General features: G+C 72.5%; 99 protein-coding genes and 3 pseudogenes (2 of these 102 cut by a window edge). 56 read left to right on the forward strand and 46 right to left on the reverse strand.

Features of this window, described 5'->3' with window-relative positions; translation table 11 throughout:
* Positions 1-500, forward strand: the 3' end of a protein-coding gene (locus IE217_RS15260) for a beta-N-acetylhexosaminidase (RefSeq protein ID WP_190178389.1). Its footprint begins 1,168 nt before the window's first position; the window shows 500 of its 1,668 coding nt (coding positions 1,169-1,668); its start codon lies beyond the left edge, outside the window; its stop codon occupies positions 498-500.
* 79 nt (positions 501-579) lie between these two features.
* Here the strand turns inward: IE217_RS15260 and IE217_RS15265 are convergent, their stop codons facing one another.
* The 10 genes from IE217_RS15265 to IE217_RS15310 all read right to left on the reverse strand — a co-directional run bounded on the left by IE217_RS15265 (position 580) and on the right by IE217_RS15310 (position 13,454).
* Positions 580-2,349, reverse strand: a complete 1,770-nt coding sequence (locus IE217_RS15265; protein ID WP_190178390.1) for an IucA/IucC family protein — start codon at positions 2,347-2,349, stop codon at positions 580-582.
* The gene (locus IE217_RS15270) at positions 2,346-2,879 is read right to left on the reverse strand and encodes a GNAT family N-acetyltransferase (RefSeq protein ID WP_190178391.1); all 534 of its coding nucleotides are present in this window, start codon (positions 2,877-2,879) and stop codon (positions 2,346-2,348) included. The genes IE217_RS15265 and IE217_RS15270 overlap by 4 nt, the downstream gene beginning before the upstream one ends.
* Positions 2,876-4,168, reverse strand: coding sequence for a lysine N(6)-hydroxylase/L-ornithine N(5)-oxygenase family protein (locus IE217_RS15275; protein ID WP_190178392.1), 1,293 nt, complete (start codon positions 4,166-4,168; stop codon positions 2,876-2,878). The genes IE217_RS15270 and IE217_RS15275 overlap by 4 nt, the downstream gene beginning before the upstream one ends.
* Positions 4,152-5,594 carry a pyridoxal phosphate-dependent decarboxylase family protein gene (locus IE217_RS15280; RefSeq protein WP_190178393.1) on the reverse strand — a complete coding sequence of 481 codons (1,443 nt, stop codon included), beginning with the start codon at positions 5,592-5,594 and terminating at the stop codon, positions 4,152-4,154. Before IE217_RS15280 ends, IE217_RS15275 begins: the two co-directional genes overlap by 17 nt.
* An 86-nt stretch (positions 5,595-5,680) precedes the next feature.
* Complete coding sequence (locus IE217_RS15285) at positions 5,681-6,514, reverse strand: siderophore-interacting protein (RefSeq protein ID WP_190178394.1); 834 nt, start codon at positions 6,512-6,514, stop codon at positions 5,681-5,683.
* 56 nt (positions 6,515-6,570) lie between these two features.
* Positions 6,571-7,614, reverse strand: a complete 1,044-nt coding sequence (locus IE217_RS15290) for an ABC transporter substrate-binding protein (RefSeq protein WP_190178395.1) — start codon at positions 7,612-7,614, stop codon at positions 6,571-6,573.
* A 144-nt stretch (positions 7,615-7,758) separates the two neighbouring features.
* Positions 7,759-8,919, reverse strand: a complete 1,161-nt coding sequence (locus IE217_RS15295) for an acyl-CoA dehydrogenase family protein (protein ID WP_190178396.1) — start codon at positions 8,917-8,919, stop codon at positions 7,759-7,761.
* Complete coding sequence (locus IE217_RS15300; protein ID WP_190178397.1) at positions 8,919-9,869, reverse strand: hydroxymethylglutaryl-CoA lyase; 951 nt, start codon at positions 9,867-9,869, stop codon at positions 8,919-8,921. Before IE217_RS15300 ends, IE217_RS15295 begins: the two co-directional genes overlap by 1 nt.
* Positions 9,866-11,818 (reverse strand): acetyl/propionyl/methylcrotonyl-CoA carboxylase subunit alpha, encoded by a 1,953-nt coding sequence (locus IE217_RS15305; protein WP_190178398.1) that lies wholly within the window; start codon positions 11,816-11,818, stop codon positions 9,866-9,868. Before IE217_RS15305 ends, IE217_RS15300 begins: the two co-directional genes overlap by 4 nt.
* A gap of 19 nt (positions 11,819-11,837) precedes the next feature.
* The gene (locus IE217_RS15310) at positions 11,838-13,454 is read right to left on the reverse strand and encodes a carboxyl transferase domain-containing protein (protein ID WP_190178399.1); all 1,617 of its coding nucleotides are present in this window, start codon (positions 13,452-13,454) and stop codon (positions 11,838-11,840) included.
* Positions 13,455-13,561: 107 nt separating this feature from the next.
* On the opposite strand from IE217_RS15310, the gene IE217_RS15315 reads away from it, so the two are divergent.
* From IE217_RS15315 to IE217_RS15330, 4 genes are all read left to right on the forward strand, one after another.
* Entirely contained in the window at positions 13,562-14,167 is a 606-nt protein-coding gene (locus tag IE217_RS15315) for an SACE_7040 family transcriptional regulator (protein ID WP_190178400.1), read from the forward strand.
* A gap of 268 nt (positions 14,168-14,435) precedes the next feature.
* The gene (locus IE217_RS15320; RefSeq protein ID WP_190178401.1) at positions 14,436-15,593 is read left to right on the forward strand and encodes an acyl-CoA dehydrogenase family protein; all 1,158 of its coding nucleotides are present in this window, start codon (positions 14,436-14,438) and stop codon (positions 15,591-15,593) included.
* 46 nt (positions 15,594-15,639) lie between these two features.
* The gene (locus tag IE217_RS15325; protein ID WP_190178402.1) at positions 15,640-16,512 is read left to right on the forward strand and encodes an acyl-CoA thioesterase; all 873 of its coding nucleotides are present in this window, start codon (positions 15,640-15,642) and stop codon (positions 16,510-16,512) included.
* Positions 16,513-16,517: 5 nt separating this feature from the next.
* Positions 16,518-17,498, forward strand: coding sequence for a cation diffusion facilitator family transporter (locus tag IE217_RS15330; RefSeq protein WP_190178403.1), 981 nt, complete (start codon positions 16,518-16,520; stop codon positions 17,496-17,498).
* Here the strand turns inward: IE217_RS15330 and IE217_RS15335 are convergent.
* The 3 genes from IE217_RS15335 to IE217_RS15345 form a co-directional block, all read right to left on the reverse strand.
* Complete coding sequence (locus tag IE217_RS15335; protein ID WP_190178404.1) at positions 17,473-17,856, reverse strand: nuclear transport factor 2 family protein; 384 nt, start codon at positions 17,854-17,856, stop codon at positions 17,473-17,475. The genes IE217_RS15330 and IE217_RS15335 overlap by 26 nt on opposite strands.
* A gap of 50 nt (positions 17,857-17,906) precedes the next feature.
* Positions 17,907-18,695, reverse strand: coding sequence for a phosphatase (locus IE217_RS15340; RefSeq protein ID WP_190178405.1), 789 nt, complete (start codon positions 18,693-18,695; stop codon positions 17,907-17,909).
* Positions 18,696-18,785: 90 nt separating this feature from the next.
* On the reverse strand, positions 18,786-20,405 hold the full coding sequence (locus IE217_RS15345) for a PucR family transcriptional regulator (protein ID WP_190178574.1): 1,620 nt from the start codon (positions 20,403-20,405) through the stop codon (positions 18,786-18,788).
* Between the two features lie 197 nt (positions 20,406-20,602).
* Between IE217_RS15345 and IE217_RS15350 the strand changes: the two genes are divergently transcribed.
* The 3 genes from IE217_RS15350 (at position 20,603) to IE217_RS15360 (ending at position 24,986) form a co-directional block, all read left to right on the forward strand.
* On the forward strand, positions 20,603-22,063 hold the full coding sequence (locus IE217_RS15350) for a sodium:solute symporter family protein (protein ID WP_190178406.1): 1,461 nt from the start codon (positions 20,603-20,605) through the stop codon (positions 22,061-22,063).
* A 55-nt stretch (positions 22,064-22,118) separates the two neighbouring features.
* Complete coding sequence (gene speB, locus IE217_RS15355) at positions 22,119-23,087, forward strand: agmatinase (RefSeq protein ID WP_190178407.1); 969 nt, start codon at positions 22,119-22,121, stop codon at positions 23,085-23,087.
* Positions 23,088-23,294: 207 nt separating this feature from the next.
* A complete protein-coding gene (locus IE217_RS15360; protein ID WP_190178408.1) occupies positions 23,295-24,986 on the forward strand; it encodes a thiamine pyrophosphate-binding protein in 1,692 nt (563 codons plus the stop codon).
* 42 nt (positions 24,987-25,028) lie between these two features.
* Here IE217_RS15360 and IE217_RS15365 read toward each other — a convergent pair whose 3' ends face one another.
* Both IE217_RS15365 and IE217_RS15370 read right to left on the reverse strand, forming a co-directional pair.
* Positions 25,029-25,616, reverse strand: coding sequence for a hypothetical protein (locus IE217_RS15365; RefSeq protein ID WP_190178409.1), 588 nt, complete (start codon positions 25,614-25,616; stop codon positions 25,029-25,031).
* Positions 25,617-25,688: 72 nt separating this feature from the next.
* Positions 25,689-26,753 (reverse strand): NucA/NucB deoxyribonuclease domain-containing protein, encoded by a 1,065-nt coding sequence (locus IE217_RS15370; protein WP_190178410.1) that lies wholly within the window; start codon positions 26,751-26,753, stop codon positions 25,689-25,691.
* A gap of 514 nt (positions 26,754-27,267) precedes the next feature.
* On the opposite strand from IE217_RS15370, the gene IE217_RS15375 reads away from it, so the two are divergent.
* From IE217_RS15375 to IE217_RS15390, 4 genes are all read left to right on the forward strand, one after another.
* Positions 27,268-28,188: a serine hydrolase gene (locus IE217_RS15375; protein WP_190178411.1), complete on the forward strand. Its 921-nt coding sequence runs from the start codon at positions 27,268-27,270 to the stop codon at positions 28,186-28,188.
* Between the two features lie 118 nt (positions 28,189-28,306).
* The gene (locus IE217_RS15380; protein ID WP_190178412.1) at positions 28,307-32,038 is read left to right on the forward strand and encodes an ABC transporter ATP-binding protein; all 3,732 of its coding nucleotides are present in this window, start codon (positions 28,307-28,309) and stop codon (positions 32,036-32,038) included.
* A 104-nt stretch (positions 32,039-32,142) separates the two neighbouring features.
* Entirely contained in the window at positions 32,143-32,532 is a 390-nt protein-coding gene (locus tag IE217_RS15385) for a hypothetical protein (protein WP_190178413.1), read from the forward strand.
* Between the two features lie 108 nt (positions 32,533-32,640).
* Positions 32,641-34,095, forward strand: coding sequence for a S28 family serine protease (locus IE217_RS15390; protein WP_190178414.1), 1,455 nt, complete (start codon positions 32,641-32,643; stop codon positions 34,093-34,095).
* Positions 34,096-34,129: 34 nt separating this feature from the next.
* Here IE217_RS15390 and IE217_RS15395 read toward each other — a convergent pair whose 3' ends face one another.
* The 3 genes from IE217_RS15395 to IE217_RS15405 all read right to left on the reverse strand — a co-directional run bounded on the left by IE217_RS15395 (position 34,130) and on the right by IE217_RS15405 (position 38,082).
* Complete coding sequence (locus IE217_RS15395) at positions 34,130-34,771, reverse strand: hypothetical protein (RefSeq protein WP_373298033.1); 642 nt, start codon at positions 34,769-34,771, stop codon at positions 34,130-34,132.
* Between the two features lie 136 nt (positions 34,772-34,907).
* Positions 34,908-36,767 (reverse strand): glycoside hydrolase family 3 protein, encoded by a 1,860-nt coding sequence (locus tag IE217_RS15400; RefSeq protein ID WP_229865309.1) that lies wholly within the window; start codon positions 36,765-36,767, stop codon positions 34,908-34,910.
* 397 nt (positions 36,768-37,164) lie between these two features.
* Positions 37,165-38,082 (reverse strand): LysR family transcriptional regulator, encoded by a 918-nt coding sequence (locus IE217_RS15405; protein WP_190178416.1) that lies wholly within the window; start codon positions 38,080-38,082, stop codon positions 37,165-37,167.
* A 135-nt stretch (positions 38,083-38,217) separates the two neighbouring features.
* On the opposite strand from IE217_RS15405, the gene IE217_RS15410 reads away from it, so the two are divergent.
* Positions 38,218-39,144, forward strand: a complete 927-nt coding sequence (locus IE217_RS15410; protein WP_190178417.1) for an EamA family transporter — start codon at positions 38,218-38,220, stop codon at positions 39,142-39,144.
* On the opposite strand, the gene IE217_RS15415 is transcribed toward IE217_RS15410, so the two are convergent.
* From IE217_RS15415 to IE217_RS15450, 8 genes are all read right to left on the reverse strand, one after another.
* Positions 39,092-39,598 (reverse strand): hypothetical protein, encoded by a 507-nt coding sequence (locus IE217_RS15415; RefSeq protein ID WP_190178418.1) that lies wholly within the window; start codon positions 39,596-39,598, stop codon positions 39,092-39,094. The two genes, IE217_RS15410 and IE217_RS15415, sit on opposite strands and share 53 nt — an antisense overlap.
* 74 nt (positions 39,599-39,672) lie before the next feature.
* On the reverse strand, positions 39,673-40,197 hold the full coding sequence (locus IE217_RS15420; RefSeq protein ID WP_190178419.1) for a hypothetical protein: 525 nt from the start codon (positions 40,195-40,197) through the stop codon (positions 39,673-39,675).
* A complete protein-coding gene (locus IE217_RS15425; protein ID WP_190178420.1) occupies positions 40,175-41,452 on the reverse strand; it encodes a WXG100 family type VII secretion target in 1,278 nt (425 codons plus the stop codon). Before IE217_RS15425 ends, IE217_RS15420 begins: the two co-directional genes overlap by 23 nt.
* Positions 41,452-41,757 carry a DUF6317 family protein gene (locus IE217_RS15430; protein ID WP_190178421.1) on the reverse strand — a complete coding sequence of 102 codons (306 nt, stop codon included), beginning with the start codon at positions 41,755-41,757 and terminating at the stop codon, positions 41,452-41,454. The genes IE217_RS15425 and IE217_RS15430 overlap by 1 nt, the downstream gene beginning before the upstream one ends.
* Positions 41,757-42,272: an SAV_915 family protein gene (locus IE217_RS34695; RefSeq protein WP_229865310.1), complete on the reverse strand. Its 516-nt coding sequence runs from the start codon at positions 42,270-42,272 to the stop codon at positions 41,757-41,759. The genes IE217_RS15430 and IE217_RS34695 overlap by 1 nt, the downstream gene beginning before the upstream one ends.
* Positions 42,273-42,522: 250 nt before the next feature.
* The gene (locus IE217_RS15440; protein ID WP_190178422.1) at positions 42,523-43,323 is read right to left on the reverse strand and encodes a sugar phosphate isomerase/epimerase family protein; all 801 of its coding nucleotides are present in this window, start codon (positions 43,321-43,323) and stop codon (positions 42,523-42,525) included.
* Positions 43,324-43,334: 11 nt separating this feature from the next.
* Positions 43,335-44,303 carry a bifunctional helix-turn-helix transcriptional regulator/GNAT family N-acetyltransferase gene (locus IE217_RS15445; protein WP_190178423.1) on the reverse strand — a complete coding sequence of 323 codons (969 nt, stop codon included), beginning with the start codon at positions 44,301-44,303 and terminating at the stop codon, positions 43,335-43,337.
* 164 nt (positions 44,304-44,467) lie between these two features.
* Positions 44,468-45,517, reverse strand: coding sequence for a LacI family DNA-binding transcriptional regulator (locus IE217_RS15450; RefSeq protein ID WP_190178424.1), 1,050 nt, complete (start codon positions 45,515-45,517; stop codon positions 44,468-44,470).
* Positions 45,518-45,902: 385 nt separating this feature from the next.
* Between IE217_RS15450 and IE217_RS15455 the strand changes: the two genes are divergently transcribed.
* The 3 genes from IE217_RS15455 to IE217_RS15465 are packed head-to-tail and all read left to right on the forward strand — an operon-like array spanning position 45,903 to position 49,047.
* Positions 45,903-47,054: a Gfo/Idh/MocA family protein gene (locus tag IE217_RS15455; RefSeq protein WP_190178425.1), complete on the forward strand. Its 1,152-nt coding sequence runs from the start codon at positions 45,903-45,905 to the stop codon at positions 47,052-47,054.
* On the forward strand, positions 47,051-48,217 hold the full coding sequence (locus IE217_RS15460; protein ID WP_190178426.1) for a dihydrodipicolinate synthase family protein: 1,167 nt from the start codon (positions 47,051-47,053) through the stop codon (positions 48,215-48,217). The genes IE217_RS15455 and IE217_RS15460 overlap by 4 nt, the downstream gene beginning before the upstream one ends.
* Positions 48,214-49,047 (forward strand): sugar phosphate isomerase/epimerase family protein, encoded by an 834-nt coding sequence (locus IE217_RS15465; RefSeq protein WP_190178427.1) that lies wholly within the window; start codon positions 48,214-48,216, stop codon positions 49,045-49,047. The genes IE217_RS15460 and IE217_RS15465 overlap by 4 nt, the downstream gene beginning before the upstream one ends.
* 101 nt (positions 49,048-49,148) lie before the next feature.
* Here IE217_RS15465 and IE217_RS15470 read toward each other — a convergent pair whose 3' ends face one another.
* From IE217_RS15470 to IE217_RS15500, 6 genes and pseudogenes are all read right to left on the reverse strand, one after another.
* Positions 49,149-49,760 carry a TetR/AcrR family transcriptional regulator gene (locus IE217_RS15470; RefSeq protein WP_190178428.1) on the reverse strand — a complete coding sequence of 204 codons (612 nt, stop codon included), beginning with the start codon at positions 49,758-49,760 and terminating at the stop codon, positions 49,149-49,151.
* 62 nt (positions 49,761-49,822) lie between these two features.
* Entirely contained in the window at positions 49,823-50,539 is a 717-nt protein-coding gene (locus IE217_RS15475) for an ABC transporter ATP-binding protein (protein ID WP_190178429.1), read from the reverse strand.
* Entirely contained in the window at positions 50,536-51,663 is a 1,128-nt protein-coding gene (locus tag IE217_RS15480) for an ABC transporter permease (RefSeq protein ID WP_190178430.1), read from the reverse strand. Before IE217_RS15480 ends, IE217_RS15475 begins: the two co-directional genes overlap by 4 nt.
* A gap of 223 nt (positions 51,664-51,886) precedes the next feature.
* The gene (locus IE217_RS15485; protein WP_190178431.1) at positions 51,887-52,810 is read right to left on the reverse strand and encodes a ribokinase; all 924 of its coding nucleotides are present in this window, start codon (positions 52,808-52,810) and stop codon (positions 51,887-51,889) included.
* A gap of 62 nt (positions 52,811-52,872) precedes the next feature.
* A pseudogene (locus IE217_RS35395) lies at positions 52,873-53,279 on the reverse strand (hypothetical protein); the annotation flags it as partial.
* A gap of 23 nt (positions 53,280-53,302) precedes the next feature.
* Positions 53,303-53,713 (reverse strand): ATP-binding protein, encoded by a 411-nt coding sequence (locus IE217_RS15500; RefSeq protein WP_190178577.1) that lies wholly within the window; start codon positions 53,711-53,713, stop codon positions 53,303-53,305.
* 242 nt (positions 53,714-53,955) lie between these two features.
* On the opposite strand from IE217_RS15500, the gene IE217_RS15505 reads away from it, so the two are divergent.
* From IE217_RS15505 to IE217_RS15520, 4 genes are all read left to right on the forward strand, one after another.
* Positions 53,956-54,792 carry a helix-turn-helix domain-containing protein gene (locus tag IE217_RS15505; protein WP_190178434.1) on the forward strand — a complete coding sequence of 279 codons (837 nt, stop codon included), beginning with the start codon at positions 53,956-53,958 and terminating at the stop codon, positions 54,790-54,792.
* Between the two features lie 6 nt (positions 54,793-54,798).
* Complete coding sequence (locus tag IE217_RS15510; RefSeq protein WP_190178435.1) at positions 54,799-54,984, forward strand: DUF397 domain-containing protein; 186 nt, start codon at positions 54,799-54,801, stop codon at positions 54,982-54,984.
* Between the two features lie 52 nt (positions 54,985-55,036).
* Entirely contained in the window at positions 55,037-57,292 is a 2,256-nt protein-coding gene (gene recD2, locus IE217_RS15515) for an SF1B family DNA helicase RecD2 (protein ID WP_190178436.1), read from the forward strand.
* A 275-nt stretch (positions 57,293-57,567) separates the two neighbouring features.
* Positions 57,568-58,857: a citrate synthase gene (locus tag IE217_RS15520; RefSeq protein WP_190178437.1), complete on the forward strand. Its 1,290-nt coding sequence runs from the start codon at positions 57,568-57,570 to the stop codon at positions 58,855-58,857.
* Positions 58,858-59,562: 705 nt separating this feature from the next.
* Here IE217_RS15520 and IE217_RS15525 read toward each other — a convergent pair.
* The 3 genes from IE217_RS15525 to IE217_RS15535 all read right to left on the reverse strand — a co-directional run bounded on the left by IE217_RS15525 (position 59,563) and on the right by IE217_RS15535 (position 63,090).
* On the reverse strand, positions 59,563-61,926 hold the full coding sequence (locus IE217_RS15525; RefSeq protein WP_229865311.1) for a heavy metal translocating P-type ATPase: 2,364 nt from the start codon (positions 61,924-61,926) through the stop codon (positions 59,563-59,565).
* A 179-nt stretch (positions 61,927-62,105) separates the two neighbouring features.
* Positions 62,106-62,345: a heavy-metal-associated domain-containing protein gene (locus IE217_RS15530; protein ID WP_190178438.1), complete on the reverse strand. Its 240-nt coding sequence runs from the start codon at positions 62,343-62,345 to the stop codon at positions 62,106-62,108.
* 70 nt (positions 62,346-62,415) lie between these two features.
* The gene (locus IE217_RS15535) at positions 62,416-63,090 is read right to left on the reverse strand and encodes a TetR/AcrR family transcriptional regulator (RefSeq protein WP_229865313.1); all 675 of its coding nucleotides are present in this window, start codon (positions 63,088-63,090) and stop codon (positions 62,416-62,418) included.
* A gap of 366 nt (positions 63,091-63,456) precedes the next feature.
* On the opposite strand from IE217_RS15535, the gene IE217_RS15540 reads away from it, so the two are divergent.
* Both IE217_RS15540 and IE217_RS15545 read left to right on the forward strand, forming a co-directional pair.
* Entirely contained in the window at positions 63,457-65,892 is a 2,436-nt protein-coding gene (locus tag IE217_RS15540) for an MMPL family transporter (RefSeq protein ID WP_190178579.1), read from the forward strand.
* Between the two features lie 70 nt (positions 65,893-65,962).
* Positions 65,963-67,006 carry a zinc-dependent alcohol dehydrogenase family protein gene (locus IE217_RS15545; RefSeq protein ID WP_190178440.1) on the forward strand — a complete coding sequence of 348 codons (1,044 nt, stop codon included), beginning with the start codon at positions 65,963-65,965 and terminating at the stop codon, positions 67,004-67,006.
* 18 nt (positions 67,007-67,024) lie between these two features.
* Here the strand turns inward: IE217_RS15545 and IE217_RS15550 are convergent, their stop codons facing one another.
* Positions 67,025-67,225, reverse strand: coding sequence for a helix-turn-helix transcriptional regulator (locus IE217_RS15550; RefSeq protein WP_190178441.1), 201 nt, complete (start codon positions 67,223-67,225; stop codon positions 67,025-67,027).
* An 848-nt stretch (positions 67,226-68,073) separates the two neighbouring features.
* Here IE217_RS15550 and mmsA point away from each other — a divergent pair.
* The 5 genes from mmsA to IE217_RS15575 all read left to right on the forward strand — a co-directional run bounded on the left by mmsA (position 68,074) and on the right by IE217_RS15575 (position 77,087).
* Positions 68,074-69,576 carry a CoA-acylating methylmalonate-semialdehyde dehydrogenase gene (gene mmsA, locus IE217_RS15555; protein ID WP_190178442.1) on the forward strand — a complete coding sequence of 501 codons (1,503 nt, stop codon included), beginning with the start codon at positions 68,074-68,076 and terminating at the stop codon, positions 69,574-69,576.
* A 385-nt stretch (positions 69,577-69,961) separates the two neighbouring features.
* Positions 69,962-71,380, forward strand: a complete 1,419-nt coding sequence (locus IE217_RS15560; RefSeq protein WP_190178443.1) for an APC family permease — start codon at positions 69,962-69,964, stop codon at positions 71,378-71,380.
* Positions 71,381-71,527: 147 nt separating this feature from the next.
* Positions 71,528-74,182 carry a CocE/NonD family hydrolase gene (locus tag IE217_RS15565; RefSeq protein WP_190178444.1) on the forward strand — a complete coding sequence of 885 codons (2,655 nt, stop codon included), beginning with the start codon at positions 71,528-71,530 and terminating at the stop codon, positions 74,180-74,182.
* Positions 74,179-75,051, forward strand: a complete 873-nt coding sequence (locus IE217_RS15570; protein ID WP_190178445.1) for an ABC transporter permease — start codon at positions 74,179-74,181, stop codon at positions 75,049-75,051. Before IE217_RS15565 ends, IE217_RS15570 begins: the two co-directional genes overlap by 4 nt.
* A 110-nt stretch (positions 75,052-75,161) precedes the next feature.
* Positions 75,162-77,087, forward strand: coding sequence for an AMP-dependent synthetase/ligase (locus tag IE217_RS15575; protein ID WP_190178446.1), 1,926 nt, complete (start codon positions 75,162-75,164; stop codon positions 77,085-77,087).
* A 52-nt stretch (positions 77,088-77,139) separates the two neighbouring features.
* Here the strand turns inward: IE217_RS15575 and IE217_RS15580 are convergent, their stop codons facing one another.
* Positions 77,140-77,541 (reverse strand): rodlin, encoded by a 402-nt coding sequence (locus IE217_RS15580; RefSeq protein WP_190178447.1) that lies wholly within the window; start codon positions 77,539-77,541, stop codon positions 77,140-77,142.
* Positions 77,542-77,790: 249 nt separating this feature from the next.
* Between IE217_RS15580 and IE217_RS15585 the strand changes: the two genes are divergently transcribed.
* The 3 genes from IE217_RS15585 to IE217_RS15595 all read left to right on the forward strand — a co-directional run bounded on the left by IE217_RS15585 (position 77,791) and on the right by IE217_RS15595 (position 79,408).
* Positions 77,791-78,186 (forward strand): rodlin, encoded by a 396-nt coding sequence (locus IE217_RS15585; RefSeq protein WP_190178448.1) that lies wholly within the window; start codon positions 77,791-77,793, stop codon positions 78,184-78,186.
* Between the two features lie 253 nt (positions 78,187-78,439).
* The gene (chpD, locus tag IE217_RS15590; protein ID WP_190178449.1) at positions 78,440-78,667 is read left to right on the forward strand and encodes a chaplin ChpD; all 228 of its coding nucleotides are present in this window, start codon (positions 78,440-78,442) and stop codon (positions 78,665-78,667) included.
* A gap of 132 nt (positions 78,668-78,799) precedes the next feature.
* Positions 78,800-79,408, forward strand: a complete 609-nt coding sequence (locus tag IE217_RS15595) for a chaplin (protein WP_229865315.1) — start codon at positions 78,800-78,802, stop codon at positions 79,406-79,408.
* 393 nt (positions 79,409-79,801) lie between these two features.
* Here the strand turns inward: IE217_RS15595 and IE217_RS15600 are convergent, their stop codons facing one another.
* The 3 genes and pseudogenes from IE217_RS15600 to IE217_RS15610 form a co-directional block, all read right to left on the reverse strand.
* Positions 79,802-81,061: a carboxylate--amine ligase gene (locus IE217_RS15600; RefSeq protein WP_229865316.1), complete on the reverse strand. Its 1,260-nt coding sequence runs from the start codon at positions 81,059-81,061 to the stop codon at positions 79,802-79,804.
* A gap of 315 nt (positions 81,062-81,376) precedes the next feature.
* Positions 81,377-81,745 (reverse strand): annotated as a pseudogene (locus IE217_RS15605) (murein biosynthesis protein MurJ); the annotation flags it as partial.
* An 11-nt stretch (positions 81,746-81,756) separates the two neighbouring features.
* A complete protein-coding gene (locus IE217_RS15610; protein WP_190178450.1) occupies positions 81,757-82,779 on the reverse strand; it encodes a serine/threonine-protein kinase in 1,023 nt (340 codons plus the stop codon).
* A 226-nt stretch (positions 82,780-83,005) separates the two neighbouring features.
* Here IE217_RS15610 and IE217_RS15615 point away from each other — a divergent pair, with 226 nt between their 5' ends.
* The 5 genes and pseudogenes from IE217_RS15615 to IE217_RS15635 form a co-directional block, all read left to right on the forward strand.
* Positions 83,006-83,245 carry a chaplin gene (locus IE217_RS15615; protein WP_190178451.1) on the forward strand — a complete coding sequence of 80 codons (240 nt, stop codon included), beginning with the start codon at positions 83,006-83,008 and terminating at the stop codon, positions 83,243-83,245.
* Between the two features lie 273 nt (positions 83,246-83,518).
* Positions 83,519-84,364: a hypothetical protein gene (locus tag IE217_RS15620; RefSeq protein ID WP_190178452.1), complete on the forward strand. Its 846-nt coding sequence runs from the start codon at positions 83,519-83,521 to the stop codon at positions 84,362-84,364.
* A 251-nt stretch (positions 84,365-84,615) separates the two neighbouring features.
* Entirely contained in the window at positions 84,616-84,897 is a 282-nt protein-coding gene (locus IE217_RS15625; protein ID WP_190178453.1) for a hypothetical protein, read from the forward strand.
* Positions 84,898-85,059: 162 nt separating this feature from the next.
* On the forward strand, positions 85,060-85,575 hold the full coding sequence (locus tag IE217_RS15630) for a hypothetical protein (protein ID WP_190178454.1): 516 nt from the start codon (positions 85,060-85,062) through the stop codon (positions 85,573-85,575).
* 19 nt (positions 85,576-85,594) lie between these two features.
* A pseudogene (locus IE217_RS15635) lies at positions 85,595-86,073 on the forward strand (tyrosinase family protein); the annotation flags it as partial.
* 76 nt (positions 86,074-86,149) lie between these two features.
* Here the strand turns inward: IE217_RS15635 and IE217_RS34705 are convergent.
* Positions 86,150-86,503 carry a CU044_2847 family protein gene (locus IE217_RS34705; protein WP_229865317.1) on the reverse strand — a complete coding sequence of 118 codons (354 nt, stop codon included), beginning with the start codon at positions 86,501-86,503 and terminating at the stop codon, positions 86,150-86,152.
* A gap of 247 nt (positions 86,504-86,750) precedes the next feature.
* On the opposite strand from IE217_RS34705, the gene IE217_RS15640 reads away from it, so the two are divergent.
* Together IE217_RS15640 and IE217_RS15645 are read left to right on the forward strand one after the other, a co-directional pair.
* Entirely contained in the window at positions 86,751-86,891 is a 141-nt protein-coding gene (locus tag IE217_RS15640; RefSeq protein WP_190178455.1) for a hypothetical protein, read from the forward strand.
* A 10-nt stretch (positions 86,892-86,901) separates the two neighbouring features.
* On the forward strand, positions 86,902-88,887 hold the full coding sequence (locus tag IE217_RS15645; protein ID WP_190178456.1) for an HEXXH motif domain-containing protein: 1,986 nt from the start codon (positions 86,902-86,904) through the stop codon (positions 88,885-88,887).
* 112 nt (positions 88,888-88,999) lie between these two features.
* Here the strand turns inward: IE217_RS15645 and fxsT are convergent, their stop codons facing one another.
* The 4 genes from fxsT to IE217_RS15665 all read right to left on the reverse strand — a co-directional run bounded on the left by fxsT (position 89,000) and on the right by IE217_RS15665 (position 97,837).
* On the reverse strand, positions 89,000-93,508 hold the full coding sequence (gene fxsT, locus IE217_RS15650; protein ID WP_190178457.1) for an FxSxx-COOH system tetratricopeptide repeat protein: 4,509 nt from the start codon (positions 93,506-93,508) through the stop codon (positions 89,000-89,002).
* 107 nt (positions 93,509-93,615) lie between these two features.
* The gene (locus tag IE217_RS15655; protein ID WP_190178458.1) at positions 93,616-94,860 is read right to left on the reverse strand and encodes a MoxR family ATPase; all 1,245 of its coding nucleotides are present in this window, start codon (positions 94,858-94,860) and stop codon (positions 93,616-93,618) included.
* Between the two features lie 120 nt (positions 94,861-94,980).
* Positions 94,981-96,750 carry a VMAP-C domain-containing protein gene (locus IE217_RS15660; RefSeq protein ID WP_190178459.1) on the reverse strand — a complete coding sequence of 590 codons (1,770 nt, stop codon included), beginning with the start codon at positions 96,748-96,750 and terminating at the stop codon, positions 94,981-94,983.
* Between the two features lie 157 nt (positions 96,751-96,907).
* Positions 96,908-97,837 (reverse strand): trypsin-like peptidase domain-containing protein, encoded by a 930-nt coding sequence (locus IE217_RS15665; RefSeq protein ID WP_190178460.1) that lies wholly within the window; start codon positions 97,835-97,837, stop codon positions 96,908-96,910.
* 1,151 nt (positions 97,838-98,988) lie between these two features.
* Here IE217_RS15665 and IE217_RS15670 point away from each other — a divergent pair.
* Positions 98,989-100,359 carry a helix-turn-helix domain-containing protein gene (locus IE217_RS15670; RefSeq protein ID WP_229865318.1) on the forward strand — a complete coding sequence of 457 codons (1,371 nt, stop codon included), beginning with the start codon at positions 98,989-98,991 and terminating at the stop codon, positions 100,357-100,359.
* 56 nt (positions 100,360-100,415) lie between these two features.
* Positions 100,416-100,919, forward strand: coding sequence for a flavoprotein (locus IE217_RS15675; RefSeq protein WP_229865319.1), 504 nt, complete (start codon positions 100,416-100,418; stop codon positions 100,917-100,919).
* A gap of 216 nt (positions 100,920-101,135) precedes the next feature.
* Here the strand turns inward: IE217_RS15675 and IE217_RS15680 are convergent, their stop codons facing one another.
* Positions 101,136-101,531 carry a GntR family transcriptional regulator gene (locus tag IE217_RS15680; protein ID WP_190178462.1) on the reverse strand — a complete coding sequence of 132 codons (396 nt, stop codon included), beginning with the start codon at positions 101,529-101,531 and terminating at the stop codon, positions 101,136-101,138.
* Between the two features lie 404 nt (positions 101,532-101,935).
* On the opposite strand from IE217_RS15680, the gene IE217_RS15685 reads away from it, so the two are divergent.
* From IE217_RS15685 to IE217_RS15765, 17 genes are all read left to right on the forward strand, one after another.
* Positions 101,936-102,316 carry a RapZ C-terminal domain-containing protein gene (locus IE217_RS15685; RefSeq protein ID WP_190178463.1) on the forward strand — a complete coding sequence of 127 codons (381 nt, stop codon included), beginning with the start codon at positions 101,936-101,938 and terminating at the stop codon, positions 102,314-102,316.
* A gap of 163 nt (positions 102,317-102,479) precedes the next feature.
* Positions 102,480-102,773, forward strand: coding sequence for a hypothetical protein (locus tag IE217_RS15690; protein WP_190178464.1), 294 nt, complete (start codon positions 102,480-102,482; stop codon positions 102,771-102,773).
* On the forward strand, positions 102,770-103,093 hold the full coding sequence (locus IE217_RS15695; RefSeq protein WP_190178465.1) for a hypothetical protein: 324 nt from the start codon (positions 102,770-102,772) through the stop codon (positions 103,091-103,093). The genes IE217_RS15690 and IE217_RS15695 overlap by 4 nt, the downstream gene beginning before the upstream one ends.
* The gene (locus tag IE217_RS15700; RefSeq protein ID WP_190178466.1) at positions 103,090-104,091 is read left to right on the forward strand and encodes a DUF2637 domain-containing protein; all 1,002 of its coding nucleotides are present in this window, start codon (positions 103,090-103,092) and stop codon (positions 104,089-104,091) included. Before IE217_RS15695 ends, IE217_RS15700 begins: the two co-directional genes overlap by 4 nt.
* Positions 104,088-104,738, forward strand: a complete 651-nt coding sequence (locus IE217_RS15705) for a GGDEF domain-containing protein (protein WP_190178467.1) — start codon at positions 104,088-104,090, stop codon at positions 104,736-104,738. The genes IE217_RS15700 and IE217_RS15705 overlap by 4 nt, the downstream gene beginning before the upstream one ends.
* Positions 104,735-105,061, forward strand: a complete 327-nt coding sequence (locus IE217_RS15710) for a hypothetical protein (RefSeq protein WP_190178468.1) — start codon at positions 104,735-104,737, stop codon at positions 105,059-105,061. Before IE217_RS15705 ends, IE217_RS15710 begins: the two co-directional genes overlap by 4 nt.
* A gap of 29 nt (positions 105,062-105,090) precedes the next feature.
* Positions 105,091-106,590 (forward strand): DNA cytosine methyltransferase, encoded by a 1,500-nt coding sequence (locus IE217_RS15715; protein WP_190178469.1) that lies wholly within the window; start codon positions 105,091-105,093, stop codon positions 106,588-106,590.
* Positions 106,591-106,752: 162 nt separating this feature from the next.
* Positions 106,753-108,960 (forward strand): cell division protein FtsK, encoded by a 2,208-nt coding sequence (locus IE217_RS15720; protein ID WP_190178470.1) that lies wholly within the window; start codon positions 106,753-106,755, stop codon positions 108,958-108,960.
* Positions 108,961-109,101: 141 nt separating this feature from the next.
* Positions 109,102-109,353 (forward strand): hypothetical protein, encoded by a 252-nt coding sequence (locus IE217_RS15725; RefSeq protein ID WP_190178471.1) that lies wholly within the window; start codon positions 109,102-109,104, stop codon positions 109,351-109,353.
* Positions 109,354-109,389: 36 nt separating this feature from the next.
* Positions 109,390-109,578 carry a hypothetical protein gene (locus tag IE217_RS15730; protein WP_190178472.1) on the forward strand — a complete coding sequence of 63 codons (189 nt, stop codon included), beginning with the start codon at positions 109,390-109,392 and terminating at the stop codon, positions 109,576-109,578.
* A gap of 12 nt (positions 109,579-109,590) precedes the next feature.
* Positions 109,591-110,064: a hypothetical protein gene (locus tag IE217_RS15735; RefSeq protein WP_190178473.1), complete on the forward strand. Its 474-nt coding sequence runs from the start codon at positions 109,591-109,593 to the stop codon at positions 110,062-110,064.
* Positions 110,065-110,083: 19 nt separating this feature from the next.
* Positions 110,084-110,269, forward strand: coding sequence for a hypothetical protein (locus IE217_RS15740; protein WP_190178474.1), 186 nt, complete (start codon positions 110,084-110,086; stop codon positions 110,267-110,269).
* A 5-nt stretch (positions 110,270-110,274) separates the two neighbouring features.
* Positions 110,275-110,760, forward strand: a complete 486-nt coding sequence (locus tag IE217_RS15745; RefSeq protein ID WP_190178475.1) for a single-stranded DNA-binding protein — start codon at positions 110,275-110,277, stop codon at positions 110,758-110,760.
* Between the two features lie 86 nt (positions 110,761-110,846).
* Positions 110,847-111,746 carry a bifunctional DNA primase/polymerase gene (locus IE217_RS15750; RefSeq protein WP_190178476.1) on the forward strand — a complete coding sequence of 300 codons (900 nt, stop codon included), beginning with the start codon at positions 110,847-110,849 and terminating at the stop codon, positions 111,744-111,746.
* On the forward strand, positions 111,743-112,882 hold the full coding sequence (locus tag IE217_RS15755; RefSeq protein WP_190178477.1) for an AAA family ATPase: 1,140 nt from the start codon (positions 111,743-111,745) through the stop codon (positions 112,880-112,882). Before IE217_RS15750 ends, IE217_RS15755 begins: the two co-directional genes overlap by 4 nt.
* The gene (locus IE217_RS15760) at positions 112,879-113,082 is read left to right on the forward strand and encodes a helix-turn-helix transcriptional regulator (RefSeq protein ID WP_190178478.1); all 204 of its coding nucleotides are present in this window, start codon (positions 112,879-112,881) and stop codon (positions 113,080-113,082) included. The genes IE217_RS15755 and IE217_RS15760 overlap by 4 nt, the downstream gene beginning before the upstream one ends.
* Positions 113,082-114,097, forward strand: partial view of a tyrosine-type recombinase/integrase gene (locus IE217_RS15765; RefSeq protein WP_190178479.1) — the 5' portion only. The gene runs 373 nt beyond the window's last position; only the first 1,016 of its 1,389 coding nucleotides appear in the window; its start codon is at positions 113,082-113,084; the stop codon falls past the right edge of the window. Before IE217_RS15760 ends, IE217_RS15765 begins: the two co-directional genes overlap by 1 nt.

Consider the following 114,097-nt stretch of genomic DNA (forward strand, 5'->3'; position numbering starts at 1 on the left):
GCTGGCACCAGCTGACCGGCGCCACCCCGGCCAAGGGCGCCCTCGCCCAGTACTGGGGCCTGGACTCCACCAGCGCGGCCGAGAAGGCCCAGGTCGCGCGGGCCGCGCAGAACGGCACCGGGCTGGTCTTCTCCCCGGCCGACCGGGTCTACCTCGACATGAAGTACACCAAGGACACCCCGCTGGGCCTGGCCTGGGCGGGCTACGTCGAGGTGCGGCGGTCCTACGACTGGGACCCCGGGAGCTACCTGCCCGGCGTGCCCGCCTCCGCCGTACGGGGCGTGGAGGCCCCGCTGTGGTCGGAGACCCTGTCCACCTCCGCCCACATCGACTACATGGCCTTCCCCAGACTGCCGGGAGCCGCCGAGCTCGGCTGGTCGCCGGCGGCCACGCACGACTGGGACGCCTACAAGGTGCGCCTCGCCGCCCAGGCGCCCCGCTGGGACGCCCTCGGCATCGGCTACTACCGCTCGCCGCAGGTGCCCTGGCCGGCCGGCTGACCCGGCCCCGCGCATGCCGGCGGGCGCCCCGGAGGACCGTACTCCGGGGCGCCCGCCCGTCTTCAGACAGCCGTGAGCCCTAACGGCCCGCGAGCGGGTTGTCGAGCGTGCCCACCAGCTGGAGGGCGGCCGAGGGGTCGGCGAGGTCCACCATCTGCCGGTTGTCGCGCAGCTGGAGCCGGTTGAGGCAGGACAGCGCGAACTCGGGCGCGAACAGGTCGTACCGTTCGAACCTCCCGGCGAGTTCGGGCACCGACTCCTGGTACTCGCGCGCCACCTCGGCCACCGTGTCCCAGAAGCCGTCCTCGGTGAGGACCCCTTCGGAGGCGAGGTTCGCGGCCAGGAAGCGGAAGAAGCAGTCGAAGACGTCCGTGAACAGCGACAGCAGCCTGTGGTCCTCGGGGACGTCGACGCGGATGCGCGCGACCTGCGGCGGCAGCGCCGTGTCCGGGTCCAGCACCGCGATCTCCTCGGCGATGTCCTTGAACACCGCCCGCCGCACCACCCCGTCCGCGAGGACCAGGATCACGTTCTCGCCGTGCGGCATGAAGACCAGGCCGTAGGCGTAGAAGCTGTGCAGCAGCGGGGTGAGGTAGGCGCGCAGGTAGTGGCGCAGCCACTCGCGCGGGGGCAGCCCGGAGCGCTCCACGAGGGCGCCGGCGAAGGACGCGCCCGCGTGGTCCACGTGGAGCAGGGCGGCCATGGTCGCCAGGGACTCGCCCTCGCGGAGCGAGGGCACCGGGCTCTCCCGCCACAGGGCGGCCAGCATCCTGCGGTACGGCGAGTGGCGGTCGGTGGCCGCCTCGTACTCCAGGTGCCGGTAGCCCACGGCCGCGCGCTCGCGGATCACGGTCAGGCCCGTCGACTTCAGCACCGGGTCGTTCTCGACCAGCCGGGCCAGCCAGTCGTTGATGGCCGGGGTCGCCTCCATGTAGGCGGCCGAAAGACCGCGCGTGAAGCCCATGTTGAGCACGGACAGGGCCGTCTTCACGTAGTGCTTGTGCGGGTGGGAGGTGTTGAAGAAGGTCCGTACGGACTGCTGGGCCAGGTACTCGTCGCCGCCCTCGCCCAGGCAGACCAGGTGCCCGCGGGCGACCTCGGCGGCGAACGTGACGGCGAGCTTGTTCCACCACTGCCAGGGGTGGACGGGGATGAGCAGGTGGTCGGCCGGGTCGAGGCCCCGCCCGGTCAGCAGCCCGTGGAAGCGCTCCACGGTGTCCGCGCCCAGCTCGGCCCGGAGGAAGGACTCGTACTCGATGCCGGCGCCCGCGGTGAACGCGGCCCTCGAGCGGTGCGCGGCCAGCCACACCAGCCGTACGGGGCTCGCGGTCTCGGGGGCGTAGGACAGGTACTCGTGGACGCCGAAGCCGAGGCGGCCGTTGTTGGCGACGAAGCAGGGGTGGCCCTCGGTCATGCCGCTCTCGATGTCCTGGAAGGAGCCCCGCGCCAGCTCGGCGGAGGCGACCGGCGGCTTGGCGAGCTTGTAGCAGGTGCTCGCCAGGGTGGAGGAGATCTCCTCCAGGTAGACGGGCAGGATCTCGTCGCTCAGCCCGAGGGAGGACCTGAACTCGGTGAAGAAGTCCAGGGCGGCGAGCGGCAGCGCGGCGCCGTCGCGGTGGCGGGTGATCGAGCCGGGGTCGATCTGCCAGTGGTCGAGGGCGCGGCGGGCGGCGGTGAAGCGGTAGCGGGTGCGCCCGTCGTCGCCGGTCACGGTGTAGCCGTCGCCGTCCGGGCGCGGGGCGATCAGGCGCTCGTGGGCGAATTCGGCGAGCGCCTTGCGGATCAGCAGGCGTTCGGCGCGCTCCCAGTGCCCGGGCGTGAGGTGGGCCACGGCGTCGGAGAGGGTCACGCGGCCACCGCCTTCTCGAAGCGCTCGCGGGTGCAGAAGCTGAGCAGGGCCCGCTTCTCGGGCTTGTCGATCTCCCGCTCGGCCACGAAGCCCACGGCCGCGTTGAGCGCGTGCACGGCCCTGTTGCGCACGTCGGGCTCGACCACGATCCGGCCCACCGCCGGGTCCTGGAACAGGTGGCGCACCACGGCGGTGACGACGGCCCGGGTGAACCCGTGGACGGGCGTCTCGGTGGGCGCGACCAGGAAGTGCATGCCCACGTCGCCCGGTTCGGGCTCGTACAGGCCGACGAGCTCCCGGTGGGCGGGGTCGTACTGCTCCATCAGGAAGGCGGGCACGCCCTCGTGCAGCCCGAGGAGCGCGTGGTGGTGCTCGTCGGCCGCGATCTGCATGTAGGCGCGCTCGACGTCCTCGAGCCTTGCGTCCCCCATCATCCAGAAGGACGCCTTGGGGTGCGTGACCCAGCCGTGCAGCAGCTGGGCGTCCTTCAGGGGGTCAAGCGGCCGGAAGGTGAAGGCGGTGCTGTTCATGCGGCGAACTCCTGGAAGGCGATCGTCTTCTCGACGGGGTAGTACTCGCAGCCGAGCAGTTCGCGGATGATGCAGCTGTTGCGGTACGGGCCCATGCCGAGGTCGGGGCTGGTGACGCTGTGGGCGTGCACGCCGGCGTTCTGGAGGAACACGCCCCGGCCGGTGACGTCGACGGCGTAGTTGCGGCCGATGTCGAAGTTGCCGCGCGAGTCGTAGCGCAGCCGGTGGCGGACGGGGCGGAGGAACTCCGGTTCGGCGTAGCGGTGGCCGGTGGCGAGGACCAGGCCCTCGGAGCGCAGCTCGAAGTCCTTGCCCTGCTCCTCCTGACGGAAGGAGAGCGTGTACGTGGCGCCGTCCCAGGAGGCGCTGTTCAGCGAGGAGTTGGTGAGCAGCCGGGTGGGGACCGGGCCGGCCAGGCTCTTCTGGTACAGCAGGTCGAAGATGTCGTCGATCAGGGCGCCGTCGATGCCCTTGAACAGGCCCTTGTGCTGCTCGGTGAGGCGGTAGCGGGTCTCCTCGGGCAGCGCGTGGTAGTAGTCGACGTACTCCGGGGAGGTCATCTCCAGGGTGAGCTTGGTGTATTCGAGGGGGAAGAAGCGCGGGGAGCGGGTCACCCAGTTCAGCTGGTAGCCGTGGACGTCGATCTCGCCGAGCAGGTCGTGGTAGATCTCGGCGGCGGACTGGCCGCTGCCCACCAGCGTGATCGACTTCTTGCGCCTCAGCTCGTCGCGGTGGTCCAGGTAGCGGGAGCTGTGCAGGAAGTCGCCGGGCAGGTCGCGGCAGGCGTCCGGGACGTGCGGTGGGGTGCCGGTGCCGAGGACCAGGCGGCGGGCGCGGTAGGTGTCCCCGGTCTGCGTGCGCACGGAGTACAGCTCTTCGCCCTCGTCGTACGTCACCTCGGTGACCGTCGTGCCGAAGCGGACGCTGCTCAGCCGGGCGGCCGCCCAGCGGCAGTAGTCGTCGTACTCGACGCGCAGCGGGTAGAAGTTCTCGCGGATGTAGAACGAGTACAGCCGCCCTTTCTCCTTCAGGTAGTTGAGGAAGGAGTACGGCGAGGTCGGGTCGGCCAGTGTGACCAGGTCCGACATGAACGGGGTCTGGAGGTGGGCGCCGTCGAGGAACATCCCCGCGTGCCACTCGAAACCGGGCTTGGACTCCAGGAAGACGCCGCCGAGCCCGGCGATCGGCTCGGTGAGGCAGGCGAGGCCGAGGTTGAAGGGGCCGAGCCCGATCCCCACGAAGTCGTACACGGTGCGGGGGGCGGCCGGGGCTTCAGGACGCGCGGTCAAGGGACTCTCCCAGGTACTGCTCGGCGTGGCCGGCGATGAGGCCGAGGACGGCGGCCAGGTCGGCCGGCCGGGTCTCGGGGTTGAGGAGGGTGAACTTCAGGTAGTGGCGGCCGTCCGCCCTGGTGCCCGCGACCACGGCGTCGCCGGAGGCGAACAGGGCCTTGCGGGCGTGGAGGTTGGCGCGGTCGATCCCGGCCGGGTCGGTGACGGCCGCGGGGATGTACCGGAAGACCAGGGTGGACAGCGCCGGTTCGGCGACCACGTCGAAGCGCGGGTCGGCGGCGAGCATCCGCCAGCCCTCCCGGGCCAGGTCGCACACCTCGTCGAAGAGGCGGCCCACGCCCTCGGCGCCCATCACGCGCAGCGTCATCCACAGTTTCAGGGCGTCGAAGCGGCGGGTGGTCTGCAGGGACTTGTCGACCTGGTTGGGGATGCGCTCGGCCACCGCGCGGCGCGGATTGAGGTAGTCGGCGTGATAGGTGGCGTGCCGCAGGGTGGCCCCGTCCCGGACCAGCAGGGCGGAGGAACTGACCGGCTGGAAGAAGGACTTGTGGTAGTCGACGGTGACGGAGTCGGCGCGCTCGATGCCGTCGAGGAGGTGACGGCGGGTGGGGGAGACCAGCAGGCCGCAGCCGTAGGCCGCGTCGACGTGCATCCAGGCGCCGAACCGGTCGCACAGCCCGGCCACTTCGGGCAGCGGGTCGATGGAGCCGAAGTCGGTGGTGCCGGCGGTGGCCACCACGGCCATCGGGACCAGGCCCTCGCGGCGGCAGCGCTCCAGCTCGCGCGCGAGGGCGAGGGTCCGCATGCGCCGGTCCTGGTCGACGGGGACCACGATCACCGCCTCCGGGCCAAGGCCCAGCAGCTTCGCCGACTTGCGCACGCTGAAGTGGCTCGCCTCGGAGGCCAGGATCCGCAGCCGTGCCGCGTCGTCGGTCTTGGCCTCCTCGCGGGCCAGCAGCAGCGCCTGGAGGTTGGACTGGGTGCCGCCGGAGGTGAACACCCCGTCGGCGCCGGGGCCGAGGCCGACCCGGGCGGCCGTCCAGTCGACGAGCCTGCGCTCGATCAGGGTGGCGCCGGCCGACTGGTCCCAGGTGTCCAGGGAGGAGTTGACCGCGGACAGGACCGCCTCGCCGAGCACCGCCGGGATGGCGACCGGGCAGTTGAGGTGGGCGACATAGCGGGGGTGGTGGAAGTAGACCGCGTCCCGGAGGTAGACCTCCTCCAGTTCGTCCAGGGCCGCCGTGGTGTCGCCGAGCGGCCGGTCGAGGTCGATCCCGTCGATGCGGGGGGCGAGGTCGTCGGCCGTGACGCCGGTGAACGGACGGTCGGTGGCGGCGAGTCTGGCGGCCACCCGCTCCACTCCTTCGGTCACCGAACGGCGGTAGTGCCCGGCGGTGAGGCCATTGAGCAGGTGTGAGCGCATACGGGGTCCTCCGAGATCGTTTTACTTGGCTCATTGCGTCGCGCCGGGGCAGGCCTGTGCCGCGACCGGCCCCGCTCCGGGGAGGGTCACTTCGCCGCGCGCGACTGCTCCTCCGTCATCCCGCGCCGCCAGTAGCCGACGAAGGTGACACGGCGGCGGTCGATCCCGCGCTCGCCGGTGAAGTGGCGGCGCAGCGCCCTCACCCGCCCGGACTCGCCCGCGATCCACACGTACGGCCGCTCGGCGGCGGGCAGGCGGGCGGCGGAGACGGGGTCCACGTCCGCGGCGGCGCCGTCGCCCCGTACCAGCCAGGTGATCTCCGCGTCCGCGCGCGTCGGCACGTCCTGGATGTCACCGGCGTGCGGCACCTCCAGCCAGGCGCGCACGCGGGTGCCGGCCGGCAGGGACTCGAGGACCGCGGTCGCGGCCGGTACGGCGGTGTCGTCGCCCCACATCACCACGAGGTCGGTGTCCTCGGGCGGGCGGAAGCGGACCGCCCGGTTGTCCGCGACCGCGGGGCCGATCAGCAGCACACGGTCGCCGGGGGCCGCCCGGGCGGCCCAGCGGGAGGCGGGGCCGGGCGGGGAGTGCAGGACGAAGTCGACGTCGATGCCGGTCGTGACGCCTGCGGGGTCGCGGTGCAGCGCGCGCAGGGTGTACGAGCGCATCACCGCCCGCATGTCGTCGGGGAGTTCGCGCCAGCCCTGCCACCAGCCGTCGCCGAGTCCGACGGGCACGACGGGCTCCGCCTGGCCGGGGTGCGGCAGGAAGAGGGAGAGGGACTGGTCGCGTCCCAGGGAGCGGAAGGCGTGCAGGTCGTCCCCCGCGAAGGTGACCCGGACGAAGGACGGGCCGAGCCGCCTGGTCCGTACGACCTGCGCGGAGAAGAAACGGAACGGGGCGGCCACGGCCGTCGTCATGAGTGCTCCTCGTCGGGAAACCTTGTCCGGCGGGTCGAGAGACCTCGTCCGGCGGGTCAGGAGACCTTCTTCGCGCTCTCGATGGTCTTCGCGAGTTCCTCGAGCAGCGGGGCGCACTTGTCGTAGGAGAGGATCGGCTCGGGGTCGCGGGCGATGACCTGGCCGGCCTTGACCGCGGGGAGCTTCTTCCAGGTGGCCTGGGTGATGGCGGAGGGCTGGATCGCCGAGGTGCGGTTGTCCATCATGATGATGTCCGCCGCGTACTTGTCGACGTTCTCCCAGCTCAGCGACTCGTACCAGCCGCCGCCCTTGGCCTTGGCCGCCTCCGGCGGCTCGACGAAGTTCACGCCGAGGGCCTTGAAGTACTCCAGGTCGACGGAGAGGTCGGTGCCGGAGACGTAGAAGAGGTCCTGGGCGGCGGAGCCGGCCATCACCTTGATGCCCGGCTTGGACCTGGCGGCGGCGCGCAGCCGGGCGGCCGCGTCCTCGAACCGCTTCCTGGCCCGCGCGACCTTCGCGGACGTCACGTCGCCGCCCAGCGACTTGGCGAGCGCGAGCATGCGCTGGAGCGGCCCGGTCAGCTGGCGGTCGTAGACGGAGATGCCGACGGTGGGGGCGCCCACGGCGAGGATCTTCTTCCTGGATTCCTCCGGGAGGTACCAGAGGGTGCCGGCGTCGTCGAACATCGTGGAGACGAGGACGTCGGGGGCGAGGGCGGCGTACTTCTCGATGTTGAACTGGCCCCACTCGTTGCCCAGTACGGTCACCTTGCTGACGTCCATGTCGCCGGCCTGGACGTCGGCTTTGCCGTCCTTGGTCGTGGTCGGGCCGAAGACGCCCTTGCTCCGGACGCCGTAGTCGTGCAACGCGGCGGCGACGCCGACGAAGGCGACGATGTTCGCGGGGACCTCGCCGGCTTCGGCGGTCCGGCCGCGGTCGTCCTTGAAGGACCAGGGGCCCGGCTTCCCCGCCGCCGTCCCGCTGCCCGGGCCGCCGCTTTTCGCCTCGCCGCAGGCCGCGAGCGCGGCGCCGAGGCCGAGGGCGCCGCCGGCGGCGAGGACACCGCGTCGGGAGAGGTGTGGGGCACGGGACTTGGGCATGGGTGTGACCGCTTTCGAACGGGGCGCGGCGCCCGCCGGACAGGTTCGAGCTTAGGTTAGCCTAACCTCAGTAACTGTCCAGGGCGGGGCGGCGCGCCCGCGCTCGTCAGCGGCCGTGCGCCGTCCGTCCGGCGCCTGGTGCGGTCAGCCGGTCAGCCCCAGCTCACGGGCGATCAGCATGCGCTGGACCTCGCTCGTGCCCTCGCCGATCTCCAGGATCTTGGAGTCCCGCCACATCCGGGCGACCGGGTACTCGTTCATGAAGCCGTAGCCGCCGTGGACCTGGGTGGCGTCGCGGGCGTTGTCGACGGCGATCGTCGAGGAGTAGAGCTTCGCCAGGGCCGCCTCCTTCTTGAACGGCTCGCCGGCCACCAGCCGGTAGGCCGCGTCGCGCCAGGCCAGACGGGACGTGTGGGCCTTCATCTCCATGTCGGCGATCTTGAACTGGATGGCCTGGTTGGCGCCGATCGGCTTGCCGAACGCGTGCCGCTCCTTGGCGTACTTCACCGACTCGTCCACACAGCCCTGGGCGAGCCCGGTCGCCAGGGCCGCGATCGCGATCCGGCCCTCGTCCAGGATCCGCAGGAACTGCGCGTAGCCGCGGCCCTGTTCGCCCAGCAGGTTGGCCGCCGGCACGCGGACGTCGGAGAAGGACAGCTCACGGGTGTCCGAGGCGTTCCAGCCCACCTTGGAGTAGGCCGGGGCGACCGTGAAGCCGGGGGTGCCGGAGGGCACGATGATCGCGGAGATCAGCGGCCTGCCGTCGGGCTTGCGGCCGGTCACCGCGGTGACCGTGACCAGGCCGGTGATGTCCGTGCCGGAGTTGGTGATGAAGCACTTGCTGCCGTTGATCACCCACTCGTCGGTGTCCGGGTCCAGGCGGGCCGTGGTGCGCGTGGCGCCCGCGTCCGAGCCGCCGTCCGGCTCGGTCAGGCCGAAGGCGCCCAGGATCTCGCCCGCGCACAGCCGGGGCAGCCACTCGCGCTTCTGCTCCTCGGTGCCGAACAGGTGGATCGGCATGGCGCCCAGCGAGACGCCCGCCTCCAGCGTGATGGCGACCGAGGAGTCGACCCGGGCCAGCTCCTCCAGCGCGATGCCGAGCGCCAGGTAGTCGCCGCCCATGCCGCCGTACTCCTCCGGGAAGGGCAGCCCGAACAGGCCCATGCGGCCCATCTCCCGCACGATCTCGTACGGGAACTCGTGCCGCTCGTAGAAGTCGCCGATCTTGGGCGCCACGACGTCGTGGGCGAACTCCTCCACCGTACGGCGGAGTTCCTCCAGCTCGGGGGTGAGGCGGTGGTTCATCACTGCTCCTTGTGGGAGAGGGCGCGAAGGGTGCGGGAGGGGCTGGGGCGGCCCAGCCGGCCGGCCATCCACTCGCTCGTGGCGACGAGACGGCCGAGGTCGACACCGGTGTCGATGCCGAGGCCCTGAAGCATCCACACCAGGTCCTCGGTGGCGAGGTTGCCGGTGGCGGACTTGGCGTAGGGGCAGCCGCCGAGGCCGCCCGCGGAGGCGTCGACGGTGGTGACGCCGTGCTGGAGGGCGGCCAGGGTGTTGGCGAGCGCCTGGCCGTAGGTGTCGTGGAAGTGCACGCCGACGACGTCGGTGGGCACACCGGCCTCGTTGAGCGCGGACAGCAGCCCCAGTACGTGGCCCGGGGTCGCCACGCCGATGGTGTCGCCGAGGCTCAGCTCGTCGCAGCCCATCTCCAGCAGCGCCTTGCACACGTGGACGACCTGGTGGAGCGGCACGGCGCCCTCCCAGGGGTCGCCGAAGCACATCGAGACATAGCCGCGCACATGCGCGCCCTCGTCCCTGGCCCGCGTCACGACCGGCTCGAAGACCGCGAGGGACTCCTCCACCGTGCGGTTGAGGTTGGCCTTGGCGAAGGACTCGGTGGCACTGGCGAACACGGCGACGCGGTGCGCGCCGAGCGCGAGCGCCCGCTCCAGGCCGCGGCTGTTGGGCACCAGGACGGGCAGGCGCACGCCCTCCAGGTCCCGCACGCGCGGGAACAGTTCCTCGGCGTCGGCCAGTTGAGGCACCCACTTGGGGTGGACGAAGCTGGTCGCCTCGACGGTGGTCAGGCCCGCGTCGGCGAGGCGGTGGATGAACTCCGCCTTGACCTCGGTGGGCACGGTCGACGCCTCGTTCTGCAGGCCGTCGCGCGGGCCGACCTCGTGGATCCTGACCCGCTCGGGCAGGCCCGGGGCGGGGACGGTCATCGGCAGACCCAGGTCGGGGGTGCTCATGCCGTCACCTCCTTCTCCTCCGTCGTCTGCTCCTCGTGCGGGGCGATGACCGCGAGGACCTGGTCCATGGCGACCGTGGTGCCCGGGGCGACGTCCAGCTCGGTGACCGTGCCGGCGTGCGGGGCGGAGATGACGTGCTCCATCTTCATCGCCTCGACCACCAGCAGGCTCTGGCCCGCGGTCACCTCGTCGCCGACGGCGACCTTCACCACCGTGACCGTGCCGGGCATGGGCGCGGTGAGCGAGTCGGCGCCCGCGTGGGCGGCACGGGTCAGGGAGGCGGCCACCGGGTCGTGGTCGCGCACGTGCCAGGCCTCGCCGTCGCGGCCGAGCCAGTCGGCGGCGCGGTGGAAGGTGTGGCGGACTCCGTCGAGGGTGACGCTCACCGTGTCGCCGGTGACGGTGTGGGCGCCGCGCGGGGTGTACTCCACCGGGTCGCCCACCCGCAGGTGGAAGGCGACCGGCTTCGGCTGTCCGCCCAGCCGCCAGCCGCTCGGCACGGAGAACGGGTCGGTCCAGCCCCCGCCCGCCGGCCGCAGGCCCTCCAGGCGGACGGCCGCGGCGGCCTCGTAGACCTCCTCCGGCACGTCGGTGGAGACCAGTTCGTCGACCACCCGCTCCACCAGCCCGGTGTCCAGGTCGCCCGCCATCACGTCCGGGTGGGCCAGCAGCCGGCGCAGGAAGGCCGCGTTGGTCTGCACGCCGAGGGTGACCGTCGCGGCCAGCGCGGAGCGCAGCTTGCGCAGCGCGGTGGCGCGGTCGGGGCCGTAGGCGATCACCTTGGACAGCATCGGGTCGTACAGGCTGCCGACCTCGGTGCCCTCGCTGAGGCCGGAGTCGGTGCGCACGCCGTCGCCCTGTGGCTCGCGCAGTTTGAGCACGGTGCCGCCCGAGGGCAGGAAACCGCGCGCGGGGTCCTCGGCGCACAGCCGCGCCTCCACGGCGTGCCCGGTCAGCTCGATGTCCTTCTGGCCGTACGGCAGTGGCTCGCCCGCCGCCACCCGCAGCTGCCACTCCACCAGGTCCAGTCCGGTGACCAACTCGGTGACCGGGTGCTCCACCTGGAGGCGGGTGTTCATCTCCATGAAGTAGTACGACGACGGGTCGCCGCCGGGGACGATGAACTCCACCGTGCCCGCTCCCCGGTAGCCGCAGGAGCGGGCCGCCTGGACCGCCGCCTCGCCCATCGCGGCCCGGGTCTCCTCGTCGAGGAGCACGCTGGGCGCCTCCTCGATGATCTTCTGGTGGCGGCGCTGGAGGGAGCACTCGCGCTCGCCCAGGTGGATCACGTTGCCGTGGCCGTCGGCCAGGACCTGGATCTCGATGTGCCGGGGGGTGTCCACCCAGCGCTCGACGAGGAGGGTGTCGTCGCCGAAGGAGGCGCGGGCCTCGCGGCGGGCCGAGGCGATCTCCTCGGCGAGCCGGTCCTCCTCGCGCACCAGCCGCATGCCCTTGCCGCCGCCGCCCGCGGAGGGCTTGAGCAGCACCGGCATGCCGATCTCACGGGCCGCGTCGGCCAGTTGGCCGTCGCTGAGCCCGGAGCCGCTGGAGCCGGGCACGACCGGCACCCCGGCCGCCCGGACCGTCTCCTTGGCGCGGATCTTGTCGCCCATGAGGGAGATCGCGTCCGCGGGCGGGCCGATGAAGACCAGCCCGGCCGCCTCGCAGGCACGCGCGAAGTCCGCGTTCTCCGCGAGGAAGCCGTACCCCGGGTGGACGGCCTGCGCGCCGGTGCGGGCGGCGGCGTCCAGCAGCCGGTCGATGGACAGATAGCTCTCGGCGGCGGGCGCCGGCCCGATCCGCACCGCCGTGTCCGCCTCCCGCACGTGCCGGGCGTCGGCGTCGGCGTCGGAGAACACGGCCACCGAACGCACCCCGAGGGCGCGCAGCGTGCGGATGACACGGACGGCGATCTCGCCGCGGTTGGCCACCAGAACTGTGTCGAACATGGTCACTGAGTCCTCCCCCTCACATCCGGAAGACGCCGAACTGGGGGTCACCCAGCGGGGCGTTGGCGCACGCGGTCAGGGCGAGGCCGACCACCTGGCGGGTCTCCAGCGGGTCGATCACGCCGTCGTCCCACAGGCGGGCGGTCGCGTAGTAGGCGTTGCCCTGGTGCTCGTACTGGGCGCGGACCGGGGCCTTGAAGGCCTCCTCGTCCTCGGCCGACCACTCCTCGCCGCGGGCCTCGAGCTGGTCCCTCTTGACGGTGGCGAGCACGGAGGCGGCCTGCTCGCCGCCCATCACCGAGATCTTGGCGTTGGGCCACATCCACAGGAAGCGGGGGGAGTAGGCCCGGCCGCACATCGAGTAGTTGCCCGCGCCGTAGGAACCGCCGACGACCACCGTCAGCTTGGGGACCCGGGTGCAGGCCACGGCCGTGACCATCTTGGCGCCGTGCTTGGCGATGCCGCCCGCCTCGTAGTCCCTGCCGACCATGAAGCCGGAGATGTTCTGCAGGAACAGCAGCGGGATGCCGCGCTGGTCGCACAGCTCGATGAAGTGGGCGCCCTTCTGGGCGGACTCCGAGAACAGGATGCCGTTGTTGCCGACGATGCCCACCGGGTGGCCGTGGATCCGGGCGAAGCCGGTGACCAGGGTCTGCCCGAACTCGGCCTTGAACTCGGCGAAGCGCGAGCCGTCGACCAGGCGCGCGATGATCTCGCGTACGTCGTAGGGCGTGCGGGAGTCCACCGGCACCGCGCCGTACAGCCCGTAGGGGTCGACCTTCGGCTCGACGGCCTCGGTGACCTCCCAGGGCAGCGACCCGCGCGCGGGGAGGGTGGCGACGATGTTCCGCACGATGCGCAGGGCGTGGGCGTCGTCCTCGGCGAGGTGGTCGGTGACGCCCGAGACGCGGGAGTGCACCTCGCCGCCGCCGAGCTCCTCGGCGGTGACGACCTCGCCGGTGGCGGCCTTCACCAGCGGGGGGCCGCCCAGGAAGATCGTGCCCTGATTGCGCACGATCACCGCCTCGTCGCTCATCGCCGGGACGTACGCCCCGCCGGCGGTGCACGAGCCGAGGACGGCGGCGATCTGCGGGATGCCGGCCCCCGACATCCGCGCCTGGTTGTAGAAGATCCGCCCGAAGTGCTCCCGGTCGGGGAAGACCTCGTCCTGCATGGGCAGGAACGCGCCCCCGGAGTCCACCAGGTACAGGCACGGCAGCCGGTTCTCCAGGGCCACCTCCTGGGCGCGCAGGTGCTTCTTCACCGTCATCGGGTAGTACGTCCCGCCCTTGACGGTGGCGTCGTTGGCGACGACCACGCACTCGCGGCCGCTCACCCGGCCGATGCCGGCGATGACCCCGGCGGCCGGGGCCTGCCCCTCGTACATCCCGTCGGCGGCCAGCGGCGCGAGCTCCAGGAACGGCGAGCCCGGATCCAGCAGCGTGTCCACGCGGTCGCGCGGCAGCAGCTTGCCCCGCGCGGTGTGCCGGGCGCGCGCCCGCTCGCCGCCGCCGAGCCGTGCGGCGGCGAGCTTTCCGCGCAGCTCCTCGACGAGCGCGCGGTGTGCCTGTTCGTTGGCTCGCCAGGCCTCCGACGCGGGATCGGCCGCGCTCGTCAGCTCCGGTGCCTCGTGCATCCCTGTGGTCCCCTCACCCTGTGGTTAGACGCGGTCCACTGTTAATGAGCGTTAACCCATCCCCATCAGGTTAACGAGCGCTAACGTCCCTGTCTAGAATTGTTCGCATGGCCACGCGAACCGACGCACCCACCCGCCGCGAGCAGATCCTCAAGGAAGCCGCGCGGCTCTTCGCCGAACGCGGCTTCCACGGCGTCGGCGTCGACGAGATAGGCGCCGCGGTGGGCATCAGCGGACCGGGTCTGTACCGGCACTTCCCGGGCAAGGACGCCATGCTCGCGGAGCTGCTGGTCGGCATCAGCGAGCAGCTGCTGACGGGAGCCAGGCGGCGCCTGGCGGAGACCGGCGGCGCGGCCGGGCCCGAGGCGGTGCTCGACTCCCTCATCGAGGGCCACATCGACTTCGCCCTCGACGACCGTCCCCTCATCACCTTGCACGACCGTGAGCTGGACCGCCTCCGGGACAGCGACCGCAAGCTCGTGCGGCAGCTCCAGCGGCAGTACGTGGAGCTGTGGGTGGAGGTCGTGCGGAAGGTTCATCCCGGCCTCGCCGAGCCCGCGGCCCGGTCGGCGGTGCACTCGGTGTTCGGGTTGCTGAACTCGACGCCTCATCTGGGGCGGCCGGGGTCGTCGCCCGGGCGGGCCGCCACGGCGGGGCTGTTGCACCGGATGGCCCGGGGGGCCTTCGCGGCGGCGTCGCCTGCGGCGGGCTGAGCGGGGGCGCCTATTGGGGTGGGGGCCTTGTCGTCCGGCGGGTGCTGGTGCGTTGTGGCCTGGCGCGCAGTTCCCCGCGCCCCTGCGGGGAGCGGGCTTCGCCCTGCCCCCTGCCCCTTGGCCCCTCTCCCCAGGCCCCCCTTGACCTCCCGCGTCCTTCCCGCGTGACGAGCGTTACGACGGGGTGTGCTTTACGGGTTCATCTACTCGCCGGTACGGTTGTGTGAGCAAGCGCTTAGACAGGTTCGATGTGCGTGGAGGTGGCGGCGTGCGCCGTACGGTGTTCAACGAGGATCACGAGGCGTTCCGGGAGACCCTCCGCGCCTTCATCGAGGCCGAGGTCGTGCCCGTCTACGACGAGTGGTTCACGCAGGGCATCGTGCCCCGCGAGTTCTACTACAAGCTCGCCGAGCTGGGCCTGTTCGGCATCAACGTGCCCGAGGAGTTCGGCGGCGCCGGCATCGAGTCGCACAAGTTCGAGGCCATCCAGTACGAGGAGACCGCCCGCGCGGGCGTCACCTTCGGCGGCTCCGGCGTGCACGTCCTGCTCGCCCTGCCGTACATCAAGATGCTCGCCACCGACGAGCAGAAGAAGCGCTACCTGCCCAAGTTCGTCTCCGCCGAGGAGATGTGGGCCATCGCGATGACCGAGCCGGGCACCGGCTCCGACCTCGCGGGCATGAAGACCACCGCCAGGCTCTCCGAGGACGGCACGCACTACGTCCTCAACGGCGCCAAGACCTTCATCACCGGCGGTGTCCACGCCGACAAGGTCATCGTCTGCGCCCGTACCTCCGCCCCGAAGGAGGACGACCGCCGCTTCGGCATCTCGCTGTTCGCGGTGGACACCAAGTCCGAGGGCTACTCCGTCGGCCGCAAGCTGGACAAGCTGGGCCTGCGCACCTCCGACACCGCCGAGCTGGCCTTCGTCGACGTCAAGGTGCCGGTCGAGGACCTGCTGGGCGAGGAGAACAAGGGCTTCTACTACCTCGGCCACAACCTCGCCTCCGAGCGCTGGGGCATCGCCTTCGGCGCCTACGCGCAGGCCAAGGCCGCCGTCCGGTTCGCCAAGCAGTACGTCCAGGACCGCACGGTCTTCGGCAAGCCGGTCGCCCACTTCCAGAACACCAAGTTCGAGCTGGCCGCCTGCCAGGCCGAGGTGGACGCGGCCGAGGCCGTCGCCGACCGCGCGACCGAGGCCCTGGACGCCGGCGAGCTGACCCCGGCCGAGGCCGCCTCCGCCAAGCTGTTCTGCACCGAGGTCGCGCACCGGGTCATCGACCGCTGCCTCCAGCTGCACGGCGGCTACGGCTACATGAACGAGTACCCGATCGCCCGTCTGTACGCGGACAACCGCGTGAACCGCATCTACGGCGGCACCAGCGAGATCATGAAGACGATCATCGCCAAGGACATGGGCCTGTAGGGTCCCCGGAAACCTCCAGGACAACGGTGCACGGTACAACTGGCATATGAGTCAGGCACTCCAGTCCCTGCTCGATCTGCTCGACCTCGAGCGGATCGAGCAGGACATGTTCCGCGGCCGGTCGCGCTCCGCGGTCGTCCCGCGCGTGTTCGGCGGACAGGTCGCGGCGCAGGCGCTGGTCGCCGCCGGGCGCACGGCCCCCGCGGACCGGCTCGCGCACTCGCTGCACGCCTACTTCCTGCGCCCCGGCGACCCGGGCGCGCCCATCGTCTACACGGTGGACCGCATCCGCGACGGCCGCTCCTTCACCACCCGCCGGGTGGTCGCGGTCCAGCACGGGCAGCCGATCTTCCACCTCTCGGCGTCCTTCCAGACGTACGAGGAGGGCCTGGACCACCAGGCGCCGATGCCGCCCGCCCCTCAGCCCGAGACGCTGCCGACCTCCGCCGAGCGGATGCGCGGCTACGACCACCTGCCGGCCGAGGTGGTGGAGCGGTTCATCGAGGCGCGCGAGGCCGTCGACCTGCGCTACGTCGACGAGCCGCCGTTCGGCAGCTTCGGCGAGCCGCGCGAGCCGCACTCGCAGGTGTGGTTCCGCACCAACGGCAAGCTCGACGACGACCCGCTGCTGCACGTCGTCCTCGCCACCTACGTCTCCGACATGACGCTGCTGGACTCGGTGCTGCTCGCGCACGGCCGGGGCGGCTGGGCGGTCGGTGACGTGGTCGGGGCATCGCTGGACCACGCGATGTGGTTCCACCGCCCCTTCCGTGCCGACGAGTGGCTGCTGTACGACCAGGAGTCGCCGTCCGCGCACGGCGGCCGGGGGCTCGGCCAGGCCCGCATCTACACGCAGGACGGCCGGCTGGCCATCTCGGTGATACAGGAGGGCGTGGTCCGCGTTCCCCGGGAACACTGAGGAGCATGGCGCAAACGGCGGGGCAGTCGGCACAGGACCGCAGCGGCGGCGGCGAGAGCACCTTCACGGTGATCGTCGCCGCCCTGGCCAATCTGGGGGTCGCGCTGGCCAAGGCGGTCGCGGGCGTGATCAGCGGCTCCAGCGCGATGCTGTCGGAGGCCGCGCACTCCGTCGCCGACACCGTCACCGAGGTGCTGCTGCTCACCGCGCTCAAACGGAGCGGGAAGCCCGCCGACGAGGAGCACCCGCTCGGCTACGGCCCCGAACGCTACGTCTGGGCGCTGCTCGCCGCCGTCGCCACCTTCGTCGGCGGCGCGGTCTTCTCCCTCTACGACGGCATCCACGCCCTCACCCAGGGCGAGGAGCTCGGCGACCCGCTCGCCTCCTACATCGTGCTCGGCGTGGCCTTCCTGCTGGAGGGCTTCTCGCTGCGCACCGGTGTGCGCCAGGCGCGCGGGGAGGCCTCGCGCCTGCGCGTGCCCTTCCGCCGCTATCTGCGCCGCACCGCGGACACCGCGGTCAAGGCCGTGGTCATGGAGGACTCCGCCGCGCTCGTCGGCCTGCTCCTCGCGGCCGGCGGCCTGCTCGGCGGCCAGCTCACCGGCTCCGGCGTCTGGGACGGCGTCGCCTCCCTGTGCATCGGCGTGCTCCTGCTGTACGTCGCCTGGGTCCTGGGCCGGTCCAACGTCGAACTGCTCGTCGGCCGCCCGCTGCCCAGCGCCACCCGCGAGCGCATCCGGCAGGAACTGCTGGCCGTGGAGCACATCGAGGACGTACTGGAGCTGACCACGCTGCTGCAGGGCCCGCGCGAGGCGCTGGTCGCCGCCAAGGTCGACTTCCGGGACGTGTCGACCGCGGCCCAGATCGAGTGGGCCTGCGAACGGGCCGAACAACGCCTGCGCGAGGCCTTCCCCTCGGTCAGCCGCGTCTACCTGGACCCGACCCCGCGGGACGGGAGCCTCAGAGCCGGCCCGGGCCGGGCTTGATGTCGCCCGCGAAGACGATCATCTGGTCGATGCGGTCCCGCCGCAGGTGCACCACGTCCGTGCCGGCCAGGCGCGGCCCGTCCTCCGGTGTGGTGAACACCCACTGGTAGCGGGCCCACTCGCCGGGCATGTCCACCGCCGAGCAGCGGACCATGGTGCCGGGGCCGGCCGGATGGCGGCGCAGGTCCAGCACGAACCGCTCCACCGCCTCGACGCCCTCGCTGCGTCCCAGCGGCCCCCAGAAGACGACGTCCGCGGTGAGGGCCTGGGACAGCAGCTCGGTCACGTACCGGTCGTCCGCGGCGTTGAACGCGGACACGAACATGTCGATCGCCGACTGGGCGGCTGCTTCGTCCATGCCCCAGTCATACCAGCCGCCGCCCGGTTCCCGGGCCCCCTTCCCGGCCGCTACGCCAGCCCCGCCTGGTCCAGGAGGTAGGCCGTCATCGGGTCGTAGTAGCGGGGGCTGAGCACGTGGTCGTCGAGGGGGACGGTCACCTGGAGGGTGCCCTCGGACTCGGCGAGGAAGAGGGCGGGGTCGTTGCAGTCGGCGTAGCCGACGGAGTCGACGCCGTGCTGCCCGGCGTACCCGGCCCAGCCGTGGTCGGCGACGACCAGGTCGGGCAGGGGGCGGCCCTCGCGCTCCAGGCCGGTGAGGATGGCCCGCATCGGCTCGCCGGAGTGGGTGTGCCACAGGGTGGCGCCGTGCTCCAGGACGGCCACGTCCGCGAACTGCATGACGTAACCCTCGTCGGTCCGCAGCCCGTCCGGGACGACGACGATCTCGCAGCCCGCGCCGCGCAGCGCGGCGGCCGTGGCGCGGTGCACGTCGAGCAGGCCGCCGGGGTGGCCGGTGGCCAGCAGGACCCGCTGCTGTCCGTCGGCCGCCTTGCGCAGCCGGCCCGCCAGCCGGTCCAGGGCGGCCACGGTCAGCTCGGGGTCGATGGTGTCCTGGCCGTGGCGGTGCTGCGGGTCGTCGCTCACGCCGGCGCGCTCCGCCATCACCGCGAGCACGTCCTGCTCGTCGCTCCAGCGGTCGCCGAGTTCCAGTCCGAGCCAGAAGTTGCGGTCGCCGTTGGCGAGCTTGCGGTAGTGGGAGAGGTTGTTCTCGCGCGGGGTGGCGACGTCCCCGGCGATACGGGTTCTGACGAGGTGGTCGACGAGCTCGGCGCGGCTGGGAGTCCCGGATATCGGCATGGCTCCCATTGTGGGGCAGGGGGCCGTGTCCGTCCCCGGCGTCCGGGCCGCTGGGACGCGGGTCACTTGTCGATCTTCCCGCGCGCCCGGTCAGACGCGGCGCAGCGCGAACCACAGCTCCATGCGTACGTCGGGGTCGTCCAGGTCGGCCTCCAGCAGGGCCGCGCAGCGGGCGATGCGCTGCCGGACGGTGTTGCGGTGCACCGCGAGGGCGACCGCGGTGCGGTCCCAGCTCCCGTGCAGGGAGAGCCAGGTGCGCAGGGTCTCGGTGAGCGCGGGCACCGCCTCGATCGGGGCGAGGAGCGCGCGGGCGTGCGCCTCGGCCTCGCCGGGCGGGACCAGTTCGGCGAGGCCGGGGCGGGAGCCGTGCCGTACCAGGGCGGTGCGGGTGGCGTGGGCCCTGGCCAGGGCGCGGGCGGCCTGGGTGTCGGCGGCCGGCCAGTCGCCGGGCACCGCGGGGGCGCTGACGCCGAGGGTCCAGCCGGGCTGCGCGGCCGGTTCCCGCCCGGCGGGGACCAGGACCCGTACGACACCGTCCGCGAGGTCCACCAGCGGTGAGCCGAGGGCCGCGCCGAGCGCGGAGGCGGCCACCGCGTCCGGGGCCTGCGCCTGCGGCCGCGCGTGCACCACGACCCACCGGCCGGACCCGAGCAGCGGCGCCACCTCATCGGGCGCGGCGCCCAGCAGCAGCCGCACCAGCGCCGAGGAGCGGGCCGCGCCCGCGCCGCTCTGGTGTTCGCCGGTGAGCAGCGAGAGCAGTACGGCGGCGACGGAGGCGATGGTGTGGTCGCCGGGGTCGCGGTGCGGTGAGGCCACGGCGAGCACGAAGCCCCGGCCGGCGCCGAGGGCGTAGGCGGCGAGGTGACTGCCGCCGGCGGTGTCGGTGGCGGAGGCGGGCGCGGGACGGGGGGCGTCGGAGGGCGCGGGGCGCACCACCGCGGCCAGTTCGGCGAGGGCCGCGCGCACCTGCTCGGCCGGTTCGCGGCCCGCCGCGGCGATCTCCGTGCCGTCGGGCCCGTGCAGCACCGCGCGGCCGTCCACCCGCTGGGCCAGCCGGCGCAGCACCGAGGGCACCGGGTCGGGGCGGGAGGCGGCGGCCGCCAGGCTCTGCTGGGCCTCGGTGACACGCCGCAGCTCGGCGAGCCTGGCCTGCGCCATCAGCTGCCAGACCGCTCGGGCCACCCCGGAGAAGGTGGTCTGCGGCGGGACCTCCAGGAGCGGCAGGCCGTGCCTGTCGCAGGCCGCGGCCAGGGCGGGCGGGACCGTGTCGTGCACCGGCGCCAGCCCGAAGCCGAGTGCCGCGCCGCCCGCCGCGACGATCCGCGAGACGTAGCCGTCGAAGTACCTGCCCGCCGGGTCGGCGACCGCCGTCGCCGGCACGTGCACCCCCGCCGTGAGCAGCAGCTCGCCGCCCAGCAGGTACGGGTAGGGGTCGGCCATCTCCGAGGTGTGCGCCCAGTGGATCACGGTGTCCTCGGCCGCGGGGCCGGCGATCCGGCGCAGGGCGAGGTCCTCGCGTGCGAGCAGGGCCGTGAGCGGGACGGGCGGGGTCGGCGGGACGGAAGGGGCCAAAGAAGCCGCCGGTGTGCCCTGTGCCGCTTGTGCTTGTGCGGCCCGCGTCGCCGAAGGGGCCGGTGGTGGAGCCGCCGGGGCCGGTGGGGCTCCGGGAGGAAGCGGTCCCGCGGTCGCGGGGTGCTGCGCCTCGGGCATGGTGTGCGTTTCCTCCACGGTGAGCCCCCTCGAATGGATGAAACGTACACTTCGCAGTCGCTTTCCGGCCACCTACTGTCATTTCCAGACCGGCAGCCGCGGGTACGGGCGGATGTCCCCGCGAGCCGCTGCCGACGTCCCCACCCCCACGTATCTGCACGACACGCCACCGGAATGTGCGCGAAGGAGGGCCCCACATGGCCGTCGACTACACAGTGATCGTCGTCTATCTGGCCGGCATGCTGGCCATGGGCTGGTGGGGCATGCGCCGCGCCAGGTCCAAGAGCGAGTTCCTGGTGGCGGGCCGCCGCCTGGGGTCCGCGATGTACTCCGGCACCATGGCGGCGATCGTGCTCGGCGGCGCGTCCACCATCGGCGGCGTCGGCCTCGGCTACAAGTACGGCCTGTCGGGCGCGTGGATGGTCTTCACCATCGGCCTCGGCCTGCTCGCGCTGTCGGTGTTCTTCTCCGCCCGCATCGCCCGCCTGAAGGTCTACACCGTCTCCGAGATGCTCGACCTGCGCTACGGCGGCCGGGCCGGCGTCATCTCGGGCGTGGTCATGTGGGCGTACACCCTGATGCTGGCCGTCACCTCGACCATCGCCTACGCCACGATCTTCGACGTCCTGTTCGACATGAACCGCACCGTCGCGATCATCCTCGGCGGCTCTATCGTCGTCGCGTACTCCACGCTCGGCGGCATGTGGTCGATCACGCTGACCGACATGGTGCAGTTCGTGGTCAAGACGATCGGCGTGCTGCTCCTGCTGCTGCCCATCGCGGTCGTCAAGGCGGGCGGCTTCAGCGAGATGAAGGCCAAGCTGCCGACCTCCTACTTCGACCCGCTGGGCATCGGCGGCGAGACGATCTTCACCTACGTCCTGATCTACACCTTCGGCATGCTCATCGGCCAGGACATCTGGCAGCGCGTGTTCACCGCCCGCAGCGACACCACCGCCAAGTGGGGCGGCACGGTGGCCGGAACCTACTGCCTGGTCTACGCGCTCGCCGGCGCCGTCATCGGCACCGCCGCCAAGGTCATCTACCCGAACCTGGGCAGCGCCGACGACGCCTTCGCCACCATCGTCAAGGACGAACTGCCCGTCGGAGTGCGCGGACTGGTGCTGGCCGCCGCCCTGGCCGCCGTGATGTCCACCTCCTCGGGCGCCCTGATCGCCTGCGCGACCGTCGCCAACAACGACATCTGGTCCCGGCTGCGCGGCGTCGTCCGGCCCTCCGGCGAGCAGCACGACGAGGTCAGGGGCAACCGCCTGTTCATCCTGATCATGGGTGTGGGCGTCATCGGCACCGCCATCGCGCTGAACAACGTCGTCGAGGCGCTCACCGTGGCCTACAACCTCCTCGTCGGCGGACTGCTCGTGCCGATCCTCGGCGGCCTGCTGTGGAAGCGCGGCACCGTGCAGGGCGCGCTGGCCTCCGTGATCGTCGGCGGCCTCGCGGTCGTCGGCCTGATGGCGGCCTTCGGCATCCTGGCCAACGAGCCCGTCTACTACGGCCTGCTGTCCTCCCTGGTCGCCTACGTCGCCGTCTCGCTCGCCACCCGGCCGACCGACGAGGCCGTCCTCGCCGCCTGGCGCGAGCGCCTCGCCGGGCGCACCCCCGACCTCGCCCCCGAACCGGTCCCGGCTCACCAGTAGAGTCATACGAAAGCAGTACATGCGCGACGAAGCGCAAGAAGAAAGGCATTTCATCATGAGCAGCAGCGAGACGCCCCGCGGCCCCGTCGACTCCTCCCGCGTCCCGCGGTACGCCGGCCCCGCGACCTTCGCCCGGCTGCCCCGCCTCGACGAGGTCGGCCGCGCCGACGTCGCCGTCGTGGGCGTGCCGTTCGACTCCGGCGTCTCGTACCGGCCGGGCGCCCGCTTCGGCGGCAACGCGATCCGCGAGGCGTCCCGGCTGCTGCGCCCCTACAACCCCGCGCAGGACGCGTCCCCCTTCGCCCTCGCGCAGGTGGCCGACGGCGGCGACATCGCCGTCAACCCGTTCAACATCAACGAGGCCGTGGAGACCATCGAGGCCGCCGCCGACGACCTCCTCGGCACCGGCGCCCGCCTGATGACGCTGGGCGGCGACCACACCATCGCGCTGCCGCTGCTCAGGTCCGTCGCCAGGAAGCACGGCCCGGTGGCCCTGCTCCACTTCGACGCCCACCTCGACACCTGGGACACCTACTTCGGCGCCGAGTACACCCACGGCACCCCGTTCCGCCGCGCGGTGGAGGAGGGCATCCTCGACACCGAGGCGCTCTCCCACGTCGGCACCCGCGGCCCGCTCTACGGCAAGCAGGACCTCACCGACGACGAGAAGATGGGCTTCGGCATCGTCACCTCCGCGGACGTCTACCGCCGCGGCGCCGACGAGGTCGCCGACCAGCTCCGTCAGCGCGTCGGCGACCGCCCGCTGTACATCTCCATCGACATCGACTGCCTCGACCCGGCCCACGCGCCCGGCACCGGCACCCCCGAGGCCGGCGGCATGACCTCCCGCGAACTGCTGGAGATCCTGCGCGGACTGGCCTCCTGCAACCTGGTGTCGGCGGACGTCGTCGAGGTCGCCCCGGCCTACGACCACGCCGAGATCACCTCGGTGGCCGCCTCCCACACCGCGTACGAACTGACCACCATCATGAGCCGCCAGATCGCGGCGGCCCGCGACGCGTAGGGTCTTTCGTCTGGATCATGCCGGATCAGGGAGCGGGGTCCGGTGCCGTGCGTCGCAAGGCGGAGGAGGGCGTCATGGCGGAGCCATGGCAACCGACGACAACGCCGCGAGGCGCGGTGCCAGGGCCCGCGAGCCCGGCATGATCCAGACGAGAGGCCCTGGCCTCGAACGCCGTCGCCCGCAAGCCTCCTAGGAGACCGAGCCCCAGTGACTCACGACCACGACCTGGTACTCCGCCCGACGCCCGCCCAGATCGAGGCGGCGCTGAACCCCCCGCCGGGACGCAACGGCGGAGACCTGGTCGTGGAGACCCTCACCGGGCTCGGCGCGACCACCGTCTTCGGACTGCCCGGTCAGCACGCCCTCGGCATGTTCGACGCGCTGCGCCGCTCGGACCTGCGCTACGTCGGCCTGCGGGTGGAGAACAACGCGGGCTTCGCGGCGGACGCCTACGGCAGGGTCACCGGCGAGGCGGCCCCGCTGCTGCTGTCCACCGGGCCGGGGGCCCTGACCTCCCTGGCCGCGCTCCAGGAGGCCGCCGCCGCCTCCGCGCCCGTCCTGGCCATCAGCAGCCAGGTCCCCACGGCCGGGCTCGGCGGCGGCCGCCACGGCTATCTGCACGAACTGCCCGACCAGGCGGCCTCGTTCCGGGGCGTGGTGAAGTCCGTCCACACGGTCCGCGCCCAGTCACAGATCCCCTCCGCGATCGCCGCGGCCTGGAAGTCGGCGCTGACCGTCCCGCACGGCCCTGTGTGGGTGGAGATCCCGCAGGACGTGCTGCTCGCCAAGACCTCCCTGCCGGTGGTGACGGCCGTGGACGCCACCCCCGACGAACTCGCCCCGCGTCCCGAACTGACCGCCGTGGCGGCCGAGTCGCTGTCCAGGGCCGAGCGCCCGGCGGTCATCGCGGGCGGGGGAGTGGTCCGCGCGGACGCCTCCGGCAAGCTGCTCGCGCTGGCCGAGAAGCTGAACGCCCCCGTGGTCACCACCTTCGGCGGCAAGGGCGCCTTCCCCTGGGAGCACCCGCTGTCCCTCCAGTCCTGGCTGGAGGACCGGCACACCACCGACTTCCTCGAGGACGCCGACGTACTGCTGGTGGTCGGCTCCGGGCTCGGCGAACTCTCGTCCAACTACCACACGTTCGAGCCGCGCGGCCGGGTGATCCAGATCGAGGCCGACCTCGGCAAACTGGAGTCCAACCACCCCGCCCTCGGCATCCACGCCGACGCCCGCCTCGCGCTCCAGGCGCTGCTGGAGACCGTGGAGGAGCGGACGGACCCGGGCGCGCCGGACCGCGTGCGCGAGGTGCTGGGCAAGGTCCGCGAGCGCATCGCCGCGCAGGAACTCACCCTGGAACAGGACGTGCTGGCCGCCGTCCGCCGCGCCCTGCCCCCGGACTCCCCGTCCTTCTGGGACATGACGATCCTCGCGTACTGGGCCTGGTCGGCCTTCGACGCGCAGAGCCCCAACACCATGCACTCGGCCCAGGGCGCCGGCGGCCTCGGCTACGGCTTCCCCGCGGCCCTGGGTGCGGCGGCCGCGGACCCCACGCGTCCCGTCCTCGCCGTCTCCGGCGACGGCGGCGCGCTGTACTCGATCGCCGAGCTGGCCACGGCACGCCAGTACGGCCTGAACGTCACCTGGCTGATCGTCGACGACGGCGGCTACGGCATCCTGCGCGAGTACATGACCGACGCCTTCGGCCAGGCCACGGCGACGGAGCTGACCCGGCCCGACTACGTGGCCCTGGCCGAGTCCTTCGGCGTCCCGGGCCTGCGCACCACCCCCGGGACGCTGGAGACCGACCTCGCCAAGGCCCTGGCCGAGCCGGGCCCGTCCGTGGTCGTCCTCCCGGCGGTCCTGCGCATGTTCGCACCGACGCACCTGGGCACGGACTGATCACCCCATCGCCTGTGCACGTCAAGAGCGCAAGGCACCGGCTCAACCGCCGTGGGCGGGGTGATCCGGCCCGTAGCCGGACGTCTTCTCGGTGAACCAGGAAGGGACCTGCCCCTTGGGCTCGGCGCCCTCGCCGCGCAACGACGCCCCGAACCGGCTCACCGCCTTGTGGGTGACGGGGTCGGCAAGGGGCGCCGGCCAGAGCTGGAGCAGATAGGTCTCCACCGGGTCGCCCTCGTCGCGTACGTCGCCGTCGTCGCGGTGGCGGCCGTGGGCCAGGAGGCGGTAGGGGCCGGGGCCGGGCAGGGTCAGCCGGGGAGCGTCCTCGGGGTCTTCCTCGTCAGGGCCGACGCAGACGCGCGTGGTGGTCCAGGTGAAGGAGATCTCGGCGACGTCCTGCCAGTCGTCAAGGTGGAGGGCGGGAGGGCCGTCCCAGAGTTCGGCGGTGACATCTACGTCACCGCCCTCGGTGGCACAGATGACGGCGGCGTAGTCCTCCCGCGCCGAGACGATCCCGTTGGCGTCGTAGTCGAGGGGGACGTCCTCGAAGGTGTCGAGGTCGATCAGGTCGAGGGTGCCGTGGGCGACGAAGAGACGGGGGTCGTGAACGCGCTCGATGAGTGAGGCCATGGCAGGGGCTCCTGGCGAAGAGAGGGGGCAGCGAAAGCGCTGCCCCCTTCGGTGTGCGCTACGCGGCCGACGTTACGGGCACTGCACCAGCGGGCGCATCACGGAAGTGGCGGCCGACGCCGGGACGTTGGTGACGGAGACCCAGAACTTGTCGTTCTCCAGCAGGCGGTTGGCGTTGTACCAGGCCTTGCGCGCGCCGCCCTCGCGACTGTTCTGCGTCGCGGGCACCATGTGGCACGAGAAGTCCGGGTTGACGCTGGCGCCCTGGTGGGTGGACGCGAACGGGTACTCGTCACAGCTCTTGCCGGACGGGCGCGGGATCGAGGACGGGCAGGCGGTACGCCGGTTGGCGCGGATCAGGGAACGGTCCATCGTCCGCGTCAGCTCCGGGCCGTGACCCTGCCAGCCCCAGTGGTGCGTGAGGTTGCGCTGCGCCCACAGGATGTGCCACGCGACCTGGTCGTAGGGGCCGGTGACGGATATGTCGTAGGTGGGGGTGTAGTCGGGGTAGACGCAGCCGCCGGTGGCGACCGGGCTCATGCGCGGCGTGTTGTCACAGCGCACGTTGAGCTTCGGACCCAGGTCGATGGTGACCGGGGTGTAGGGCGCGGCCTCGTAGTTGAGGTGGGGAGCCTGGGCGTCGGTGGTGGTGACGGATCCGGGGGAGTCGATGACCAGGTCCCAGTTCCGCGTCGTGCCCAGGGTGGTGATCTGCGGGGTGCCGCCGGTGGCGGTGCAGGATCCGCACGTCTCGGTGAGGGTGGCGACGCCGAGTTCGGCCGCCGCGACGGTGGTGGACTCCAGCGTCAGGGTGACGTGGTCGGTCCACTTGTGCCGGTTGCGGTTGTCGAGCTGGACGCTGGAGGTCCAGGCGAAGTTGGCGCTGCCCTGGTACTGGTGCTCGGGCTCGATGTAGAAGTCGACGCGCAGGCCGCCGGAGGCGCACGAACTGGTGCGGTCCTCCCTGACCTGGCCGACCGTGCACGACACCGAGTCGACGTGTCGCGTCGACAGGGTGGTGAGGTGCGCGACGGCGCTGTGACGGGGCTTGGGCGACGGAGCGGCTTGCGCGTCCGCGGCGAACATGGCACCGATCGCCATGAACGCGGTGAGGAGAGCCGCCCCCCGTTTGAGCATTCTCACGAGCATGTCCTTTCGCCGGTTTTGGCGTGGCCATGCTTCACAGGGGCTTGATGGGGCGTCAACGGCCTTTGTGGGCCTAGTGGTTCATCTCGGACACCGGTGTCACCTGGGCAGGAGGGCCCACGTGGTGGCCAGGCGCTGGCTGTGAGGGGCCGGGTGCCGGAGCGGGGCGGGGATCCTTGTCCCAAATCCTCCTTCCGCGACAGCGAAGGGCTGTCGTCTCAGGTGGAGGGCGTGTGGAGAGCGCGGAAAGGAAGTGAAGCCTCCGCCGGAGCCTCCCCGGAGGCCGGAGGCCGGAGGCCGGAGGCCTGAGGCCGGGGGCCGGGGATCGGGGGCCGGGGTCTTCGGCGGGCGCGAGCCGGATGCCGTACGCCCGGACCTTCGAGCCCCGTTCCCCGTGACGCCCGTACAACCTCCCGCCACTCCGGTGAGTCCCACCTGGCAGCGCACGGGTGCGCTCAACGGCGTTCAGGGGGACGCCAGTACGACGTTCGAGGGGAAACTTCTCATGACTCACCGGACATCCGGCCGCACCGGCGTGCTCGCCGCGGCCCTCGGTGCCGCCGTGCTCGTGCCGACCGCGGTCGTCGCCACACCGGCCGCCGCGGCCACCGCACCCACCGCCAGCTGCACCTCCGGCAAGTCCGGGCTGGCCGCCAAGCTGCGGCAGGACATCACCGCGGCCATGGCCGGCCGCAAGGGCACCATCGCCGTCGGCCTGCGCGACCGCGGTACCGACACCACCTGCACGCTGCGGGAGTCGACCGCCTACGACTCCGCCAGCGTGGTCAAGGTGACCGTGCTCGCCACGCTGCTGTGGGACGCCAAGAAGCACAACCGCTACCTCACCTCGCGTGAGGTCACGCTCACCAAGGCGATGATCACCCAGTCCGACAACAACGCGACCAGCGCCCTGTGGAAGCAGCTCGGGGTGACCAAGGTCAAGGGCTTCCTCACCGCGGCCGGCATGACCCAGACCAAGCCGGGCGCGAACGGCTACTGGGGCCTGACCCAGATCACCGTGCGCGACGAGCAGAAGCTGCTGGGGCTGATCACCGCGAAGAACTCCGTGCTGAGCGACAACGCCCGCGCCTACATCCTCAAGCTGATGGGCCAGGTCGTCTCCTCCCAGCGCTGGGGCACGCCCGCCGGGGCGCCGTCCTCCGTCTCCGTGCACGTCAAGAACGGCTGGCTCCAGCGGGCCACGCACGGCTGGCGCGTGCACAGCGTCGGCACCTTCAAGGGCGCCGGCCACGACTACATGATCACGGTGCTCACCCAGGACAACAGCACCATGAGCTACGGCGTCACCACCATCCAGAACATAGCCAAGGCCATCCACAAGGACCTGATCCCGGCCACCACGAGCCGCTACGCCCCGACCACGACCCCCAGGGAGTCCTTCGTGGCGGTCCCCCCGGGCGCCTGATCCCCGGGGGCACCCCCCCCGCCCGGCGGAGCGTTTTGTTGCAGAGGGATGAAATCCGCATCCCCCGGCGTTGATGCCTTCCGGAAGATCAGGTCGGCTGAAGGAAGGCGGCTCCCGCGTGGGTGCGCAACGGGGATGGGGACGGCGGCTCGGCGGGTACGCCTGGCGTTATCCGAAGGACGTCGTCCTGGCCCTCGGGTCCTCGCTGGCCGGCATGGCCGTCATGGCGCTGGTCCCGCTGATCACGAAGGTGATCATCGACGACGTGATCGGCTCCCACACCAAGCCGATGGCCCCCTGGGCCGGCGCCCTGATCGGCGCCGCGCTGCTCGTCTACGCGTCGACCTACGTCCGCCGCTACTACGGCGGCCGCCTCGCCCTCGACGTCCAGCACGACCTCCGCACGGAGATGTACGGCACGATCACCCGCCTCGACGGCCGCCGCCAGGACGAGCTGTCGACCGGGCAGGTCGTCGGCCGCGCCACCAGCGACCTCCAGCTGATCCAGGGCCTGCTGTTCATGCTGCCGATGACGATCGGCAACGTCCTGCTCTTCCTGATCTCCCTGGTGATCATGGCCTGGCTGTCGCTGCCGCTGACCCTGGTCGCCCTCGCCGTCGCCCCCGCCCTCGGCTGGATCGCCCGCCGCAGCCGCACGAAGCTGCACCCGGCCACCTGGTACGCGCAGGCCCAGGCCGCCGCCGTCGCCGGTGTGGTCGACGGCGCGGTCGGTGGCGTACGCGTGGTGAAGGGCTTCGGGCAGGAGGAGCAGGAGACCGGCAAACTGCGCGAGGTGGGCCGCCGGCTCTTCGCCGGCCGCCTGCGCACGATCCGGCTGAACGCGCGCTTCACCCCCGCCCTCCAGGCCGTCCCCGCCCTCGGCCAGGTCGCCATGCTGGCCCTCGGCGGCTGGCTGGCGGTCGAGGGCCACATCACCCTCGGCACGTTCGTCGCCTTCTCCACCTACCTCGCCCAGCTCGTCGGCCCGGTCCGCATGCTCGCCGTCGTCCTCACCGTCGGCCAGCAGGCCCGCGCCAGCACCGAACGCGTGCTGGAGCTGATCGACACCGAGCCCACGCTCGCCGACGGCACCCTCGAACTGCCCGCCGACGCCCCCGCGACCGTCGAGTTCGACGACGTCTCCTTCGGCTACGAGCAGGAGGCGGGCGCCGCCACCCCGGTCCTCGAAGGGCTCAGCTTCGAGATACGCCCCGGCGAGACCCTCGCCGTCGTCGGCTCCTCCGGGTCCGGCAAGTCCACCCTCTCCCTCCTCCTGCCCCGCTTCTACGACGTCACCGGGGGCGCCGTCCGCGTCGGCGGCCACGACGTGCGCGAGCTCACCCTCGACTCGCTGCGCGCCGCGATCGGCCTGGTCCCCGAGGACTCCTTCCTCTTCTCCGACACCGTCCGCGCCAACATCGCCTACGGCCGCCCCGACGCCAACGAGGAGCAGATCGAGGCCGCCGCCCGCGCCGCCCAGGCGCACCGCTTCATCGCCGAGCTGCCCGAGGGCTACGACACCAAGGTCGGCGAGCAGGGCCTGACCCTCTCCGGCGGCCAGCGCCAGCGCGTCGCCCTCGCCCGCGCCATCCTCACCGACCCGCGCCTGCTCGTCCTCGACGACGCCACCTCCGCCGTCGACGCCCGCGTCGAGCACGAGATCCACGAGGCGCTCCGCCAGGTCATGGAGGGCCGCACCACCCTCCTCATAGCCCACCGCCGCTCCACCCTCAACCTCGCCGACCGCATCGCCGTCCTCGACGGCGGCCGCCTCGCCGACATAGGCACCCACGCCGAGCTCCAGGAGCGCTGCGCGCTCTACCGCCGCCTGCTCACCGACCCCGACGAGCTCGGCGGCGTCTCCCCGGGCCACGCCCCGCCCGCCGCCCCGCCGGAGGACACCTCCGTACGGGAGGAACTGGACGCCGAGTTCGACGCCGAGCGCGGGATCACGCCCAAGCTGTGGTCCGGCGAGCGTGAACCCAGGGACGCGGCGATGGCCGGCACCCCCGCCACCCCCGAGCTCCTCGCCCAGGTCGAGGCGCTGCCGCCGGCCACCGACACCCCGGACGTCGACGAGGAACGCGCGGTGCGCCCCGAGGCCTCCTACGGCCTGCGCCGCCTGCTGCACGGCTTCGGCCTGCCCCTCCTGGTCAGCCTCGCCCTGGTCGCCGTGGACGCCGGCGCGGGCCTGCTGCTTCCCGTCCTGATCCGGCACGGCATCGACCAGGGCGTGAGCAGGATGGCCCTCGGCGCCGTCTGGACGGCCTCGCTGCTCGGGCTGCTCGTCGTGCTCGCCCAGTGGGCGGCGCAGACCGGCGAGACCCGCATGACCGGCCGCACCGGCGAGCGCGTGCTGTACGCGCTGCGGCTGAAGATCTTCGCCCAGCTCCAGCGGCTCGGCCTGGACTACTACGAGCGCGAGCTGACCGGCCGGATCATGACGCGCATGACGACCGACGTGGACGCGCTGTCCACGTTCCTCCAGACCGGCCTGGTCACGGCGTTCGTCTCGGTCGTCACCTTCTTCGGCATCATGGTCGCCCTGCTGGTGATCGACGTGGAGCTGGCGCTGGTCGTCTTCGCCACCCTGCCCCCGCTGATCGTCGCCACCTTCTTCTTCCGCCGGGCGAGCGTGAAGGCGTACCAGCTCGCCCGCGAGCGGGTGTCCGTGGTCAACGCGGACCTCCAGGAGACGGTGGCCGGGCTCAGGATCGTGCAGGCCTTCCGGCGCGAGCGCGACGGCGGCCGCCGCTTCGCCGAGCGCAGCGACAGCTACCGCCGCGCCCGCATCCGCGGCCAGTGGCTGATCTCCGTCTACTTCCCCTTCGTGCAGCTGCTGTCCTCGGTCGCCGCCGCCTGCGTGCTCATCGCGGGCGCGGGCCGGGTGGAGGCGGCCACGCTGACCACGGGCGCCCTGGTGGCGTACCTGCTCTACATCGACCTGTTCTTCGCGCCCGTCCAGCAGCTCTCCCAGGTCTTCGACGGCTACCAGCAGGCCTCGGTCTCCCTCGGCCGCATCCAGGAGCTGCTCCAGGAGCCCACCTCCACCCGGCCCGCCGACGCACCCCTCGACGTGCCCGCGCTGCGCGGCGAGATCGCCTTCGAGAACGTGCGCTTCGCCTACGGCGACGGCGAGGAGGCCCTGAGCGGAATCGACCTGCGCATCCCCGCCGGGCAGACCGTCGCCTTCGTCGGCGAGACCGGCGCGGGCAAGTCGACCCTGGTCAAGCTGGTCGCCCGGTTCTACGACCCGACCGGCGGCCGGGTCACCGCCGACGGCACGGACCTGCGCGAGCTGGACCTGACGGCGTACCGGCACCGGCTCGGCGTCGTACCGCAGGAGGCGTACCTCTTCCCCGGCACCGTCCGCGACGCCATCGCCTACGGGCGCCCCGACGCCACCGACGCCGAGGTGGAGGCCGCCGCCCGGGCGGTCGGCGCGCACGAGATGATCGCCACCCTGGCCGGCGGCTACCTGCACGAGGTCGCCGAGCGCGGCCGCAACCTGTCGGCCGGCCAGCGCCAGCTCATCGCCTTGGCCCGCGCCGAACTCGTCGACCCCGACGTGCTGTTGCTCGACGAGGCGACGGCCGCCCTCGACCTCGCCACCGAGGCCCAGGTCAACCGGGCCACCGACCGGCTCGCCGGCCGCCGTACGACCCTGGTGGTCGCGCACCGGCTGACCACGGCCGCCCGCGCCGACCGGGTCGTGGTGATGGACCACGGCCGCGTCGTCGAGGACGGCACGCACGACGAACTGCTCGCCCTCGGCGGGCGGTACGCCGCACTGTGGCGGACCTTCGTCGGCGCGCCCGGGCCGGAGGAACCGGTCGGCGCGTCCCGCTGACGACGGCAGGGAACCCGGCCGGGCAACCATTCGGGGTACGTCGTGCGTCCGTACATCTGTACGCCTGTACGTCCAGACGCGTGTCGCAAGGGGGAGGGTCGATCGTGGACAGTGGTGCGATACGGCGGCGGGCCGGGTTGGGCCTGGCGGTGCTGACCGGATCCGGACTGCTGGCGCTCGCCGTTCCCGGCACCGCCCAGGCCGCCGACTCCACCTGCTCGGGCCGCGAGGTCAAGTCCCTGCCGTTCACCACCGGCACGGTCCACGTCTACAAGCGCGACGGCTACGTCTGCGCGCTGACCACCCCCGACCAGCCGGGCCGCAAGCAGTTCATGTCGGTGACCGTGCAGGCCCGCGGCAACCGCCCGGTCACCGACAAGGGCCGCTTCACCTACCACGCCGGCCCCGTCACCGTGCACGCCGGCCACCGCTGCGTGCGGGTCTCCGGAGCCGTGGGATCCGGCTCGGTGTCGAGCGGCTGGATCCTGTGCTGAACGGCCGAACAGGCCCGCGGATCGCCCGGTGAATCGCCGACTCCTCTGGTGCGGGGGCGAGTTGCTCCGATAGCTTCCGGCGCACATCTGTCTCACAGGGGAGTGTGCATGCGCAAGGCGCTCAGATGGCTGCTGGCGCTCGCGGTGCTCATCGGCACCATGAGCACGGCGGGGGCGGCCACCGCCGCGGCCCGGCCGGAGGCCACGAACACCACCACGAGCAACGGCGACACCGACATCCTGGACCGGCTCCTCGCCGTCAAGGGCATGAGCCTGATCGAGGAGAAGCCCTACCCCGGCTACCGCTTCTTCGTCCTGAACTACACCCAGCCGATCGACCACCGGCACCCCTCCGAGGGCACCTTCCAGCAGCGGATCACCGTGCTGCACAAGGGAGTCGACCGCCCGACCGTCTTCTACACCGGCGGCTACAACGTCTCCACCAACCCCAGCCGCCGCGAGCCGACCCAGATCGTGGACGGCAACCAGGTCTCCATGGAGTACCGCTTCTTCACCCCCTCCCGCCCGGCCCCGGCCGACTGGTCCAAGCTCGACATCTGGCAGGCGGCGAGCGACCAGCACCGCATCTTCCAGGCCCTCAAGCCGCTCTACCCGCACAACTGGATAGCCACCGGCGGCTCCAAGGGCGGCATGACGGCCACCTACTACGAGCGCTTCTACCCGCGTGACATGGACGGCGTGGTCGCCTACGTGGCGCCCAACGACGTGGTGAACGACGAGGACTCCGCCTACGACCGCTTCTTCACCACCGTCGGCACCAAGGAGTGCCGCGACCGGCTGGACGCAGTGCAGCGCGAGGCGCTGGTGCGCCGCGAGCCGCTGGAGAGGAAGTACGCGCAGTACGCCGCCGGCAACGGCTACACCTTCACCACCATCGGCGGCCTCGACAAGGCCTACGAGGCGGTCGTCCTCGACTACGTCTGGGGCTTTTGGCAGTACAGCCTGCTGAAGGACTGCGACACCGTCCCGGCCGACGCCAGGAACGCCACCGACCAGCAGATCTGGGACTCCGTCGACACCATCTCCGGCTTCTCCGCCTACACCGACCAGGGCCTGGAGACCTACACGCCGTACTACTACCAGGCAGGCACCCAGCTCGGCGCGCCGACGGTCCACTTCCCGTACATCGAGAAGAAGCTGATCCGCTACGGCTACCAGCCGCCGCGCAACTTCGTGCCCCGCTCGATCCCGATGCGGTTCCAGCCGAACGCGATGCGGGACGTGGACACCTGGGTGCGCCACCACGCCCACCACATGCTCTTCGTCTACGGCCAGAACGACCCGTGGGGCTCGGAGCGCTTCCGCCTCGGCCACGGGGCCCGCGACTCCTACGTCTTCACGGCCCCCGGCATGAACCACGGCGCCAACGTGGCCGGTCTGGTCGCCGACGAGAAGGCGCTGGCCACCGCGCGCATCCTGACCTGGGCCGGTGTCGCGAGCCCCGCGGTCGCCTCCGACCCGTCGGCGGCGAAGCCGCTGGCGCGCCACGACGCGAAGCTGGACGTGCGTGACGTGGAAAGGGAGCCGGCCCTCAGGCCGTGACCTTCCCCGACGGCGCGGCGCCCGGGGACGCCCCTCACAGTCTCCGGGCGCAGCCCACCGGCTCCTCACCGCCCAGCTGCACGTACAGCGCGGTGGCCGGCGGGCACTCGGCGCGGCGGGCGACGGCCCGGGTCACCCGGTACTCGGGCCGGTGCTTCCCCGTCCCGTCGCAGGCGGTCTCGCGCACCTCGCCCCGGCCGGTGCCGTAGACGCAGTCGCCGACGATCGTGCGCGGGCCGCCCCCGCCGCCGGGGTCGCCCGGGTGCGGCGGTTCGAGGTTGCGCATGCAGGCGTAGCCGCGAGGTACGGCACGGTCGCCGGCCGCCCCGGCCGGGGCCCGCTGGGCGCTGATGTGGAGCACGAAGTCGGTGGTCGCGGGGCAGGCCGGGCCGTGGTCCGGGTCCCCGTCGTGGCGGGCGACCACCCGGGCCGCCGCCCGCTCGCCGTCGCACGGCACCTCGGTGAAGGTGGTGGTGCCGAAGGAACTGCACGCGCCGACCCCGAGAAACACCGTGCCGTAGTTGGAGGGCCGCGCGGAGGCGGGAGCGGCGCCCGGCCGATTCCGCGCCCCCTCCTGCCCGGCCCCTTCCGGCGCCCTCTGGCAGCCGGTGACGGCCAGCAGCGCGGCGAGCAGCGCGGCCCCCGCCCCGACGGACCATCTCGCACCCATCGCCATCCCCCCGATCACCGCACCCGGTCCAGCGTGGCCCGCGGCGGTGGGCCACGCCAGGCGTATGGGGTGGTTCGGGTCATAGTGCGGTGTTCCGCCGGGTGCGCGGCGTACGTCTCGTACGCCCGCGGTGCCGGACCGGCTAGTACGACAGGCCGTACCCGATGGGGTACAGCACCTTCGCCGGATCGTCCGCCCGCTGCACCGGCACCGGCAGCCTCCCGCGCGGCCGGACCCGGCCGGCGATGACCCGGGCGGCGGCGCGCAGCTCCACGTCCGTCCAGGAGTAGGTCGCCAAGCAGGCCGGCACGCCGGGCAGTTGGGCGATGTCGTAGGGGTTGCGGACGGCGACGGCGACGACCGGCCTCCCGGTGGCGAGCAGCCGCTCGACCAGGGTCCGCTGCGCGCTGCCCGCGGTGACGTTGTACGTCCCGACCACCACCGCGTCCGCGTCCCCGGCCGCGGCGACCGCCTGGTCGATCACCGTGGCGGAGGGGGTGATGCCGGTGGACAGGGCGGTGGCGGTGAAGCCGAGTTCGGTCAGGGCGGCCGCGAGCACGCCGGTGGGCGGCCCGGTGGTGCCCGAGGGGGAGGCGGGGTCGGCGCCGACCACCAGCAGCCTGCGGTGCGTGCGCCGGGACAGGGGCAGCAGGCGGCCCTCGTTGGCCAGCAGGGTCGTCGTGCGCTCGGCGATGCGGTCGGCCTCGGCCAGGTGCTGCCGGGTGCCCACCGTGCGGTCCACGCCGGCCCCGCTGACGTAGGGCTCCTCGAAGAGGCCGAGGCGCGCCTTGAGCCGCAGGATGCGCAGGATCGATTCGTCGAGCCGCGCCTCGGTGAGTTCGCCCTCGCGCACGGCCTTCAGCACGGCGTTCCAGGCGACGTCCAGGGAGGGCGGGTTGAGCAGCTGGTCGACGCCCGCCTTCAGGGCGAGCACCGGCACCCGGTCGTCGCCGTACTTGGTGCGCACGCCCTCCATGCCGAGCGAGTCGGTGACCACCACGCCGTCGTAGCCGAGTTCGCCGCGCAGGATGCCGGTGAGGATCGGATGGGAGAGGGTGGCCGGGTCGCCGGAGTCGTCGAGCGCCGGGAACTGGATGTGCGCGGTCATGACGCAGTCGATCCCGGCCCTGATCGAGGCCCGGAACGGCACCGCGTCCAGCTTCTCCCACAGCTCGCGGCTGTGGGTGATGACCGGGAAGCCGTAGTGGCTGTCGACGGCGGTGTCGCCGTGCCCGGGGAAGTGCTTGGTGGTGGCGGCGACGCCCGAGCCCTGATAGCCCTTCACCTCGGCCGCCACCAGCCCGGCCACGGCCTCCGGGTCGGCGCCGAAGGACCGTACGCCGATGACCGGGTTGGCCGGGTTGACGTTCACGTCGGCGTCGGGGGAGTAGTCCTGGTTGATGCCGATGGCGCGCAGCTCGGCGCCGGAGATGCGGCCCAGGGTGCGGGCGTCGGCGCGCGAACCCCCGGCCCCGATCGCCATGGCGCCCGGGAAGAGTGTGGCGGGCTTGCCCACCCGGCACACGATGCCGTGCTCCTGGTCGGTGGTGACCAGCACGGGCAGACCGCGCGGCTGGGCGAGCGAGGCGTGCTGGATGCCGTTGGAGAGGGCGGCGATCTGGTGCGGGTCGCGGGTGTTGTGGGCCCAGGTGAAGTAGATGATGCCGCCGACGCGGTACCTGGCGATCAGCTCGGCGGCGGTGCGAACGCCGATCTCCTTGAGGTTGGCGTCGATGTCGGCCTGGTCGGGGTCGGTGGCCGAGTGGCCGTAGACCCGCATCACGAACAGCTGGCCGACCTTCTCCTCCAGCGTCATCCGGGAGATGAGGGCGTTCAGACGGCGGTCCCCTGCGGGCGAGGCCGCGTGCGCGGCGCCGGCCGCCGTCGCGTCGGCAGCGAGGGCGGCGGTCAGGCCCGCGGTGGCGGCGAGGACCGTGCGTCTGGAGGGGCGGGCGGAGGGCTTGGTGGAGGTTGGGGCGGAGGGGCGTGTGGAGTCGGGCACGTGCGCTCCTTCCGGAGGTGTTCCGTTGAAGGAAACTTCCAAGGAGCCACCAATATCCGGGAAGTTTCTGCCAGTCAAGGGAACGCGCAGCACCCGTGCGGGCGGTGCGCGGGGCGCCGGCCCCGCCGGAAAGGGGCCGCCATCGGCGCAGTTGGAGGGGGGCGCACCGATGGCGGCGTGCCGCCGGCCGCGGTGCGGAGGAGAGGGTGGTCGGCGATCGCAGCCAGCAGCGAGGGCCGACACCGCACCGCGCAGACTCGTCCGGAGGCTTGCCGGTTGGACGAGCGGGGCGGTTGCGGGGTTCCCCGGCGGGGGCGGTTCCGGGAAGTCGGTACGGGGGTGGTGCGGAGGGGGCGGAGGGACCGGCGGGGCGGGGAGCCGGGGCGGGCGCGGGAGGTCACCGGTGCCGGGGCGCGGCCACCTCGGGCCAGTGCTCCCTCAAGGTGCGCACGGTCTCGGCGATGGCCGGGCGGCGGGCGGCGCCCTTACGCCACAGCGCGTACAGCCGCCGTACGGGCACGGGGTCGAGCGGCACCTCGACGACCCCCTCGGGCAGCGGGCCGCGGCCCAGCCGCGGGATCAGCGCCACGCCGAGTCCCGCGGCGACCAGAGCCACGAGCGTGGGGTTCTCCTCGGCCTGGTGGACGACCTCCGGCTCGTGGCCGGCCGCGCGCAGGGTGCGCAGCAGCCAGTCGTGGCAGACCCGCCCCGGCGGCTGGCAGACCCAGCGCTCGCCGCCCAGCTCCGAGCGCTGCACCCCGCTCCGTCCCGCGAGCCGGTGCCCCACGGGCACCAGCAGGTCGCACAGGTCCTCGCCGATGGCCGCGTGCTCGACCCCCTCCGGCGCGGGCAGCGGCGCGATGTCCCAGTCGTGCGCGACCGCGAGGTCGACGGCACCCTTGGCGACGAGGCCGACGGACAGGTGGGGGTCGATCTCGGTGAGCCGTGCGTCCAGGCCGGGGTGGCGCCTGGCCAGGTCCGCGAGGACCGGCGGCAGCAGGCCGCGGGCCGCCGAGGGGAACGCGGCCACCGTCAGCCGCCCGGCCGGCACCCCGCGCCGCTCCTCCAGCTCGGTCTCGGCCCTCTCCACGATGGCGAGCAACTCACCGGCGGTGGCGACCAGTTGCCGCGCCTCGTCGGTGAGCCGCACGCCCCGTCCGGCCCGCTCCAGGAGCACGGTCCGCGTCTCGCGCTCCAGCTTGGCGATCTGCTGGGACACGGCCGAGGAGGTGTAGCCGAGCGCGACGGCGGCCGCCCCGACGCTGCCGTGCACGGAGACGGCGTGCAGGGCACGCAGACGCTGCAGATCGAGCACGAGTGACTCCCGCCGTTCAAGGGGTCGATGCGTTCATGGCGCCGGTGCCCGCCTGGGACCGGTTAGCGATGCTTCAGGCAACACTCCATCAATCATCGCTGGTGCTTCATGGTCCGGGGAAGTGATCCTCGACGCATGCGATCAGCCCATGTTCTTCTCGCCGTTCTCGTCGCCGCCGTCTGGGGCGTGAACTTCACCGTCATCGAGGTCGGCCTCGGCCACTTCCCGCCCCTGCTGTTCTCGGCCCTGCGCTTCCTGGCCGCCGCGCTGCCCGCGGTGCTCTTCGTGGGGCGCCCGAAGGTGCCGTGGCGGTGGATCGTGGCGGTGGGACTGGTGCTGGGCGTGGCGAAGTTCGGGCTGCTGTTCGTGGGGATGGGCGCGGGGATGCCGGCCGGGCTGTCCTCGCTGGTGCTCCAGATCCAGGCGGTGTTCACGGCGCTGTTCGCGTGCGTGGCGCTCGGCGAACGGCCTTCGCGGCGGCGCCTCGCGGGCATGGCGGTGGCCCTCGCCGGCATCGCCGTGGCCGCCGTAGACGAGGGCGCCTCGGGCCCGCTGGGCGCCTTCGCCCTGGTCGTCGCGGCGGCGGCCTGCTGGGGCGTGTCCAACGTCCTGACCCGCAAGGCGGCGCCCCCGGACGCGCTGAACTTCATGGTCTGGGTGAGCACGGTCCCCGTGCTGCCCCTGCTCGCCCTGTCCCTCCTCCTGGAGGGCCCCTCGCGCGACCTGGCCGCCCTGCGCGCCCTGGACTGGCAGGGCGCGGGCACGGTCCTCTACGTCGCCTGGGTCACCACGGTGTTCGGCTTCGGCGCCTGGGGATGGCTCCTGCGCAACCACCCGGCGTCCACGGTCGCCCCGTTCTCCCTCCTCGTCCCGGTCTTCGGCATGACGTCCGCCACCCTCCTCCTCGGCGAGCCCATCACCCCGCTGCGCTGGTGCGCGGCCGCACTCCTGGTGTGCGGAGTGGCCCTGACGTCCCTGCCCCAGGGCCGCCCGTCCCCCGAGCCCCGGCTCAGCCCGCGACGGCTACGGCAAGAGCCGCTGCCCCTGCCGCCCCGCAGGTGACCAGACACCCCAGAGAGACCCGCATGACGTTGCGGACCCACGCGGGAGCGTCCGGATCGCCGGGACGGAACGGCCGTCCGAAACGGAGCGGGGGCAGGGCGCAGGTGAGGAGACACCCTCCGAGGAAGAACCCGCACAGCCAGCCGAGGACGTAGCCCGGCTTCGCGACGTAGTAGTCGCCCGACGCGGCCCGGGTGACGGGCACCGGCGCGTCCCCGTCACCACCGTCGTCGAGACGGACGTGACTGTCCGTCACCTTGCCGTCGTCCGACCGGAAGGTGCCCTGCCACACGGTGTGCGTGTGGTAGCCACCCCGCCCACCGTCGAGCACCTGCTCGGGGTACTCCGCGTAGAAGCGGCCGGGGGTACCCACCAGCGCGGTGGCGTAGGCGAACTCGGCGCCCGAGGCGAGCAGGAGGGCCAGACCGATCACCAACGCGAAGACGCCGCCCATACGGGCTCGGGGTTTGCGAGTGTACGCACGGCCCGCCCGCTCCCTGACGGGCGTACGCGGGGTCCTGCCGGAACTCACCGCCGCTCCATCCACCGGCGGGCGCCGACCTCGCTGGGGTACTCGCGGACGGTGAGCCAGGCGGTCAGCCAGCCGACGGCGTAGGCGGCGAGCGCCGGCACGACGGGCGCGGCGAGCACGGCGAGCCCGCGGCCGAGGGCGACCAGACCCGGGGCCCGGCCGCTCTGATCACGCCGCGCTAGCCTGCTCTGAAGGGGAGTGGGCGGGTTGCGGAGCTGTTCGCGGTGTCCCCGGCGCTGCTGGACCCACCCCCAGACCAGGACCGCGCAGGCCGCGATCGCCTGGACCGTGTCCCACACGACACGCACGCCCGGCGGCAGCACCTCGCGGAAGCCCATGTAGAAGGCGAGCGCGAACGCACAGGTCATGCCCATCACGACGAGCAACCCGACGGCGGTGCGCATGCGGCGCAACCAGTAGGGGACCCCGCGGTCGTACCACGTCGTGCCGAGTCTCGGCAGCGCGGGGATCTCGACGCGGGGCGCCGGGGCCGGCATCTCAGAAGACGCTCGTGATGCCATGCCAGACCTCCTTGCCCAACCTCTTGATGTCACCCGTCGTCTCCGCCGCGACGTGCTTGCCGCCGACCAGAACACCGTCGACCACGCCGTGGTCATGGATGTCCTCGCTCCAGTGCTCGTGCAGGGCGTGGTCGACGACGCTGGTCGAAACGACCGCCACTCCTACGCCGACCACCGCCACGGCGGCCGCGGGCGCCGCCTCGGGCAGCACGGCGGCCGCGAGCGCACCGGCGGCCAGACCCCCGAGGTTGGCACCCTCGTCGACGGCGACGGAGTGCTGCCAGGACCAGCCCTTGTCGTGGTCGTCGGACGCTTCGAGCAGCCCGCAGGTGCCGGCGGCGGCGACGTCCAGAACCGGGAGTTCCTTGAGGAAGTCGGGCAGCTTCTCCAGGGCCTTGCCCGCGCGCAGCGCGTCCGCGGCGTCGGCGAGCTTGACGTTCAGCGCACGGTCGTACGGCAGTTTCGTACTGCCGTGGTCGGCGCGGGCGATGTCCTCCTCCAGGGACCGGACCTGCGCCACCGCGTCACGGTAGGCGCCCTTGGCCGGAAGATCGTCCGGCAGAGCCCGCCCGGCCTTCTGGAAGGCCTTCCGTTCCGCCCTCAGCTCCTTCTTCGCGGCCCGCTCCTCGGCCCTGGCCTCGTCGATCAGCCCGCGGGCCTTCCTGCCCGAGGCCCTGGCGTCCTCGGCGTCGTAGGCGTAAAGGCCCCGCAGGGCGTCGGCCAGCGTCACCTTGTCGCCGGTCGACACCGGTGCCGTGACCTGCGCGTACAGGCCCCGCAGTTTGTCCGCGGCCAGGAGGCGGGCGTGCTGGGCCGTGTGCAGGATCTCGTCGCGGGCCTTGGCGTACTCGGCCATCGCGGCGATCGTCCTGTGGTCGTCCGCGCTGGGCGGGTCCGCCGTGAGCAGCTGGAGCGGGACGCCCTTGTCGCCCGTGGGCACGCCCTTGCGCCGGGCGACGTGCTCGGCGTTCTGCAGCGCGGTCTCGCACGCGGACAGCGCGTCGGCGAGGTCGCCGATGATGCCGCCCGCGTCGTGCACGAGGTTCGCGAACGCACCCGCCGTCAGCGCGTCCTCGCTCCAGCGCCCCCGGAAGCTGTCGGCCGACTCGCCCTTCCAGTGCGCGTCCGTCACCAGGTGCTCGACGGCCGTGCTGACCGGCCGGACGACCTCCTCCAGCTTCGACTTGGCGTTCTTGTACGTGTCGGCCATCGTGCGCAGCCCGCCGATGTCACCGCCGACCCAGCTGTCGCCCATCAGTTCCCGCCCTCCGGCATCAGGTCGTCGAAGAGCCCGTGCACGTCGATGTCGTGCCGCTGGAAGGCGTCCCGCGACTTCGCGACCAGGTCCCCGTGGTCGTCCAGCCGGTCGGCGAACCCGCAGTGCAGCGCGGAGATGAGGAGGGCCACCTCCCTCAGCGCCGCGTCCAGCCCGGCGTCGCCGCCACTGGCGCCCGGCGGCGACAGGGAAGGCCCCAACTCACGGTAGGCGCGCGCCTGTTCATGGAGCGTCCTGGCCAGCGAGGTCAGGTCGCCCATGACCGCCTTGAAGTCGGCCGGCATCAGCGCACCTCCCGTGCGTAGGAGGCCAGGTCCTCCGGCCGCCAGTTGTACTGCCCGCCGGCGACCCGGGGATCGAGCAGGACCGTCACCCCGTGCTCGCGCATGCCCTCGGCCAGCGGTCCGATCGAGGCCGCGATCCACGGCTGCGCCTCACCGAGGGCGGCGACCAGCCGGGCCGGGGTGGTGAAGGCGAAGGCCACCGTCCCGGCCGTGGGGTGGGCGAAGAGTTCGTACGCCACGAAGGGCACGCGCCCGGCTCGCCCCTCGGCGTCGACGGCTTCGACGTAGCGCGGGTGTGCGGGCACCAGCACCGGTGTGTGGTACGGGGGAACGCCGGGCTTCGGGCCGGGTCGCGCGTCCTCCTCCGTCCGCGCGGGCGGCGCGTCCTCGGCGTAGTCGAGAAGCCGGGAGCGGGGGGTGTGCGGTGCGTCCTCGGGGGCGGTGGCGGCCGGTTCGGGGCCGTCCGTGTGCGGTCCGGCGTAGTCGAGAATGCGCGACCGTATCGGTCCATCCACCGCCGGACTCCCCCTGCTCCTCCTGATCACCACCCACCGGGCCCTGCCACAGTAGCCAGCCCTCACGGGCGCAAATCCGGGCATGTCCGGGCGGCCCGGCGGTCGCATGCGCAATGCTTACGGTCGTTTGGGCGTCGGGAGGAAAGCCCTTGACCCGACGATGACTTCACCGTCGGACCCCACCGCAGGGCCCCGCCGTCGGATCCCGAAGTCGGGTCTCGCCGCTGGATCCCGAAGTCGGGTCCCGCCGTCAGGCCGCGTCGTTCAGGAGGCGGGAGAGGTGGTCGCGGCCGGGGCCGAGCAGATCCGGCAGCGGGGCCGCGGACTCGTACCACCGTTTCTCGTACTCCCAGCACAGCCAGCCGTCCCAGCCGCCCTGGCACAGGACGTCGACGCACTCGGCGAGGGGCAGCACCCCGGAGCCGAGCGGCAGCGGAGTGGTGTCGTCGGGCGCGGCGATGTCCTTGACCTGGACGTATCCGAGATGCGGCGACAGGGCGGCGTACGTGTCCTGCGGCTGCTCGCCGCCCAGCCAGGTGTGCATCACGTCCCACAGCGCGCCCGCCCGGCGGTGCCCCACCAGGCCCAGGACGCGCATCGCGTCCGCGCCCGTGCGGTGCGAGTCGTGGGTCTCCAGCAGTACGCGCACACCGAGGTCCGCCGCGTGCTCGGCGGCCGTGCCAAGGCGCCGGGCCGCCGTAGCGTCGGCCTCCTCGCGCGGCAGGTCCGGGTCGCCGCCGGGGAAGACCCGTACGAAGGGAGCGCACAAGTCGGCTGCCAGACCGAGGAGTTCTCGGACCTCATTGAGAACGGGCGCGTCCTCTCCGGGGGCCGCGACCCGCGCGTACCCCGCCACGCACAGGACTTCGACTCCGGCCGCCTCGAACTCGGCCGCCACCCGGTGCCGTTCGGCCCGGTCCAGGCCCGGATGGACGGGTTCCTCGGGGTGCGCGCGCAGTTCGACGCCGTGGTAGCCGTGCGCGGCCGCGAGACGCGCCACGTCCGGTACGGGCAGGCCGGGGACACCGAGGGTGGAGAACGCCAGCTTCATACCCCTCGACCCTACTCGTCGTACGTACCCTCCGCCCCCGCCCGCCGCCGTCCGGGCGTCGCGCGCAGGTCGAGCCGCCAGTCCTGGCCCACCAGGTCCTGGCCGAAGGAACGGTGGGGCCGCTCGTCCACCAGCGAGAAGCCGTGCCGCAGGTAGACCGTCCGGGCCGCGGCGAGCACGGAGTTCGTCCACAGGACCAGGTCCCGGTAGCCGGCCTCGCGCGCGAAGTCCACGACCGCCCGCACCAGCCGGTCGCCGATGCCGAGGCCGCGCGCCTCGGGCTCGACGAGCAGCAGCCGCAGCCGGGCGGTGGCCGGCGCCTCGTCCCGTACGCACATCACGCAGCCCACCGGACGTCCGTCGAGCTCGGCGATCCACACCCGCTCCAGGTGCGGGTCGTGGTCCCCGGCGAAGTCCGCGACGATGCGCGCCACCAGCCCCTCGTAGTCGGGGTTCCAGCCGAACTCGGCCGCGTAGACGGCGGCGTTGCGCTGCACGATCCACCCGAGGTCGCCGGGGACCGTGTCACGCAGCAGCACGTCCTCGGAGCGGGGCGGGCGGCGGGCGGTCAGCACCTCGCGCACGGTGCGCATGGCCTCCGCGAGGCGGGGGCGGTCCCCGGGCGGCACGGAGGCGAGCAGGCGGCCGACGGTCTCGCGCGCCCGCTCGTCGAGCAGGTGGGCGGCGTCCCGCCCGCGCGGGGTCAGGGTGACGCGCCGGCGCCGGGGGTCCTTCTCGGACGGCGCCCGCTCGACCAGCCCGTCCCGCTCGAACCGGTTGAGGATCCGGCTCAGGTACCCCGCGTCGAGGGACAGCCGGCCCCGCAGGTCGGCCGCGTCGGTGCGCGCCGAGTGCGCGAGCTCGTACAGCACGCGTGACTCGGTGAGGGTGTACGGGGCGTAGAGGTGGCGGCCGTAGTCGAGCGCGCCGACGACGTTGGTGTAGAAGCGGTTGAAGGCGCGGACGTCCTGCACGGTCATGGTCGGCCTCCGGGGAGGGTCGGCCGCGACGCCCTGTCCGCCGGGAGCGGTACCGGTCGCGGGCGGGCGCCGCGATGTCTGACTCAGTCAGAGAAACCTTGCTACGAGGCTAGCCCCGCGAACCCTCCACCGTCCACGGTCGTACCCCCCTCGCGAGCGGCCGTTCACTGGACCCGCGGCACCCCCGAGGACCCTCGGACCATGAGTTCGCCCCGTACCGTCGCGATCCCCCCGGGAGGCGGCTCCTCGCGGCCCATGGCGATACGGCCGGCGCGGGCGCCCGCCTCGGCCAGCGGGAGCCGGACGGTCGTCAGGGACGGCACCGCGTCGATGCTGAAGGGCAGGTCGTCGAAGCCGGCGACGGAGATGTCCCCGGGGACGCGCAGCCCCGACTCGCGCAGGGCCGCGCAGGCGCCGAGCGCGACGGAGTCGTTGGCGGCGACGATCGCGGTCAGGTCCGGGTCGCGTCGCAGCAGTTCCAGCGCGGCCTCGTACCCCGAGCGGCGGTCGTAGTGCCCGTGCACCGTGCGCCGCGGGTCGTCCTCGACGCCCGCGGCGGCCAGCGCCTCGCGGTGTCCCTCCAGGCGGTGGCGGGTGGTCGTGTGCTCCCGGGGGCCGGCGATGCAGCCGAGCCGCCGGTGGCCGAGGCCGATCAGGTGCTCGGTCAACTGCCGCGCCCCGCCCCGGTTGTCGAAGGCCAGGGCTATGGCCCGGGTGTCGGGCGTGGGCGCCCGCCCGCACAGCACCACCCGCGTCCCGGCCTCCGTCAGCTTGCGCAGCTTCGCGGCGACCGCCTCCGCGTGCGGCTCGTTCTCCACCGCCCCGCCGGTGAGCACCACGGCCGCGGCCCGCTGCCGCTGCAGCAGCGTGAGGTAGGTCAGCTCGCGCTCGGGCGAGCCGCCCGTGTTGCAGACCACCGCCAGCCGTTCTCCGCCCGCCCGGCCGCCGGGCCCGCCGATTTCCGACTGGATCGCGCTCGCCATGATCCCGAAGAAGGGGTCGGCGATGTCGTTGACGAGGATGCCGACCAGGTCGGAGGTGGCGGCGGCGAGCGCGCTGGCGGGCCCGTTGAGGACGTAGTCCAGCTCGTCGACCGCCTTGAGCACCCGCTCCCGGGTGGAGGCGGCCACCGGGTAGTTGCCGTTCAGCACGCGCGACACCGTCGCGGGCGAGACCTGGGCGCGGGCCGCCACGTCCGCCAGGGTCACCGTCATCTCGTCGTCCTCCGGTCGCGCATGTCGTCGTCGTACGTGAGCAGCCGTGCCGGGCGGGCCCCGCCGCAGGTCGCGCAGGTGTTCCGCCGGTCGCGCTGTCGTGCCGACCTTACGGCCACCGGCCCTGCTTGTTCGCCCCCTCGAACAACACGGTACGGACGCGCTCTTGTCCCGGCCGCCGCGCAGGGCTAGCTTCTGAGCGCATAGAAAGCGGTTGCTGCGATACTCGCCGGGTGCGGTCGGCAGCCGGTGCGGCGGGCAGTCGGTGCGGCGGGTAGCCGGTGCAGTCCGCCGCCGGCGCCGCCAGCCTCCTGTGGCGCTGTCCGCCGACGCGCCCGCCGGGATGTTCGGGGCTCGTGAACCGCCGCCGCACGAAGGGACCGACGTGACACGCAAGACGGTTCGCATCGCCATGAACGGCGTCACCGGGCGCATGGGCCACCGCCAGCACCTGGTGCGCTCGATCCTCGCCCTGCGCGAGCGGGGCGGTCTCGACCTCGGCGACGGCACCCTGCTGTGGCCGGAACCGGTCCTGGTCGGCCGCCGCGAACACGCGCTCAGGGCGCTCGCCGCCCGGTACGGCCTGGAGCACTTCTCGACCGACCTGGACGCCGTGCTCCGCGACCCGGACGTCGACATCTACTTCGACGCCCAGGTCACCTCGGCCCGCGAGGAGGCCGTCCGCAAGGCCGTCGCCGCCGGGAAGCACGTCTACACCGAGAAGCCCACCGCCACCGGCCTCGACGGCGCCCTGGAACTCGCCCGGCTCGCGCACGCGGCGGGCGTCCGGCACGGCGTCGTACAGGACAAGATCTTCCTGCCCGGGCTGCTCAAGCTGAAGCGGCTGGTCGACGGCGGCTTCTTCGGCCGGATCCTGTCCGTGCGCGGGGAGTTCGGCTACTGGGTCTTCGAGGGCGACTGGCAGGAGGCCCAGCGCCCGTCGTGGAACTACCGCGCCGAGGACGGCGGCGGCATCGTCGTCGACATGTTCCCGCACTGGGAGTACGTCCTGCACGAGCTGTTCGGGCGCGTGAGGTCCGTGCAGGCCCTCACCGCCACCCACATCCCCCGGCGCCGGGACGAGCACGGCAAGCCCTACGACGCCACCGCGGACGACGCCGCCTACGCCGTCTTCGAGCTCGAGGGCGGCGCGGTCGCGCAGATCAACTCCTCCTGGGCGGTACGCGTCCACCGGGACGAACTCGTCGAGTTCCAGGTCGACGGCACGGAGGGTTCCGCCGTCGCGGGCCTGCGCGACTGCCGCGTCCAGCACCGCTCCGCCACCCCCAGGCCGGTCTGGGACCCCGACGTCCCCGCCACCGAACCCTTCCGCGGGCAGTGGCAACAGGTGCCGGACAACGGCGAGTTCGGCAACGCCTTCAAGGTCCAGTGGGAGCTGTTCCTCAAGCACGTGTACGCCGGCGCCCCGTACCGCTGGGACCTCCTCGCCGGCGCCCGCGGCGTCCAGCTCGCCGAACTGGGCCTGAAGTCCTCGGCCGAGGGCCGCCGCGTCGACGTGCCGGAGATCACGCTGTGACCATCCGCCTGCCGGCCGCCGACGGAACCCTGCGGGCCTACGAGCCCCGCACCGGGCCGCGGGTGCCAGGGCCCGGGGCCGCCCCCCAGGGGGCGCCGCTCACCTCCCGTACGGTCTTCGCGGCCGCGCACGTCGTGGCCGACCCGTACGCGGACGTCTCCCCGGACTCGCCCGCCGCCCTCGACTGGGACGCCACCCTCGCCTTCCGCCGCCACCTGTGGTCCCACGGCCTCGGGGTCGCCGAGGCCATGGACACCGCCCAGCGCGGCATGGGCCTGGACTGGGCGGCCGCGGCCGAGCTGATCCGCCGGTCGGCGGCAGAGGCCCGGAGCGTGGGCGGACGCCTCGCCTGCGGCGCCGGCACCGACCAGATCACCGGCGGCACCCTCGCGGAGGTCCGCCGGGCCTACGAGGAGCAGCTCGCGCTCGTCGAGGACTGCGGCGCGCAGGCGATCCTGATGGCCTCCCGCGCCCTCGCGGCCACGGCGAGGAGCGCGGAGGACTACCTGGAGGTGTACGGCCACCTGCTGCGCCAGGCCGCCGGACCGGTGATCCTGCACTGGCTCGGCCCGGTGTTCGACCCCGCCCTGGAGGGCTACTGGGGATCGTCCGACCTCGATACGGCCACCGGCACCTTCCTGGAGCTGATCGCCGCGCACCCGGCCAAGGTCGACGGGGTCAAGATCTCCCTGCTGGACGCCGGGCGCGAGATCGGCCTGCGCCGGCGGCTGCCGCGGGGCGTGCGCTGCTACACCGGCGACGACTTCCACTACCCGGAGCTGATCGCGGGCGACGAGCGGGGCTTCAGCCACGCGCTGCTCGGCGTCCTCGACCCGCTGGGCCCGCTCGCGGCCGAGGCGGTACGGATCCTGGACACCGGCGACACGGCCGGCTTCCGCGCCCTGCTCGACCCGACCGTGGCCCTCGCCCGCCACCTCTTCCAGGCCCCGACCCGCTTCTACAAGACCGGGGTCGTGTTCCTGGCCTGGCTGGCCGGCCACCAGTCGCACTTCACCATGCCCGGCGGCCTCCAGTCGGCGCGCTCCCTGCCGCACCTGGCCCGCGCCTACGAACTCGCCGACGGCCTCGGCCTGTTCCCCGACCCGGAGGTCGCGCAGGAGCGGATGCGGACCCTGCTGTCCCTGTACGGAGTGGACCAGTGAGCGATCTCGCGCGTCTCAGCATCAACCAGATGACCGTACGGCAGCTGTCCCTGCCGGAACTGGCCCGTACTTGCGTCGAGTTGGGCGTACCGTGCGTCGGCCTGTGGCGCGAGCCGGTCCAGGAGTACGGCGTCGGCGCCGCCGCCGGGCTGGTCCGCGACGCCGGTCTGCGCGTCAGCACCCTGTGCCGCGGCGGCTTCCTCACCGCGACCGACCCCGGCGCCCGCGAGGCGGCCCTGGCCGACAACCGCCGCGCCGTCGACGAGGCCGCCGCCCTCGGGACCGGCACCCTGGTCCTGGTCTCGGGCGGCCTGCCGGCCGGCTCCAGGGACCTGCGCGGCGCACGCGAGCGCGTCGCGGACGCGTTGGCCGAACTCGGCCCGTACGCGGAGGGGATGGGCGTGAGGCTGGCGATCGAGCCGCTGCACCCCATGTACGCGGCCGACCGCTGCGTGGTCTCCACCCTGGCCCAGGCCCTCGACCTCGCCGAACGCTTCCCCGCCCGGCAGGTCGGGGTCGCCGTGGACACGTACCACGTCTGGTGGGACGACACCGCGCCCGCGCGGATCGCCCGCGCGGGCGCGGCCGGCCGCCTCCACGCCTTCCAGCTCGCCGACTGGACCACCCCGCTCCCCGCGGGCGTGCTCAACGGCCGCGGCCGGCTCGGCGACGGCGCGATCGACATGCGCGAGTGGAAGGGACACATGGACGCGGCCGGCTACACCGGCGCCATCGAAGTCGAGCTGTTCAGCGAGGAGTTGTGGGCGATGGACGGCCGTGAGGCGCTGGCACGGACGGCCGAGCGCTTCGTCACGCACGTGATCCGGTGACCGCTTGACGGCCTCTCGCGGGAGACAGGGGACCCCGTCGGCACACCGGCGAGGGCGTGCCGGGCCGCGGTCGGCCGAGGCACATCGGCTGTGCGGGGGCTTCAGGCCCCTTCCTCCGGTGCGCGGGCGGTGCCGCCGGCCGGGGTGAGGCAGCGGCGCACGAGTGCGAGGGTGCGCTGTGTGACCGTGTCGAGGGGGGTGCCGTTCTCGACGGCGGTCAAGGCGGTGTGCAGCATTCCGGCGATCAGGTCGGCCGTGAGCGCGGGCTCGGGAGCGCCGAGTTCCCGGACGGCGGCGCGGAACGGTTCGACCTGATCCAGGTGGAGTTCCGTCAGCCGCTGCCGGCAGGCCGGAGGAAGGCCGGCGTTCATGAGGGCGACGGCGGGCCGGTGCGCGCCTTCGGCTGCCAGGCGGAGGCTTTCCGCGAAGAACGCCTCGACGCGTTCCACTGGGCCGTTCGCGGTGGCCATGGCGCGGGTGAGTGCCTCGTTGGAGCGCCGGAAGGCTTCCTCGGTGATGGTGGCCAGGAGGGCCGCCGAGGAGTCGAAGTACTGGTACACGCTGGAGCGGGCCAGGCCCGCGCGGGCGCCGACCGCCGCCGGTGTGACGGCGGCGGCGCCCTCGTTGACCAGGATGTCGATCGCCGCCCCGATCAGCGCCTCGCGTTGCTGGGCACGGTGCTCGGCGACGGTGGAGGCGTTGATCTTCGGCATGCGGGGCGGGCTCCTGGAGGGGTGGACAGGGCCGGGGACGCGGTGCGGGTCGGCGGCCCCCGTCAGGACAGGCGGCCGTCGACCATCTCGTGGACCCGGTCGGCAGCGTCCATTATCGCCGTGTCGTGGGTGACCATGACCGTGGCCGTTCCGCGCTCGTGGGTCTGTTCGGCGATCAGCCGTACCGCCTCGGCGGACCGTACCCGGTCCAGTGCCGAGGTGGGTTCGTCCACCAGCAGGACGGCGGGGGAGGTCATCAGGGCGCGGGCCAGGCCCGCGCGCTGGCGCTCGCCGCCCGACAGCTGGTGCGGACGGGAGCCGGCGCGGTGGGTCAGTCCGACCGCTTCGATGAGTTCGTCCGCGCGGGCCCGTGCGGTGGCGTCGAGGCGGCCGTCGATGTGCAGGGGCAGCAGGAGCTGTTCCCTCACGGTGAGGGAGGCCAGCAGGTTCGACTGCTGGAAGACGAAGCCTATGTGGTGAAGGCGGGCGGCGGTGCGTTCCTTGTCCGACAGCGCGGTCAGCTCGGTGCCGGCGATGCGCACGGTGCCCGAGGTGGGCCGTTGGAGGCCGCCGGCGACGGCGAGGAGGCTGGACTTGCCGGATCCGGAGGGGCCGACGACGGCGACGAACTCACCGGGGGCGACGGTCAGGCCGACGTGGTCGAGGGCGGTGACGGCGGTGTCGCCGTCGCCGAGGGTGAGGGTGATGTCGTCCAGGCGCAGCCCACCGGAGCCCGCGGGGTCCGCGGCGGCCTGGTGGTCGGTGGCGGGTGTGGTCATCGGGTGGCTCCCAGAGCGGTCAGGGGGTCGACGGAGGTGATGCGGCGGACGGCGACGACGGCGCCCACGGTCCCGAGGACGATGAGGAGGCCGGAGGAGGTGGCGATGGCCGGGGCGGAGAGGGAGAAGGGGGCCTTGCCGATCATCGCGCTGCCCAGGGCCAGGCCGACGGCGGTGCCCAGGGCCGTGGCTCCCGCGAGCACGGCGACGACCTGGGCGAGCGCGTCGCGCAGGATGTACCCGGTGGGGGCGCCCAGCGCCTTCATCAGGGCGATCTCGGGCCTGCGCTGGACGGTCCAGACGGTGAAGAACGCGCCGACGACCAGGGCGGAGATGACGTACAGGAATCCCTTGATCAGGGCCATGGTGCTCGACTCGGCCTCGTAGCCGGGGGACGCGTCGAACGTGGCCTCCTTGGTCTCGGCGCGCGTGCCGGTCGCCTTTTCCACCGCGGCGATGTCGGCGCCCGGCTTCAGGGTCAGGGCGACGGCGGTGGCCTGCCGGCTCGCGGCCTCGGGCAGGTCGCCGGGCAGGCCGTAGTGCAGATGCCGCCAGGTATCGAGGTTCGCGTAGACGACGCCGATGTGGCCGTAGGAGACGGTCTCGTCGACCAGTCCCACGACCTTCAGCCGCACCCCGCTCCGGTCCGCGGTCAGCACATCACCGATCCTCACCCCGAGGTCGGCGATCTCCCGGGTGATCACGATGCCCGCACTGCCCTCCTCCAGGCCGTCGCCCTTGCTGGGACGGGGCGCCAGGGAGGAGTCCGGCGCCATGCCGAAGACGGCGAGGTTGACCTGCTCGCCCTTCTTGGCTCCCTGGGTCACCTGGGCATTGGCCAGGGTGTTGCCGAACGGCTCCGCCCGCTCCACTCCCGGGGCCCTGGACCATGCCTGCCAGTCCTCCTGCTCCACGGTCGAACGGGAGAACTGCTCGCTGGTCGCCTTCTCGTCGAAGGCCATGTGGGTCACGGGCAGCGCACGCAGGCCGGATATGCCGGCGTCCGCCAGACCGGAGGCGAGCCCGGACAGGAGGACACCGAGCACGGCGATGAGCGCGACCACCGCGCCCATCAGGGCGAAGCGACCGCGGGCGAAGCGCAGATCGCGTAGGGCAAGGAACACGGAGCTCTCCGAGCGACGAAGGAGACGAGGACACGACAGGCCGGACACGTCGCCGTCTTTGCTTGAACTTGACGACGCGAACGTCGGCATCTTATCCGATGTTATCGACACACCTGTCGGTACGTTGCGGGGAGGGTCCAGCCGGGGGTTCCGGCACGGGGAGGGGAAACCGAGAGGGCCCGGTCCACGGACCGGGCCCTCTCGGCTTCCTTCCCTGTACGCCTCACAACGCGTCGACCTCGGCCGCCGTGGGGAACGAGTCCTGCGCGCCCCGTCTCGTGACCGCCACGGCTCCCACGCGGGCGGCGTAGGCGGCGGCGTCCGCCAGGGGGACGCCCGTGCCGAGCCGCCAGGCCAGGGCGGCGGTGAACGCGTCGCCCGCCCCGGTGGTGTCCACGGCGTCGACCTTGACCGACGGCACCCGGTCGACCTTGTCGCCCGAGGCCACCAGCGCCCCCTCGGCCCCGAGGGTCACGACCACCGACCGGGGGCCGAGAGCGATCAGGCCCCGCGCCCACTCCCCGGGGTCCGCACCGCCGGTGCCGCCCCCCGCACCGCCGAGGATCACGTGGGCCTCGTGCTCGTTGACGATCAGCGGGTCGCAGGCTTGGAGCAGTTCGCGGGGGAGGGGCTGCGGAGGCGAGGGATTGAGGACGAAGCGCCCGCCCGCCGGCAGGTGACGTACCGTCTCCACGACGGTCTCCAGCGGGACCTCCAACTGCGCGGACACCACCCGCGACGCCCGCACGAGCGCTGCCGACGCCCGTACGTCCTCGGGGGTGAGCCGGCCGTTGGCGCCCGGCGAGACGACGATGCTGTTGTCCCCGGACGGGTCCACGGTGATCAGCGCGACCCCGGTCGGCGCCCCGCCGACCAGCACGCCCGCCGTGTCGACCCCGGCCGCCCGCTGCGAGTCGAGCAGCAGCCGGCCGTACGCGTCGTCACCGACCCGCGCCAGCAGGGCCGTACGGGCCCCGAGCCGCGCGGCCGCGACGGCCTGATTGGCGCCCTTACCGCCGGGATGCACGGCGAGGTCGGACCCCAGCACGGTCTCCCCGGCTCCCGGCCGCCGCTCCACCCCCACCACGAGATCGACATTGGCCGACCCCACGACCAACAGGTCGTACTCGTGGCCGTACTCGTCCATGGGAACTGTCTCCTCGCGGTGTTCAAGGGAGCGGCGGGCGGGTGGCGGAGGGCGACCACTCGCTATTCCTGGCCGAACAGCTCCCGCGCATCCGAGGCCCGCACGGCCTGCTGGGCCCAGCGCTCCAACTGGTCGGGATCGGTGCACGCCTCGACCCGTTCGCGGACGTCGTCGGAGACCGGGATGCCACGCCCTTCCAGGATCCGCAGAACCATCTCGGCCTTGGCCTCGGCCCGACCTTGCACCAGGCCCTGTTCACGCCCTTCCTCACGCACCTGCTCGGCGAGCGGGTGCCGCCAGAAGTACTGGATCGCCGTCATCAGATCCCTCCACATCTGCTTCGCTCGGGCGTCTGCCAGGCGTTGTCGGGGTCGATGGTCCGCAGTGCGGTGGCCAGGGACTCCAGTATGGCCGGTGCCTGCGGCCCGCGCCCGAGGACGAGCGGACGTACCGTCACGGAGTGCCAGCCCGGGGATTCCGGTGATCAACGAGCTAGGCCGCCGCGAGTTCGCACCACACGTACTTGCCGTGTTTGCCGTGTCCGGAGAGTGGTTGCCAGCCCCACAGGTCGGCGCAGGCGCGGACCAGTGCCAGGCCGCGGCCGTCCTCCGCGTCGTCGTCGAGTTCGGCCAACGACTGCGGCGGCACGGGGGGTTCGGGATCGGTGTCCCACGCGCCGAGCTGGAGGGTGCCGCCGTACCAGCGGACGCGGAGGGCCGCGGGGCCTTTGGTGTGCCGTACGGCGTTGCTCACCAGCTCGGCCGCGAGCAGTTCCGCGGTGTCGGCCAGGCCGATCAGGCCGTGCAGGACGAGGATCAGGCGGAGGGTGCGGCGGCAGACGGTGACGGCGCGCGGGTCGTTCGGGATGTGGAGGGAGTACTCCCAGGGCTCTGAGGAGTCCACGGGCATGCGTCAGCTCCGGTTCGAGGCGGGGTTTCGGAGAGGATCTGCGGTGGGCGGGCGGTGGCATTGCCGCAGCCGTCATGGCAGGACGGAGTGGTGCGCTTCCGGGATCCCGGCGTTCTCGCAGCGTGTGCGTCGCGTGACTGACGGTAGGGGTTGCATGTAAGCCAAGGCAAGCCGATCGCGTAACCTGACCCCGAACGAGGTGCGGGCGCTGGCGCGTTGAGAACGAGGAGTGGTCGATGGTCCAGAGGCGCGAACCGACCGCACGCCAGGTGCGTCTGGGGACGGAGTTGCGCAGGCTGCGCGAGGCGGCGGGCCTCACCGCCATCGAGGCCGCAGCGCTGCTGGGCGCCAACCGGGTTCAGATCAACCACATCGAATACGGACTCACGGGAGTGAGCGAGCAGCGGCTGCGCCGGCTCGCGTCCCACTACTCCTGTACGGACGAGGAGTTCATCGACGCCCTGGTCACGATGGCCACCGACCGAACGCGCGGCTGGTGGGAGGAGTATCGGGGCTTGCTGCCCACATCGTTCCTGGACCTGTCGGAACTGGAGCACCACGCCCGGTCCCTCCGTCACGTGGCCATCCTGTACGTACCGGGTCTGCTCCAGACCGAGGAGTACTCGCGCGCCGTCTTCTCCTCCAGGCTGCCGGAACTGACAGCAGAGGAGCTTGAGTTGCGCATCGAGCACCGTAAGGCCCGGCAGGAGTTCACCATCCCCTACGAAGCGGTGATCCACGAGGCGGCACTGCGCATCAGGGTCGGCGACCGTGCCACATCGAGGGCCCAACTCGCCCGCCTGCTCGAACTCTCCGAGGCCGACCACATCACCGTGCGTGTCATCCCCTTCGATCTGGACGGTTTCGCTCGAGCCGCCAGCACGATGACGTACGTGGGCGGTCCGATGCCCAGGCTGGACACCGTGGTCCGCGACGCGCTGCACGGCTCGGCCTTCATCGATTCCGAGGCTCAGCTCAACACCTACCGAACGAGTTTTCGTAAGGTGGAGGCCGCGTCACTCGACGCCGGACCGTCGCGTGACCTCATCCGCAGCCTGGCGAAGGAGCTGTAGGTACCCATGGACAACTGGCGGAAGTCGTCCTACTCGGGCCCGGGCGACGGCAACGAGTGTGTCGAGGTTGCTCCCACCCCCACCCTCATAGCCGTTCGCGACTCCAAGGCCCCCGCCCGGGCCGTCCTCACCTTCCCCGCCCCCGCCTTCGCCGCCTTCATAGGCGCCTTCAAGGCGCGCCCCCCGCGCTGACCGCCCGGCGACCCCGCCACTCGGTGTCATACCCGGCCGGTACCGTCGGGGCATGTCCAACCTGGCGGGGAACGCGACCGGTGAGCGGCGGCTCGCCGTGCTCGAAGGCGTCCTGGAGCGCATCACGTACGCCAACGAGGAGAACGGGTACACGGTCGCCCGCGTCGACACCGGCAGAGGCGCCGGTGACCTGCTCACCGTGGTCGGCGCGCTGCTCGGGGCGCAGGTCGGCGAGTCGCTGCGCATGGAGGGCCGCTGGGGGTCGCACCCCCAGTACGGCAAGCAGTTCCACGTCGAGAACTACACCACCGTCCTCCCGGCCACCGTCCAGGGCATCCGCCGCTACCTCGGCTCCGGCCTCGTCAAGGGCATCGGACCCGTCTTCGCCGACCGGATCACCCAGCACTTCGGCGTGGACACCCTGCGGATCATCGAGGAGGAGCCCAAGCGGCTCATCGAGGTCCCCGGCCTCGGCCCCAAGCGCACCAAGAAGATCGCCGACGCCTGGGAGGAACAGAAGGCGATCAAGGAGGTCATGCTCTTCCTCCAGACCGTGGAGGTCTCCACCTCCATCGCGGTCCGCATCTACAAGAAGTACGGGGACGCCTCCATCTCCGTCGTCAAGAACCAGCCCTACCGGCTCGCCGCCGACGTATGGGGCATCGGTTTCCTCACCGCCGACAAGATCGCCCAGTCCGTCGGGATACCGCACGACAGCCCGGAGCGCGTCAAGGCCGGCCTCCAGTACGCCCTGTCCCAGGCCACCGACCAGGGGCACTGCTACCTGCCCGAGGAACGCCTCATCGCCGACGCCGTCAAGCTCCTCCAGGTCGACACCGGTCTCGTCATCGAGTGCCTCGGCGAGCTGGCCCGGCCCGCGGAGGAGGGCGAGGACCCCGGGGTCGTACGGGAGAAGGTCCCCGGTCCGGACGGCGAGGCCGAGCCCGTCACCGCCGTGTACCTGGTGCCTTTCCACCGCGCCGAGCTGGCCCTCTCCGGCCAGCTGCTCCGCCTGCTGCGCACCGGGCAGGACCGTATGCCCGCCTTCCAGGACGTGGCCTGGGACAAGGCGCTCGGCTGGCTCAAGGGGCGCACGGGCGCCGACCTCGCCCCCGAGCAGGAGGCGGCCGTACGCCTCGCGCTCACCGAGAAGGTCGCCGTCCTCACCGGCGGCCCCGGCTGCGGCAAGTCCTTCACCGTGCGCTCGATCGTGGAGCTCGCGCGGGCCAAGCAGGCCAAGGTCGTCCTCGCCGCGCCCACCGGGCGGGCCGCCAAGCGCCTCGCCGAGCTGACCGGCGCCGAGGCCTCCACCGTCCACCGCCTGCTGGAGCTGAAGCCCGGCGGCGACGCGGCGTACGACAAGGACCGCCCCCTCGACGCCGACCTGGTCGTCGTCGACGAGGCCTCGATGCTGGACCTGCTGCTGGCGAACAAGCTGGTCAAGGCCGTGCCCCCGGGCGCCCACCTGCTCTTCGTGGGGGACGTGGACCAGCTGCCCAGTGTCGGCGCCGGCGAGGTGCTGCGCGACCTGCTGGCCGAGGGCAGCCCCGTCCCGGCGGTGCGCCTGACGCGCGTGTTCCGCCAGGCCCAGCAGTCGGGCGTGGTCACCAACGCCCACCGGATCAACGCCGGGCAGCACCCGGTCACCGAAGGGATGAAGGACTTCTTCCTCTTCGTCGAGGACGACACCGAGGAGGCGGGCCGGCTCACCGTGGACGTGGCGGCACGCCGGATCCCGGCCCGCTTCGGCCTCGACCCGCGCAGGGACGTGCAGGTGCTCGCGCCCATGCACCGCGGCCCGGCCGGCGCCGGCACGCTCAACGGCCTGCTCCAGCAGGCGGTCACCCCGGCCCGCCCGGACCTTCCCGAGAAGCGGTTCGGCGGCCGGGTCTTCCGCGTCGGAGACAAGGTCACCCAGATTCGCAACAATTACGAGAAGGGGAGGAACGGTGTCTTCAACGGCACCGTGGGCGTGGTCACCTCGCTCGACCCGGTCGACCAGCGCCTGACGGTGCTGACGGACGAGGACGAGGAGGTTCCGTACGAATTCGACGAACTGGACGAACTGGCACACGCGTACGCGGTGACCATCCACCGCTCCCAGGGAAGTGAATATCCGGCCGTGGTGATCCCGGTCACCACGGGAGCCTGGATGATGCTCCAGCGGAATCTGCTCTACACGGCGGTGACCAGGGCCAAGAAACTGGTCGTCCTCGTCGGCTCGCGCAGGGCGATCGGCCAGGCGGTGCGCACCGTGTCGGCCGGCCGGCGCTGCACGGCGCTGGACTTCCGCCTCGCGGGCGGCTGAAAGCCGCCGCTCCCGGGGCCGGAACCGGCCGCTCGCGGCGCCCGCGAGAGGTTTCTGACCCCGCGTCACAAAAAATGATCGATCAAACGAGTCGTAAAGGTCACAGAGCACTTCCCGTGGCCGGACCGAGCGGGCAGGATGAGCAGGTTGACGGCACTGAGTGCCGCCAATAGGCCCAATGGTCGACCCCGAGTGCACTCTCCTGAGCCAAATGGGGGATGGTAGAGACAGTCAGGGCACCTCGAAGATGAGGCACTACGTCGGTGAGGGAAGACGTGAGCGACAACTCTGTAGTACTGCGGTACGACGGCAGCGAGTACACCTACCCGGTGATCGACAGCACCGTCGGCGACAAGGGCTTCGACATCGGGAAGCTCCGCGCCCAGACCGGTCTGGTGACTCTGGACAGCGGCTACGGCAACACCGCCGCCTACAAATCCGCCGTCACCTATCTCGACGGCGAGCAGGGCATTCTCCGGTACCGCGGCTACCCCATCGAGCAGCTGGCCGAGCGCTCCACCTTCCTGGAGGTGGCCTACCTGCTGATCAACGGTGAGCTGCCGACCATCGACGAGCTCACCACCTTCAAGAACGAGGTCACGCAGCACACCCTGCTGCACGAGGACGTCAAGAACTTCTACAAGGGCTTCCCGCGCGACGCCCACCCGATGGCGATGCTCTCGTCGGTCGTCTCGGCGCTGTCGACCTTCTACCAGGACAGCCACAACCCGTTCGACGAGAAGCAGCGCAACCTCTCCACCATCCGCCTGCTCGCCAAGCTCCCCACGATCGCGGCGTACGCGTACAAGAAGTCGATCGGTCACCCGTTCGTCTACCCGCGCAACGACCTCGGTTACGTGGAGAACTTCCTGCGCATGACCTTCTCGGTCCCCGCGCAGGAGTACGACCTGGACCCGGTCGTGGTCTCCGCGCTGGACAAGCTGCTCATCCTGCACGCCGACCACGAGCAGAACTGCTCGACCTCCACGGTCCGCCTGGTCGGCTCCTCGCAGGCCAACATGTTCGCCTCGATCTCCGCGGGCATCAACGCGCTCTGGGGCCCGCTGCACGGCGGCGCCAACCAGTCGGTGCTGGAGATGCTGGAGGGCATCCGCGACTCCGGCAACGACGTCGACACCTTCATCCGCAAGGTGAAGAACAAGGAGGACGGCGTCCGCCTGATGGGCTTCGGCCACCGGGTCTACAAGAACTTCGACCCGCGCGCCAAGATCATCAAGGCCGCCGCGCACGACGTGCTCTCCGCGCTGGGCAAGGAGGACGAGCTCCTCGACATCGCCCTGAAGCTGGAGGAGCACGCGCTGTCCGACGACTACTTCGTCGAGCGCAAGCTCTACCCGAACGTCGACTTCTACACCGGCCTGATCTACCGGGCCATGGGCTTCCCGACCGAGATGTTCACGGTCCTGTTCGCCCTCGGCCGGCTGCCGGGCTGGATCGCCCAGTGGCACGAGATGATCAAGGAGCCGGGCTCCCGCATCGGCCGCCCGCGCCAGATCTACACGGGTGTCGTCGAGCGCGACTTCGTTCCGGTCGAGGAGCGCTGATCCGGGAGGCGCCAAGCCTTCCCACTCCCACTTCGGGTACTTCGGGCCCCGTGTCCCGCGCAGCCCGCGCGGGTGCGGGGCCTTGTGGTCCGGCCGGCGCCGCCCGGTGCCGGCCGGAAAAGCGAAAGGCGCCCTGGTCCGCCAGTCCCCCCACGGGCCGGCGACCAGGGCGCCTTCCCATGTCCCGGTGCGGATTCCCCCCACGGGATCCGGCCGGGCGTCTGGAACACCAGCGCCTGAATCGCTGTGAGCACAACGAGCAGAACTCGTCGTGCCTCTGTGCTGCCGTACAGCTTTCGCCGTACTGCCGTGCCGTACTGCTTGGCGTACTGCTGTGCGATCTGCCGGGACAGCGCACGCGCGGGAGGGCCGCTCAAAGCTTCCCGGTGTACGTGCCCCGGCAACGCATCTCCGGGGAAGTCCCCCAAGACATCCCCAGACGTCAGTCCGCGCCCCCCAAGACGCTTCCTGACATCGCCAACTTAGACCTTCGAACCCCTTCGATGGTTACGTTCACATCACTGTGATCTGCGTCTCTTGCATATGTCCGATAGGCACGCAAGAGCCCTGGTACGGCGACTGGGACCCAAGCGTAAGGATGATGCGCGAGGCTTGTGAAGAGCTTATGTGAGTCCCGCGCCCGTCTCTAGAGGGACTCTTACTCCAGTCTCGATCGTTTCCCAGGCCCCGCCGCGCCGCCCGCGCTCAGCGGAACGTGCGCAGACGGAGGCTGTTGGTCACCACGAACACCGACGAGAAGGCCATCGCCGCGCCCGCGATCATCGGGTTCAGCAGTCCGGCGGCGGCCAGCGGCAGGGCCGCCACGTTGTAGCCGAAGGCCCACACGAGGTTGCCCTTGATGGTGGCGAGGGTGCGCCGGGACAGCCGGATCGCGTCCGCGGCCACCCGCAGGTCACCGCGGACCAGCGTCAGGTCGCCGGCCTCGATCGCCGCGTCCGTGCCCGTGCCCATCGCCAGACCCAGATCGGCGGTGGCGAGGGCGGCCGCGTCGTTGACGCCGTCGCCGACCATGGCCACGGTCCGCCCCTCGGCCTGCAGCCGCCGTACGGCGTCGACCTTGTCCTCGGGCAGCACCTCGGCGATCACGTCGGCGGAGTCGATCCCGACCTCGCCGGCCACGGCCCCGGCCACCGTCCGGTTGTCCCCGGTCAGCAGCACCGGCCGCAGGCCCAGCGCCCGCAGCTCCCGTACGGCCTGGGCACTGGTCTCCTTGACCGCGTCCGCGACCGCGACGACACCCCGTGCCACGCCGTCCCAGCCGACCACGACGGCCGTACGACCGCCGGTCTCGGCCTCGCGGCGGGCGCGGGCCACGTCCTCGGGCAGCTCGTCGAAGAGGCGCCCGACGCTCACCTCGTGGCCCTCCACGCGCCCCCGCACGCCCCGTCCCGGCACGTTCTCGAAGTGCTCGGCGGCGGGCAGCGGGCCGACCCGTTCCTCGGCGCCGGCCGCGATCGCCCGGGCGACCGGGTGCTCGGAGGCGTGCTCCAGGGCGCCCGCGATCCGCAGCAGCTGCTTCTCGTCGGTGCCCTCGGCTGCGTAGACCTCCTGGAGGGTCATGCGGCCGGTGGTGACGGTGCCGGTCTTGTCCAGGACGACGGTGTCGACGCGGCGCGTGGACTCCAGGACCTCGGGGCCCTTGATGAGGATGCCGAGCTGCGCGCCGCGGCCGGTGCCGACCATCAGCGCGGTCGGGGTGGCCAGGCCCAGCGCGCAGGGGCAGGCGATGATCAGTACGGCGACGGCCGCGGTGAAGGAGGCGGTGACGTCACCGCCGGCCAGCAGCCAGGTGAGCAGGGTGCCCAGCGCTATCAGCAGGACCACGGGCACGAAGACGGCGGAGATGCGGTCGGCCAGGCGCTGCACCTGGGCCTTGCCGTTCTGCGCGTCCTCGACCAGCTTCGCCATCCGGGCGAGCTGGGTGTCCGAGCCGACCCGGGTGGCCTCGACGACCAGCCGGCCGCCCGCGTTGACCGTGGCGCCCGTGACCGGGCTGCCGGGGCCGACGTCCACCGGGACGGACTCGCCCGTCAGCATCGAGGCGTCGACCGCGGAGGTGCCCTCCACGACCGTGCCGTCGGTGGCGATCTTCTCCCCGGGGCGTACGACGAACCGGTCGCCGGCCGCCAGTGAGGCCACCGGGACGCGGACCTCGCCGCCGTCGCGCAGCACGGAGACGTCCTTGGCGCCCAGCTCCAGCAGCGCCCGCAGCGCGGCGCCCGCGCTGCGCTTGGAGCGGGCCTCCAGATAGCGGCCGAGCAGGATGAAGGCGACGACTCCGGCGGCGACCTCCAGATAGATCGTGGACGCCGCGTTCATACGGGAGACGGTGAGGCGGAACTCGTCGTGCATGCCGGGCATGCCCGCGTCACCCAGGAACAGCGCCCACAGCGACCAGCCGAACGCGGCCAGCGTGCCCACCGAGACCAGGGTGTCCATGGTCGCGGCGCCGTGCCGGGCGTTGGTCAGGGCGGCGCGGTGGAAGGGCAGGGCGCCCCAGACCACGACGGGCGCGGTGAGAGTGAGGGCCAGCCACTGCCAGTTGTCGAACTGCAGCACCGGGACCATCGAGAGCAGGACGACGGGCACGGCGAGGAGTGCGGAAACGATCAGGCGCTGACGCAGGGAGCTGAGCTCGGGGTCGGCGGCGGGTGTGCCGGCCTGGCCGGCTCGGTCCGGCGAGTCCGCCGCCGTGCCCGCCGTGCCCGCCGTCCGGGGCTCCGGCTGCGGGGGCGGTGGTTCCTCGGCCGTGTAGCCGGTCTTCACGACGGTCGCGATCAGGTCCTCGACCTGTACCCCCGGGGGGTAGGCGACCCGGGCCTTCTCCGTCGCGAAGTTCACCGTGGCGGTCACGCCGTCGATCCGGTTGAGCTTCTTCTCCACGCGGGCCGCGCAGGAGGCGCAGGTCATCCCGCCGATGAGCAGCTCGACCCGGGACAGCTCGGGCGACTCGCCGCCGGTCGCGCCGGTCGCGCCGGTCGCGCCGGGCTCGCCGGTCGCGGTGGTGCTGCTGGTTGTGCCGCTGCTCGTGCTGGTGCTGCTGGTCATGTCCGTACTCCAGTGGACCGACCGGGCCGTACAGAACCAGTATCAGCTGGTCGATACGGCCCGGTGTCGAGAGATACGTTTCGGAGTGGGGGATGTGGGGGGTGATGCGGGGCCCGCTCGCCCGGTCGTCAGACGGGTCGGGTCGTCAGACGGGTCAGGTCGCCAGGCGCGTCAGGTCGTCAGGCGCGGCCGACGAGCTCGAAGCCGGCCTCGTCCACGGCGGCGCGCACGGCCTCGTCCTCGAGCGGGGCCTCGGAGACGACGGTGACCTCTCCGGTCGAGGCGACGGCCTTGACCGAGCTGACGCCGGGGATCTCGGAGATCTCGGCGGAGACGGAACCCTCGCAGTGCCCACAGCTCATCCCGCTCACCTTGTAGACGGTGGTGACGGTGCCCGGGGTGCCGGTCTGAGCGGTCATGGCTTTCTCCTCGTCGTTACTGGTGTGACCGAGTGGCCCCAGAGGGGCTCACACCGTTCACACTATACCCCTAGGGGGTATTTCTCCAAGGAACCCCGGCGGGAGCGCCCGCACGTGGCGCGGTCAGCGGGGTGAGGTAGCGGACGAGGAGGTCCTTCAGCTCCCGTACGTACGCCTCGCGCTCGGCGCCCTCGTGGCCGAGCACCACCTCCAGGGCCGCCTTGTAGACGCTGAGGCACACCTGGGCGGTGCGGGAGACGTCGGCCGCCGGGGTGTCCGGCATGAAGCAGGCGAGCAGCACCTCGACCCGGGACAGCAGCGTCGCATGCAGGGCGTCGTGTTCCTCGGCGATCCGGCCGGGGATGTCGGGGCCGTGCATCAGTGCGAAGAAGACCGGGTGGCGGCAGTTGAAGTCGATGAACCGGTCGACGGCGGCGGCGACGGCCTCCTCCAGCGGGGTGCCGGGCTCCACTGGTGCGAGCGCCTCGCCGTACGTCTCGCGCATCTCGTGCACGAGACGGTCGCCGAGCTCGATCGCGATGGCCTCCTTGTTCGGGAAGAACTGGTAGAGCGTGCCGGGTGACACACCGGCCTCGCGGGCGATCGCGTTGGTGCTGGCGGCGGTGTAGCCCGCACTGCAGAAGACGGAGGCGGCGGCCGCGAGCAGCTGTGCGATACGGCGCTCACCGCGCGCCTGACGGCGGCGCGGGCGCTCGCCGGCCGCCGTGTCGGTTCCAGATCTCACGGGCTTCTCGGTGTTGTCGGGCACGAGTTATCCCCAGCCTCCGCGGGTGTTTGACAAACACGAGAGGTCGCTCGCATTCTAGGGAAACGCGAGTGACTGCTCGTGTTTGCCAGTTTATGGCAACAGCAGATCCATGCTGCCTGTCGTGCGTGTGCGTGTGCGTGAGTGCCGGGTGCCTGGCGCGAGTGCCGGGTGCGGGGCGTGGGGTGGGGAGCAGGGTCGTGGTGAAGGGGACACCGTGCGATGACCGGAGTCGATGTGCCGCCGGGTGACGGCGAGGGCGAGGACAAGGGCAGTGACGGGGGCGGGGGCCGGGAGAGGGGCTCGGCCAGTGGCCGGGGGAGGGGTCGGGACGGGCAGGCGGGGATGTCCGGCGGGGGAGCGGGGGCGCGTGTCGGGGGCTGGACGCGGTTCGTGACCGCCCGGCCCCGGCTGTCGCTGCTCACGGCGCTCGTCCTCACCGTGCTCGCGGTGCTGGCGGGCAGCGGGGTGGCCGACCGGCTGGGCAGCGGCGGCTGGGAGGACCCCGCCGCCGAATCGACCTACGCGACGAAGGCCCTGGAGCGCGAGTTCCCCGCCTCCCAGCCGAACCTGCTGCTCCTGGTCGACTCCGGCGGCTCCGCGGTGGACGCCCCGGCCGTCACCGCCGAGGCCCGGCGGCTCACCGCGCGCCTGGCGGCCGAGAAGGGCGTTACCGGCGTCGGCTCCTACTGGCAGTCGCGCTCACCCGCCCTGCGTGCCAAGCACGGTCACGAGGCGCTGATAGCCGCGCACCTCACGGGCGACGAGAAGGCCATGGGCCGGACCCTGGACCGCCTCGTTCCCGCCTTCCGGGGCGTGCACGGACCGGTGAAGGTCACGGTCGGCGGCCCGGTCGCCGTGCGGCACGAGATGCAGACGATCATCAAGGAGGACCTCACCAGGGCGGAGCTGATCGCCCTGCCGATCACCCTCCTGCTGCTGGTCATGGTATTCGGCAGCGCGGTGGCCGCGCTGCTGCCGCTCGGCATCGGCATCGTGGCGATCCTCGGCACCAACGCGGTGCTGCGCGGGCTGACGGAGTTCACCGACGTCTCCGTGTTCGCCCTCAACCTCACCACGGCCCTCGGACTCGGCCTGGCGATCGACTACGCGCTGTTCATCGTCCGCCGCTTCCGCGAGGAGCTGTCCTCGGGCGCCGATCCGGTGGCCGCCGTCGGCACGACCCTGCGCACCGCCGGCCGCACCGTCCTCTTCTCCGCCCTCACGGTCGCCGTGTCGCTGGCCGCGATGCTCCTCTTCCCGCAGTACTTCCTGCGGTCCTTCGCCTACGCGGGCATAGCGGTCGTGCTGCTCGCGGCGGCCGCGGCCCTGATCCTGCTGCCGGCGGCCCTGGTCCTGCTCGGCCACCGGGTGAACTCCCTGGACCTGCGGCGCCTGTTCCGCCGCGGCGACCGGACGCGGACCACCGCGGCGGACGGCGCGGAGGGCGCGCAGGCCGTGGCGGACGGCGCGGAGGGCACGCAGGCCGTGGCGGACGGCGCGGAGGGCACGCAGGCCGTGGCCGGTGCGGGGACCGTTGAGGGAAGCGCCTGGGCCCGGACGGCCACCCTCGTCATGCGGCGCGCCCCGTTCTTCGCGCTGGGCACCACGGCCGTCCTGGTCCTGCTCGGACTGCCGTTCCTGGGCGTGAGGTTCGGCACGGCCGACGACCGCCAGCTGCCCTCCACGGCCGAGTCCCACGTGGTGCAGCAGCACCTGCGCGAGGGCTTCCCCGGCAGCCCCGGCGGCGGCCTGGAGGTCCTCGCCGAGGGCAGGGCGACCCCGGCGCAGTACGCCGCGTACAAGGAGCGGATCGCCGCGCTGCCCGAGGCGCTGCGGGTCGACGGCCCGCTGGTGAAGGGCGACTCGGCGTACTTCACCGTGCAGCCCCGGGGCGAGGCCGTGGACGACGCCGCCCAGCGCCTGGTGGGTGAACTGCGCTCCACCGGCGCCCCGTTCGCCACCAAGGTGACCGGCACCGCGGCCGTCCTGGTCGACTCCAAGCACGCGATAGCGGAGGAACTGCCCTGGGCGGCGGCCTTCATCGCGATCGTGACCCTGCTGCTGGTCTTCCTGCTCACCGGCAGTGTGGTGATACCCGTCCAGGCCGTGGTGCTCAACGCGCTCAGTCTGACGGCCATGTTCGGCGCGGTGGTATGGGTCTTCCAGGACGGCCACCTCTCCGGCCTGCTCGGCTTCACCAGCCCCGGCTCCATCGAGACGACCCTGCCGGTCCTGATGTTCTGCGTGGCCTTCGGCCTGTCCATGGACTACGGCGTGTTCCTCCTCTCCCGCATCAAGGAGGAGTACGACCGCGGGGGCGCCCTTGACGACGAGGAGACGGGCGAGGACCGTCACCGCCGGGCGGTGCGGCAAGGGTTGCAGCGCACCGGAGGGCTGATCACGGCCGCGGCGGTGATCCTCGCGGTGGTGATGGTCGCGATCGGCACCTCGCGGGTGACCAACACCAAGATGCTGGGGCTCGGCATCGCGCTGGCGGTGCTGATGGACGCGATGATCGTCCGCAGTCTGCTGGTCCCGGCCGTCATGCGCCTGACCGGCCGGGCGACCTGGTGGGCCCCCGCTCCGCTGCGCCGCTTCCACGCCCGGTTCGGACTGAGCGAGGGCGGCCCGGCACCCACGGGAGCGCAGGTCGCGGTCCCGCCGGCGGCCGCGTCCGCCGCCCCGGCCGGGGGGCGGCCCGGCGAGGCGACCGAGGACCCCGGCTCCGGGGCGGCGGAAGGTGACCGGGGGCGGGACAGGGCCGCCAGCCGCCGCTAGGACCTGGCCGGCCGCGTATTACCGTTCCGGCGGAAGCGGTGGCGATCTCCCGGTGAAGGCGAGGCGGCGGATGCGGGCTGTGGTGTTCGAGCGGTACGGGGAGCCCGCCGAGGTGCGCGAGGTCGCCGACCCGCGTCCCCCCGAGCACGGGGTGGTGGTGCGGGTCGAGGCGACCGGCCTGTGCCGCAGCGACTGGCACGGCTGGCAGGGCCACGACCCGGACATCACCCTGCCGCACGTGCCCGGGCACGAACTGGCCGGCGTGGTGGAGGCGGTGGGCCCGCGCGTCACCCGGTGGCGGGCGGGCGACCGGGTGACCGTGCCCTTCGTCTGCGCCTGCGGGACCTGCCCCGCCTGCGCGGTGGGCGACCAGCAGGTGTGCGAGCGACAGACCCAGCCCGGCTTCACCCACTGGGGCTCCTTCGCCCAGTACGTCGCGCTCGACCACGCCGACGTGAACCTGGTCGCCGTACCGCGGGAGATGTCGTTCGCGACGGCGGCCTCGCTCGGCTGCCGGTTCGCCACGGCGTTCCGCGCGGTGGTGCAGCAGGGCCGGGTCGCCGCCGGGGAGTGGGTCGCCGTTCACGGCTGCGGGGGAGTGGGGCTGTCGGCGGTGATGATCGCGGCGGCCTCGGGGGCCCGGGTGGTGGCGGTGGACGTGTCGCCCGGGGCGCTGGAGCTGGCCCGCCGGTTCGGCGCGGCGGAGTGCGTGGACGCGACCGGGGTGCCGGACACGGCGGAGCGGGTCCGGGAGCTCACCGGCGGCGGCGCCCATCTCTCGCTGGACGCCCTGGGCTCGCCCACCACCTGTGCCGCCTCCGTCGACGGGCTGCGCCGCCGGGGCCGCCATGTCCAGGTCGGCCTGCTGCCCTCCGCTGCCGGCACGACGCCCGTGCCCATGGCCCGGGCCATCGCGCTGGAGCTCGAGCTCCTCGGCAGCCACGGCATGGCCGCGCACGCCTACCCGCCGATGCTGGAACTGGTGCGCGCCGGTGTCCTGCGCCCCGATCTGCTGGTGACCTCGACGATCCCGCTGGCGGCGGTCCCGGACGCGCTGGCGGCGATGGGCACGGCCCCGGCGGCGGGGGTCACGGTCGCCGAACCCTGGAGCTGACACGGCGGGGCCGGGGGATCAGTCGGTTCCGCGGTTGCGGTTGCGGGGCCGGGAGGCCACCCAGGCCCGCACGGTGTCGGCGTACCAGTAGGGCCTGCCGCTCTCCACGCGGTCTGGTGGCGGCAGCAGACCGTGTTTGCGGTAGGAGCGCACGGTGTCCGGCTGCACCCGGATGTGCGCCGCGATCTCCTTGTACGACCAGAGCCTTCGGTCGGTCATGTGGTGCACCTCCCCGCGCCCACCGCGGCGGCGGCGCGGGAGGCCGTCGGGGGAGCCGGGTGGACGCTGGTGATCCATAAGCCTGTGGCCGGTGAACGAGGTCGTCCCGGGATCGGCAAGCGCCTGTCGAACGGGTGTTACCGGCAACCCGCGTATCTGCGACACGCGTGACACGGATGTCGCGGTTGTGACGAAACCGCGGCACAGGGAAGAGAAGGGAGCGGGAACACTTCCCCCGAGTCGTCCTTATGTCCGGACAAACCATTGACAGGACTCCCCGCCCGGCACTACAACCGGGGTGGGCCGACGCGAAGGGAAGCCGATGGCGCACGGAGCGATGTCGCGCGCGGCGCCGGGTGGCACACACACGTTCACCGGCGGCGACCGCGGGTGGACCGTGCCCCGGCCCTGCGGCGGCTGTACGGTTCAGGCGCAGGACGACACAGAGGACGAAGAGCTCCAAATCCCGGGCCGCGAAGGCAGGTTGGGTGGACCGTGCACCCACGTGCCGTGCGCGGCCCGGCCACCGATCGCCTCCGGCGCGGGAGGCCGCTTCGCCCTGGCAGGAGCGAAGTGCGAGCGTCGACTCCCCGCCCGCTACGGCCCCGCGCCGGAGGTCCCCCCGTCCCGCGCGTCCGGCCCACGGGGCGCCGGCCGGCGGACATTCCCACATGTGTCTACGCGGACACCGAAACCGCAGACACTGTGTCGGGCGCGTGCGGAGCCGGGGCCTGGTGGGATGTATCCGTGGCCGGGCCGCGACCCCAACGTCCGCGGACAGGGCACATGAGCTGTACGAACGGCAACGTCTCCACCCGACGCCGCCATCTGCGAAGGAGTTACCGGGCATGACGAAGATCGTCAACCACTGGATCGGCGGGAAGACCGTCGAAGGCGCCTCGGGGACGTACGGGCCGGTCACCGACCCGGCGACCGGCGCGGTCACGACGAAGGTGGCGTTCGCCTCCGTCGACGAGGTGGACGCGGCGGTCGCCGCGGCCAAGGACGCCTACGCCACCTGGGGCCAGTCCTCGCTGGCCCAGCGGACCTCGATCCTGTTCAGGTTCCGCGCGCTGCTCGACGCCCACCGCGACGAGATCGCCGAGCTGATCACCGCCGAGCACGGCAAGGTCCACTCCGACGCGCTCGGCGAGGTGGCCCGCGGCCTGGAGATCGTCGACCTGGCGTGCGGCATCAACGTACAGCTGAAGGGCGAGCTGTCCACCCAGGTCGCCACCCGGGTCGACGTGGCCTCGATCCGGCAGCCGCTCGGCGTGGTCGCCGGCATCACGCCGTTCAACTTCCCGGCGATGGTCCCGATGTGGATGTTCCCCATCGCCATCGCCTGCGGCAACACCTTCGTGCTCAAGCCCAGTGAGAAGGACCCGTCGGCGTCCGTGCGGATCGCCGAGCTGCTCGCCGAGGCCGGGCTGCCCGACGGCGTCTTCAACGTCGTCCACGGCGACAAGGTGGCCGTGGACCGGCTGCTGGAGCACCCGGACGTCAAGGCCGTGTCCTTCGTCGGCTCCACCCCGATCGCCCGCTACATCCACACCACCGCCGCCGCCAACGGCAAGCGGGTGCAGGCCCTGGGCGGCGCCAAGAACCACATGCTGGTCCTGCCGGACGCCGACCTGGACGCCGCCGCCGACGCCGCCGTCTCGGCCGCGTACGGCTCGGCCGGCGAGCGCTGCATGGCCATCTCGGCCGTGGTCGCCGTCGGCTCGATCGGCGACGAGCTGGTGGAGAAGATCCGCGAGCGCGCCGAGAAGATCAAGATCGGCCCCGGCAACGACCCGTCCTCCGAGATGGGCCCGCTGATCACCGCCGCCCACCGCGACAAGGTCGCCTCCTATGTGAAGGGTGCGGCCGACGAGGGCTGCGAGGTCGTCCTGGACGGCACCGGCCACACCGTCGAGGGCCACGAGGACGGCCACTGGATCGGCATCTCGCTGCTCGACAAGGTCCCGACCAGCGCGAAGGCGTACCAGGACGAGATCTTCGGCCCGGTGATGTGCGTGCTGCGCGTGGACACCTACGAGGAGGGCGTGGCCCTCATCAACGCCTCGCCGTTCGGCAACGGCACCGCGATCTTCACCCGCGACGGCGGCGCGGCCCGCCGCTTCCAGCTCGAGGTGGAGGCCGGCATGGTGGGCGTCAACGTGCCGATCCCGGTCCCGGTGGGCTACCACTCCTTCGGCGGCTGGAAGGACTCGCTCTTCGGCGACCACCACATCTACGGCAACGACGGCACGCACTTCTACACCCGCGGCAAGGTGGTCACCTCGCGCTGGCCCGACCCGTCCGAGGCCCCCGCGGGCGTCGACCTCGGGTTCCCCCGCAACCACTGAGCGTCACCGCACGCCCTCGTCAGGCCGTCCGAATACCGGACGGCCTGACATTTTTTTGCGCCCCCACCTGCGAATGCCGTGTGGACGGGATGAAAGGGATGGCTTAGGTAGTTGAGAAGGTGAGCCTTGGAAAGCAAGGTAAAAGCCCGCTCATGCGTATCGAATGCAACATGTGGTCGTGATCGCCTAGGAAAGTGATGTCGGCGGCGCGGACCGTCCGGTGCGGATTTCGAAGGTAAACAGCCATTGACGCGGCGGTTTTCGTCGGGGTTCGATGCTCGCGCCGGGAGCGGACGAAGAGAGCTGCACGTTACGACCGAAGCCGCCGGAGGCGATAGCGCTCCCGAGCCCCTCACCTATTGCACGAGTCGATCGGAACCGCCGCATGACCGACACGCTCCGCCCTGTCGACCAAGCCGCCTCAGGGGACCTCGGTGCCCCCGCACAGGCGACGGACAGCCCCAAGACGCTCAAGCGTTCCATCGGGGTGGTCGGTGGCACACTCCTGACCCTCTCGTGCGTGACGCCCGCCTCCACGCTCTTCGTGGTCGTGCCCGACCTGTTCGGCTCGCTCGGCACCGCCACCGCCCTCACCATCGCCATCGGCTCCCTCCTCTGTATCGCCGTGGCGTTCTGCTACTCCGAGCTCGGCACCCTCATCCCGAGCGCGGGCGGCGAGTACGCCATGGTGTCCACGATGGCCGGACGGCTGGCCGGCTGGCTGGTCTTCGTGCTGTCCCTGCTGGTGGTCATGATCGTGCCGCCGGTGATCGCGATGGGCACCGCCGACTACCTGGCGCCGATCGCGCACCTCGACCCGGCGATGACGGGCGCCGGCGTCATGCTGCTCGCCACCCTCGCCGGCCTGCTCGACCTGCGGGCCAACGCCTGGATCACCGGCATCTTCCTGGTGCTGGAGGTCATCGCGGCCGGCGTGGTGGCCATGCTCGGCTTCGCGCACAGCCACCGGGGCGTCGACAGCCTGGTCTCCATGCAGGTCGCCGGCCCCAACGGCCACACCGACGCCGTCACCGGGATGCTCGTCATCTCCGGGCTCGCCATCGCCCTCTTCGCCACCCAGGGCTTCTCGACGGCCGTCTACCTCTCCGAGGAGCTGGAGCACCCGCGCCGCAACGTCGCCCGCACGGTCCTGGCCACCCTCGCCATCTCCTCCGTGATCATCATCGTGCCGGTCGCCGCCATCACCATGGGCGCCTCCGACATCAAGGAACTGACCAGCGGCGACCTGAGCGCCATGGTGACCGCCTGGTCCAACTCCGCCGTCGGCACCTTCGTCAGCCTCTGCGTGGCCCTCGCCATCATCAACGCGGGCATCGTCATGGTCATCCAGAACTCCCGCGTGCTGTTCGCCTCCGCCCGCGACAAGGCCTGGCCCGAGCCCGTCAACAACGTCTTCTCCAAGCTCGGCCGCTTCGGCTCCCCCTGGGTCGCCACCCTCGCGGTGGGCGTGCCCGGCGCGCTGCTCTGCTTCGTCAACCTCGACACCCTCTACGGCGTCACCGGCGTCTCCGTGACCGGCATGTACCTGCTCGTCGCGATCGCCGCGCTGCTGGCCCGGCGCGGCCACCACAAGCACACGCCCGCCTGGCGCATGCCGCTGTGGCCGGCCATGCCGATCCTGCTGATCGTGGTGCTGGCGTACATCCTCAGCCAGCAGGAGGTCACCTACCTGCTGTGGACCGGCGGCATCACCGCGGTAGCCACCCTCTACTGGGCCTTCTACCTCCGCCCCCGCCGCGACACCCGCTGGCTGGTGTCGATCCCGGAGGACGCCCAGGTCTGAGCCCCGCCCGGGCTCCGAGCGTCGCCCCGCCGCCCCGTTGTACCGCGTCCGCGGTACGGCGGGGCGGCGCCGTACTCCCGGGGGAGGGGGCGGGGTTCCGTCCACAGGCCGCACCGGATGTCGGCGGCGGCCCGTACCGTGGAGGGCATGGATCTTCGACTGCCCGGACTGCGCGGGCTGCTTCGGGGGCCCCGGCGGTGGTGGGCCGCCGGGGCCGCCGCCGTCCTGCTCGCCGGCGCGGGCACCTGGACGGCGGCCGCCGGCGGCGACCCGCCCCGGGTGCACCGCGCCGACCGGGTCGTCGGCACGGCCGACGGGGTCCGCATCGACACCTCGTACTTCACCCCCGCGGACGCGGGCCGCCACCCCGCGATCCTGCTGGGGCACGGCTTCGGCGGCAGCAAGGACGACGTACGGCAACAGGCCGAGGACCTCGCCCGCGACGGCTACGCGGTGCTGACCTGGTCCGCGCGCGGCTTCGGCAGGTCCACCGGCCGGATCGGGCTCAACGACCCCAAGGCCGAGGTCGCCGACGTCTCCAAGCTGATCGACTGGCTGGCCCGGCAGCCCCAGGTCCGCCTCGACCGGCCCGGAGACCCGCGCGTGGGCGTCGCCGGCGCCTCCTACGGCGGAGCGGTCTCCCTGCTCGCCGCCGGGTACGACCACCGGGTGGACGCCATCGCCCCGGCGATCACCTACTGGAACCTCGCGGACGCCCTCTTCCCGAACGGCGTGTTCAAGAAGCTCTGGGCGGGCGTCTTCTTCAACTCCGGCGGCGGCTGCGCGAAGTTCGAACCCGAGCTGTGCCGGATGTACCAGCGGGTCGCCGAGTCCGGCAGGCCCGACGCGCGGGCACGCGCGCTCCTCGAAGCGCGCTCGCCGTCCGCCGTCGCCGGGCGCATCAAGGTGCCGACCCTGCTGGTGCAGGGCCAGACCGACTCCCTCTTCCCGCTCGGCCAGGCCGACGCCGCCGAGCGGGCCATCCGCGCGGGCGGCGCCCCCGTGGACGTGGACTGGATCGCGGGCGGCCACGACGGCGGGGACATGGAGAGCGCCCGGGTCCAGGCGCGCGTGCGGGCCTGGTTCGACCGCTACCTCAAGGGCGACACCCACGCGGCCACCGGCCCAGCCTTCCGCGTCACCCGCACCGGAGGCGTCGACTCCACCGACGGCGCCGCCCTGCTGCGCGGCGCGAGCGCGAACGCCTACCCCGGTCTCGAGAGCGGCCGGCGCTCGTTCCCGCTGCGCGGCGGCCCCCAGCGCTTCGAGAACCCGCCGGGCGGGAACCCGCCGGCCGTGTCCTCCCTGCCCGGCCTCGGCGGCGCGGGCGGCGGCCTCGCCCAGCTCTCCGCGCTCGGCGTCGGCGTCTCCCTGGACTTCCCCGGGCAGTACGCCCACTTCGACTCCGCCCCCCTCACCGGCGACCTGCGCGTCACCGGATCGCCCACGGTGACCGTCCATGTGACGTCGACCGCCGACGACGCGGTGCTCTTCGCCAAGGTCTACGACGTCGGGCCCGGCGGCACCCGCCCCGTGCTGCCCTCCCAGCTGGTCACCCCCGTCCGGGTCCAGGGTGCCAAGGCGGGCAAGGACGTCACCCTGACCCTCCCGGCCGTCGACCACGAGGTGCAGAAGGGCCACCGGCTCCGCCTGGTCCTCGCCTCCACCGACCTCGGCTACGCCTCCCCGGCCGCCCCGGCGACGTACACCGTGTCCCTCAGGAGCGACCTGAGGGTGCCGACCGCGCCCGGCGTGACCACGGCGGCCACCCCGCTGCCCGCGTGGGTGTGGTGGCTGCCGGCCGCCGGCGCCGTGATCGCGCTCGCCCTGCTGCTGACCTCCCGCCGCCGCACCGCCGCCCCCGCCCCCGACCCCGCACTGGCCGGCGTCCCCCTCCAGATCACCGACCTGAGCAAGCGGTACGCCCGCTCCGCCGACCGGTACGCCGTGCGGGAGCTGTCCTTCCGGGTGGAGCAGGGCCAGGTGCTCGGCCTGCTCGGGCCCAACGGCGCCGGAAAGACCACCACCCTGCGCATGCTCATGGGCCTGATCCGGCCGGACGGCGGCGAGATCCGCGTCTTCGGCCACGCGATCCGGCCCGGTGCGCCGGTGCTCTCCCGGGTCGGCGCCTTCGTCGAGGGCGCGGGCTTCCTGCCGCACCTGTCCGGCCGGGAGAACCTCGAGCTGTACTGGCGGGCCACCGGCCGCCCGGCCGAGGACGCCCACCTCGACGAGGCGCTGGAGATCGCCGGCCTCGGCGACGCGCTCGCCCGCGCGGTGCGCACCTACTCCCAGGGCATGCGCCAGCGCCTGGCCATCGCCCAGGCCATGCTCGGCCTGCCCGACCTGCTGATCCTCGACGAGCCGACCAACGGCCTCGACCCGCCCCAGATCCGCGAGATGCGCGAGGTCATGATCAGGTACGCGGCAGCCGGCCGCACGGTGATCGTCTCCAGTCACCTGCTGGCCGAGGTCGAGCAGACCTGTACGCACCTGGTCGTCATGGACCGGGGGCGGCTGGTGCAGGCGGGGCCGGTCGGCGAGATCACCGGCTCCGGCGACACCCTGCTCGTCGGCACCGCGACACCCGTCGAGGAGCCGGTGGTGGAGAAGGTGGCCGCCCTGCCCGGCGTGGCCTCCGCCCTGCGCACCGACGACGGGCTCCTGGTCCGGCTGGAGTCCGGCGGCAGTGCCGAGGCGCTGGTCGTCGAGCTGGTGCGGCTGGAGGTGCCGGTCGCCTCCGTCGGACCGCACCGCCGCCTGGAGGACGCCTTCCTCACCCTGATCGGAGGTTCCGCATGAGCACGCTCACCGAGGACGACGTGTCCGCACAGGCCGCCTCCGGATACCGCAGGGGCAGCACCCTGCCCCTGCGGGTGGAGCTGGTGCGCCAGCTGAAGCGGCGCCGCACGCTGATCATGGGCGGCATCCTGGCCGCGCTGCCGTTCGTGCTCGCCGTCGCCTTCGCGATCGGCGGCAGCCCGGGCGACCGCAACGGCCGGGTGACGCTGATGGACACCGCCACCGCCTCCGGCGCCAACTTCGCCGCGGTCAACCTGTTCGTGTCGGCCGGCTTCCTGCTGGTCGTCCCCGTCGCCCTGTTCTGCGGGGACACGGTCGCCTCGGAGGCGAGCTGGTCCTCGCTGCGCTATCTGCTCGCCGCGCCCGTGCCCCGGGCCCGGCTGCTGTGGTCCAAGCTGGTGGTCGGACTCGGGCTGAGCCTGGCCGCGATGGTGCTGCTGCCCGTGGTCGCGCTCGGCGTGGGCACCGCCGTCTACGGCTGGGGTCCGCTGCGGATACCCACCGGTGGCGCACTGGACACGGCGACCGCGACCCAGCGCCTCGCGGTGGTCGTGGCCTACGTCTTCGTCTCCCAACTGGTCACCGCCGCCCTGGCGTTCTGGCTGTCGACCAAGACGGACGCGCCCCTCGGCGCGGTCGGCGGCGCGGTCGGGCTGACCATCGTGGGCAACGTGCTGGACGCGGTCACCGCCCTCGGTCACTGGCGCGACTTCCTGCCCGCGCACTGGCAGTTCGCCTGGGCCGACGCCGTGCAGCCGCACCCCGAGTGGTCCGGGATGATCCAGGGCACGGCGATCTCCGTGACCTACGCGCTGGTGCTGTTCGCGCTGGCCTTCAGGGGGTTCGCCCGCAAGGACATCGTGTCCTGACCGGGCCGCGGTCGTGGCCGGCCCATTGACCTTTCCTTACGCGTGAGTAAGTTTACTTCCCGGTAAGTACGTTCGGAAGGATCACAGCCCCACCGCGACCGGGAGCCGTCATGGGCGTACGCAGGGACTTGAAACGGGCACGTCGGCACGCCGATCTGGCGGCCCGCACCGAGACCGAGCTGGTCAGGGACGCCACCGGCCGGGTCCGGGAGGTGCGGACCGCCCCGATGGCCACCGCGCCCGCCGCCGGCAGCATGGCCGACCTGCCCTTCACCAACGCCGCCGAGGCGCCCGGCGACGTGGCCCTGCGCCGCCGGGTGAACGGCGCCTGGCGGCCGGTGACCGCCGCCGACTTCGCCCGCGAGGTCACCGACGTGGCCAAGGGACTGATCGCGTCCGGTCTCGAACCGGGCGGCCGGGTCGCGGTGATGTCCCGCACCCGTTACGAGTGGACGGTCCTGGACTTCGCGATCTGGGCGGCCGGCGGGCAGAGCGTGCCGGTCTACGCCACCTCGTCCGCCGAGCAGGTGGAGTGGATCGTCCGCGACTCGGGCGCCCGCCTCGTCGTCACCGAGAACGCCGAGAACGCGGCGACGGTCACCACCGGGACAGCCGGCCACGAACGGCCGCCGCGCCTGCTGCAGTTCGACGCGGGCGCCCTCGCCGAGCTGACCGCACTCGGCCGGGGCGTCTCCGACGAGGAGGTCACCAAGCGCCGTACGGCCCTGACGCCCGGCACCGCCGCCACCGTCTGCTACACCTCCGGCACCACCGGCCGGCCCAAGGGCTGCGTCCTCACCCACGCCAATCTGCACGCCGAGGCCGCCAACACCGTCGAGCTGCTGCACCCCGTCTTCAAGGCGGTCACCGGCCAGGTCGCCTCCACCCTGCTCTTCCTGCCGCTCGCCCACATCCTCGGCCGCACGCTGCAACTCGCCTGCCTCATGGCGCGGATCGAACTCGGTCACTGCCCGGGCATCAAGCCCGACGAACTGCGGCCGATGCTCAGGGAGTTCCGGCCGACCTTCCTGGTCGGGGTGCCGTATCTGTTCGAGAAGATCCACGACACCGGGCGTGCGACCGCCGAGAGGATGGGCCGGGGCGCCTCCTTCGACCGCGCCCACCGGATCGCGGTGCGCTTCGGCCGGGCCTACCTCGACAAGTTCACCGGCACCGGCAAGGGCAAGGGCGCGGGACCCGGCCTGTACGCGGCCTGGGCGCTGTACGACCTGCTGGTCTACCGCCGCATCCGCAAGGAGCTCGGCGGCCGCCTGCGTTACGCCATCAGCGGCGGCTCCCCGCTCGACCGCGACCTCAACCTCTTCTTCCTGGCCGCCGGGATCATGGTCTACGAGGGCTACGGTCTGACCGAGACGACCGCCGCCGCCACCATCGTCCCGCCGCTCGCCCCGCGCCCCGGCACGGTCGGCCTCCCGGTGCCCGGCACGGCCGTGCGCATCGCCGCCGACGGCGAGGTCCAGGTCAGCGGCCAGGTGGTCTTCGGGTCGTACCTGAACAACCCCGAGGCCACGAGCGCGGTGCTCCGCGACGGCTGGTTCAGCACCGGCGACCTCGGTTCGCTGGACGAGGACGGCTACCTCGCCATCACCGGGCGCAAGAAGGACATCATCGTCACCTCCGGCGGCAAGAACGTCTCCCCGGCCGTCCTGGAGGACCGGCTGCGCAGCCGGCCGCCGATCGGACAGTGCCTGGTCGTCGGCGACAACCGCCCGTTCGTCGCCGCGCTGATCACCCTCGACCCGGAGGCCGTCGCGCACTGGCTGTCCGTACGCGGGCTGCCCGCCGGGACGCCGATGTCCGAGGTGGTCCGCGACGCGCGCATGCGGGCCGACGTCCAAAAGGCCGTGGACCACGCCAACCGGGCCGTCTCACGCGCCGAGTCCATCCGTGCGTTCGCCCTGGTCGAGGGCGAGTTCACCGAGGAGAACGGGCTGCTGACCCCGTCCCTGAAGGTCAAGCGGCACGCGGCGGCAGCGGCGTACGCGCGTGAGATCGCGGAGCTCTACAGCAGCTGAGCGGGCCCCCGGACATCCGGTGACCCGCTCGGTCCGCCACCGCCCGGCCGGGTCAGTGACGGTCGGCCTCCGAGTTCTGGGACAGGATCGACACGTCCTGCAGCAGGTGCGCCAGGGCGCCGTCGCGCTTGGCCTGCGTGGAGTTCTCGGTGCACTGCTGGTTCATCTGGTCCGAGAGGACGTTCAGGTCCTGGACGTTCACGAGCTGGCCCACGCCCACCGGCAGGTCGCTGACGGCGATGCACGGCTTGTTGAAGGAACCCTGGATCAGCGCCATCTGCGGGCTCATGTTCCCGTACGTGGTGGAGTTGCCGAAGCTCTGCCACGAACCGTTTCCGTTGGCAGCGGTCGGCCCGCTGTCGTTGCCGATCGCCAGCGCCTGCGGAGCCGCGGCAGCGGTGGCGCCCATGGCGGAAGCGGCGATGGCCGCGGTGGCAACAATCTTCTTGATCACTGGCCAGATCCTTTCTGAGGAAACCCCGTCCACCGGAGCGTTCTGGTCAACTGTCCGACCGCGGCCTGGTTTCTCCCCTTCACTCGCACGGTGGAGAAGGCGAAATGCTCGTGTGTTTGTTGGACTCCGTGATTTTCGGGCGCTTCGGGAGCCCGTGCGGGCCAACTGGGTGAACCCCCGCAACCAAACCCCGCACCTCGTGTTGATGAGGCCGTAGGACCTGCGTCGCTACGAGGAAAGGAACGCGCAGTGCTCAAGAAGGCAATGGTCGCCGCGGCGGCCGCCGCTTCTGTCGTCGGAATGTCGGTGGCGGCCGCTCCCGCGGCGCTTGCCATCGGGAACGACAACGGCCCGACCGTCGCGAACGGCAATGACGCCATCTCGGCGTTCGGCAACTCGGCGACGAAGGGCAACATGAGCCCGCAGCTCTCGCTGGTCCAGGGCACTCTCAACAAGCCGTGCCTCGGTCTGGACGACACCAACGTCGGTGTCCTGCAGGTCGTCAACGTCCAGGACGTGAACGCCCTGGCGGACCAGCTGAACCAGCAGTGCTCGGACAACTCCACCCAGGCCAAGCGCGACGGCGCGCTGTCGCACGTCCTGGAGAACCTGTCGGTCCTCTCGGCCAACGGTGAGGGACACTGAGCCGGTTCCGGCCGGGCTCGGGCCGTCCGCTGCTCCGACTGCGGCCTGCCTGGGCTTTTTCCAAGAAGTCTTTTCCCCCGACCAGTCGAGGGTGAAGCGTAGGGTCGCGCGGGGCAGTCGAGTGAATTGTCCGGCAACTGGTGTTCCGCGGTTACCCATTACGTCTATTCCTCGTTCAGTGCCGCGACCCTCACGTCGTGCTCACTCGGTTTTCGACCGTCACCGGGGCATGGCCCCGCAGAAGGGAACATTCATGAAGAAGAGCGCTGCTGTCGTCACCGGTGCCATCATGGCCCTGGGCATGGCCGCCCCCGCCTTTGCCGACGCCGGCGCGGAGGGCGCGGCCGTCGGTTCGCCGGGCGTGCTCTCCGGCAACGTCATCCAGGTTCCTGTGCACATCCCCGTCAACGCGTGCGGCAACACCGTGGACGTCATCGCCCTGCTGAACCCGGCGTTCGGCAACGCCTGCGTCAACGGCTGACACCTCAGTCGCGCCGGCGCCCCGGCCGCGACCGGCCGGCCTCGGAGGACGATCCCTCGTTCCCGGGCCGGCCTTCCACTTCCCCACGTTCTTCAAGCGCCCATGTGCGGCTTTGAGCAGGAAGACAAGATATTGCGACAGACCCTGACCAGGGGAGTGTTCGCGGCGGCCGCCGCGACGAGCGCGCTTTCCCTGTACGGCAGCCCCGCCCTCGCCGACTCGAACGCGGACGCCGTCGCCAATGGCTCGCCCGGCCTGCTCTCCGGCAACAGCGTCCAGGCCCCCGTCGAGGTGCCCGTCAACGTCTGCGGCAACACCGTCGATGCGGCCGCGGCGCTCAACCCGGCCTTCGGCAACAAGTGCTCCAACGTCTCGGAGAAGAAGACCGAGCACCGCTCCAAGCCGCCGTCCGGCGCCGACGAGTGCCCGGGCTACGGCTCGGAGAACGACCACGGATACGGCGTCGACTGCTCCACGCCGCCGCTCACCCGCGTGGAGACGCCGCTGACCAGGCAAACGGCGCCTCCCACGCACGTGGAGACGCCGCTGACCAGGCAAACGGCGCCTCCCACGCACGTGGAGACGCCGCTGACCAGGCGCACGGCGCCCCCCACGCACGCGGTCCAACAGCCGCCGCAGATGGCCGAGACCGGCAGCGGGACCCTGCTGGCGACCTCCGCCGCCAGCGCCGTGCTCCTCGCCGCCGGCACGGTCCTGTACCGCCGCGGCGCCCACCGCTAGCCCGCGCCGCAGGGGCGGTCCCTCCACGGGCCGCCCCTGACGCGTGCTCAGCCGCCCGTCGAGGGCGGCGCGGTCGTCCGCCCGGCTGCCGGACACCGGCACCGGAAACCGCGCCGGGCGCCGCGGGAGCCCCGTACGCACGTGGCGCCGCACGCGACGCACCGGCGCCGCCGCCGCACAGCCGGCACGGTGCGCGAAGCGCGGACGGTCTCGACGCTCACGGCTCCGGCTCGGGGAACGTCCCGCGGGGCATGCGCTCCCCGCCGGCAGGCCATGGGCCGGCCGGCCGAGGACGCTCAGGTCGAGCCCGCGGCTGCGGCGTGGGTGCGATGGACAGGCCGTAGGCGATGGACAGGCCGCAGGGGTCCGCGTCCACCGCCGGCAGGGCGCGCATCAGCAACTGCTCGCTTTCTCCTCGTCGGTCGGCAGGGGAGCGGCCGGTCCGTGGCCCGCGCGCACCGGTGCCTGTGCCGCGGCTGTCCCGCCCAGCCGCCTGCGCAGCCGGCCGGCCGCATGGCGGATCCACAGCGCCCACATCGCGCGCCCCGGCGCGAGATCGTCCCGGGCGTGCCAGGCGAGCTCGCGTCCGCCCGGCGCCGGCCGCAGCGCGGCGAGCGGCGCGTAGTTCTCCACCACGAACTCCCGCCCTACCAGTGCCTGACCGTGCGGCAGCGGACGGCCCGTCAGGTCCAGGTGCAGGGCCCGTACGACGTCCAGGCCGGCGCTGTCGGCGAACAGCCGGAACTGGGCGCCGGGGCGCGGATTGAAGTCGAGCAGGTGGTAGCGGCCCGTCGCGCCGCAGCGGCGGAAGTCGAGGTCGAGGATGCCGCGGTAGCCCAGCTCACCGATCAGCCGCTCGGCCAGCGCCCGCACCTGCGGGTTGGGGCTCCAGAAGCCCACCGCGGTCAGCCCGGCGCCGCGCGGCCACGCCTGCTGTTTGCTGCCCAGGCCGCCCGCGCGCACGGCGCCCGAGCGGTCGGCGTATCCGTGGAAGAACCAGTCGCGGTGCGGGCCCGGCGGCAGATACGCCTGGAGCACCAGCCGGCTGCCCGCCTCGGCGGAGCGCGCGTACAGCTCCCCGGCCTGCCGGGTGGAGCGCACCAGCACGGTGCCGCGCAGCCCGGATCCGGCCGGAAGCAGCCAGGGCCTGCTCCATTTCGCCACCATCGGCAGCCCCAGCCGCCAGGCCGCGCCCGTGGCCTGCGCGGGGCTGTCCGGGACCAGCGTCACCGGGTGCGGGACGTCCACCGAGGCGCACACGGTGACGAGTTCGGCCTTGTCGGCGACGCGTTCGGGCAGCCCGCGCGGGGTCGCGGGCAGCAGGTAGGCGGGCGTGAGCTCGTCCCGCAGCCGGTCCACCGCGACCGCGCTCGCGTCGTCCATCGGCACGAGGACCGCGGGACGGCCGAGGCGTCCGGCGACGCGCAGTAGCGCGCGCGAGATCTCGCCCGGGGAGGCGCCGGGCGGCGGCGGGGGATGCATCTGCCGTACGAAGCGCGAACGGCGGACCGGGCCGCCCGTGGAATCGGCCACGACGTGGACCTCCACACCGGCTCTGCCGAGTGAGCGTACGGCTCCCAGCGTGCCGTGGTGGAAGGGGTCGCGGTCGATCCGCAGCAGTACGGCGGGGACGCGGGTGTCGAGCAGCGGCACGGATCGTTCTCTTCTCTCGGATCGGCTCACCCGCACGGGGGAGCGGGGCACTCGGACGCCACAGCGGCGGTGGCGGGGTGGTCCCGGCTGTGCCCGACCTGCGGGTGAGGGACCGTCAAATCGTGGTTCCGCGATGACGATGGGTCAGCGGTGAGCACGGGCCCGGGTGGAGCGAGGAAAGGGTCAGGGATGGCTGTCGCACAGCACGGCGGAAGACGGCGGCCGGCCGTCGTCGCGGCGGCGGTCGCCGCGTCCGCCGCCCTGGCGTCGGGCCCCGCCGCGTGGGCGACCCCGGCCGACCCGGCACCACCGGCGGCAGGGCATCAGCGACAGGGTCATCGGGATCTGGGCCACCTTCTGCGCGTAGTTCAGGTGCGAGATGGCCCCGGCGGGCAGCGTGGAGGCGAGGAAGCGCTCGATGAGGACCTGCGACTGACGGCACAGCGCGAACAGCAGCACCGAGGCGAGCAGGGCCGAGTCCACCGGGCGGGCGGGGGACCCGGCCGCCGCCGGTCCTGTCACGGTCGCGCGGTCCGCGCGACCGGTCCTCGCCCTCCGGCCGCGAGCCGGGACGCGTGTTCTCAACTCCTCCCAGAGGGACGGCACCTGCACCGCCACCATGGCCAGCCCGCCCACCGCGACCCCGGCCGCAGCCGAGCGCACCCCCCAGGAGCCGCCCAGGAGGGGGACGCGCCTCACCGCCCGGCGCCGACGGCCGCGAAGGGGACGCCGGCCCAGGGCGTGTCCGGCGGGGAGACCGGGCGGAAGGCCGGCCGGTCACCGCTGTACGCCGGGGCCGGGCCCAGGCCGGACCCGTCGGAGTCGTGGCCGGGCGTGCCCGCGCACGCCGGGACGCGCGCCGCGGGAGCCGTACCCGGCTCGGCGATCGTGGAGTTCAGGACGCCGTCGCCCGGGTCGCCGGGACCGATGAGGAGGGCGGACGTGCGGGTGGGCGCGGGCCGCGCACGCCAGGGACGGCCGCGGCCGGAGGCGCCGGCGCGTTCCGCCGTCACGGTGAGGGAGTCGCCCCTGTCGCCCCTGTCGCCCCGGTCGCCGTCGTGCGCCACCCGGCCCACGCGTCCGCCCGAGCCCGCGCGGAAGGCCGGGCCGCGCGGCCGGACCCGCTGTCCCGCGCGGGAGTCCGGCACGCTGAAGCCGTCCCGAAGGGCGACGCGCCGCAGCGGCTCCGCCGCCCTCCTGGACGCCGCCCTCCCGTGCGCCGCCGCCGGCGTCCGGCCACCCCAAGCGCCGCCCGCAGTCCGGCCCTTGGCCGCGTCGGCCCGGGCGACGGCGCAGAGGCCGCCCTCGCTCGCGGGCACCAGACGGGTGACGTCCGCCGAGGCGGCCTCGCGGGCGTCGGCGCCCCGCGCCACGCGGTGGCCGGCGGCAGTGTCCGCGAGCACCTCCTCGTACTGCCCCCCGGGTTCGGCGAACAGCACGCGCGCGTCCTCGGCGGCTGGCCTCTGCTCGCCCGCCCTCAGGTTGCCGTCCCAGTACGGGTGTTCGTACGCGGCGCGGGCGTCCGGGGGCGGACGCAGTCCCGCGCGGGATGAGCCGTGGGTGCTGGGGTCGTCGTCGACGTCGACGTGGGTCATGGCGAAGTCGCCGTTCGGGGTGGCGACCGCGGTGCCCGGGGAGCCGCAGGGCGGGCGGAGCGCGGCGCGCGCGCGGGTGCCCACCGTCGCACGGCGCAACTGCGGTCCCGGGGAATGGCGCATGACCGTCGGGCCTTTCGAGGCGGATGGGCGGTGGTGCCAGGGTCCGCAACTCTAGTCATCAAGCGGGCTAATTACTCCAAACCCGACAAGTGTGTCGGAATGGTGAAGCTGGTCATCTTTCGAGATCACCCGTTCGGCGGCACAACTCACGCGGGCGTCACGCGTTGACACAGCGCCGGGCAACCCCGCCCGGGTGTTTTTGTGTCAACCCAAGGAGCACCTCTCCATGTCGCGTATCGCCAAGGGCCTGGTCCTGTCCTCCGTCGCCGCCGTGGCTGTCGCCGGCGGTGCCGGCATCGCCTCCGCGGACAGCGGCGCGAGCGGCCTCGCCGCCAACTCGCCGGGCGTGGCGTCGGGCAACGTCATCCAGGTTCCGGTCCACGTTCCGGTCAACGTCTGCGGCAACACCATCAACGTGATCGGCCTGCTGAACCCGGCGTTCGGCAACGCCTGCGTCAACGGCTGACGTCGGCGCGCCTCCCTTCGGCCGGCCGTCTGCCCCGGTTCCCCGTGGGTGGGCGGCCGCTCGCGCGTGCCCGGGCCGCCGCCGTCACCGCGGACGACGCCCTTCCCCCGAACGGTCGCCGCGCACCCGAATGGAGTTGACCCACCGTTTACTGAGGCAGGACGCGGCGGGAGTGCCGGCGGCCGGACGAGCGCGGGCTTGCGCGCGGTTGCACGGGGCGGCAAGCGCTTCCACGGTGAGTCCAGGATCCGAGGCTCACCGAAAGGAACCCCCATGCGTGGTCTGTCCGCACGGCGCATCGCGTCCTGCGCACTCACCGTCGCCTTCCTGGCCGGGGTCAGCGGTCCGGCCGCCATGGCGGCGGACTCGGCCCGCGAGCACAGCCATGCGGCGTCACCCCGAGCGCCCCTGCCCGGAGCGGACCGGCTCCTCGCCCAGGTCCACAGCCTGCGCGACCCCGACGGCCGGCTCGCTCCGGTCACCGACCTGCTGACGGCCGTACTGCGCTCCGACCACGGCAAGCTCTCCGCCGCCGACGCCAAGAGGCTCGGCGACGCGGCGAAGCGCGCCCTCGGCGAGGCCACGGCCCCGGCGGCACCCACGGCGTCCGCCACGCCCACGGCCACCGCCAAGCCGACGGCGTCCGCCTCGCCGGCCGCCCCGGCCCCGGCGCCCGCCGCGAGCGGTGTGCTGCTGCCCGCGCCCGCCAAGCACGCGGCCGGCTCACGAGCCGTCGGGCAGCGCGCCGCCGACCCCACGTCCGACGCCCTGGCCGCCGTGCAGAAGGCGCTCGACAACCTGCTGAAGACGGTCACCTCCGGTGACGTCAGCCAGGTGCTCCCGGCGGTCACCGGCCTGGTGAACGAGCTGATCGGCCTGGTCACCGCGACCCTCTCCGGCAACGGCCTGTCCACCCCGACGGCCGCCACCACCGCCACCGCCTCGACCCTTCCGGCCCTGACGGTCCCGGACGTCACCGTGCCCGAGATCACGGTGCCGGACGTCACCGTGCCCGACGTCACGATCCCCGACATCACCCTGCCCGCCGCGGCGGCGACGGTGACCGCGACCACGACCACCACCACGACGAGCACCACGTCGACGACCCCGGCGACCTGACGCGGGCGTACCAACCGCCGGCCGCCGCACCGCCCCCGCGTGGGCCGGCGCGGCGGCCGTCCGCGTGCGCCCGCGCGGATTCGCCCGGCGGCGGAACTCACGGGCCGCGGACCACCGGCGGGTCCGCGGTGGCGGATCTCATATGACGACTCGGCAATCGGTCGCGGCGGGGTTTCCAGGCCGCCTGAGGCTCGTTGGACACGGCGACGCAATCGCCGTGGTGACCCCGAGTCGCCGGAGAAAGGAGCACCATGAAGTCCCTCAAGGCCGCCGCCGTCCTCGCCGGGTCCCTGGCCCTCGCCGGCGCCGCCGCGCCCGCGTTCGCCTACAACGCCTCCGACGCCACGCCCACCAGCCTCAACGGCGCCGTCAACACCCTCACCAAGGGCCCCCTGGACGTCATGCCGCTGCAGCACCAGTCGCACGCGCTGGACTCCGAGAAGAAGGGCACGGTGCTCAACACCGTGAAGGGCGCGACCAAGACCCTGAACTCCAGCAAGTCGCTGCTCGGCGGCATCCCGCTGGGCGGCTGACCCGGGCGCCCCTCGCACCGGCCGGATCGTCGTACCACTGCGGCACTCGGGGGAATCCCGCGCTGGTTCCCGAGCCAGGATCGTTGGGCGGTACGGGGCGCCGACACGCCGGAGCCCCGTAAGCCCCCAGAGCGCCGAACCCCGGAAGGGACCGCAGCTGACATGAAGTCGATCACTCGAGGAACCCTGGCCGCCGTCGTAGCGGGCGTCGCGGCGGCCGTGGGCGCCGCCGCCACCCCCGCCGCGGCGGTCGGCACGGTCCCCGTCCCCGTCCCGCTGGGCGGCGCGGAGACCGCCCTCGGCACGGAACTGCCCAGGGTCGGCGGCCAGCTCCCGCTGCCCACGGTGGGCGGCCCCGAGGGCCCGCGCTTCGTCCAGGGACGCCTCCTGCCGGAGCGCGTGGTGCCGCAACTGCCGGTCGAGGGCGGGCTGCCGGGCCTCGACGCCGGCGCCCCGCCGGCGCCCGTCCTCGGCCACGGCCTCGACCACATGACCGTCGACGCGCCCGCCTCCGAGCTGCGCGCCCTCTCCCCGGGCCTGTCCGTGGGCGCCCCGCCGGCCGAGCCGAAGGCCGGCGGCTCCGGCCTGCCGGACCTGAACCAGCCCGAACTGGGCGTCCTCACCCCGGCACTGAGCACCACGCCGGGCGCCGTCCTCACCGCGGGCCTCGGGTCCTAGACACCCCGGTCACTCCCGCTGGACCATCAACGACGGTGTAACCGACGGCAAGTTCCTCACCCGGGACCTCGGCCGCGCCCGCGACCTGATCGAGCTGCCCACCAGGAGCGAGCTGAACTGGGCCCTGAGGGACCCCGCCTACGACAGCGCGCCCTGGGACTCCACCGTCACCAAGGGCTTCCGCAACAAGCTGGAGGGGTGGGGCACCGGTCGGTGCAGCGTCTCCTGGCGCAACCACAACCGCGTGCACCGCTGGGTCGGCGGAGCGATGCTCGGCGGCGGGTCCGTGAACGACCCGGTCTTCTGGCTCCACCACGCCTTCGTCGACCTCCAGTGGTCGCGCTGGCAGCGCCGGCACGGGGAAGCCCGGTACCTGCCCGCGTCCCCGCCGGACCCGGCGACCCGCAGCACGACCGTGTCGTCGCCCGCCACCAGAAGACGCCGCCGTGGGAGGTCACCCCGGACGAGCTGGAGGACGTGAGCCGGATCTACCTGTTCAACGCCTCCCCGATCCCCGGTCACGGCGACCCGCCCCGCATCACCCTTTTCCAACATCGCTTTTCCGCCGTCCGCGCTAAGGAGCCGCGTCCGGGCCGGCGTTGCGCCAGGTCAGCTGGACCTGGAGGTGGCCCTGGGCGGCGGTCCGGGCCAGGACCGCGCCCACCTCGGCGTCGAGTTGGACGCCGAACTCGACGGTGACCTCGTCGGGACGCTGGGGCAGGTCCCGCATCCGGCGGACCGTCAGGGCCGCGGCGGCCCGCACCTGTTCCAGGGCCGCGGCGAAGGAACCGGTGGCCCTGGCGACCACGTCGGACGCCGAGGCCGCGTCCACCACACCGCCGTCGGCCCGCTCCAGCTCCGCCACCACGGACTCGCCGTCACCCACGTCGAACCTGACCAGCACCCCGCCCACCCCCGCCGTCGACAACCCCACCACCGTAGCGATCGGGGACCGGCCGGGCGGCCCCCCGCGTGCGCGGATCGAAAGATTCCAGCCGCGATGGCCGCCATGGGCTCTTTCGGCATGGCTGCTCGGGGGTCACTATGAGGTAGGTGCGTCCGCGCCGCGCCGGTCACCAGCAGGAGCCGACAGGGGGAAGCCTGACGTGAAGACTAGTACGGCCGATATCGATAGCGGTCTTGTCGATCTGAGCGGTTGTGGTCTTCGAGAGGCTATGGCGCTGTCAGGCCCGCTGATAACCCGGGCCGAGGAACTCCTGCTCGGCGAGCTGACCCGCGAAGCGGTGGGCCAGAGCGCGGGCGGACCGAACGCGGGCCGGTACTCCTCCGCCCGGTGCGACGCGTCCGACGACTGAGGCCCGCTCGATGTCCGGGACGACATCAGGGCTGCTCACGGGCGACGCACGGCACCACATACCGGTCACCGACCTCGACGCGGTGGCCGCCGGCCGGGTGACACCCCGGACGGCACGCCGGCTCTTCGGCGTCGAACGCACCCGCCGCATGCTCATGTTCCGCGGTGTCGTCGCCGCCGCCACCGGGACCGACCCCGGCCCGCTGCCGCCGCCGGCGCGAGCCGTCGAGCTGCTGCTCAGAGCCGAGCGGGCCCACCCCGAGGCCGTCCAGGAGATCATCGACCACCCGGCGGTCGGCGTCTGGGCCGTGCACCTGCTCGGGCGGCTGCGTTCGCCCGGGCCGCCCGACCCTGCTCAGCCCCCGCTGTGGCAGGACACCGGATACCTGCATTCCCTCGCCGCCGCCGCGGCCCTGCGCGCCGGGATCAGCGCGAGCGTGCCCGTGCCCGTGCGGGCCGGCACGGTGAGCCTGCCCACCCTGGGCCGCGCCGAGTTCCCCGGCCCCCACACGGACGACGACGGCACGGCCGTACTCGAAACGACGGCGCGCGACACGGCCGTACGGGACGACACCGCCGTATCCGGGACGGCCGGTGCGCGGCTGACGTACGGGTCGCGCACCCTGTTCCTGCCGCGCGACCCCCGGCGGTCCGGGCCCGGCTGGCACCCGGTGCGCACCCTCGTGTGGCACCCGGGCGGGCAGGCGCACTCGGTCGCGCTCGACGACGCCGATCCCTACCGGGACTTCCGCGACCTCCACCCCCGCCGCGACGCCATCGGCGCCGGTGAGGAGGCCCAGTGGCGCCGCCTGCTCGCCAGGACCGGGCGCCTGCTGACGGCGCGCCACCCGGAGGCCGCGGGCCTGGTGTCCTCCACCCTGAAGGCCCTGGTGCCGCTGCCGCGCACGCCCCGCTTCCACCCCGCCAGCGCCTCCTACACCGAGGCCGTCGGCAGCACGCTCGCCTCCCTGCCGCACGACGCCATCGAGTTCGCGGCGACCCTCGTGCACGAGGCGCGGCACTCCGTCCTCAACAGCCTCGGCCACCAGGTCCGCCTCGTCGGCCCCGCCGAGCCCGCCGGCGAGCCGCTGTTCTACGTGCCCTGGCGTGCCGATCCCCGGCCGGTCCAGGGCGTTCTGCACGGGGCGTACGCCTTCGCGGGCGTGGCGGATTTCTGGCGGGTGGAGCGGCACGCGCTGCGCGGCGGCCGGGCCGCTCTCGCGCACTTCGAGTTCGCGCTGTGGCGGGACGCGGTGACCGAGGCGCTGCGCGCACTGGCCGAGCCGGGGGCCAGGGCGCGCCTGACGTCCTGGGGCCGCCGCTTCGTCGCCGAACTCGCCGCCCGGCATGCCCCGTTGGAGGCCGAGGCGGTGCCCGAGCGGCCGCTCGCGCTGGCCCGGGGCGAGGCGCTGGACCTTCGGGTGACGTGGCGCCTGCACCATCTGCTGCCCGAGCCGGAGGCCCTGCACGCCCTCGCGGACCGCTGGGTGAAGGGGGAGACGGCGGCTCGGGCGGCGGACCCCGCGGGGGCCCTGCCCGACGCCGGCCTGCGGCCCCTCGCCGACGTCCCCGCCCACGAACCCCGGGGCGAACTGCGCCGCGCCCTGCTGCTCGACGGCTCCCTGGACGGCTTTCCGGCCCGCTCCACAGCCGGCTCCACGGGCGGCTCCCCGGGCGGGGCGGCCGACGCCCCGGCCCTGGGCGGCCGCCGCCCGGACCTGCTCGCCGCCGACCTCCGGCTCGTAGCCGGGGACGCGGCGGGCGCGCTGGCCGCCTACCGCGCGATCCTGGCCGGCGCCCCGGACGCACGCCCCGCATGGGCCGGTCTCGCCCTAGCCCTGCGGACCACTCGTGGCGACCGGGCGGCCCGCCCCCTGCTCGACCGCCCCGAACTCGTCCGCTCCCTGGCCCTCGTACTGCGCCAGCGCGGGGAGGCCGCCCCGGACCCGCTGTCCCTGTGCGCCTGGCTCACGGGCGACCGCGGGCCGGCGACCTGACGGGCCCGACGGACACCCGGCCGGACCGGCCGGAAACGCCGACCGGCCCCGGCGCGCACCGTCGGCCGGTGCGCGCCGGGGCCGGCCGGGGCCGCTCCCGAAGGGGGGAATGTCAGATCTGCAGCGGGTCGATGTCGCAGTTGGCCGAGCGGCCGTCCTCGGCGGCGCGGCAGGCCGGGTGGTCCTCGCCGAGGGCCGTGCGGTAGCGGCCGAGCGTGTCGGCGTAGAGCTCCTCCGCCTCCTCGCTCTGGCCCAGTTGCCGCAGGCCCAGAGCCAGGTTCAGCGCGGTGGCCAGGACCACGGGGTGGTCGACGCCGCTGCCGAAGCGGGCCCGGCCCTGCTCCAGCGCGCGCCGGGCGACGTCCACGGACTGCTGCACCTCGCCCAGCTCGTACAGGTCCACGGCCAGGTTCGAGCTGCACGCCAGCGCGTTGGGATGGTCCTCGCCCAGCGCCTCGACCAGCCGGTCCCGCGCCTCCGTGTCGATCGCGTGCGCCTCCTCGACATGCCCGGCCAGGCGCAGGCAGATCGCGTGGTTGACCCTGCCGGCCACGGTGTGCGGGTGGTCGTGGCCCAGCAGCACCTCGAAGCCCTCGTACCCCTCCTGCCCGAGCCGCAGCGCCTCCGTGAGGTCGCCGCTCTGCCGTACGTCGATGGCATGGGCCACCAGCGTGGACACGGTCAGCGGGTACTTGTCGCCGTACCGGGTGCGGAAGAGGCCGAGCGCCTGGCCGGACAGCTCCAGCGCGCGGGCGTGGTTGCCGGCCCGCCGCTCGGTCACCGACTGCAGCCTGAGCGCGGCCATGGTGTGCGGGTGGGCGTGGCCGTAGTTGTACTGGTAGCGGTCCGCGACGTCCCGGGCCTGGTCGCGGGCGGCGAGGTACTGTCCGCCCTCCTGGAGGTCCAGGGCGACCGCCGCCATCGTGGACAGCGTCGAGAGGTGGTTCTCGCCGAACTCCTCCACCCTGCGCCGGTACGTCTCCCGGTCGAGGTCGAGGGCCTCCTGGAACGCGCCGATGTAGCGCAGGTTGAGCGCGTGCCGGTGGGCCGCGACCAGGGTCGTCACGTCGTTCGGCCCGAACAGCCGGGTGCAGGTGTCGAAGACGTGCTTGTCCAGTTCCAGCGCGCGCGAGAAGTCGCCGCGCAGCCGCAGGTCCCAGGCGAGCATGCTGGTGACCTCGAGCGTCGACTCGTGCTCGGAACCGAGCACCTCGCTCATCCCGGCCAGGGTCCGCTGGTCGAGCTCGTACGCCTCCGAGTAGCGGCCCAGGATGCGCAACGCGTCGGCGTACGGCTTGGCCGCGGCGAAGACGTGCTCGGCGTCCGCGCCGTCCTGGCCCCGCCAGGTGTCGTACGCCAGTTTCGCCAGGTCGGCGCAGCCCTGGTGGTCGCCCCAGGCGAACATGTACGCCACCTCGTTCAGGACGAGCTGGCGCACCCACGGGTCGGTGGAGCGCACGGCGCCGCTGTGCAGCACGTGCGGGAGCAGGTCGCCGTACTGCTGCCACTGGTGCGAGGCCTCCGGCTCGCCCGGGTCGCCCTTGGCGAGCAGCCGGTGTGCCCCTTCGCGCATCTGCCTCTTGAGCGGTTCCGACATCTGGTTGATGAGGACCCGCTGGACCAAGCGGTGCAGCTGGATGGTGTTGGTGTTGTGGTTGATGCGCGCCAGCGCGTACCGGTTGATCTCACGGATCGCCCGGCTCAGTTTGATCGGGTCGCTGAGGGCGGCGCTGAGCTCGGCGGGCACCGGTGCGTCCCGCACGCCCGACAGCAGCCGCCGGGAGATCGGCTCGGGCGCGAAGAAGGCGCAGACCTGCAGGAGTTGGAGCGCGGCGGGGTGGTTGCGGCGCAGCCGCTCCAGCGACACGTTCCACGCGGCCGCCACCGTCAGCGGGTAGTCCGCCGGCGGATCGCTGTTCATCAGCTCGTTGGCCTGCTGCTCGAACAGGCGCAGGTACTCCTCGGCCGGCATACCGGTCTCGGACAGCCACACCGCCGCCTGCTCGATGCCCAGCGGCAGATCGCCGAGCGTCTCGGCCAGCCGGTCCGCGGTCTCGTCGTCGAGGGTGGGGGCGCGCAACTGGAGCAGCGCCCGGCTCTCCTCGCGCGTGAACACGTCGACTTCCAGCGGCCGGGCCGAGGCCGCCCACTGGGCGTTCCGGGAGGTGACGAGAATACGGCCGGGGCCGTTCGTCGGGAAGAATTCGCGCACGGCCTCGGGATTTTCCGCGTTGTCGAAAACAAGAAGCCAGTTCTTGTACGGCTCACCGACGCGCAGCGCTTCTATCACCGCCGGGACCGCGCTGTTGGCCTCACCGTTGCCGACGTTCAGTCCGAGCCGGCCCGCCAGCATCACCAGGAACTGGCGAATCTGCTGCGGCTGTTCGGAGGGAATCCACCAGATGACCTGATATTCGTGGAGATGTCGGTACACGTATTCGACGGCGAGCTGGGACTTCCCTACGCCGCCCATTCCCTGGAGCGCCTCGGGCAGCACCGCGGTGGTCCCCTCCTGCAGTCTGCGGTGCAGATCCTGCAGCAGCTGGACCCGGCCGGTGAAGGCCCGGTTGCGCGGAGGGACATTTCCCCAGACTGGTGGCGGCTTCTGCAGCCCGTCACTCCTCGGCCCGACTTCGGCGGACTGCAAGCCGCTCACTTCAGCGTTCCCTTCTTCTTCGGACTGCGGTACTTCGGCCGCACCCGGTGCTAACGGGGTGTCGCCGTCGGAGGTTGCGTCGTCCGGCACTGAGGGGGGTGGTGCGCCTGGCGTCTCAGCGGCCGCCGACAATCTGTGTTTCAGCTCCTTCAGGGCCACGGCGTAGGGGCCGGCCATGGCCGCGAAGGCAGGCAGAATGGAGGAAACCCATGGTTGCAACGCTTCCACGGGCAGCCGGGAGACGCGAGTCGGGTCGCGCACGATTCCGCCCAGCTGGCCGAAGGTGTAGCCCATAGGGCCCTGAACGGCGGTCGCGAGATAGTCGAAGGTGACCGTCATCGCGCGGGCCGTCTCCGCCTTCGTGCCGTCCGAGAGCAGTTCCCGGCGCAGGTCGTTGCCCAGTTCCAGCTCCGCGCGCACCAGCGAGGGCGCCTCCGGATCGGCCGGCACCCGCCGCAGCAGCCCGCTCAGCAGCAGTTCGGCCACGTGCCAGGTGCGGGCCTCGGGCAGCAGCCGGGCCTGGACCATCTGAAGCACCGCCAGATTGAGCAGGGGGAGCGCGGCGCACATCCGGGCCAGCCGGTAGGCGGTCGGGGACACCTGGGCGCGCAGCGCGCGTGCCTGGGCGTCCGGCGCCGCGTGCCGGGCGGGCTCCGGGCGGGGCACCGGGCCCGCCGCCGTGACCGTGGGGGACACGTGCAGCGCCCGGGTGGCCCACTCGCCCGGCTGCTCGCCCGCCGTGAACCGCGCCCAGCCGCCCAGCCCTTCCGGGCTCAGCGTGACCACGGGCACCGCGACCCCCGCGTCCGCCGTGACGCCCGCACCGCGTGCCCCGTCCGCACGGCCCCCCTCGCCCCCGCCGCCCGCTGCGGGCGCCGTCGCGGGATCCTCCAGGGACGGCTCCAGCGCGAGGTCCTCAAAGGCCAGGGCCAGCTCGTCGTGCGTCACGTCCCAGTCGGCGTTGGGCGCGGCCGGCCGGGGGCTGCTCAGCCGTACGCGACCGGCCTGCGTACCGGTGCGCGCCCACACGTGCTCGGGGAGGACGTGGGCGACGGCGACGGGTAAGTCCCGCGCCCAGTGCGCGAGCGCGCGGTGCGCGCTGCCGTCGGACCAGCGGGGCGCCTGGAGATCGGTGAGCACCAGCAGCACGTGACGGCCGTCGCGGTCGTTCCCCCGGCACGGGAGGCGGCCGTCGGCCGGCCAGGTCGTCAGCGGTACGTCTCGGAAGGCGCCGGAGCCGTACAGCGTCTCCTGGAGGCGCTCGGCCGTGGGCGCCCACAGGCGCATCGACTCGCCGGTGTCGACCACCAGGGTCAGCGTCAGCCAGCGTTCCTTCCGCGGCCGTTGCAGAAGCAGCCACAGACCCTGCTCCGCCGCGGCCTCGGCGGTCGCCTCCTCGTCCAGGACCAGGTCGTGCGGCGAGTCGACGAGCCGTTTGAGGGGCAGCATCGCCTTCTCGACGGCCCGCGAACGGTCCAGCGCCAGCTTCCGCCCCAGCTCCACCAGCAGGGACTCCATGCGGTCCGCGCGTGCGGTGGCGGGCGGGCCCAGGGCGGCGGCCGTGTCGGTGGCGCCCGTCGCGGTGGGGTCGGTGCCGGGCGTGAGGGGCGGCTGCCCGGCGCCGGCCGGCGTACCGTCGTCGCCCGTCGCTCCGGTGCCGTCGCCCGGTTCCCGGCCGTCGTACGGCTCCTGGCCCTCGTACGGTCCGGGGTCCGAGCCGGTGTCGCGGGTCGCTTCGTTCAGGGCCTCGAGGGCGTCGGCGGGCAGCCCGTCGGTGTTCTCCGCGCCCGGGCCGGTGTCCGTGCCCGTTCTGGCGCCCGGCCCGGTCCGGGTGTCCGCCCCGGTCGCGTGCGAGCGCTCCGCCGTGGGCCCCTGGGCGCCCCCGGCGGCCTGGCCGCGCTCGGCGGCCGCGGCCAGGATGAGCCGTTCCCGCTGCATGGCGAGCCACAGCGCGTCACGGGCCACGTCCCACGGGGGCGTCGCGTTCCCCGGCTCCTCGCGCAGCCCGGAACGCGAAGCGGCACCCGGCCTGACACCGTCACGCGCCCCGCCGCCTCGGAAGGGCAAGTGGATCATCCAGACCCGACCCCGTCGAGCCTGCGCCACAACGAGTGCAGCAGTCCGTTCCAGGAGTTCTCGTCCGGGCCGGCCGGGGTCGTGCGCAGGAACTCGGAGGCCAGCAACTGGTCCGCGGCGAGCGTGCCCGTGGTCCGGGAACGGGCGAGGAAGTCCCTGATCAGCGTGGCGCGTCCCGCGTCGCCCTCGGACAGGTGGGCGGCGAGCATGGCCGCCAGCTGACCGGCGTCGGGCGGGGGAAGTTCGAGGTAGAGACAGCGGCGCAGGAAGGCCGGGGGCAGCACGCGCTCGCCGTTGGTGGTGATCACCACGACGGGGAACGCGGCGCAGCGCACCAGGCCGTGGTGGATCACGGCGGTGCCGTCGGGGTCGTCCGTGTGCACCTCGACGTCGGGCATGCGGGAGCGGACACGGGCCAGTTCGGGGATGCGGTACTCGCCCTCCTCGAACACGCTGAGGAGGTCCCCGGCGAGGTCCATGTCCGCCTTGTCGAACTCGTCGATCAGCAGGACGCGGGGTTCGGGCCGGGGTAACAACGCCGTTCCCAGCGGGCCGAGTTGGATGTAGGCGCCGAGCTCCTGGGTGCCGTCGGGCTCCGGCAGGGGCCGGTCCGCCCGGTGGTCGGGGGCGTCCGCCGCGTCCGCGTGCGGGGTGGTTTCCGCGTCCGGGGTCGCGTCCGCTTCCGGGCCGGCGTCCGGGCTCGCGTCCGCGTCCGCGTCGGTGGGCCCGGACGTGGAGAGCGCGGTGCCCGCGGCCGATCCGCGCCAGGCACCGCGCGCGGCGGCCTCCTGCACCCTTCCTATGGCGTCGTAGGCGTACAGGCCGTCCTTGAGCGTCGTACGGCTGGTGATGGACCAGCGCAGCACACGGCCGAGGCCCAGTTCACGGCTGACGCAGTGGGCGAGGCTCGACTTGCCGATGCCGGGCGGTCCCGCCACGATCAGCGGGCGGCGCAGGAAGAGCGCCGCGTTGACCATGTCCTTCTCCTGCGTGGACGCGGAGCGCTTCACCGCGTCGTCGGCCGGTCCCAGCCGGCGCGTGAACTCCGCGTCGTCCCGCGGCGCGGGCTCGGTGATCAGGGGCGCGCCGGCGAACCGGCGCCACGGCGGGGGCGGGGGCAGTTGACCGATCAGCGGAGCGCCCTCGGGCGGCCGGCCCGTACCCTGATAGATGTGCCATGCACCTGGATCGGCAACAGTGCCGTCGGCCGCTGACGGATCGTGCAGACCCCTGTCGGCCATCGACCGTCCCCCTCAACCCTGAGTCGTGCACGAAGCGGTGCACGTCCGTACGAACCGGCCCCCGCCCCGTCGGCCCGGCAGTCCGGTGGGCTGGCACACCCGCCGGGTTACGCAGGGAGCTCAGCCTGCGGACTCCGGGACTTCGGGAAGGCGGCTTGGATCGTCCCACAGCACAGCTATGCGAGAGCGCAGTGCGCCCTCGCGCCCATCGTCCCGTGGATCGGAGGCGAAGCGCAAGCGCGTCACGCGTTCCCGGAGTGACTCCCAGCCGTCGACGTCGGTGAGGTCGTCGACAGCCGTGTGCTCCCGGTCGTCGAGTGACCCCTGATGCGCCCAGAGCAGAACCGGCAGCCCCAGCCGCAGCCCCAGCACGAGCTGGCTTCGACCGGCGGCCTCGTCCGGCGAGGTGCCGAGCGCCAGCAGCACGATGGACGGGTCGCGCCTCAACTTCTTGTAAAGCAACGCCTGTTGGTCGTCATCGCCCTGCTCGCACCGATGCGAGCTCACCGCCGCGCCGCCCGCGAGGACCTCCCAGCGCAGGTTCCACACCCGGTGCGACTCCAGTGCCTCGATGCGCTCCAGGCTCCGTATGACGACCTGGTACTCCATTCCGAAGGGCGGGTCGAAGCCGGTGTCGCCGGCCGCCTCGCCGAACGGGTTCGCGCGGGGCCAGTCCTCGACCGGCTCGTTGACCATGTCGACCGGAAGGATGAACTCCAGGACGATGTCGCCCGTGTGGTGGCGCAGCCGGGTCTCCTCCTGGTCGACCAGCGCGGCCACCCGCGAGGGCACCTCGTCCAGGGGCAGCCGCCGGTCGTCCCGCTGGCGCGGCTCCCAGGCCCCGCCGGCGCTGGTCCAGCAGGTCAGCCAGACGTGGCCGGGGGCGTCCGACAGCGGATGGATGCGGACGACGAGATAGGCCGTGCCGCCGCGCTCCCGGCGCCGGGGCCCGGTGTCGCGCCGGGAGCGTTCGAGCACCTCCATGGCCTCGCTGCCCTGGCTCACGGACGTGCGCACGTACCGGCTGAGCCACCGGCGCAGCGCGTCCCCGAGGTCGGGGCCGACGGCGTAGGCGACCTCCTGCACGAAGCGCACGGCACGGGGGACGCCGTCGGGCGGGACGTTGCAGTTCTCCAGGAGTTCGTACGCCTCCCAGGCCGTGCGCGCGGTGGCGGGCAGCGGGCCGAACGCCTCCCCGGCGGCGGACACGAACAGCCCCTCCAGCGCGGGAAGGCTCCGCCGGTCCAGCCCGCCGAGGTGGGAGGCGAGTTCGCGGCGGGGCGTCAGGTCGCCGGTGTGGTGGGCGAGCCCCTCGGCCACGGCGGCCGCCTGGGCGGAGGGCAGGTCGTAGTCGGCCAGGAAGGACACCGCGGCCGCCAGTTTCTGCCAGCCCTGCTCGACCGCGCCGAACACCTGGACCATCTCGACCAGATGGGGTTTCTTCTCCGCGAAGTCGCTGACGGAGAGCTGCTGTCCGAGCCGTGCGAGCGTGTTGCTCACGCAGAGCCTGCGGTTCTTGAGGTCGTCCAGGACCGGCACCTTCATCAGCGCGTCCACGAGCTGGGCCTCGAGCTCACCGGGGGAGAGGCGCGCGCCGGTGTACGCGGTGTAGGGGGCGTGCGGGGTGCGCAGGGTGTGGGGCGTCTGTGGGGTCAGCGAGGCCGGCGGGGTGTACGGGGTGAGCGAGGCGCGGGGGGTATCCGGGGCAGGTGAGGCGTAGGCGGTGCCCTCGGTGGTGCCCTCGATGTGGCGGAGACCGTCCGGCTGCGGCAGGTCGTCCGCGTGCCGCCCGCCTTCGGCGTGCTGGTTGCGCGCGGTGTGCGGTTCCGGATCGCTGGGTTGGCGGCGTTCGGGGAGCCGGCCCTGCGCCGTGGCCGCGGTGCTTGCCACGCCCGCAGTGCTTGTCGCGTTCGTGGCGTTCGTGGCGTTCGTGGCGTTCGCGGCGCTGGTGGCGCTCGTGGGGCTCGTGGCGCTTGTGGGGTTCGCCGCGTTCGTGGGGTCGTCCGCGCCGGTCGGACGCGCCCCCCGCGGCATCCGTTCGGACCTCTCAGACATCACGGTCCAGCCGGTCCGGCCACAGCGCACGCGCCTGTTCGACGAATTCCCGCACGGAGATGCTGTCTCCCTCCAAGCGCCGTACCGCGCGCACCAGCGCGGCCGGTCCGTCCGCGAAGTCCCCGCACCGGCTGACCAGATGGAACATCTGCAGCCGTGTCCGGTCGTCCCGGAGCATGCCCCCGGTGATGTGGCCCGGAACGAGGGTCAGCAGCCCCCGGCCGCCGTCGGCCGCGGCCACGCCCGTGGCCAGCAGCGCCTCGACGACGTCCCACGGATCGGCCTTGACGGCGGTCGCGACCGGGCCCGTCGCGTGGTTCCGGCCCCGCACACCACCGTCGGCCAGGGCGGCGAAGTCGGTGCCCGCCAGCTGCCCGAGCGGGATCATCCAGGCGACGCGCGTAGTGGTGGGTCCGGAGCCGTCCAGTACGGAGGCCACGACCCCGATCACCTTGCCGCGCTCCTCGTCCCAGACCCCGGCGCCGCTGAACCCCCGCTCGATGCGGGCCCCTTGCCCGGCGACGCCGTCGAGCTGGAGCCAGTGCGCCTGCGGTCCGCCCGCGCCGATCGTGCGCGCCCGCGCCCAGAGCCCGTCCGGGATCGCGGCAGGATGGCCGTACGCCCGTACGCGGACGTCGCTCGCGGGAGGCGAGCCGTCCAGCGGCGCGGGCCGCGCGCCGGGCGGCGGCGCCCCGTCCAGTGCCAGCACCGCGAGGTCACCGGCGGGCGGGCTGCGCAGCCAGCCACCCGGGGCCACGCGCGCGGTCACCGTGGATCCGTCCCGGGAGAGCGCGGGGAAGTCCACCGGTAAGGATCCGCCGGGAGCCTCCGGGAGCGGCCCGCGCAGGCCGAGCGCCTGCTCGACGACGTGCGCGCACGTCAGCGCCAGCCGCTCGCCCACCAGCACGGCGGCACCGGCCACGGAGACCCGTCCGGACCCGGCCGCTTCGGGCCCCCGGACGCCGAGAACCCGTATGCGCCACGGGGCCCCGCGCTCGCCGTGATCCACCACCGTTCCGGGAGGCGTCCCTCCCGCTCGCGCCATGTCCACGTGTCCCCCTCACGCGTACCGCGGGCAGCGTGTCACGCGACAACTACCCGGGCCTGACAGGTTAAGCCGTTCCAACGCGCGTGGGTACAGTACCGATCGCCACGCGGGCCACGCCGGGACGGTACGCCGAACGCCGGGCCCCGCGGGCCGTCTCGGGCCACCCCGGCAGCGGCCTGTCCGGCAGCGGCCTGTCCGGCCTTGGCGCGGGCGCTGCTCGCCGACTCCGGCGCGCCCGCTCTTCGGCAGGTGCCGGCCGGGAGCGGCCAGGTCGCGCGCACCTCGGCGGAATCGGCGCCGGCCGCGGCGAGCGTCTCCGCCGGCTCCCCCGGAGCCTCGGCGCGTGCGGGATGCCCCCCCGACACCCGAAAGGCCCGCAAGCGTCGCAAGGCCCGCAAGCGTCGCAAGGCCCGCAAGCGTCGCAAGGCCCGCAAGCGTCGCAAGGCCCGCAAGCGTCGCAAGGCCCGCAAGCGTCGCAAGGCCCGCAAGCGTCGCCGCCCCGCTGTCATTCCTCGCCATCGCTTCCCAGCCCGCGCGGCGCGATGCCGACGTCGTTGCGGGCAGAGGCCTGGCCGTCGGCCGCGCCGGTCCGCTCACCAGCGTCACGCCACGACGGTCCCGCGGCTGTCGAAACCGCCCCGACCAGCAAAAACGCCCTCCCGGAGGAGGGCGGAGCGCGGGCGCCCCCGGCAGGACTCGAACCTGCGGCCAAGCGCTTAGAAGAGATGTGCTTGCTTTCGATCTCCTAGGCTGCTGACCTGCCCGTTCTCTGGCAAGAGTCCGCCCGCCTGTTCGGTTTCGCCACGCATTTGCCGGAGGGGTGGATTCCGGCACCCTGCGAATCGCCCCGCTGGTCGCACGGCGAGAAGGCTGTAACACCGCCCCGGGGTGTTACAGCCTTCCAGCCCCGGACACCCGGACACATGCCTTTTGAGGGTGTCCGGTTCATTGGTGCAGTTCAGCGCCTCAATCGGACAGTCGGACACGCAGGACACCCCCCTGCCCGCCAACCTCAGTACACGAGCGTGGGCCCGGACAGTCTGTCCGGGCCGCGCCTTGTCGCGCCCCTCACGATCGAGCGGGCGGCCGGGCTATCTGTCCAGCTCGACGACCGGCTCGGTACCGTGAAGCGGGCCCCTACGTTCAGGAGGCATCACGCAATGCGTGGTCTTGGAGATCACCTCAGCATCGGTGAGCGCATCGCGTTCTACCGGAAGCGCCGTGGCTACACGCAAGAGGTGCTGGCCGGTCTGGTCGGTCGTAGCACTGACTGGCTCGCGAAGATCGAGACCGGGCGTCGGAAGCCGCCCCGCATTGACATGCTCGCGGAGCTGTCGCGCATCCTGCGCGTACCTCTGGGGGATCTGCTTGGACAGACAGTCCTCATGGAAGACGAGCGGCAGCAGGACGACGTCCCGGCGGTACGCGACGCCCTCATGAGCCCGCGCCGGCTGTCCCGACTACTCTTCGGGCCGGATGCTGAGGCGCAGCTTCCAACCCCTGCCCCCGTGGCCGTCCGTGTGGAGCACGCGTGGAACGACTACCAGGGAGGTCGGCTCGGCAGCGTGGTTGCCGCGCTTCCCGCGCTGCTTCAAACCGCACAGGAGCTGGAGGAACGAGCGGCGCGCCGTGGGGACGACCGTGGCGACTGCTGGGCCGTATCGGCACGCACGCACCACCTCGCGGCCACGACGCTCGCGAAGATCGGTGAGTCGGACATCTCATGGCTTGCCGCCGAGCGCGCCATGCGAGCCGCCGATGAGTCGGACGATCCTCTTGTCCTGGCATCGGCAGCACGGTCCGGCACTCACGCCCTGCTGGCCAACGGGCGCTACAACGAGGCTCTCGAACTCGGGAACACGGCCGCCGCGTGGCTGTCATCTCAGGTGACCGAGCACGATCCGGCCGCGCTCAGCCTGCTCGGCATGATTCACCTTCGTGCCGCCGTAGCGGCAGCACGACACCAAGACCGTCCCACCGCAACGGCGCTGCTGAACCGCGCCGAGGAACTCGCGGATGACCTCGGTTCGGATGAGAACTTCTGGCAGACGGGCTTCGGTCCGACGAATGTCCTGCTGCACCGCCTGTCCATCGAGCTGGATCTCGACAACGTCTCCTACGTGGTGGAACACGGCCGGATCAACGTCGACCACATGCCGCAGGAGCGCAGCGTCTCGCACCGCATCGACTTCGCGCGTGCCCTGTCGCTCGCGGGGCAGGGGGACGACGCGTTCGCGGAACTGCGCACGGCTGAGCGCACCTCGCCGCAGCTCGTACGCAACAATCCGAGGGTGCGTGAGACGCTCCGAGACCTGATCAAACAGTCCCCGGTTACCGGTGCCTCGCGCTCGTCCGAGGTGTTCGCTATGGCTCAGCGGTGCAAGGCGGTGCAGTGAGTTCAGGCAGGCGTGGGGTGCTGGGAGTCGTCGGGTCAGCGGCCGGGGGCGTAGAGGTGCTGCGCACCGGTCTCGTTGAGCCCGCCATGGACCGCGGATGGCGGGTGGCTGTCACGCTCACGCCGACCGCAGGGCAGTGGCTGCGCATGAGCGGCGAGGTTGAACGGTTGGAGAAGCTCACCGGCCTGCAGGTGCGCGACGAACCGCGCCTCCCCGGCGAGGCTCGCCCCCATCCGCCGGTTGACTGCTACGTGGTTGCTCCGGCGTCGGCCAACACGGTCGCCAAGCTTGCTACCGGCGTGATGGACAACCAGGCCCTGACGCAGGTTGGCGAGGCTATCGGGACCCTCGGTCTCCCCGTCGTCGTCTTCCCGCGGGTGAACGCTGCGCACGCTCGCCACCCGGCATGGCAAGGTCACCTCGACGCCCTGCGAGCCGGGGGAGTGCATGTCGTCTACGGCCCGGAGGTATGGCCGCTGCACGAGCCGAGGGAGGCGCCGGCCGGGCGTGAACTTCCATGGGCGGCAGTGCTGGACGCCGTGGATGCGGCCAGCCGATGACGATGCGTCAACCCGCCTGAGCTGCAAAGAAAGAGGACCCGGACAATCTGTCCGGGTCCTCTTCCGCTTCCAGCCGCATGCTCATTGGCATGTCAGGGATGCAGGAGCGAAGCGCAGAGTTGGAAGGCCTCACCCCCGCAGAACTCGCATTGGTTGAAGCGAGTTTGAGGGAGGCGCGCGCCACGGTGGAGCGACTTCTGAGGCGCGCGGACGAACTCATTGCGCGGGCGGAGGCTCGTTGCCAACGAGTTGCTCAAGACGGTCCAGTCGCTCACCGACCAAGCGAAGAGCTTCGTGAATCGAGCTGAGTTCTGCGGCCAGAGCGCTGAACGCGGGGCTGCTGCCCGGCTCAGTGCCGAGCGGCACGGAAGGGTCACGGACGAATGTCCCACGGCCCTGCTGCGTGAGGACCAGCCCCTCATCACGGAGCTGGCTGTACGCGCTCTGCACGGTGAGGAGCTGCACGCCAAGTTCCTTGGCGAGCCTGCGGGCCGCCGGGAGCTGCTGGCCCGGTTCGTATTCGCGGTCCGGGCCTGTGATCTTCGCGCGGAAGTCGGCAGCGATGTCCTTGGCCGTACGCGCCTGCTTGGGCGCCTCTGAGCTTTGCTCCATGGGTTCGAGAGTAGCTGGGACCTAAGTCAATCTCCGCCTCTCCCCCGGACCCCCTTGACAGTCAGATTGACTTAAGTCAATCTGAGAATGCGCCTGACGGGCCCCGCCCCGCAAGGGACGGGAGCCCCCTTCACCAGGGGGGCTACCGCGCTCGCCGGAAGCGTTCGTTCCTTGACAACTCCATGGGGATCACGCCGCCTCTCCTCGGCCAAGTAGGCGGCCACGCGGGCTCTGTCCCGCGTGAGGTACAGCGCAACCCAACCTCTCGCAGCGCTTCGGCACTGCGGCCCCGGCATGCCGTGAGACAGCGGATCGAATCCGCTCCGGGGCGCTCGGGGCGGCCGCCTCTCACCACGCCACGACCGCGGCCGCCCTTTCCACCCCTTCGACTCCTGGGAGTCCTCATGGCTGTTGTCGAGATCGTCTCGTTCGGCTACCTGCACGACGCGCCGCCGGCCGCGCATCTGACCATCGATCTGCGCGACCATTTCCGCGACCCGCATGTCTCGCCGGAGCTGCGGGACATGACTGCCGACGATGAGCCGGTCCGTGCCGCGGTGCTGGGCACGCCGGGGGTCGCGGCACTGGTCCTGGCGACCGCATCGGCGGTCGAGGCACTCGCGTCTGGGCCGTCCGCCGGGGTCATCACGGTCGCCGACGGATGCGCGGGCGGCCGGCACCGTGCTCCGGTCTTCGCTCGCGCCCTTGCCGAGCTGCTGAGTGACGCCGGGCACGGCGTGATGGTCCGCCACCGCGACCTGGACAAGCCCGTTGTCCGCCGCTGAGCCGTACGACAGCCCCGATGGTCGCAAGACCGGGTTCGACTCCCGGTCGGGGCACCACCCCGCCGCCGACGCGGCTTGGGGTCCACCTCGGGCGGTCGCCTCTCACCACCAGGCCACGACCGTCCGGGCGCCTTCCCTGTCCCTTCGACATCAGGAGCGCTTCATGCGTGCCTACATCGGCGGTCATCAGGCCGTCTCCGTCAACGACTTCATCGAACTGGCCCTGGGCATCCCGCCTGAGCTGTGGCTCGGGGTGGAGGGCGAGAGCAAGGAGGAGCGCGCGGCCCGGCTGGACGCGGCGCGCGACATCCTCGCCGACAACCCGGAGCTCCCGGACGACGTGGCCCGCGTCGCCGCGGAGGTCATCGGGGTGCACGCCCCGGAGCTGTTCAACGTCGTCCCGATGCCCCGCCCGGCCGGGCGCCGTCGGTCGTCCCGGAAGGGAGCGGCGGCATGAGCGAGCCGCTGACGCTGGACGGGCTGACCGCTCCACTGCGTGCGCTGCGGCTGCTGGCCGCCGACTTCGGGCACCTGCCCGCCCCGGACGTCGACCTGTCGGGCATCTACCCCGAGCGGCTGACCCTGCGGTTCCACGAGGGTCTGCACGCGTTCGAGGCATGGCGCGAGGCCCTGGCCGTGGCGCCGGAGAAGGTGGCGCACGGGGTGCAGGGCGACGGCATGACGCGCGTGCTGAAGGCGTCGGCCGACTACGCGGGCGCTGAGCTGCATCTGATCGGCTACAGCGACATGCCCGGCTCGGACGGGGGTGCGCAATGACCGTTCCCGAGACGGCACCTGCGGCCGAACGTCCGGCGGTGCCGCCGCTGACGTTCCCCGAGGTGTGGCTCGCCGCAGTCGGGGCGCTCGCCGCCGCCGCGGTCGGCGCTCTGGGGCTGATCTCCTCCTTCGACGCGGTGTCCCTGGCCGCGGCTCGCTGGGGGTTCACTCAGCCGCAGATCCTGCCCGTCGCGATCGATGTGGCCATTCCGGTCTTCACGCTGGCCAACCTGCTGCTGATCCGCCTGGACATGGCCTTGGCGTGGGTGCGGTTCGTGCCCTGGGTGCTCACCCTGGTCACGTGCTGGCTGAACGTCGCTGCCGGACACTCGCTGTCGGCGAAGGTGGCGCACGGCACGATGCCGCTGCTGTGGGTGGTCTTCTCCGAGATCGGCGCGCACGTCTACGCCGTCCGCATCGGCGCCGTCACCGGACGGCGCATGGAGAAGATCCGGTTCTCCCGCTGGCTGCTGGCCCCGGCCTCCACGTTCGCGCTCTGGCGCCGGATGACGCTGTGGGAGGTCACTTCCTACACCGACGCCCTGGCGCTGGAGAGGGAACGGCTGCTGGCCCGCGCGGACCTGCGGGAGCGCTACGGCCGCACCTGGCGCCGCCGGACCCCGCGCCGCGAACGCGTCCTGCTGCGGCTGGGGGAACTGGCCCCGGCCGCTGCCGACGTCAAGCCCGACCCGGCGCCGGTGCCGGAGCAGGCCCCGGTGGAACCGAAGCGCGAGGCGCCCAAACCGCCGCGCAAGCGGCCGGCCAAGGGCAGGGCCAGGGCGGCGCAGCGCACGACGGCCGACCTGCTCGCCGAAGCGCGCACCGTCACGGCCGACTGGACGGACGCCGAGATCAACGGCGAGGCGCTGCGCAAGGAACTGCACTGCGGTTCCGGCCCCGCCCGGCAGGTGCGTGACGCCCTGCTCGCCGAGCGAGCCGACGGCCGCGCCCTGCACCCCGTGGACACGTCCGAACAGGCGGAGGGGGTGGCCGCGTGAACACCCTGACCACGGTCCTGCTGTCCGCGCTGCCGTTCGCGGCAGGTTGGGCGGTCCACGTGTGGTGGCTGCGCGGCTGCCTGAACACCGCCCGGCGTGACCCGCTCACCGGGTTACGCACCCGCGACGGCTTCACCCGCCGCGCCACGGCCCTGCTGAAGGACCCACGCGCGGTCGTGGTGCTGGCCGACGTCGACAAGTTCAAGCACATCAACGACACCTACGGGCATGCAGCTGGCGACGCGTTGCTGAAGGCGACCGCGGACCGGCTCGCCCATCACGTCGGCCGGTCCGGGGTCGCCGGACGGCTCGGGGGCGATGAGTTCGCCGCCGTCCTCATCGACGACCACGGCACCGCCGCCGACCTGCTCGCCGTGCTCCACGGCGTGCTCGCCCGCCCGGTCGAGGGCCAGGACCCGGCAGTCCGCACCACTGTCTCTCTCGGCTGGGTGCGCGCCGCGGACTTCCCGGCCGACGACCTGTCCGGCCTTCTGCGGCGGGCGGATGAGTCGATGTACGCGGCCAAGCAGGCTCGCGCCGGAACCCGCCGCGCGGGGCTGGGCTGGCTGTTCGCCACCGTCACCGGGCGCCGCGCCGGACGGATGGGCGCTCGCACGGACGCACCGGCCGTGGGGGTGGTCGCATGAGTGAGCCTCTGGCCGGGATCGGCACGTGGCGGCCGGTGATGGAGGCGGCGGGCTACCGCTGCCAGTGCGCGGGCGAGTGCGGTAATCCGCACGCCAAGACCGGGGGCCGCTGCCCGCGCGAGCACGACGGCTACACCAGCAAGCACGGCCACCGCATCCGCCTGATGGCCGCCCCCGCGGACCCGCTCACCCCGCCCGTCAAGGCCGTCACGCTGCCGCCCGGAGAGCTGTGGGCCTGGTGCCCGGAGTGCCACACCGCCGCCGCCCGCCGGGCGCGCGGCAGGGCGCTCGCCGACGACGCGCCGGGCCTGTTCGAGCTGTGAACCCCCCTGGTCTGAAAGGAAGCTCAGGCATGAGCCTGACGTTCACCGATCTGTTCTGCGGTGCCGGTGGTTCCTCCACCGGACTGGTCGCGGCTGGGCTGGAACTGCGGCTCGCGGCGAACCACAGTCCGGTGGCCATCGAGACGCACGCGGCCAACCACCCGGACGCCGACCACCTGTGCGCCGACATCGACCACTACGACATGCGGCGTCTGCCGCGCACGGATGTGCTGTGGGCCTCGCCCATCTGCACCGAGCTGTCCCCGGCCGGCGGCCGTCGCCGTAAGAAGGTCTCGCCCGGCCAACTCGCCCTCGAAGTGGACGGGCCGGTCTCCTCCGGCCTGTTGGAGCGAACCCGCGCCACGTTCTGGGACGTGATCCGGGCGAGCGAGGTGCACCGCTATCCCGTGGTCCTGATCGAGAACGTGGCGGAAGCCGCGGACTGGGAACTGTTCGACGTCTGGTTGTCGGGGATGCGGACGCTTGGCTACCGCCATCAGTTCGTGTCGGTTTCCTCCGCGCACATCGGCGGGGACGGCAACCTCCCGGCGCCGCAGTGGCGGGACCGGATCTACGTCGTACTCACCCGCGAGGGCATCCCCCTGCCGGACGTGCAGCCGCGCCCTCTGGCCTGGTGCCCGGCGTGCGGCGAGACAGTGGCCGCGTTCCAGTCGTGGAAGAAGCCCGGCGGAAGGCAATTGGGCAAGTACGGACAGCAGTACGTCTACCGCTGCCCGAACGGCCCGCGGTGCCGTCACACGGTCGTGGAACCCTACGTGCGGCCCGCAGCGGACATCATCGACTGGACGAACCTCGGGGTACGCATCGCCGACCGGCCACAGCACAAGCTGCCGCCGCTCGCGGCGAACACGCTGCGGCGCATCCGTACCGGGCTGGACCAACTCGGCAACCGGCGCATGGTGCTCACCGTCAACCACGGCGGGCACGACGGTCGTCCGGTCCCCGCCGACGCCTCGCCGCTCGCTGCGCGCACGGCGAAGATCGGGGATGCGCTGTTGGTCCCGGCCGGCGGCACGTGGAACACGACCGCGACGACCACGGCTGAGCCGATGCGTACCCGGCTGGCGAACCCGAAGGGGTTCGAGGCGTTGGTCACCCCGCCGCAGGTCGCCGAGGATGCGTTCATCGTCACCTTGCGCCGCAACGCCACTCCGACCGCGGTCGCCGAGCCGGTGGACACCGTGACCGCGAAGGGACGGCATCACTGGCTCGTGGTCCCGTACCGCAACGCGGCGACGAAGACCACAGCGGAGCCGCTGCACACCCTCGGGACCGTCGATTCGGCCGCGATCGCCTCTCCGGCTCCGGTGCTGGAGGAGTGCCACTACCGGATGATCCAGCCGCGTGAACAGCTGCTCGCGCAGCGCTTCCCCGCCGACTACATCGTCCACGGCACCAAGGGCGAGCAGACCATGCAGGCCGGAAACGCCGTCTCTTGCAACGTCGCCCAATGGCTCGGTGAACGCGTCGCCGCCGCGCTCAACTCCACGGCCGCGAACGCTGCTTGATCGCCCGAGGGGTACGAACTGTACCCCTCCGCGAGGGGGTACGGACTGTACCCCTTCCGCCTTCACACAGCGCCCACCATCGGTGCACGGGCCCGGCCTTCCACCTCCTACAGCGTCGGCCGGGCCCGCTCTCCCTCACACCCGAAAGTGGAAGGAACCTCAGTGAACCACCCCGACGACAACGAACTGTTCCACCGGCTCGAAGCCGAGATGGCCGCCGACTCCGGCGCCGAGGTAGTCGACCTGAGCAAGGCCCGGTCGGCGCGCGGCGAGTCGGCCGACCCGCGCGCCGACCGGTCGGCCGACTCGGTCGACGACGACCCCGACGACCGGTCGGCCGTGATGGTCGACGGCCCCGCCCCGGCCGGTCCGGGCCTGATGGACCGACTCCGGGCGGGACAGCGGCGCGAGGTGATCCCGCCGTGGGCGAAGTCCAAGCCGGAGTTCGTCACCGCGCTCGGCTGGCTGGGTGGCTTCGCCTGGCACACCACCGCCTTCCATGCGGTGCGCCTGCCCTGGTACTCCGTCCGGCTCTCCTTCCAGGCCCCGGCCGGGGTCGCCAAGTTCGTCAGCGGCACCCTGCGCTGGGTCGCCGACACCGAGGGCGAGCCGCTGCGGCAGGTGGCCGCGCGGCGCGAGAACGTCGAGGAGTACCTGAAGCTGTCGCGGCAGCGCGACAACCGGGTCAAGCTGCGCGGCATCCTCCTGCTGCTGGCCCTGGTCGTCGGCGTGCCGCTCGCCCTGGTGCTGTTCGTACTCGCCCCCACCTGGCTGGAAGTGCTGGCGCTGGCCCTGCTGACGGCCGGGTTCGGCTTCCTCGGGGCGTCGGCCGACAAGCCGGTCATCTCCCGCGCGGTCGTCACGACCGAAGTCGAGCGGCTGACGAGCGGCATCGTGGAACGCGCCCTCGGGGCGCTCGGTATCGCCGAGATCAACAAGGCGCTCGCCAAGGGCGGGGAGGGCATCAAGTTCCCCGCCCCGATCACCCGCGACGGCCCCGGCTGGCGCGCGGACGTCGACCTGCCCTACGGCGTCACGGTGCCGGACATCCTCGACCGGCGCGAGAAACTCGCCTCCGGTCTGCGCCGCCCCCTGGGGTGCGTGTGGCCCGAGCCGGTCGCCGACGAGCACGCCGGCCGCATGATGCTGTGGGTCGGCGACCGTGCGCTGAACAAGGTGCCCGCCCCGCCGTGGCCGCTGGCCAAGAACGGGTCGGCGTCGCTGTTCAAGCCGTTGCCGTTCGGCACCGACCAGCGCGGCCGGAACGTCGACCTGACGCTGATGTACGACAACGTCCTGATCGGCGCCATGCCCGGCATGGGCAAAACCTTCTCGCTGCGCACCCCGCTGCTCGCCGCCGCGCTGGATCCCACGGCTGAGCTGCTGATCTGGGAGCTGAAGGGCACCGGCGACCTGCACCCGCTGAAGAAGGTGGCGGCCGACTACGGCTCCGGCCCGGACGACGAGACCGCCGCCGCAGCGCTGGACTCCATCCGCTACGTCCATAAGGACCTGGAGCGGCGGGCCAAGGTCATCAGCTCCCTGCCCAAGGACAAGTGCCCGGAGAACAAGGTCATCCCGTCCCTGGCCGCGAACCGCTCCCTCGGTCTGCACCCGCTCGTGCTCGCCATCGACGAGTGCCAGGAGCTGTTCAGCCACGACAAGTACGGCAAGGAAGCCGGAGCGCTGTGCACGGCCATCATCAAGCGCGGCCGGGCGCTCGGGGTGATCCTTCTGCTGGCCACGCAGCGCCCGGACAAGGACTCGCTTCCGCCCGCGATCAGCGCGAACGTGGGCACGCGGTTCTGCCTGCGGGTCATGGGCCAGATCGAGAACGACATGATCCTGGGCACGTCGATGTACAAGAACGGCATCCGCGCCACGTCGTTCACCCGCTCCGACAAGGGCATCGGCTACCTGGTCGGCGCTGCCGACGACCCGCAGATCGTGCGCGGCTACTACCTTGACAACCCGGCCGCGGATGCCATCTGCGAGCGCGCCCGTAAGGCCCGCATCGACGCGGGCACGCTGCGCGGCATCGCCGCAGGCGAGGCGCCGGAGCGGCGCGAGGCGGCCGATCCGCTGCTTGAGGACATCCTCGCCGTCGTCCCGGCGGATGAGGCCAAGCCGTGGAACGACGTCACCGTGGACCGGCTCGCCGAACTGCGGCCGGAGAAGTACGGGCCGTGGGGCGAGATGGCCCCGGCGGACAAGGCGCGGCAGCTCACCACGGCGCTCAAGCCGTACGGCGTGAGCACGGGCCAGGTGGCCCGCAGGGTCAACGGCAAGACGGTCAACCGGACCGGGTTCGAGCGCGCTCACATCGTCACGGCGATTGCGGAGCGTGACCGTAACCGGGACGCGGGCTGACGCCGAGGGGTCTCTAGTGCTAGGGGTCAGACCCTCTAGCGCTAGAGGTCCCGCTAGCGCCCCATATGGGCCCTGATCAGCGATCTAGCCGATAGGACCCCACCTGCGGAAACCCCCGAAAACCGCCCTGGGAGGGCTGTTGTGACCCCGATCCTGCTCGCTATCGCGCTCCTACTGTTCGTCACGCTCGGTTACGCATCGGTGTGCGCGGCGAGCCCGTTCGGCTCCTGCCGCAAGTGCAACGGCTTCGGCTTCGCCATGACCACCGACCGCAAGGGACGGCCCAAGCGCGGCAAGACCTGCCGCCGCTGCAAGGGCCACGGCAAGCGCATCCGCGTCGGCCGCTGGCTCTACAACCGCGCCGCCCGCACCTACCGCCAAGGCACTCGCTGACCCCAACCCGGCTCCAATGAAAGGAGATCCGCGCCCGTGGCCGTGACCGTCTCCCTCGCCCTGCTCTTCGGTTTCCTGCTCGCCGTCCTGATCCGCTCCGGCTCGCTCAAGGCCGGCGGCGCCTTCGTCGCCGCGATGTTCGGCTTTTACCTCGCCTCGACCGGAGCTGCCCCCACCGTCAACCACCTCATGCGCGCCGTCGTCGACGCGCTGCCGAACCTGTAGAGGAGCAAGGCCGTGAACGAAAACGTCCCGGCTCTGCGGCTGGACACATCCACCGCCCCGGCGCACGACCCGGCAGCGCTGAGCCTGTACGCACCGGACCTGGCGGTCGTCGAGCTGGCCGCTGAACGCGGGCCGGTCGTATGGGTGCCCGACGCCTACGGGCGCATGGTCCCCATGCCCAAGCACCTCGCCCCGCCGCCTTTGGTGCGCCCGGAGCCGCGCGACCTGACCCCGCTGCCGCTGCTGGACCCGGTCGCTCAGCGGTTCATCGGCGCCGGAATTGGCGGCGGCGCCCTGTCGGCCGGCGTCGGTTACGGCATCGGCGAGGTCATCAACGCGGTCGCCGGGTTCAGCTCCGGCGCCGCCATGTGGATCGCCCTCGCCGTCCTCGCCTGGCGCACCCCCCGCTCCCTCACCAACGGCCGGAGCGGAAGCACGGTCCACATCCGCAAGGCCGTCATCAAGCGCAGCCACTTCCACGGCTGAATGCCCCGAAAGGAGGACCGTGTTCGAGATCCGCGTCATCTGCGAGCCGGACGACGGCGACCGCGTCTGCGAGGCCCTGGCCGCCGCGTTCGACACCGGCCCGGCACGCCAGTACCCGACCCGCGACGGCAAGCGCACCCGGCTGTACGTCACGGCCGACCACCGCGACTCCAGCACCAACACCGACCACGCCGGAAGCGAGTGATCCCCATGTCCGTAGGAGAGACCCCCATCACCATCGTCGGCAACCTCGCCGCAGACCCCGAACTGCGGTTCACCACCAGCGGTGACGCCATCGCCCGGTTCTCCGTCGCCTCCACCCCGCGCAGCTACGACAAGTCCACCGGCCAGTGGCGCGACGGAACCGCGATGTTCCTGCGCTGCACCGCGTGGCGCGACCTCGCCAACCACGTCGCCGACAGCCTGACCAAGGGCATGCGCGTGGTGGTCACCGGCCGTCTGCGTCAGCACAACTGGCAGACGGACCAAGGCGAGAACCGCTCCATGCTCGCCCTGGAAGTCGACGACATCGGCCCCTCGCTGCGGTTCGCCACGGCCAAGGTCGCCAAGGTGCAGCGCAACGGGACCTCGTCCGGCCCGGCCAACGACGCGTGGAACACCCCCGCCCCCACCGGGGCCACCGCGTCCACGGGCGGATGGGGCACCCCGTCCTCCGGCGACGAACCGCCCTTCTAGACACGCCCAGGGCGACCGCCTCTCACCACAAGACCGCGGTCGCCCTGGCTCTCCTTGTCCCTTCGACAGAACAGGAGACCTCCAGAATGCCCTACCTGGACGGCCCTGCCCAGCTCGCCGCAGCGCTTGACGCTGCGTCGCGCGGCTGGCACGTCTTCCCCCTCATCCCCGGCGCCAAGCGCCCCGCCGTCCGCGACTGGGAGACGCGCGCCACCATCGACCGCGAGCGCATCACCCGGTGCTGGACGCACGCCCCCTACAACGTCGGCATCGCTACCGGCCCCTCTCGGCTGGTCGTCGTCGACCTCGACATCCCCAAGGGCCCGGACGACACCCCGCCGGCCGAATGGGCCGCGCACGGTGTCACCAAGGGCGCCGACGTGCTCGCCCTGCTCTGCGAGCGGCACAGCCAGCCCTTCCCCGCCGACACGTACTCGGTCCGAACCTGGAGCGGCGGCACCCACCTGTACTTCGCCGCCCCCGAGGGCGAGCCACTGCGCAACACCGCGGGAGACAGCGCGCGCGGGCTCGGTTGGAAGGTCGACACCCGCGCCGCCGGCGGACTCGTGGTCGGTGCTGGAAGCACCTTCGCCGGAGAGCCCTACACAGTGGCTCACAAGGCCCCCGTGGCGCCGCTCCCCGACTGGCTCGCGGAACTGCTACGCCCGGCCCCGCTGCCCCCGCAGCGTCCGCTCACGGTCCCGCTCACGGCCCGCGACCGGCGCGGCAAGTTCCTGAACGCCGCGCTCCACGGCGAGTTGGCGCGCGTCACCGGCTCCGGCGCCCACCAGCACAACAACGCGCTCTACATCGCCTCCGTGGCTCTCGGTCAGTTGGTCGCAGGGGGAGAGCTGGACGCGTACGAGGTGACCGAGAGGCTTGTCGAGGCGGCGCTGAGCGTCGGGCAGGGCGAGCGCGAGGCACGGCGCACCATCGCCTCCGGCCTGCGAGCCGGAGCCAATCGCCCCCGGACGGTCGCGGCATGAGCACCAACCCGATTCCCCCGCTGCACCTGTACTCCGTGCCCAGCGACCCCGAGGCGGCCCCGCGCGAGTTGCCGAAGCGGGAGCGCCCGCGCACGGCGTGGACCGCGGACCAGCTCATGGCCGCAGACTTCCCGGAGCCGAGGTGGGCCGTGCCCGGCATCCTCGCCGAGGGCGTCAACCTGCTCGCCGGACCGCCCAAGGTGGGCAAGTCGTGGCTGTCCCTCGGCCTGGCTCTCGCGGTCGCGGCCGGCGGTCAGGCTTTCGACTCCGTACCCGTCAAGGGCGGCCCGGTGCTCTACCTCGCCCTGGAGGACACCCCGCGCCGTCTCCAGACCCGCATGGGCAAGATCCTGGGCGGGCAGGCGGCCCCGGCCGGTCTGACCCTGGTCACCGAGTGCCCGCCCTTCCCACAGGGCGGCAGCGAGGCCATCGCCGGATGGCTGGACCGCAACCCGGACGCCCGCATGGTCGTCATCGACGTGTTCGCCAAGATGCGCGGCCCCGCCCCACAGGGCGTCTCGCAGTACGACGCGGACTACGTCGCCGTTGGCTACGCCAAGCGGATCGCCGACCACTACGGCATCGCCGTAGTGCTCGTGCACCACGTCCGCAAGGCAGGCTCGGACGACTTCCTGACCGAGGTGTCCGGTACGAACGGCATCGCCGGAGCCGCCGACGCAACGCTCGTCCTGAAGCGGGCCCGTGGGCAGGCAGACGGGATCCTGCACGTCACCGGACGCGACGTGGATGAAGCCGAGTACGCGCTCAGGTTCCACGCTGCCTCCGGTGCTTGGCAGATGCTCGATGGGCCGGTCTCCGACCACACCATCGGCGACACCCGTGCGGCCATCCTCCGGTACGTCCGGGAGAACCCCGGCGTCCGGCCGCGGGACATCGTGGCCGCGCTGCCGGACATCGACGCGGACACCGTGCGCCGGTACTGCTCCCGCATGGCGGAGGCAGGACAGCTCACCAAGGACGCCGGAGGCCGCTACTACCCGGACACCCCGCACCCGGAGGTGTCCCAGGTGTCCGACTGTCCGGTCACCTCATCTCACCTGCACGAACAGACCGGACACCCCCAGACCCCCAGTGTCCGACTGTCCGACCCCAACGACGAAGGGAGCGCGCGGTGACGACGGCTCTGCCCAGGTCGCGAGACGACAAGCTCACGCTTGCCGAGATCTGCACGGACCTGAAGATCTCGCGCTCCACCTTCTACGACTGGCGCGCGAAGGGGCGCGCACCGCGCTGCATCAAGCTGCCCAACGGCGACCTTCGGATCCGACGCAGCGATTACGAGCACTGGCTGAACGACCGGGAGGACCGCGCCTGATGGAGACGACGTACAACGTCAAGATCTGGAGCATCAGGGTCTACCGGGGCAAGCAGAAGACGTCATACAGCGTGCGCTGGTCCCTGGCCGGTCGAGAATGGCGCCAACCCTTCGATACGCGGGCGCTCGCGGACGCGTTCCGCTCCGAACTGGTCAGTGCCACGCGCCGTGGTGAGGCTTTCAGCCTCACCACGGGCCGCCCCATCTCCCATCAGTCCGGGGCGAGCGCTGTGAACTGGTACGACTTCGCCGTCCAGTTCGCGGACGCTCAGTGGCACCGCACCGCGGGAAACAGCCGGAAGAACACCGCCAAAGCCCTGATGACAGCAACCGTCGCGCTGCTGCGTACGCCGCCGGCCGCCTTCAAGCCGGTCGACGTGCGCACCGCGCTGCGAGAGTTCGCGTTCAACACCCGCCGTCGGGAAGAAGCCCCCGATGAGGTGCTCGCGATCCTGAAGTGGGTGGAACGCAACACCATGTCCATGGCCGTATGGGAGGACCCGGCCAAGGTGGACGAAGTTCTGTACGCCCTGGGAACGAAACTGGATGGCACGCGTGCCGCCGCCAGCTCCGTCAAGCGCAACCGGCGGATCCTGAACGTCGCGATGGAATACGCGGTGAAGCACCGGATCCTGCGGGCCAACCCGCTGCCGAAGGGCCGGGGCTCGGTACCCAAGACTTCGTCCGCCGTCGACAAACGGTCTCTGCTCAATCCTGAGCAGGCGGCCCGCCTGCTGGGCTGGGTGCGACGCCGGCCTCGGGGCGGCAAGAGGCTGCACGCGTTCTTCGCCACGCTCTACTACGCCGGGCCACGCCCGGAAGAGGTGGTGGCGATGGGCGTGGCGGACGTCCGGCTGCCCGAGGAAGGAGCCGACGACCAATGGTGTGAGTTGCTGTTCCACACAGCTCAGCCCGAGGTCGGGAAGAACTGGACCGACGACGGCGGGATCCACGAAGAGCGCGGCCTGAAGGGGCGCGCTGCGGACGACACCCGTGTCGTACCGGGTCACCCCTC

This window comes from Streptomyces naganishii JCM 4654 (assembly GCF_014650575.1).
GTDB lineage: Bacteria > Actinomycetota > Actinomycetes > Streptomycetales > Streptomycetaceae > Streptomyces > Streptomyces naganishii.

Bases quoted from the DNA above. Each gene is read 5' to 3' on its own strand.
- IE217_RS15270 (WP_190178391.1), bottom strand. From the start codon at position 2,879: ATGAACAGCACCGCCTTCACCTTCCGGCCGCTTGACCCCCTGAAGGAC.
- IE217_RS15280 (WP_190178393.1), bottom strand. From the start codon at position 5,594: ATGCGCTCACACCTGCTCAATGGCCTCACCGCCGGGCACTACCGCCGT.
- IE217_RS15285 (WP_190178394.1), bottom strand. From the start codon at position 6,514: ATGACGACGGCCGTGGCCGCCCCGTTCCGTTTCTTCTCCGCGCAGGTC.
- IE217_RS15290 (WP_190178395.1), bottom strand. From the start codon at position 7,614: ATGCCCAAGTCCCGTGCCCCACACCTCTCCCGACGCGGTGTCCTCGCC.
- IE217_RS15295 (WP_190178396.1), bottom strand. From the start codon at position 8,919: ATGAACCACCGCCTCACCCCCGAGCTGGAGGAACTCCGCCGTACGGTG.
- IE217_RS15300 (WP_190178397.1), bottom strand. From the start codon at position 9,869: ATGAGCACCCCCGACCTGGGTCTGCCGATGACCGTCCCCGCCCCGGGC.
- IE217_RS15305 (WP_190178398.1), bottom strand. From the start codon at position 11,818: ATGTTCGACACAGTTCTGGTGGCCAACCGCGGCGAGATCGCCGTCCGT.
- IE217_RS15310 (WP_190178399.1), bottom strand. From the start codon at position 13,454: ATGCACGAGGCACCGGAGCTGACGAGCGCGGCCGATCCCGCGTCGGAG.
- IE217_RS15315 (WP_190178400.1), top strand. From the start codon at position 13,562: ATGGCCACGCGAACCGACGCACCCACCCGCCGCGAGCAGATCCTCAAG.
- IE217_RS15325 (WP_190178402.1), top strand. From the start codon at position 15,640: ATGAGTCAGGCACTCCAGTCCCTGCTCGATCTGCTCGACCTCGAGCGG.
- IE217_RS15330 (WP_190178403.1), top strand. From the start codon at position 16,518: ATGGCGCAAACGGCGGGGCAGTCGGCACAGGACCGCAGCGGCGGCGGC.
- IE217_RS15335 (WP_190178404.1), bottom strand. From the start codon at position 17,856: ATGGACGAAGCAGCCGCCCAGTCGGCGATCGACATGTTCGTGTCCGCG.
- IE217_RS15340 (WP_190178405.1), bottom strand. From the start codon at position 18,695: ATGCCGATATCCGGGACTCCCAGCCGCGCCGAGCTCGTCGACCACCTC.
- IE217_RS15345 (WP_190178574.1), bottom strand. From the start codon at position 20,405: ATGCCCGAGGCGCAGCACCCCGCGACCGCGGGACCGCTTCCTCCCGGA.
- IE217_RS15350 (WP_190178406.1), top strand. From the start codon at position 20,603: ATGGCCGTCGACTACACAGTGATCGTCGTCTATCTGGCCGGCATGCTG.
- speB (WP_190178407.1), top strand. From the start codon at position 22,119: ATGAGCAGCAGCGAGACGCCCCGCGGCCCCGTCGACTCCTCCCGCGTC.
- IE217_RS15365 (WP_190178409.1), bottom strand. From the start codon at position 25,616: ATGGCCTCACTCATCGAGCGCGTTCACGACCCCCGTCTCTTCGTCGCC.
- IE217_RS15370 (WP_190178410.1), bottom strand. From the start codon at position 26,753: ATGCTCAAACGGGGGGCGGCTCTCCTCACCGCGTTCATGGCGATCGGT.
- IE217_RS15375 (WP_190178411.1), top strand. From the start codon at position 27,268: ATGACTCACCGGACATCCGGCCGCACCGGCGTGCTCGCCGCGGCCCTC.
- IE217_RS15390 (WP_190178414.1), top strand. From the start codon at position 32,641: ATGCGCAAGGCGCTCAGATGGCTGCTGGCGCTCGCGGTGCTCATCGGC.
- IE217_RS15395 (WP_373298033.1), bottom strand. From the start codon at position 34,771: ATGGCGATGGGTGCGAGATGGTCCGTCGGGGCGGGGGCCGCGCTGCTC.
- IE217_RS15410 (WP_190178417.1), top strand. From the start codon at position 38,218: ATGCGATCAGCCCATGTTCTTCTCGCCGTTCTCGTCGCCGCCGTCTGG.
- IE217_RS15415 (WP_190178418.1), bottom strand. From the start codon at position 39,598: ATGGGCGGCGTCTTCGCGTTGGTGATCGGTCTGGCCCTCCTGCTCGCC.
- IE217_RS15420 (WP_190178419.1), bottom strand. From the start codon at position 40,197: ATGGCATCACGAGCGTCTTCTGAGATGCCGGCCCCGGCGCCCCGCGTC.
- IE217_RS15425 (WP_190178420.1), bottom strand. From the start codon at position 41,452: ATGGGCGACAGCTGGGTCGGCGGTGACATCGGCGGGCTGCGCACGATG.
- IE217_RS15430 (WP_190178421.1), bottom strand. From the start codon at position 41,757: ATGCCGGCCGACTTCAAGGCGGTCATGGGCGACCTGACCTCGCTGGCC.
- IE217_RS15440 (WP_190178422.1), bottom strand. From the start codon at position 43,323: ATGAAGCTGGCGTTCTCCACCCTCGGTGTCCCCGGCCTGCCCGTACCG.
- IE217_RS15445 (WP_190178423.1), bottom strand. From the start codon at position 44,303: ATGACCGTGCAGGACGTCCGCGCCTTCAACCGCTTCTACACCAACGTC.
- IE217_RS15450 (WP_190178424.1), bottom strand. From the start codon at position 45,517: ATGACGGTGACCCTGGCGGACGTGGCGGCCCGCGCCCAGGTCTCGCCC.
- IE217_RS15470 (WP_190178428.1), bottom strand. From the start codon at position 49,760: ATGCCGAAGATCAACGCCTCCACCGTCGCCGAGCACCGTGCCCAGCAA.
- IE217_RS15475 (WP_190178429.1), bottom strand. From the start codon at position 50,539: ATGACCACACCCGCCACCGACCACCAGGCCGCCGCGGACCCCGCGGGC.
- IE217_RS15485 (WP_190178431.1), bottom strand. From the start codon at position 52,810: ATGGACGAGTACGGCCACGAGTACGACCTGTTGGTCGTGGGGTCGGCC.
- IE217_RS15505 (WP_190178434.1), top strand. From the start codon at position 53,956: ATGGTCCAGAGGCGCGAACCGACCGCACGCCAGGTGCGTCTGGGGACG.
- IE217_RS15510 (WP_190178435.1), top strand. From the start codon at position 54,799: ATGGACAACTGGCGGAAGTCGTCCTACTCGGGCCCGGGCGACGGCAAC.
- recD2 (WP_190178436.1), top strand. From the start codon at position 55,037: ATGTCCAACCTGGCGGGGAACGCGACCGGTGAGCGGCGGCTCGCCGTG.
- IE217_RS15525 (WP_229865311.1), bottom strand. From the start codon at position 61,926: ATGACCAGCAGCACCAGCACGAGCAGCGGCACAACCAGCAGCACCACC.
- IE217_RS15530 (WP_190178438.1), bottom strand. From the start codon at position 62,345: ATGACCGCTCAGACCGGCACCCCGGGCACCGTCACCACCGTCTACAAG.
- IE217_RS15540 (WP_190178579.1), top strand. From the start codon at position 63,457: ATGTCCGGCGGGGGAGCGGGGGCGCGTGTCGGGGGCTGGACGCGGTTC.
- IE217_RS15545 (WP_190178440.1), top strand. From the start codon at position 65,963: ATGCGGGCTGTGGTGTTCGAGCGGTACGGGGAGCCCGCCGAGGTGCGC.
- IE217_RS15550 (WP_190178441.1), bottom strand. From the start codon at position 67,225: ATGACCGACCGAAGGCTCTGGTCGTACAAGGAGATCGCGGCGCACATC.
- mmsA (WP_190178442.1), top strand. From the start codon at position 68,074: ATGACGAAGATCGTCAACCACTGGATCGGCGGGAAGACCGTCGAAGGC.
- IE217_RS15560 (WP_190178443.1), top strand. From the start codon at position 69,962: ATGACCGACACGCTCCGCCCTGTCGACCAAGCCGCCTCAGGGGACCTC.
- IE217_RS15565 (WP_190178444.1), top strand. From the start codon at position 71,528: ATGGATCTTCGACTGCCCGGACTGCGCGGGCTGCTTCGGGGGCCCCGG.
- IE217_RS15570 (WP_190178445.1), top strand. From the start codon at position 74,179: ATGAGCACGCTCACCGAGGACGACGTGTCCGCACAGGCCGCCTCCGGA.
- IE217_RS15575 (WP_190178446.1), top strand. From the start codon at position 75,162: ATGGGCGTACGCAGGGACTTGAAACGGGCACGTCGGCACGCCGATCTG.
- chpD (WP_190178449.1), top strand. From the start codon at position 78,440: ATGAAGAAGAGCGCTGCTGTCGTCACCGGTGCCATCATGGCCCTGGGC.
- IE217_RS15610 (WP_190178450.1), bottom strand. From the start codon at position 82,779: ATGCGCCATTCCCCGGGACCGCAGTTGCGCCGTGCGACGGTGGGCACC.
- IE217_RS15615 (WP_190178451.1), top strand. From the start codon at position 83,006: ATGTCGCGTATCGCCAAGGGCCTGGTCCTGTCCTCCGTCGCCGCCGTG.
- IE217_RS15620 (WP_190178452.1), top strand. From the start codon at position 83,519: ATGCGTGGTCTGTCCGCACGGCGCATCGCGTCCTGCGCACTCACCGTC.
- IE217_RS15625 (WP_190178453.1), top strand. From the start codon at position 84,616: ATGAAGTCCCTCAAGGCCGCCGCCGTCCTCGCCGGGTCCCTGGCCCTC.
- IE217_RS15630 (WP_190178454.1), top strand. From the start codon at position 85,060: ATGAAGTCGATCACTCGAGGAACCCTGGCCGCCGTCGTAGCGGGCGTC.
- IE217_RS15640 (WP_190178455.1), top strand. From the start codon at position 86,751: ATGGCGCTGTCAGGCCCGCTGATAACCCGGGCCGAGGAACTCCTGCTC.
- IE217_RS15645 (WP_190178456.1), top strand. From the start codon at position 86,902: ATGTCCGGGACGACATCAGGGCTGCTCACGGGCGACGCACGGCACCAC.
- IE217_RS15655 (WP_190178458.1), bottom strand. From the start codon at position 94,860: ATGGCCGACAGGGGTCTGCACGATCCGTCAGCGGCCGACGGCACTGTT.
- IE217_RS15680 (WP_190178462.1), bottom strand. From the start codon at position 101,531: ATGGAGCAAAGCTCAGAGGCGCCCAAGCAGGCGCGTACGGCCAAGGAC.
- IE217_RS15685 (WP_190178463.1), top strand. From the start codon at position 101,936: ATGGCTGTTGTCGAGATCGTCTCGTTCGGCTACCTGCACGACGCGCCG.
- IE217_RS15690 (WP_190178464.1), top strand. From the start codon at position 102,480: ATGCGTGCCTACATCGGCGGTCATCAGGCCGTCTCCGTCAACGACTTC.
- IE217_RS15695 (WP_190178465.1), top strand. From the start codon at position 102,770: ATGAGCGAGCCGCTGACGCTGGACGGGCTGACCGCTCCACTGCGTGCG.
- IE217_RS15700 (WP_190178466.1), top strand. From the start codon at position 103,090: ATGACCGTTCCCGAGACGGCACCTGCGGCCGAACGTCCGGCGGTGCCG.
- IE217_RS15710 (WP_190178468.1), top strand. From the start codon at position 104,735: ATGAGTGAGCCTCTGGCCGGGATCGGCACGTGGCGGCCGGTGATGGAG.
- IE217_RS15715 (WP_190178469.1), top strand. From the start codon at position 105,091: ATGAGCCTGACGTTCACCGATCTGTTCTGCGGTGCCGGTGGTTCCTCC.
- IE217_RS15745 (WP_190178475.1), top strand. From the start codon at position 110,275: ATGTCCGTAGGAGAGACCCCCATCACCATCGTCGGCAACCTCGCCGCA.
- IE217_RS15750 (WP_190178476.1), top strand. From the start codon at position 110,847: ATGCCCTACCTGGACGGCCCTGCCCAGCTCGCCGCAGCGCTTGACGCT.
- IE217_RS15755 (WP_190178477.1), top strand. From the start codon at position 111,743: ATGAGCACCAACCCGATTCCCCCGCTGCACCTGTACTCCGTGCCCAGC.